General features: G+C 71.2%; 115 protein-coding genes (2 of these 115 running past the window's edge). 40 read left to right on the top strand and 75 right to left on the bottom strand.

Annotation, left to right across the window (positions count from 1 at the left end; translation table 11 throughout):
- Window positions 1-195, top strand: the 3' end of a protein-coding gene (locus RQG84_RS08060; RefSeq protein WP_311209607.1) for a sigma factor-like helix-turn-helix DNA-binding protein. 198 nt of this gene lie to the left of the window's left edge; the window shows 195 of its 393 coding nt (coding positions 199-393); its start codon lies beyond the left edge, outside the window; it ends in the stop codon at window positions 193-195.
- On the top strand, window positions 192-1,019 hold the full coding sequence (locus RQG84_RS08055) for a hypothetical protein (protein ID WP_311209606.1): 828 nt from the start codon (window positions 192-194) through the stop codon (window positions 1,017-1,019). The genes RQG84_RS08060 and RQG84_RS08055 overlap by 4 nt, the downstream gene beginning before the upstream one ends.
- 104 nt (window positions 1,020-1,123) lie before the next feature.
- Here the strand turns inward: RQG84_RS08055 and RQG84_RS08050 are convergent, their stop codons facing one another.
- From RQG84_RS08050 to RQG84_RS08030, 5 genes are read right to left on the bottom strand one after another with little or no spacing between them, the layout of a single operon-like run.
- Window positions 1,124-1,486, bottom strand: coding sequence for a MaoC/PaaZ C-terminal domain-containing protein (locus RQG84_RS08050; RefSeq protein WP_311209605.1), 363 nt, complete (start codon window positions 1,484-1,486; stop codon window positions 1,124-1,126).
- The gene (locus RQG84_RS08045) at window positions 1,479-1,898 is read right to left on the bottom strand and encodes a hypothetical protein (protein ID WP_311209604.1); all 420 of its coding nucleotides are present in this window, start codon (window positions 1,896-1,898) and stop codon (window positions 1,479-1,481) included. The genes RQG84_RS08050 and RQG84_RS08045 overlap by 8 nt, the downstream gene beginning before the upstream one ends.
- A 1-nt stretch (window position 1,899) precedes the next feature.
- The gene (locus RQG84_RS08040; RefSeq protein WP_311209603.1) at window positions 1,900-3,561 is read right to left on the bottom strand and encodes an AMP-binding protein; all 1,662 of its coding nucleotides are present in this window, start codon (window positions 3,559-3,561) and stop codon (window positions 1,900-1,902) included.
- Window positions 3,562-3,583: 22 nt separating this feature from the next.
- On the bottom strand, window positions 3,584-4,354 hold the full coding sequence (locus RQG84_RS08035) for an SDR family oxidoreductase (protein WP_311209602.1): 771 nt from the start codon (window positions 4,352-4,354) through the stop codon (window positions 3,584-3,586).
- Window positions 4,347-5,339 carry an NADPH:quinone oxidoreductase family protein gene (locus RQG84_RS08030; RefSeq protein ID WP_311209601.1) on the bottom strand — a complete coding sequence of 331 codons (993 nt, stop codon included), beginning with the start codon at window positions 5,337-5,339 and terminating at the stop codon, window positions 4,347-4,349. The genes RQG84_RS08035 and RQG84_RS08030 overlap by 8 nt, the downstream gene beginning before the upstream one ends.
- A gap of 214 nt (window positions 5,340-5,553) precedes the next feature.
- Here RQG84_RS08030 and RQG84_RS08025 point away from each other — a divergent pair, with 214 nt between their 5' ends.
- Window positions 5,554-6,303 carry a FadR/GntR family transcriptional regulator gene (locus RQG84_RS08025; RefSeq protein ID WP_311209600.1) on the top strand — a complete coding sequence of 250 codons (750 nt, stop codon included), beginning with the start codon at window positions 5,554-5,556 and terminating at the stop codon, window positions 6,301-6,303.
- Between the two features lie 63 nt (window positions 6,304-6,366).
- On the opposite strand, the gene RQG84_RS08020 is transcribed toward RQG84_RS08025, so the two are convergent.
- The 24 genes from RQG84_RS08020 to ssd all read right to left on the bottom strand — a co-directional run bounded on the left by RQG84_RS08020 (window position 6,367) and on the right by ssd (window position 28,563).
- Window positions 6,367-6,672, bottom strand: coding sequence for a hypothetical protein (locus RQG84_RS08020; protein ID WP_311209599.1), 306 nt, complete (start codon window positions 6,670-6,672; stop codon window positions 6,367-6,369).
- Window positions 6,673-6,685: 13 nt separating this feature from the next.
- Window positions 6,686-8,047: an MFS transporter gene (locus tag RQG84_RS08015; RefSeq protein ID WP_311209598.1), complete on the bottom strand. Its 1,362-nt coding sequence runs from the start codon at window positions 8,045-8,047 to the stop codon at window positions 6,686-6,688.
- 102 nt (window positions 8,048-8,149) lie between these two features.
- Window positions 8,150-9,019: a 3-hydroxyacyl-CoA dehydrogenase family protein gene (locus tag RQG84_RS08010; protein ID WP_311209597.1), complete on the bottom strand. Its 870-nt coding sequence runs from the start codon at window positions 9,017-9,019 to the stop codon at window positions 8,150-8,152.
- A 9-nt stretch (window positions 9,020-9,028) separates the two neighbouring features.
- Window positions 9,029-10,213, bottom strand: a complete 1,185-nt coding sequence (locus tag RQG84_RS08005) for a thiolase family protein (RefSeq protein ID WP_311209596.1) — start codon at window positions 10,211-10,213, stop codon at window positions 9,029-9,031.
- 32 nt (window positions 10,214-10,245) lie between these two features.
- Complete coding sequence (locus tag RQG84_RS08000; RefSeq protein WP_311209595.1) at window positions 10,246-11,364, bottom strand: CaiB/BaiF CoA-transferase family protein; 1,119 nt, start codon at window positions 11,362-11,364, stop codon at window positions 10,246-10,248.
- The gene (locus RQG84_RS07995) at window positions 11,361-13,031 is read right to left on the bottom strand and encodes an AMP-binding protein (protein WP_311209594.1); all 1,671 of its coding nucleotides are present in this window, start codon (window positions 13,029-13,031) and stop codon (window positions 11,361-11,363) included. Before RQG84_RS07995 ends, RQG84_RS08000 begins: the two co-directional genes overlap by 4 nt.
- Window positions 13,028-14,083: an acyl-CoA dehydrogenase family protein gene (locus RQG84_RS07990; RefSeq protein WP_311209593.1), complete on the bottom strand. Its 1,056-nt coding sequence runs from the start codon at window positions 14,081-14,083 to the stop codon at window positions 13,028-13,030. The genes RQG84_RS07995 and RQG84_RS07990 overlap by 4 nt, the downstream gene beginning before the upstream one ends.
- On the bottom strand, window positions 14,080-14,856 hold the full coding sequence (locus tag RQG84_RS07985) for an enoyl-CoA hydratase-related protein (RefSeq protein ID WP_311209592.1): 777 nt from the start codon (window positions 14,854-14,856) through the stop codon (window positions 14,080-14,082). The genes RQG84_RS07990 and RQG84_RS07985 overlap by 4 nt, the downstream gene beginning before the upstream one ends.
- Before the next feature lies 1 nt (window position 14,857).
- Window positions 14,858-15,736, bottom strand: a complete 879-nt coding sequence (locus RQG84_RS07980; protein WP_311209591.1) for a 3-hydroxyacyl-CoA dehydrogenase family protein — start codon at window positions 15,734-15,736, stop codon at window positions 14,858-14,860.
- A 9-nt stretch (window positions 15,737-15,745) separates the two neighbouring features.
- Complete coding sequence (locus RQG84_RS07975) at window positions 15,746-16,621, bottom strand: 3-hydroxyacyl-CoA dehydrogenase family protein (protein WP_311209590.1); 876 nt, start codon at window positions 16,619-16,621, stop codon at window positions 15,746-15,748.
- A gap of 16 nt (window positions 16,622-16,637) precedes the next feature.
- Window positions 16,638-17,402, bottom strand: coding sequence for a glucose 1-dehydrogenase (locus RQG84_RS07970; RefSeq protein WP_311209589.1), 765 nt, complete (start codon window positions 17,400-17,402; stop codon window positions 16,638-16,640).
- On the bottom strand, window positions 17,399-18,616 hold the full coding sequence (locus tag RQG84_RS07965; RefSeq protein ID WP_311209588.1) for an acyl-CoA dehydrogenase family protein: 1,218 nt from the start codon (window positions 18,614-18,616) through the stop codon (window positions 17,399-17,401). The genes RQG84_RS07970 and RQG84_RS07965 overlap by 4 nt, the downstream gene beginning before the upstream one ends.
- Window positions 18,613-19,416 (bottom strand): enoyl-CoA hydratase-related protein, encoded by an 804-nt coding sequence (locus RQG84_RS07960; protein ID WP_311209587.1) that lies wholly within the window; start codon window positions 19,414-19,416, stop codon window positions 18,613-18,615. Before RQG84_RS07960 ends, RQG84_RS07965 begins: the two co-directional genes overlap by 4 nt.
- Window positions 19,413-20,597, bottom strand: coding sequence for a CoA transferase (locus RQG84_RS07955; protein ID WP_311209718.1), 1,185 nt, complete (start codon window positions 20,595-20,597; stop codon window positions 19,413-19,415). The genes RQG84_RS07960 and RQG84_RS07955 overlap by 4 nt, the downstream gene beginning before the upstream one ends.
- A gap of 96 nt (window positions 20,598-20,693) precedes the next feature.
- Window positions 20,694-21,407: an SDR family oxidoreductase gene (locus tag RQG84_RS07950; RefSeq protein ID WP_311209586.1), complete on the bottom strand. Its 714-nt coding sequence runs from the start codon at window positions 21,405-21,407 to the stop codon at window positions 20,694-20,696.
- Complete coding sequence (locus RQG84_RS07945) at window positions 21,407-22,600, bottom strand: MFS transporter (RefSeq protein WP_311209585.1); 1,194 nt, start codon at window positions 22,598-22,600, stop codon at window positions 21,407-21,409. The genes RQG84_RS07950 and RQG84_RS07945 overlap by 1 nt, the downstream gene beginning before the upstream one ends.
- Before the next feature lie 662 nt (window positions 22,601-23,262).
- Window positions 23,263-23,634, bottom strand: a complete 372-nt coding sequence (locus RQG84_RS07940; protein ID WP_311209584.1) for an Rv3654c family TadE-like protein — start codon at window positions 23,632-23,634, stop codon at window positions 23,263-23,265.
- Window positions 23,631-23,987, bottom strand: a complete 357-nt coding sequence (locus tag RQG84_RS07935; RefSeq protein WP_056552775.1) for a TadE family type IV pilus minor pilin — start codon at window positions 23,985-23,987, stop codon at window positions 23,631-23,633. Before RQG84_RS07935 ends, RQG84_RS07940 begins: the two co-directional genes overlap by 4 nt.
- Complete coding sequence (locus tag RQG84_RS07930) at window positions 23,984-24,259, bottom strand: DUF4244 domain-containing protein (RefSeq protein ID WP_311209583.1); 276 nt, start codon at window positions 24,257-24,259, stop codon at window positions 23,984-23,986. The genes RQG84_RS07935 and RQG84_RS07930 overlap by 4 nt, the downstream gene beginning before the upstream one ends.
- A 108-nt stretch (window positions 24,260-24,367) precedes the next feature.
- Window positions 24,368-24,619, bottom strand: a complete 252-nt coding sequence (locus RQG84_RS07925; RefSeq protein WP_055969628.1) for a DUF4244 domain-containing protein — start codon at window positions 24,617-24,619, stop codon at window positions 24,368-24,370.
- A 134-nt stretch (window positions 24,620-24,753) separates the two neighbouring features.
- Complete coding sequence (locus RQG84_RS07920; protein WP_311209582.1) at window positions 24,754-25,467, bottom strand: type II secretion system F family protein; 714 nt, start codon at window positions 25,465-25,467, stop codon at window positions 24,754-24,756.
- On the bottom strand, window positions 25,464-26,342 hold the full coding sequence (locus tag RQG84_RS07915) for a type II secretion system protein (protein WP_311209581.1): 879 nt from the start codon (window positions 26,340-26,342) through the stop codon (window positions 25,464-25,466). Before RQG84_RS07915 ends, RQG84_RS07920 begins: the two co-directional genes overlap by 4 nt.
- On the bottom strand, window positions 26,339-27,505 hold the full coding sequence (locus RQG84_RS07910) for a TadA family conjugal transfer-associated ATPase (protein WP_311209580.1): 1,167 nt from the start codon (window positions 27,503-27,505) through the stop codon (window positions 26,339-26,341). Before RQG84_RS07910 ends, RQG84_RS07915 begins: the two co-directional genes overlap by 4 nt.
- The gene (gene ssd, locus RQG84_RS07905) at window positions 27,502-28,563 is read right to left on the bottom strand and encodes a septum site-determining protein Ssd (protein ID WP_311209579.1); all 1,062 of its coding nucleotides are present in this window, start codon (window positions 28,561-28,563) and stop codon (window positions 27,502-27,504) included. Before ssd ends, RQG84_RS07910 begins: the two co-directional genes overlap by 4 nt.
- Window positions 28,564-28,722: 159 nt before the next feature.
- Here ssd and RQG84_RS07900 point away from each other — a divergent pair, with 159 nt between their 5' ends.
- Complete coding sequence (locus RQG84_RS07900) at window positions 28,723-29,550, top strand: HAD family hydrolase (RefSeq protein ID WP_311209578.1); 828 nt, start codon at window positions 28,723-28,725, stop codon at window positions 29,548-29,550.
- 299 nt (window positions 29,551-29,849) lie between these two features.
- Here RQG84_RS07900 and RQG84_RS07895 read toward each other — a convergent pair whose 3' ends face one another.
- Both RQG84_RS07895 and RQG84_RS07890 read right to left on the bottom strand, forming a co-directional pair.
- Entirely contained in the window at window positions 29,850-31,271 is a 1,422-nt protein-coding gene (locus RQG84_RS07895; RefSeq protein WP_311209577.1) for an O-antigen ligase family protein, read from the bottom strand.
- 11 nt (window positions 31,272-31,282) lie between these two features.
- Entirely contained in the window at window positions 31,283-32,737 is a 1,455-nt protein-coding gene (locus RQG84_RS07890; protein WP_311209576.1) for a polysaccharide biosynthesis tyrosine autokinase, read from the bottom strand.
- Between the two features lie 237 nt (window positions 32,738-32,974).
- Between RQG84_RS07890 and RQG84_RS07885 the strand changes: the two genes are divergently transcribed.
- Window positions 32,975-33,940: an NAD-dependent epimerase/dehydratase family protein gene (locus RQG84_RS07885; RefSeq protein WP_056552797.1), complete on the top strand. Its 966-nt coding sequence runs from the start codon at window positions 32,975-32,977 to the stop codon at window positions 33,938-33,940.
- A gap of 82 nt (window positions 33,941-34,022) precedes the next feature.
- Here RQG84_RS07885 and RQG84_RS07880 read toward each other — a convergent pair whose 3' ends face one another.
- On the bottom strand, window positions 34,023-34,784 hold the full coding sequence (locus RQG84_RS07880; RefSeq protein WP_311209575.1) for an oxidoreductase: 762 nt from the start codon (window positions 34,782-34,784) through the stop codon (window positions 34,023-34,025).
- A gap of 47 nt (window positions 34,785-34,831) precedes the next feature.
- Here RQG84_RS07880 and RQG84_RS07875 point away from each other — a divergent pair, with 47 nt between their 5' ends.
- Window positions 34,832-35,557, top strand: a complete 726-nt coding sequence (locus RQG84_RS07875) for a methyltransferase domain-containing protein (RefSeq protein WP_311209574.1) — start codon at window positions 34,832-34,834, stop codon at window positions 35,555-35,557.
- Window positions 35,558-35,589: 32 nt separating this feature from the next.
- Here the strand turns inward: RQG84_RS07875 and RQG84_RS07870 are convergent, their stop codons facing one another.
- From RQG84_RS07870 to RQG84_RS07855, 4 genes are all read right to left on the bottom strand, one after another.
- Window positions 35,590-36,831, bottom strand: coding sequence for a glycosyltransferase 61 family protein (locus RQG84_RS07870; RefSeq protein WP_311209573.1), 1,242 nt, complete (start codon window positions 36,829-36,831; stop codon window positions 35,590-35,592).
- A 7-nt stretch (window positions 36,832-36,838) separates the two neighbouring features.
- Window positions 36,839-37,663 carry an FkbM family methyltransferase gene (locus RQG84_RS07865; RefSeq protein WP_311209572.1) on the bottom strand — a complete coding sequence of 275 codons (825 nt, stop codon included), beginning with the start codon at window positions 37,661-37,663 and terminating at the stop codon, window positions 36,839-36,841.
- A 127-nt stretch (window positions 37,664-37,790) separates the two neighbouring features.
- On the bottom strand, window positions 37,791-38,879 hold the full coding sequence (locus RQG84_RS07860; protein ID WP_311209571.1) for a GDP-mannose 4,6-dehydratase: 1,089 nt from the start codon (window positions 38,877-38,879) through the stop codon (window positions 37,791-37,793).
- The gene (locus tag RQG84_RS07855; protein WP_056572949.1) at window positions 38,872-39,876 is read right to left on the bottom strand and encodes a class I SAM-dependent methyltransferase; all 1,005 of its coding nucleotides are present in this window, start codon (window positions 39,874-39,876) and stop codon (window positions 38,872-38,874) included. The genes RQG84_RS07860 and RQG84_RS07855 overlap by 8 nt, the downstream gene beginning before the upstream one ends.
- Before the next feature lie 295 nt (window positions 39,877-40,171).
- Between RQG84_RS07855 and RQG84_RS07850 the strand changes: the two genes are divergently transcribed.
- Entirely contained in the window at window positions 40,172-41,248 is a 1,077-nt protein-coding gene (locus tag RQG84_RS07850; RefSeq protein ID WP_311209570.1) for a glycosyltransferase family 4 protein, read from the top strand.
- Here RQG84_RS07850 and RQG84_RS07845 read toward each other — a convergent pair.
- Complete coding sequence (locus RQG84_RS07845) at window positions 41,208-42,293, bottom strand: glycosyltransferase family 4 protein (RefSeq protein ID WP_311209569.1); 1,086 nt, start codon at window positions 42,291-42,293, stop codon at window positions 41,208-41,210. The two genes, RQG84_RS07850 and RQG84_RS07845, sit on opposite strands and share 41 nt — an antisense overlap.
- Before the next feature lie 140 nt (window positions 42,294-42,433).
- Between RQG84_RS07845 and RQG84_RS07840 the strand changes: the two genes are divergently transcribed.
- Window positions 42,434-43,891, top strand: a complete 1,458-nt coding sequence (locus tag RQG84_RS07840) for a GuaB1 family IMP dehydrogenase-related protein (protein WP_311209568.1) — start codon at window positions 42,434-42,436, stop codon at window positions 43,889-43,891.
- Window positions 43,892-43,906: 15 nt separating this feature from the next.
- On the opposite strand, the gene RQG84_RS07835 is transcribed toward RQG84_RS07840, so the two are convergent.
- From RQG84_RS07835 to RQG84_RS07795, 9 genes are all read right to left on the bottom strand, one after another.
- Window positions 43,907-44,740, bottom strand: coding sequence for an SGNH/GDSL hydrolase family protein (locus RQG84_RS07835; RefSeq protein WP_311209567.1), 834 nt, complete (start codon window positions 44,738-44,740; stop codon window positions 43,907-43,909).
- Entirely contained in the window at window positions 44,737-45,525 is a 789-nt protein-coding gene (locus RQG84_RS07830) for an SDR family oxidoreductase (RefSeq protein ID WP_311209566.1), read from the bottom strand. Before RQG84_RS07830 ends, RQG84_RS07835 begins: the two co-directional genes overlap by 4 nt.
- Window positions 45,522-46,904 carry a class I adenylate-forming enzyme family protein gene (locus tag RQG84_RS07825; protein WP_311209565.1) on the bottom strand — a complete coding sequence of 461 codons (1,383 nt, stop codon included), beginning with the start codon at window positions 46,902-46,904 and terminating at the stop codon, window positions 45,522-45,524. Before RQG84_RS07825 ends, RQG84_RS07830 begins: the two co-directional genes overlap by 4 nt.
- 3 nt (window positions 46,905-46,907) lie before the next feature.
- Window positions 46,908-47,159 (bottom strand): hypothetical protein, encoded by a 252-nt coding sequence (locus tag RQG84_RS07820; protein WP_055969676.1) that lies wholly within the window; start codon window positions 47,157-47,159, stop codon window positions 46,908-46,910.
- A gap of 82 nt (window positions 47,160-47,241) precedes the next feature.
- Window positions 47,242-48,096 (bottom strand): methyltransferase domain-containing protein, encoded by an 855-nt coding sequence (locus RQG84_RS07815; RefSeq protein ID WP_311209564.1) that lies wholly within the window; start codon window positions 48,094-48,096, stop codon window positions 47,242-47,244.
- Complete coding sequence (locus tag RQG84_RS07810; protein WP_311209563.1) at window positions 48,093-48,689, bottom strand: serine O-acetyltransferase; 597 nt, start codon at window positions 48,687-48,689, stop codon at window positions 48,093-48,095. Before RQG84_RS07810 ends, RQG84_RS07815 begins: the two co-directional genes overlap by 4 nt.
- An 11-nt stretch (window positions 48,690-48,700) precedes the next feature.
- Complete coding sequence (locus RQG84_RS07805) at window positions 48,701-49,969, bottom strand: oligosaccharide flippase family protein (protein ID WP_311209562.1); 1,269 nt, start codon at window positions 49,967-49,969, stop codon at window positions 48,701-48,703.
- 30 nt (window positions 49,970-49,999) lie between these two features.
- Window positions 50,000-51,133, bottom strand: coding sequence for a hypothetical protein (locus tag RQG84_RS07800; RefSeq protein ID WP_311209561.1), 1,134 nt, complete (start codon window positions 51,131-51,133; stop codon window positions 50,000-50,002).
- A gap of 92 nt (window positions 51,134-51,225) precedes the next feature.
- Window positions 51,226-51,897, bottom strand: a complete 672-nt coding sequence (locus tag RQG84_RS07795) for an FkbM family methyltransferase (RefSeq protein WP_311209560.1) — start codon at window positions 51,895-51,897, stop codon at window positions 51,226-51,228.
- 190 nt (window positions 51,898-52,087) lie between these two features.
- On the opposite strand from RQG84_RS07795, the gene RQG84_RS07790 reads away from it, so the two are divergent.
- From RQG84_RS07790 to RQG84_RS07780, 3 genes are all read left to right on the top strand, one after another.
- Window positions 52,088-52,786, top strand: coding sequence for an FkbM family methyltransferase (locus RQG84_RS07790; RefSeq protein WP_311209559.1), 699 nt, complete (start codon window positions 52,088-52,090; stop codon window positions 52,784-52,786).
- 89 nt (window positions 52,787-52,875) lie between these two features.
- The gene (locus tag RQG84_RS07785) at window positions 52,876-53,625 is read left to right on the top strand and encodes an FkbM family methyltransferase (RefSeq protein ID WP_311209558.1); all 750 of its coding nucleotides are present in this window, start codon (window positions 52,876-52,878) and stop codon (window positions 53,623-53,625) included.
- Window positions 53,626-53,635: 10 nt separating this feature from the next.
- Window positions 53,636-54,289: a methyltransferase domain-containing protein gene (locus RQG84_RS07780; RefSeq protein WP_156366727.1), complete on the top strand. Its 654-nt coding sequence runs from the start codon at window positions 53,636-53,638 to the stop codon at window positions 54,287-54,289.
- 21 nt (window positions 54,290-54,310) lie between these two features.
- On the opposite strand, the gene RQG84_RS07775 is transcribed toward RQG84_RS07780, so the two are convergent.
- On the bottom strand, window positions 54,311-54,793 hold the full coding sequence (locus tag RQG84_RS07775) for a TetR family transcriptional regulator (protein WP_311209557.1): 483 nt from the start codon (window positions 54,791-54,793) through the stop codon (window positions 54,311-54,313).
- Window positions 54,794-54,906: 113 nt separating this feature from the next.
- Here RQG84_RS07775 and RQG84_RS07770 point away from each other — a divergent pair, with 113 nt between their 5' ends.
- The 11 genes from RQG84_RS07770 to RQG84_RS07720 all read left to right on the top strand — a co-directional run bounded on the left by RQG84_RS07770 (window position 54,907) and on the right by RQG84_RS07720 (window position 66,276).
- Window positions 54,907-55,515, top strand: a complete 609-nt coding sequence (locus RQG84_RS07770; RefSeq protein WP_311209556.1) for a biotin transporter BioY — start codon at window positions 54,907-54,909, stop codon at window positions 55,513-55,515.
- Window positions 55,516-55,556: 41 nt separating this feature from the next.
- Complete coding sequence (locus RQG84_RS07765) at window positions 55,557-56,252, top strand: energy-coupling factor ABC transporter ATP-binding protein (RefSeq protein WP_055969713.1); 696 nt, start codon at window positions 55,557-55,559, stop codon at window positions 56,250-56,252.
- A gap of 24 nt (window positions 56,253-56,276) precedes the next feature.
- Window positions 56,277-56,888 (top strand): energy-coupling factor transporter transmembrane protein EcfT, encoded by a 612-nt coding sequence (locus tag RQG84_RS07760; RefSeq protein ID WP_311209555.1) that lies wholly within the window; start codon window positions 56,277-56,279, stop codon window positions 56,886-56,888.
- A gap of 336 nt (window positions 56,889-57,224) precedes the next feature.
- Window positions 57,225-58,355, top strand: coding sequence for a sensor histidine kinase (locus RQG84_RS07755; RefSeq protein WP_311209554.1), 1,131 nt, complete (start codon window positions 57,225-57,227; stop codon window positions 58,353-58,355).
- Between the two features lie 20 nt (window positions 58,356-58,375).
- The gene (locus tag RQG84_RS07750; protein ID WP_311209553.1) at window positions 58,376-59,140 is read left to right on the top strand and encodes a LytTR family DNA-binding domain-containing protein; all 765 of its coding nucleotides are present in this window, start codon (window positions 58,376-58,378) and stop codon (window positions 59,138-59,140) included.
- Window position 59,141: 1 nt separating this feature from the next.
- Window positions 59,142-59,540 (top strand): hypothetical protein, encoded by a 399-nt coding sequence (locus tag RQG84_RS07745; RefSeq protein WP_055969724.1) that lies wholly within the window; start codon window positions 59,142-59,144, stop codon window positions 59,538-59,540.
- Window positions 59,537-61,036 (top strand): cation acetate symporter, encoded by a 1,500-nt coding sequence (locus RQG84_RS07740; RefSeq protein WP_311209552.1) that lies wholly within the window; start codon window positions 59,537-59,539, stop codon window positions 61,034-61,036. Before RQG84_RS07745 ends, RQG84_RS07740 begins: the two co-directional genes overlap by 4 nt.
- Before the next feature lie 319 nt (window positions 61,037-61,355).
- Window positions 61,356-61,694, top strand: a complete 339-nt coding sequence (locus tag RQG84_RS07735) for a DUF485 domain-containing protein (protein ID WP_311209551.1) — start codon at window positions 61,356-61,358, stop codon at window positions 61,692-61,694.
- Window positions 61,691-63,325 (top strand): cation acetate symporter, encoded by a 1,635-nt coding sequence (locus RQG84_RS07730; protein ID WP_396135260.1) that lies wholly within the window; start codon window positions 61,691-61,693, stop codon window positions 63,323-63,325. The genes RQG84_RS07735 and RQG84_RS07730 overlap by 4 nt, the downstream gene beginning before the upstream one ends.
- A 185-nt stretch (window positions 63,326-63,510) precedes the next feature.
- Window positions 63,511-65,517 carry an acetate--CoA ligase gene (gene acs / locus RQG84_RS07725; protein ID WP_311209550.1) on the top strand — a complete coding sequence of 669 codons (2,007 nt, stop codon included), beginning with the start codon at window positions 63,511-63,513 and terminating at the stop codon, window positions 65,515-65,517.
- Between the two features lie 315 nt (window positions 65,518-65,832).
- Complete coding sequence (locus tag RQG84_RS07720; protein ID WP_055969992.1) at window positions 65,833-66,276, top strand: phage holin family protein; 444 nt, start codon at window positions 65,833-65,835, stop codon at window positions 66,274-66,276.
- 9 nt (window positions 66,277-66,285) lie between these two features.
- Here RQG84_RS07720 and RQG84_RS07715 read toward each other — a convergent pair whose 3' ends face one another.
- The 5 genes from RQG84_RS07715 to nth are packed head-to-tail and all read right to left on the bottom strand — an operon-like array spanning window position 66,286 to window position 70,334.
- Window positions 66,286-67,101, bottom strand: coding sequence for a hypothetical protein (locus RQG84_RS07715; RefSeq protein WP_311209549.1), 816 nt, complete (start codon window positions 67,099-67,101; stop codon window positions 66,286-66,288).
- Window positions 67,101-68,276: a MarP family serine protease gene (locus RQG84_RS07710; protein ID WP_311209548.1), complete on the bottom strand. Its 1,176-nt coding sequence runs from the start codon at window positions 68,274-68,276 to the stop codon at window positions 67,101-67,103. The genes RQG84_RS07715 and RQG84_RS07710 overlap by 1 nt, the downstream gene beginning before the upstream one ends.
- Window positions 68,273-68,971: a CoA pyrophosphatase gene (locus RQG84_RS07705; protein WP_311209547.1), complete on the bottom strand. Its 699-nt coding sequence runs from the start codon at window positions 68,969-68,971 to the stop codon at window positions 68,273-68,275. The genes RQG84_RS07710 and RQG84_RS07705 overlap by 4 nt, the downstream gene beginning before the upstream one ends.
- Complete coding sequence (locus RQG84_RS07700; protein ID WP_311209546.1) at window positions 68,968-69,606, bottom strand: TlpA disulfide reductase family protein; 639 nt, start codon at window positions 69,604-69,606, stop codon at window positions 68,968-68,970. The genes RQG84_RS07705 and RQG84_RS07700 overlap by 4 nt, the downstream gene beginning before the upstream one ends.
- Window positions 69,603-70,334 (bottom strand): endonuclease III, encoded by a 732-nt coding sequence (gene nth, locus RQG84_RS07695; protein WP_311209545.1) that lies wholly within the window; start codon window positions 70,332-70,334, stop codon window positions 69,603-69,605. Before nth ends, RQG84_RS07700 begins: the two co-directional genes overlap by 4 nt.
- 101 nt (window positions 70,335-70,435) lie before the next feature.
- On the opposite strand from nth, the gene RQG84_RS07690 reads away from it, so the two are divergent.
- A complete protein-coding gene (locus tag RQG84_RS07690) occupies window positions 70,436-71,113 on the top strand; it encodes a Crp/Fnr family transcriptional regulator (protein ID WP_055970009.1) in 678 nt (225 codons plus the stop codon).
- A 501-nt stretch (window positions 71,114-71,614) separates the two neighbouring features.
- Here the strand turns inward: RQG84_RS07690 and RQG84_RS07685 are convergent.
- Window positions 71,615-72,244: an alpha-ketoglutarate-dependent dioxygenase AlkB gene (locus RQG84_RS07685; protein ID WP_311209544.1), complete on the bottom strand. Its 630-nt coding sequence runs from the start codon at window positions 72,242-72,244 to the stop codon at window positions 71,615-71,617.
- 83 nt (window positions 72,245-72,327) lie between these two features.
- Here RQG84_RS07685 and RQG84_RS07680 point away from each other — a divergent pair, with 83 nt between their 5' ends.
- Window positions 72,328-72,636, top strand: a complete 309-nt coding sequence (locus tag RQG84_RS07680; protein ID WP_311209543.1) for a hypothetical protein — start codon at window positions 72,328-72,330, stop codon at window positions 72,634-72,636.
- 60 nt (window positions 72,637-72,696) lie between these two features.
- Here the strand turns inward: RQG84_RS07680 and RQG84_RS07675 are convergent, their stop codons facing one another.
- From RQG84_RS07675 to RQG84_RS07655, 5 genes are all read right to left on the bottom strand, one after another.
- The gene (locus RQG84_RS07675; protein WP_311209542.1) at window positions 72,697-74,400 is read right to left on the bottom strand and encodes a BCCT family transporter; all 1,704 of its coding nucleotides are present in this window, start codon (window positions 74,398-74,400) and stop codon (window positions 72,697-72,699) included.
- Window positions 74,401-74,540: 140 nt separating this feature from the next.
- On the bottom strand, window positions 74,541-74,804 hold the full coding sequence (locus RQG84_RS07670) for a DUF2516 family protein (RefSeq protein WP_311209541.1): 264 nt from the start codon (window positions 74,802-74,804) through the stop codon (window positions 74,541-74,543).
- 73 nt (window positions 74,805-74,877) lie between these two features.
- Complete coding sequence (locus RQG84_RS07665; RefSeq protein WP_311209540.1) at window positions 74,878-75,651, bottom strand: hypothetical protein; 774 nt, start codon at window positions 75,649-75,651, stop codon at window positions 74,878-74,880.
- Window positions 75,648-76,076 (bottom strand): helix-turn-helix domain-containing protein, encoded by a 429-nt coding sequence (locus RQG84_RS07660; protein ID WP_055970030.1) that lies wholly within the window; start codon window positions 76,074-76,076, stop codon window positions 75,648-75,650. The genes RQG84_RS07665 and RQG84_RS07660 overlap by 4 nt, the downstream gene beginning before the upstream one ends.
- 67 nt (window positions 76,077-76,143) lie before the next feature.
- Window positions 76,144-77,070 carry an asparaginase gene (locus RQG84_RS07655; protein WP_311209539.1) on the bottom strand — a complete coding sequence of 309 codons (927 nt, stop codon included), beginning with the start codon at window positions 77,068-77,070 and terminating at the stop codon, window positions 76,144-76,146.
- A 176-nt stretch (window positions 77,071-77,246) separates the two neighbouring features.
- Between RQG84_RS07655 and RQG84_RS07650 the strand changes: the two genes are divergently transcribed.
- The 3 genes from RQG84_RS07650 (at window position 77,247) to RQG84_RS07640 (ending at window position 82,122) form a co-directional block, all read left to right on the top strand.
- Complete coding sequence (locus RQG84_RS07650) at window positions 77,247-79,259, top strand: fibronectin type III domain-containing protein (RefSeq protein WP_311209538.1); 2,013 nt, start codon at window positions 77,247-77,249, stop codon at window positions 79,257-79,259.
- 257 nt (window positions 79,260-79,516) lie between these two features.
- A complete protein-coding gene (locus tag RQG84_RS07645; protein WP_311209537.1) occupies window positions 79,517-80,968 on the top strand; it encodes an endonuclease/exonuclease/phosphatase family protein in 1,452 nt (483 codons plus the stop codon).
- Between the two features lie 32 nt (window positions 80,969-81,000).
- Window positions 81,001-82,122, top strand: a complete 1,122-nt coding sequence (locus RQG84_RS07640; RefSeq protein WP_311209536.1) for a mannose-1-phosphate guanylyltransferase — start codon at window positions 81,001-81,003, stop codon at window positions 82,120-82,122.
- A 747-nt stretch (window positions 82,123-82,869) separates the two neighbouring features.
- On the opposite strand, the gene manA is transcribed toward RQG84_RS07640, so the two are convergent.
- Window positions 82,870-84,054: a mannose-6-phosphate isomerase, class I gene (gene manA, locus RQG84_RS07635; RefSeq protein WP_056572883.1), complete on the bottom strand. Its 1,185-nt coding sequence runs from the start codon at window positions 84,052-84,054 to the stop codon at window positions 82,870-82,872.
- A 29-nt stretch (window positions 84,055-84,083) separates the two neighbouring features.
- The gene (locus tag RQG84_RS07630) at window positions 84,084-85,988 is read right to left on the bottom strand and encodes a DEAD/DEAH box helicase (protein ID WP_311209535.1); all 1,905 of its coding nucleotides are present in this window, start codon (window positions 85,986-85,988) and stop codon (window positions 84,084-84,086) included.
- 159 nt (window positions 85,989-86,147) lie between these two features.
- Here RQG84_RS07630 and RQG84_RS07625 point away from each other — a divergent pair, with 159 nt between their 5' ends.
- Window positions 86,148-87,503 carry a CpsD/CapB family tyrosine-protein kinase gene (locus tag RQG84_RS07625; RefSeq protein ID WP_311209534.1) on the top strand — a complete coding sequence of 452 codons (1,356 nt, stop codon included), beginning with the start codon at window positions 86,148-86,150 and terminating at the stop codon, window positions 87,501-87,503.
- Between the two features lie 14 nt (window positions 87,504-87,517).
- On the opposite strand, the gene RQG84_RS07620 is transcribed toward RQG84_RS07625, so the two are convergent.
- From RQG84_RS07620 to RQG84_RS07610, 3 genes are read right to left on the bottom strand one after another with little or no spacing between them, the layout of a single operon-like run.
- Window positions 87,518-88,027, bottom strand: a complete 510-nt coding sequence (locus RQG84_RS07620) for a hypothetical protein (protein ID WP_311209533.1) — start codon at window positions 88,025-88,027, stop codon at window positions 87,518-87,520.
- A 43-nt stretch (window positions 88,028-88,070) separates the two neighbouring features.
- Entirely contained in the window at window positions 88,071-89,090 is a 1,020-nt protein-coding gene (locus RQG84_RS07615; RefSeq protein ID WP_311209532.1) for a folate-binding protein, read from the bottom strand.
- Window positions 89,083-89,595, bottom strand: coding sequence for an FABP family protein (locus RQG84_RS07610; RefSeq protein WP_056553017.1), 513 nt, complete (start codon window positions 89,593-89,595; stop codon window positions 89,083-89,085). Before RQG84_RS07610 ends, RQG84_RS07615 begins: the two co-directional genes overlap by 8 nt.
- A 36-nt stretch (window positions 89,596-89,631) precedes the next feature.
- Between RQG84_RS07610 and dtd the strand changes: the two genes are divergently transcribed.
- Both dtd and RQG84_RS07600 read left to right on the top strand, forming a co-directional pair.
- Window positions 89,632-90,072, top strand: a complete 441-nt coding sequence (dtd, locus tag RQG84_RS07605) for a D-aminoacyl-tRNA deacylase (protein WP_311209531.1) — start codon at window positions 89,632-89,634, stop codon at window positions 90,070-90,072.
- Between the two features lie 117 nt (window positions 90,073-90,189).
- The gene (locus tag RQG84_RS07600; RefSeq protein ID WP_311209530.1) at window positions 90,190-91,305 is read left to right on the top strand and encodes an LCP family protein; all 1,116 of its coding nucleotides are present in this window, start codon (window positions 90,190-90,192) and stop codon (window positions 91,303-91,305) included.
- 9 nt (window positions 91,306-91,314) lie between these two features.
- Here RQG84_RS07600 and RQG84_RS07595 read toward each other — a convergent pair whose 3' ends face one another.
- From RQG84_RS07595 to RQG84_RS07560, 8 genes are all read right to left on the bottom strand, one after another.
- Complete coding sequence (locus tag RQG84_RS07595) at window positions 91,315-93,096, bottom strand: DUF4012 domain-containing protein (protein WP_311209529.1); 1,782 nt, start codon at window positions 93,094-93,096, stop codon at window positions 91,315-91,317.
- 6 nt (window positions 93,097-93,102) lie between these two features.
- On the bottom strand, window positions 93,103-93,633 hold the full coding sequence (locus RQG84_RS07590; RefSeq protein WP_311209528.1) for an LPXTG cell wall anchor domain-containing protein: 531 nt from the start codon (window positions 93,631-93,633) through the stop codon (window positions 93,103-93,105).
- Between the two features lie 159 nt (window positions 93,634-93,792).
- On the bottom strand, window positions 93,793-94,110 hold the full coding sequence (locus RQG84_RS07585) for a DUF1416 domain-containing protein (RefSeq protein WP_311209527.1): 318 nt from the start codon (window positions 94,108-94,110) through the stop codon (window positions 93,793-93,795).
- Between the two features lies 1 nt (window position 94,111).
- A complete protein-coding gene (locus RQG84_RS07580; RefSeq protein WP_311209526.1) occupies window positions 94,112-94,960 on the bottom strand; it encodes a sulfurtransferase in 849 nt (282 codons plus the stop codon).
- A gap of 80 nt (window positions 94,961-95,040) precedes the next feature.
- Entirely contained in the window at window positions 95,041-95,484 is a 444-nt protein-coding gene (locus RQG84_RS07575; protein WP_056581439.1) for a DUF4395 domain-containing protein, read from the bottom strand.
- A gap of 296 nt (window positions 95,485-95,780) precedes the next feature.
- Window positions 95,781-96,242, bottom strand: coding sequence for a thioredoxin family protein (locus RQG84_RS07570; protein ID WP_311209525.1), 462 nt, complete (start codon window positions 96,240-96,242; stop codon window positions 95,781-95,783).
- 33 nt (window positions 96,243-96,275) lie between these two features.
- Window positions 96,276-97,079, bottom strand: a complete 804-nt coding sequence (locus RQG84_RS07565; protein ID WP_311209524.1) for a hypothetical protein — start codon at window positions 97,077-97,079, stop codon at window positions 96,276-96,278.
- A 40-nt stretch (window positions 97,080-97,119) separates the two neighbouring features.
- The gene (locus RQG84_RS07560) at window positions 97,120-97,446 is read right to left on the bottom strand and encodes a MoaD/ThiS family protein (RefSeq protein ID WP_311209523.1); all 327 of its coding nucleotides are present in this window, start codon (window positions 97,444-97,446) and stop codon (window positions 97,120-97,122) included.
- Between the two features lie 212 nt (window positions 97,447-97,658).
- On the opposite strand from RQG84_RS07560, the gene RQG84_RS07555 reads away from it, so the two are divergent.
- The gene (locus tag RQG84_RS07555; RefSeq protein ID WP_056572857.1) at window positions 97,659-98,399 is read left to right on the top strand and encodes a response regulator transcription factor; all 741 of its coding nucleotides are present in this window, start codon (window positions 97,659-97,661) and stop codon (window positions 98,397-98,399) included.
- A gap of 21 nt (window positions 98,400-98,420) precedes the next feature.
- On the opposite strand, the gene RQG84_RS07550 is transcribed toward RQG84_RS07555, so the two are convergent.
- Together RQG84_RS07550 and RQG84_RS07545 are read right to left on the bottom strand one after the other, a co-directional pair.
- Window positions 98,421-99,188 (bottom strand): sulfite exporter TauE/SafE family protein, encoded by a 768-nt coding sequence (locus RQG84_RS07550; protein WP_056572853.1) that lies wholly within the window; start codon window positions 99,186-99,188, stop codon window positions 98,421-98,423.
- Window positions 99,185-99,892: an FCD domain-containing protein gene (locus RQG84_RS07545; protein WP_311209522.1), complete on the bottom strand. Its 708-nt coding sequence runs from the start codon at window positions 99,890-99,892 to the stop codon at window positions 99,185-99,187. Before RQG84_RS07545 ends, RQG84_RS07550 begins: the two co-directional genes overlap by 4 nt.
- Before the next feature lie 111 nt (window positions 99,893-100,003).
- On the opposite strand from RQG84_RS07545, the gene RQG84_RS07540 reads away from it, so the two are divergent.
- From RQG84_RS07540 to mshD, 4 genes are all read left to right on the top strand, one after another.
- Window positions 100,004-101,329: an SLC13 family permease gene (locus RQG84_RS07540; protein ID WP_311209521.1), complete on the top strand. Its 1,326-nt coding sequence runs from the start codon at window positions 100,004-100,006 to the stop codon at window positions 101,327-101,329.
- A 1-nt stretch (window position 101,330) separates the two neighbouring features.
- Window positions 101,331-102,554, top strand: a complete 1,224-nt coding sequence (locus RQG84_RS07535) for a CoA transferase (RefSeq protein ID WP_311209520.1) — start codon at window positions 101,331-101,333, stop codon at window positions 102,552-102,554.
- Between the two features lie 31 nt (window positions 102,555-102,585).
- Window positions 102,586-104,031: a carboxyl transferase domain-containing protein gene (locus RQG84_RS07530; protein WP_311209519.1), complete on the top strand. Its 1,446-nt coding sequence runs from the start codon at window positions 102,586-102,588 to the stop codon at window positions 104,029-104,031.
- A gap of 68 nt (window positions 104,032-104,099) precedes the next feature.
- The gene (gene mshD / locus RQG84_RS07525; RefSeq protein WP_311209518.1) at window positions 104,100-104,900 is read left to right on the top strand and encodes a mycothiol synthase; all 801 of its coding nucleotides are present in this window, start codon (window positions 104,100-104,102) and stop codon (window positions 104,898-104,900) included.
- Between the two features lie 12 nt (window positions 104,901-104,912).
- Here mshD and RQG84_RS07520 read toward each other — a convergent pair whose 3' ends face one another.
- A complete protein-coding gene (locus tag RQG84_RS07520) occupies window positions 104,913-105,959 on the bottom strand; it encodes an alpha/beta hydrolase (protein ID WP_311209517.1) in 1,047 nt (348 codons plus the stop codon).
- Between the two features lie 124 nt (window positions 105,960-106,083).
- Between RQG84_RS07520 and RQG84_RS07515 the strand changes: the two genes are divergently transcribed.
- Window positions 106,084-108,228, top strand: a complete 2,145-nt coding sequence (locus RQG84_RS07515) for an RNA degradosome polyphosphate kinase (RefSeq protein WP_311209516.1) — start codon at window positions 106,084-106,086, stop codon at window positions 108,226-108,228.
- A gap of 6 nt (window positions 108,229-108,234) precedes the next feature.
- Here RQG84_RS07515 and RQG84_RS07510 read toward each other — a convergent pair whose 3' ends face one another.
- A complete protein-coding gene (locus RQG84_RS07510; RefSeq protein WP_311209515.1) occupies window positions 108,235-109,281 on the bottom strand; it encodes a hypothetical protein in 1,047 nt (348 codons plus the stop codon).
- A 74-nt stretch (window positions 109,282-109,355) separates the two neighbouring features.
- Between RQG84_RS07510 and RQG84_RS07505 the strand changes: the two genes are divergently transcribed.
- From RQG84_RS07505 to pstA, 4 genes are all read left to right on the top strand, one after another.
- Entirely contained in the window at window positions 109,356-110,267 is a 912-nt protein-coding gene (locus RQG84_RS07505; protein ID WP_311209514.1) for an NUDIX hydrolase, read from the top strand.
- Between the two features lie 127 nt (window positions 110,268-110,394).
- Window positions 110,395-111,495 (top strand): phosphate ABC transporter substrate-binding protein PstS, encoded by a 1,101-nt coding sequence (gene pstS, locus RQG84_RS07500; RefSeq protein ID WP_311209513.1) that lies wholly within the window; start codon window positions 110,395-110,397, stop codon window positions 111,493-111,495.
- An 85-nt stretch (window positions 111,496-111,580) separates the two neighbouring features.
- A complete protein-coding gene (pstC, locus tag RQG84_RS07495) occupies window positions 111,581-112,531 on the top strand; it encodes a phosphate ABC transporter permease subunit PstC (RefSeq protein ID WP_311209512.1) in 951 nt (316 codons plus the stop codon).
- A protein-coding gene (gene pstA / locus RQG84_RS07490) for a phosphate ABC transporter permease PstA (protein WP_056552907.1) crosses the window boundary here: on the top strand, window positions 112,531-112,611 show its start. Its footprint extends 999 nt past the window's final position; only the first 81 of its 1,080 coding nucleotides appear in the window; the start codon lies at window positions 112,531-112,533; its stop codon lies off the right edge, out of view. Before pstC ends, pstA begins: the two co-directional genes overlap by 1 nt.

Raw genomic sequence — 112,611 nt, 5'->3', positions numbered from 1 at the left:
CACCAGGAGGCGCTGACCCTCGCCGTACTCGATGGGTTGAACGCACCTGAGGCGGCCGCGGTCCTCGGGATCTCGTCCACTGCGTTCAGGCTGCGGTTGTCTCGCGCCCGACGATCGCTGCATCGACTCATCGATCCTTCGACGAGCGCACGCTCACGGCTCGAAAGCCGTCCTCACGTCAGGAGCTCACGATGACGAAGCGGACCCTGAAGGATTTCGACGACATCCTTCGCGACCTGGACCCAGCCACGGCGGCCTTGACCGAGGAAGAGACGCGGCGCGGTTCGGCCGCCAGGGAGCGGATCATGACAGCGCCCGTCTCAGATGCGGCAGGCATCGAGGTTCCGCGCCGTCGCCGGCAAGGCGGACGGGCGTTGGTGGCCGCAGCAGCCGCCGCTGCCGCGGCCGTCGCCGTCCCGATGGTTCTGGGGGGCGGTTCGGCGTTCGCTTCGTGGTCCGCGGTTCCCGAGCCTCTGACACCCTCGGCCTCGGCCATCGCGTCGGATGCATGCAGGTCCGCGATGGGGGTGAACAGCGACGGCTTGCAGACAGTCATGGGCGAGCGCCGCGGTGGATGGACGTTCGTTCTTCTCCAGGGCGCTGGCGGCGAGGCCGCCTGCCTGATGCCGCAGAAGCTGATCGACTCGGACTCAGGTGCATCTCGCGCCGATGGATTCTTCGGTTCCTACGATCCCGACCCCCCTGCGGCCCCCACACCGGCGAGCGATGCCATCGTCGAGAGCGAAAGCATGGCGGGCTCCGTCTCCCTCCCCGGACGGCTGTCGCTCGGAACCGTCGACGGGTGGTTCGTCTGGGTTCGCGGGTACGTCGGACGTGATGTCGTTGCTGTCACCGTGGACCCGCCCGTCGGTCCCGACGTGGAGGCAAGCGTGAAGGACGGACGCTTCAGCGCCTGGTGGCCAGCCGGCAATGCTGAAGGCAAGGACGCAGCTTCTGGTGACGCCTGGTCCTACACCGTGACCCTTGCTGACGGGACAATCCAGCAGAACAGTCCCTAGGCATCGAGCACAGGGACGCGCACGGCCCTGCGGGGAGGTGCGAATGTCCGTGTCTTTCGGACATGCTGCGGCCCACCTCCCAGTCTCGTCTGCGAGAACCCGTTCTAGTCCTTGGAGAAGGACGCTAAACCCTCGCCCAGTACTTGGCGGTCTCCCTGCATCGCATCGAAGATGACGTTGTGTTCGTCGGTCGGTTTCATGCGAACTGAGACGCCCTCTTCCGGCAACGTGACATCGAGGAAGCGGACGGTGACGGACGTCAGCCTTCCCGGTTGTGCATACCGGTCGAGATGACTCACGACGTGGCCAAGCACGTGCATGCCGTGAAGGATGACTCCGGGGAGTCCCTCGGCACGAGCCAGGCTGTCATCCAGGTGCACGCCGCTGAAGTCGTGTGAGACTTTCGCGTACTCTTCCGGGTCGGCCGCGGAGGGCCGCCAGTGGAGGTCCGGGATCGAGTCAGACATGTCGCACCGCCTGCGTCGCCGTGCCTCTCAAGCAGGTGCGATTCCGCTCGTCGATGCTTTCAGTGAGCACGTCGAAGAACACGGCTCGCGCTCGAAGTTTGACGTTTCCAATCCGTGCCGTGGTCGTGATTCGAGATAGAGCGCGCAGCGGTTCATCCCATTCCAGCGTTTGCGCGGCATGCACGTTGCGGTCGAAAGGCAAGGCGATGGTTTCGTCGTGAAGAACCACGAGAACGGTCCGCATGGTCAGCGCGGCTCCATAGCCCGGTGGAATCCCAGGAGCATCGCCGACATACCCGTGGAGGTCCGCGTACCGCGCGGCTTCCTCGGGGTCGACGACCTGCAGATCGGACCAGGTCGCCGAGTGGGCGTTCTCCAGGCGCTTTGCCAGGGCTACCGCTTCTGGGTCCACGTCAGTGGGCCCGAGTCGCTGCGAGCTCGCGCAGCTCGACCTTGCGGATCTTTCCGCTGGGTGTCTTGGGAAAGGAGTCGACGACCAGCATCCGTTCGGGCAGGAAGTGCTTGGAGACTCCGTTGTCCAGCAGATACTTGTTGAGAGAGTCGAGGTCTTCGCTGCTTCCCTGTCGCAGAACGACAACCGCGCAGGCGCGTTCCCCGAGCCGATCATCGGGGATGCCGACGACCGCGACATCTAGCACGTCGGCATGGGTGTACAAGACGCTCTCAACAGCGACAACGGGGATGTTCTCTCCGCCTCGAATGATGATGTCCTTGCTCCGTCCATCGAGATGGACGAGGCCTTCGTCGTCGATGCGAGCGTTGTCACCGGTGTCGAACCATCCGTCGGGATCGATCTCTTCGGCGGTCTTTTCCGGCAGACCGAGGTAGCCCAGGAACAGGCCGGCGGTGCGAACTTGCATGCGGCCGGTGACTCCCGCAAGAGCGGGACTGCCGTCGTCTCCGATGACTCGTACCTCGACGCCGTCGACGGGTCGACCGTCCGAGAGCATTTCGTTTCCTGCCATCCCGGGACGGCATGAGATGCCAATTCCGATCTCCGTCATGCCCCACGCTGAACCCACCCAGGAGCCGAAGGCTTCGAAGGCGCGGGCCGGCAACGACCTCGGGACAGGCGAACCGGTGACGATCACGGCCTTGAGCCGGCATGCGGAGTCCCCGACGAGGTCGGTTGTCAGGAGGTCCTGCAGGAAGGTGGGTGCGCCGTAGAACACGGTCGCACCTTCGCGTCGGATCACGTCTGCGCCGCGGGTAGGGCTCCACTTGTCCAAGTAGACCGCGGTCGCGCCGAGCCGGGCACTCAGCACCACGCCCCAGAGGAAACCGCTGTGGTGCCCTACGGGCGAGAGCACGGCGTTGACGACATGGTCGCCAAGATTGTGGCGCCCGAAGTATCCAACCCAGTTGGAAAGGACCGCGATGAGCGTCTGGTTGGTGTTCATGACGCCCTTGGGGGCTCCGGTCGTTCCGGAGGTGAAACCGACGTGGCAGATAGCTCGCGGGTCGACCTCGGGGAAAGCACCGACCGGGTCGGTGGGGAGCTGACGGAGAGGACGTTCACCGTCCTTCAGGGTTGCGCCTTCTCCTCGTACGAAGACCTGGGCGTCGACTCCAGCACCGAGGGCAGAGCGCACCACCTCGATCGGTTTGGACCTGGCGTAGGCCTCTTCACACACGACGACCTTGGCGGACATCGTCTTCAGGATGTGGCCAACCTCGTACGCGCCATAGGCCACGGGGATGCCGGTGTAGACGGCGCCGATCCGGTTGATGGCGAAGATCAGTGCAGCAAAGTCGATGCAGTTCGGGAGCATCACGACAACTGAGTCGCCGACTTCAACACCTTGGGCCATCAAACCTGCCGCGTACCGGTCGGTGAGCGCGTCCAGTTGCAGGTACGTCAGCTCTCGGCGCTCCATCGGGTCCCCGCCGTACTCGACGGCCGCCACATGCTCGGGGGTAGCTTCCGCGGAGCGTCTCAGCTGATCGCTAAGGGTCTCGGGTGCCCACTGCCCGCTGTCTTCATAGAGACGGATGATCTCCTCAGTCAGGCGGCTGTCGTCCCTCAGACCGGGGTGCTGCGTCATCGCATTCATGCGGAACCTTCCGTAGTTAAGGTCAACGTGCTGTCTCGCCGCCATCGACCGTGAAGACCGATCCGGTGATGAAGGTCGAGCGTGGGTCGCATAGCGGCACCAAGAGACGAGCGACGTCGTCCACTTCGCCGAACCGTCGCGCTGGGACGGCCTTGAGCACTTTCGCTGCACGCTGTTCGTTCTCGCGGACATCGGCATTCAGGTCGGTGGCGATGAAGCCAGGCGCGATGGCGTTGACTTGTACCCCGTGGCTGGCCCATTCCACTGCCATCGACCGGGTGAAGGAGACGATCGCGGCCTTGGAGGCGCAGTAGGCGGCGTGCTGCGCGACGCCTTTGAAGGCGAAGTTGGACGCGACGTTGATGACCTTGCCGTGCCTCTGCTCAACAAGTAGGGCACCAGCGGCGCGGGTCATACGCACGGTTCCCATGATGTTGGTCTCCAGGGCCGCAGTCCACGGTTCGTCGCCAGCGTCGAGGAGGGCCCCTGGGGTCAACACTCCGGCGTTGTTGATGACGATGTCGAGGCCGCCGAGTCGTTCGGTTGCCTCTGCGACAAAGTTGCGAATTGAATCGCCCGAGGCCACATCGAGTGAGACAGCAACGGCCTGGACGCCTAGCGACTCAATCTGCTTTCGCGCGTCTTCGAGCGTCGTTGAATCGCGAGCTCCGAGTGCGACGGAGGCACCCTCACGAGCTAACTCGAGAGCGAGGGCCTTCCCGATTCCCCTACTTGCGCCGGTGACGATCGCTCGCTGCCCGGACAAGGAGTGGTAGGCGCTCTGTTCAACCATCAACAGGCTCCCCCATGTGAAGCACGATGCGGCCTCGAAGCTCTCTTGATTCCAACTTTCCGAGTGCTGTCGCCGCTTCTTCGAGGGAAAAACGTCCGGCCACTGGAACGTCGATCTTGCCGGCGGAAACCATGTCGAGAACTTCTGTGATGACCTCGGAGAAGCCTTGCGGGTCGCGGTCGCGGTAATCGCTGACCTGTAGACCGGTCACGGCGATGTTCTTGACCAGGACGTGCCCGGCTTTCAGTTGCGGCACGTCGCCTGTCGCAAAACCGACGACGACCAGTCGGCCTTCCCAGGCCATCGATCGAATGGCTTCGGTAAAGACGCTCCCGCCGAGCGTCTCGATGACGACGTCCGCACCTCGTCCGCCTGTCAGGGTCTTCACCTTGTCGCGGATCGTTGCCTCGTCGGGCGCGACGATGTGGTCGGCTCCCTGCGCTTGGAGGATCGCGCCGCGTCTCTCGTCGCTGGCGGTTGCGATGACCGTCGCGCCCCAGACTTTCGCGAGCTGCACCGCCGCGGTACCAACTGCTCCCGTCGCCCCGGTGACCAGGACGACCTCCCCCTCGGCGAGCGCCGCTCGTCTGCGCAAGGCGTAATGAGCCGTCGCGTAGGGCAGACCGACTGTGGCTGCGACGTCGAGGGCGACATCTTCAGGGACGGCCACGACGAGGTCTTGGGAGACCGATACCTGCTCGGCGTATCCGCCGAACTCCAACTGTGCCGCCACCCGATCCCCGACCGAGAACCTCGTGACGTCCGAACCCACAGCGGCGACGACGCCGGCGACCTCCTTACCCGGGCTGAATGGCCTGTCCGGGAGGATCTGATAGGAGCCAGCCACCACGAGGATGTCGGGATAGTTGAGTGACGCGCTACGGACGTCGATGAGTACGTCGTTCGGGCCGGGCGTGGGATTGACCAACTCCCGTACGACCAAGGATTGTGGTTTCCCGAACTCCTCTACTACGACCGCACGCATGGGATGACTCCTCAGGTTGGCGCGGGCATGTCGCCCGCCACATCGAACATAATGTCCAACAGTTGCGTACCTGTCAATTGGGAGGCATTGGGATACTTCGGGTCGGAGCGCTGTGCCTTAGTCACAAAAGTGCGGCCTGCACCGATACAGTGGAGCGTCGCGCATCAGCGGGCCGTCGACTGTAAGACAGTTGCCAATATCGGAGGACGATGACATGAGTTCATCAAGTGAGCTGGGCAACGCCGGGACGCGGTCGATCGGTGTCGAGGTCGTCCGTCCGCGTCAGCAGGTCGAGAAGCGCATCAAGCAGGCGATTCTTGACGGCGAACTGAAAACTGGGGAGCGGCTTCCTCCGGAGTCTGAACTTGCCAGGCAGTTCGGGGTGAGTCGGACAACCGTCCGCGAAGCGCTGCGCTCGCTTTCGACTCAGAGTCTGATCGACAAGGTTCCTGGCGCAGGCGGCGGAAGCTTCGTTCGCGCCGTAGACCACCAATCCCTGGGGGACATGCTTTCGGAGTCGGTGGGCAATCTGTTGAGCCTCGGCAGTATCGAGCCAGCCGAGGTCAGCGATGTCCGTTGGTACTTGGAGTTGCCTGCCGTCCGCTTGGCGGCACAGCATCGCACCGACGAAGATCTCGAGGAACTGCGTCAGATCGTCGAGCGCCAGAAGGCCATCTCGGTCAATGACCCCGATGTGCCGCGCCTCGACGTCGACTTTCATTCGGCCGTTGCGAAGGCTTCACGCAACCGCGTTCTCTCGTCCTTCGTCCTCGCGCTTCACGAGCAAGTGATGCCGGTGCGGTTCCTCGATCTGTCCGAGGAGGTGGGGTCTCGATCGGTCCAACAGCACTTGCGCATCATCCGCGCCGTCGAGATGCAGGACCAGGCAGAGGCCGAACTTGCCATGTCGGACCACCTGGCCTACCTGCGGGACCACATGGCGGGCGACTGCCCTACGCATTGACCCTGATTTCCGCAGAAAGGGGGCGGCCGCCAACTGGCGGTCGCCCCCTTTCGTCTGCAGGAGCTACAGGCGCTGGACCGTTCCAAGCACTTCCCGAGTTCGGGTGACCCCTTCTGGCCAAGCCTCGTCGAAAGCGTCGAGCAGAACCTGCAGGTCCGCTGAGGGAACCTTCGCAGCGAGCTGTTCGAGCGTCTCGAACTCATAAAGCGCTACGTGCACTCCTGGGTCCGTCGCGCTCCAGCAGCGACGCGCCGCCCGGGCGCCGAGCACCTCCCTGGCCTGCGGGAGATGCTCGGCGTCGTACCAGCGGTCGAACTCCTCGCAAAGGTCACGACGAACCTCAGCTCTCACGAGGAACAGCGCCGGCACACCTGGCCCAGGATCAACCGGCACTGGACATGTCCGCATCCTTGTGATGGACGGCGAGCTTGGTGACTGCGAGCGTCACGAAAGCGATCACCGAGATTGCCGCGACCACAATCGAGATCGGCACCGTGCTGCCGTACTCATCCAGGAGCCACACGGCTGCAGAGGGGATGATGCCGCCCCCGATGACCGCGGCAAGGGTGAAGCCGAAGGAGACCCCGGTGTAGCGGACGGCTGTACCGAAGAGCTCCGAAAGCCAGGCGCTGATCGGTCCGTAGAGGCAGCCGAGGAAGATCAGTCCAACACTGAAGCCAATACCAGCGGGAATGGCTCGGCCGGTATCGAGCAAGGGGAAGAGGACGAATCCCCAGACGCCGAACCCAGCGACGCCGAACATCATGGGCGCGCGGCGGCCGATCTTGTCCGAGACGTGCCCGGAGATCAGGATGGCAGCGAAGTAGCAGACCGAGGCGATGAGGACGAGCACCAGGCTGCCGGTTGTGGAAAACCCGACTTCGGTCCGAGCGTATGAAAGGCCGAAGATGATCGACAGGTAGTAGCCGCCGTGGATGCCGAGGCCCGCGCCGATGGAGGCGAGGATCTGCTTGGGATAGCGGCGCAGAAGCTCCACGATGGGAAGCTTGACGGGCTTCTCGTCGGTCTCTTCCTTCGTGAGCTCCTTGAATGCGCTGGACTCCTCCAGCTGCAACCTGATGTACAGGCCGACACCGACCATGATCGCACTCAGCAGGAACGGGACGCGCCAGCCCCAGGAGTTGAAGGCGTCCTCGGTCATGAACGCCGACACGATGGCGATGAGGCCAGCGGCGAGGATGTAGCCGATGGGCGATGCGCTTCCGACCCAAGATCCGAAGAAGCCTCGGCGTGCGGCCGCGTCCTTGTGCTCGACCACCATCAGAGCGGCGCCGGCGTACTCGCCACCCAGCGCCACGCCCTGCATGATGCGAAGCACGACGAGCAGGATGGGTGCGGCGATCCCGATGGACGCGTAGGTGGGCAGCAGGCCGATGGCGAAGGTGCCGATGCCCATCATCAGCAGTGCGGTCACCAGCGTCTTCTTGCGACCGTACCGGTCACCGAAGTGCCCGAACACGACTCCGCCGATGGGACGTGCGACGAACGCGACGCCGAACGTCGCGAGCGACAGAAGCGTGCTGGTCACGGGATTGTCCGAGGGGAAGAAGAGCGGTCCGAGGACGAGCGCCGCCATGGCGCCGAAGAGGTTGAAGTCGAACCATTCGATGACGGTTCCCACCATGGAGGCCGTCGTGACCTTCTTGATGGAGTCGCCCGAGTCGTCAGCGTCGTGCGTGGCGCTTCGACGATCTTGTTCGGGCCGAGCGTTGAGTGAAGACATGCGGGGGGTCCTATCTAAATGTTCGACAGTTGCTCAGCGGTTGAAACGTACATCGCTCGGTGTGACATGCGCAATAGTCAATGTCGGACAGATGATTGCCAGTTAGTTCGACCAGTCGTAAAAGCCGCGACCTGTCTTGCGTCCGAGCTCTCCACGAGCGACCATCTCGCGCAGTAGCGCAGGAGGTTCGAAGCGGGAGCCCAGCTCTGAGGCGAGGTGCTCGGCGATTGCCAGTCGTACGTCGAGGCCCACGACGTCGGTGGTGCGCAGGGGGCCCATCGGGTGCTTGTAGCCGAGAGTCATCGCTGTATCGATGTCGTCTGCGGTGGCGACTCCCGCCTCGAGCATGCGCATGGCTTCCAGTGCGATGGCCACGCCGAGGCGGCTGCTGGCGAAGCCCGGGGCGTCGGTGACGGTGATGGCTGTCTTTTGCAGCTGTACGACCCAGGCGCGAGCCGCTTGGACGAGTTCGGGTGCTGTCTTGGCGCCGACGACAATCTCGACGAGAGCGCTGGCTGGGACGGGGTTGAAGAAGTGAAGTCCGACGAACCGTTCGGGTCGTTGGAGGAGTTGGGCGAGTCCGTCGATGGAGAGGCTGGAGGTGTTGGTGCCGATCCATGTGTGATCGGTTGTGACGTTCTCGATGGTGGTGAGGACTTTGGTCTTGAGTTCGGTGTCTTCGGGGACGGCTTCGATGACCAGTCCTGCGTTCGCTAGGACGTCAGGTTGCGTGTCGACTTCGAGTCGAGCAAGAAGTTTCTCGGGACTTTGCGGAAGCGCTTGTCTCTGGGCTGCCTTGGTGAGGGTCCCGGAGATGCGATCGCGTGCGGCACGTGCCGCGTCTTGCGTTGATTCGATGACGTAGACGAAGGCGCCGGCGGCCAAGAACGCGTGGGCGATGCCGGCTCCCATGCGTCCGCCTCCGTACACGCCAACGGTCCCTGGCAGTTGGTGGTTCGCGGTCTGTTCCATGTTTCTTCCTTAGGTGGTGACGTTTTCGAGGACGACGGCTAGTCCTTGGCCAACTCCGATGCAGATGGCGGCAACGCCCCACTGGTCGCCGTTCTCGCGCAAGCGATGCGCGAGCGTGCCGAGGATGCGTCCGCCGGAGGCGCCGAGGGGGTGCCCGATGGCGGTGGCGCCTCCCCACGCGTTGACGATCGCGGGGTCGATGTCCCACGCGTCGATGCACGCCAGTGACTGGACGGCAAAGGCTTCGTTCAGCTCAACGGCGGCCACGTCAGCCCAACTGATGCCCGCTCGGCGCAACGCCTTGTGCGCGGCCTCGACTGGCGCGATGCCGAACTCTTGGGGAGCGAGAGCGTGAGCGCCTCGTCCCGCGATGCGTGCGAGCGGAGCGCAGCCGATCCGGGACGAAGCATCCCCGGAGCCGATGAGAACCGCCGAGGCTCCATCACTGAGTGGAGATGCGTTGCCTGCCGTGATGGTGCCGTCAGGTCTGAACGAGGGACGCAGTTTCGCGAGACCGGCGGCTGTCGATCCTGGCCGGATGCCTTCATCGCGTTCCAGATCGGTGCCGGGAACTGGTGCGACCAAGTCGTCATAGTGGCCGGCGGTCCAAGCGTCCTGTGCGCGCTGATGGGACCCGGCGGCGAACTCGTCTTGGCGACTGCGGCTGATGCCCAGTCGATCGGCAAGCTGTTCGTTGCATTCGCCGAGCGAGACGGTCCACTCCGGAGGCATGTTCTCGTTGATCAGGCGCCATCCCAGCGTGGTGGAGACGGCTGTCGTGTCCTGGGCGGGGAAGGAACGGTCGGGTTTGGGCATGACCCACGGGGCGCGGGTCATGGACTCGACGCCGCCCACGAGGACGATCTGCGCATCTGCTGTCTCGACCTGGCGGGAGGCGATCATGGCAGCGTCCAGGGAGGACCCGCAAAGTCTGTTGACCGTGGTGCCGGGGATGCTCACTGGCAGTCCGGCTAGCAAGGTCGCCATCCTGGCTACATTGCGGTTGTCCTCCCCCGCCCCGTTGGCGTTGCCCAGGACGGCTTCGTCGATGTCGCGTGGGTCGAGATTGGGAACTTTCTTGAGCACGGCGACGAGAGTTTCGGCTGCGAGGTCATCCGGGCGGGTCTTGGCGAGCGCGCCACCGAACCTGCCGAAGGGAGTCCGTGTCGCTGCGTAGAGGTAGGAGTCCGACATCCGGGCTTCTTTCGGTTGAGGGTGGCGGCGGGTCAGTTCCAGGGATCGTTCGGGAGCGGTTGGAGTGAGGGGTATGGCTTCACACCTGGCTCTTCGCGCAGGTGCGAGTCGATAGGGCTCCACAGTGTGGTGAAGCTTTCGGATCCGTCGGGTGTGGAGACCTTGTCCGGTCCGCTTGTGCGAACGAGTCCTGCTTGGACGGCTTCCTCCCATGTGGCGACGACGGTGGTACACACGTCTTCGTTCTGGAGAACCGCTCGCCAATGGTCGGCGTCGTGCCGCGCGAAGCGGGCGGCCAGCGCCGCTGCGGCTTCGTCTTCGCGTCCAGCGTCGGAACGGAGTTCCGGTTCCAAGTCGACGAGTTCGGTCAGTCGATCCCAGAATTTCTGCTCGAGCGCGGCACAGGCTATGTGGCGTCCGTCGGAGGTGCGGTAGATGCGGTAGCGCGGGCTTCCGCCAGTGAGGAGTTCACGGCTGGGAGTCGGCCATCCGTTGCCACCTTGGTGAGTTGCCACGTATCCGTAGGCGAGCACTTGGAGGTTGTGTGCCATCGAGACCTGCACATGGGCGCCCCGCCCTGTCTGATCTCTGTGCCGCAGTGCGAGAAGGATGTTCACGACCGCGGGGTAGGTGCCGCCGGCGATATCTGCCATCACGGTGACCGGCAGGTTGGGTGAGCCGGTTTCGTCGTGGACCACGTTCAACAGTCCTGCTTCGGCCAGGTAGTTCAGGTCGTGTCCGGCGCGTGTTGCGTGAGGGCCGTTGGGGCCGTACCCGGTGATGGAGCAGTAGATGACGTCGTCGTTGACGGCTTTGATGTCGTCGAATCCAAGACCCAGCCGATCGGCGACTCCGGGTCGGAATTGCTCGACCACGATGTCGGCTTCCTTCGCGAGGTCGAGAACGTGGCGTCGCTGCTCGTGGTCCTTGAAATCGACCGCGTAGGCCTTCTTGCCTCTGTTGAGGATGGCGTAGTTGGCACTGGCCTCACCGTGACGAGGCGAGTAGGTTCGCATCTCATCGCCGACGTCAGGGCGTTCCAGTTTGACGACGGTGGCGCCCGCATCGGCCAGCATGAGTGTGGCCATCGGTCCCGGAAGTAGGGTCGACAGGTCGAGGACCTTGACGCCGGTGAGCGGCAGGGGGTTCATGTGAGGACCTCGCGCAGCTTGAACTTTTGGATCTTTCCGCTCGGCGTCATCGGCAGTTCGTCGAGGTTCACGACGCGTTCGGGCAGGAAGTGCTTGGACAGGCCGCGAGCTGTGAGGTGCTCACTTAGAGCCCGGAGGTTCAAGGGCGGGCGGCCGTCGTGGACGACCACCACCGCACAGACGCGTTCGCCCAGTCGTGCGTCGTTGACCCCGATGACCGCGGCGGCGGCTACGTCGGGGTGCTCGAAGATTGCTGACTCGATGTCGGTGACGGGGATGTTCTCTCCGCCGCGGATGATGATGTCTTTGGTTCGGCCGTTGAGCGATAGGCGCCCGAGTTCGTCGACGTTTGCTCTGTCCCCGGTGTCGAACCACAGGTCCTCATCGAAGGCTTCTGCGGTCGCGTCGGGCCGGTCGTAGTAGCCGAGGGCGAGCGCTGGTCCTCTGATGAGGAGGCGGCCGACCTGGCCCGGGGGTTGTTCGTTGCCGTCCTCGTCGACGACCTTGAGTTCGGATCCTGGGAAAACGGACCCGTCGGTGCGCAGCACGGTTTGGTCTGCGTCGGGCGGGCACGCTGTGATGATGCTGCACTCGGTCATTCCCCAGGCGGGACTGATGAACGCTCCCAGTTGCAGCGCGGCTTCGGTGGGCAGGCTGCGTGGAATGGGTGCGCCGGCGATGACGACACAGGAGAGGGTGTCGGTGGCCCTCAGATCGGTTCGTTGCAGGTCCTGCAAGAAGGTCGGTGCACCGAAGAACGTGGTGATGCCTTCGTCGCGGATGATTTCGACACCCCATGTGGGGTCCCACCGATCGACGTGGACACCGGTCCCGGCGAGCAGCACCGTGAAGACCACACCCCAGACGAAGCCTGTGTGGTGTCCGACTGGTGAGGCGATGAGTTGCACCATTGGGTCGCCGTACGTTTGCGGACCGAGGTGTCGGGCTTGAAGTCTGGCTGAGTAGATCAGTGACTCGTGCGTGTGCATCGCGCCCTTGGGCTCGCCGGTGGTGCCGGAGGTGAACCCGAGGTAGCAGAGCTGGTCCGGCTGCGGCTCTGGTAGCCCGTGTGGTGGCGCGTGGAGGAGGTCGGACCAGTGCGCTTCGCCATCGAGCAGGCGGGTCGAGGGAGCGTCGACGACGACGAGGTGCTCGAGGGTGTCGATGTGGGCGCGCAGTTCGCGGCCCAGGGAGAGATTCTCGTTGCTGCGCCATCGGTCCGGGATGATGAGCACCTTGGCTTTGCTCCGCCGCAGGACTGCTGCGGCCTGCATGGGGCCATAGGCGACCGGGATGCCGGTGTACATGGCGCCGAGTTCGTTGATGCCGAAGATGATGTCGGCGTACTCAATCCAGTTAGGGAGCATCACTGCGACTGCGTCGCCGGGGCCAACGCCGACCGAAGCGAGAGCGTTCGCGGCGCGGTGCGCGGCGGTGTCGAACTCGGCGTACGTTCGCGTCGGACGCTGCCCGTCGGTCCGGCGTCCGATCAGTGCGGTGCGGTGCGGATGCTTGCTCGCGGCCTCGGTCAGCAGCGACCGGATGGTTCGTCCCTCCCACCATCCCTCGTTCCGCCACTGCTGGACGACTGCGTCGCTGACTGGTGTCAGATGGCCGGCAGCGGAGGGGCTGGGGCGCAGGTGCGTGGTCGCGGTTGACGTGGTCATCGACCCTTCTTTCTTGTCGTGCGATGCGCGTCGCCCAAGTGGCGTGCGGAGGCGGTGCGCGCGAGCCCCGAGACGTCAACGGCCGCGCGCAGGGAGATCGCGTCACGCAGGTGCCGCTCGACCGGGTACTCAGTCAGGTAGCCGTATCCACCGTGTGACTGGACGGCAGCAGCACTGACGTCGATGGCCGCACCGCACGCGGTGGTCAGCGCGGCGAAGGCGCCAGTGATGTCCAACGGCGAGCTGATCGCAAGGCGAGCCGCGCTCGTCGCTAGTGCAAGCTGGGAGAGCAGCGATGCTCGCACGGTGGCGATGTTCGTCAGAGGTCCGCCGAATTGGTGCCGCCCAGATGCGTACGCGTGGGCTGCGTCTGCCGCACCGCCAGCGATGCCGGAGGCCACCGCGGCCGCTCGCGCTGCGAGCCGAGCGCGCACCGCGTCGATCTCAGCATCCTCCAGGACGAGGAGCTCGGTCTCGGCGGCGTCGACGTCGAGACGTTGGGTGAAACCGCCTGCGAGTCCAGTTCGCGCCAACTTGTGTCCCGACACGTGCCTGGAAGAGACAAGAACGGCCGAATCCGCACCGCGCAGGATCAGCAAGTGCGGGTCGTTTCCCGCCGGGTCGACCCGGTCGACCGTGCCAACGAGACGGCCGTCGGACCAGTCGAGATGGACACTGTGAGAGTCCGCATCGACGACTGCGACCCTGGTCTTGCCGGCGATGACGCCCGCGACGAGCCCTTCAGCATCCGTTTCCGACCGCAGGACTTCGACCGCGGCATGAGCCTGGCTCGAACTCCACCCCAGCGCGGGCCAGTGGCGACCGAGGCGCTCTAGCGCGACAGCCGTCGTTGCGCCATCGGCACCGCCGCCGCCAAGGTCTTCCGTCACACCCAGTGTCCAGACGCCCAGGCCAGCCAACTCGCCGATGAGTGGGCTCACGACATCGGAGTCGTCGGCCAATCGGACTTCACGTTTTGCCGCGAGGCTGTCGAGCATCGCGGCCAGGTCTTGCTGGTCGGGTGTAAGCGGCAGGCTGCTGGCCACGGTCACGACCAGAAGCTTTCGACGTCCGGCGCGCGACGCTCTCCGAAAGCAGCGCTGGCTTCGTGCGCTTCCTTGGTCTGCAGGTACAGCGACAGCTGCTGGTCGTGGGCCATACGCGCCTGGCCAGCCACACCGTGGTGGCGGGCAGAGAAGGCGCCCTTCATGCCGGCGATCGCCATTGGGGCGCGCGTTGCGATTTCGCGCGCAATCTCGGCTGCACGCTCGCGAAGCTCACCAGCAGGGACGACCTCGTTGACCAACCCCATGGAGAGGGCCTGGTCTGCGGTGTACTTGCGGTTCAGGTACCACATCTCCTTGGCGCGCTTGCGTCCGATCGTGTCTTCGAGGTACCAGGAGCCGTAGCCCGCATCGAAGCTTCCGACCATGGGTCCGACCTGGCGGAACACGGCATTATCGGCGGCGATGGTGAGGTCGCAGACGTTGTGCAGGACGTTGCCGCCTCCGACAGCGAATCCGTTGACCGCGGCGATGACGGGCTTGGCGATGGTGTCGATCGCCTGGTAGACGTCCACGATCGGCAGGACCTGCGACTGGTCGAGGGAAGTGACCGGGTCGTGCTCCCCGCCGATGCAGAAGAACTTCTCTCCGCTGCCGGTCAGGATTGCCGCACGCAGTGACGGGTCGAGCCGCAGCTTCTGGAGGGCGTCGAACAGTTCGAGGCAGGTTTGGTGTCGGAACTTGTTCCCTGCTTCTGGACGGTTGAGGGTGATGGTGAGGACTGCGTCGTCGACGGCGGTAGTGATGTCCTGGTAGCTCATGTCACTGTCCCTTCGGGGGTTCGGTACGGAAGCCGCGTCCGTTCTTCGTTCCGCGGTAGCCAGCGGCGACCATGGAACGCAACAGGGGTGGGGCGGCATAGCGGGGGTCTCGCGTTGCGGCGTATGCCGCTTCGGTGGCGTGAAGGTGCACGTCGAGTCCGACCATGTCGAGCATCTCTAGGGGTCCGGTCTTGTACCCGAGGCCGAGCTTGAGTGCGATGTCGATGTCTTCTGCCGTGGCGAGTTCGTCGTCGTACTCGTTGATGACGTCGTTGAGGTAGGGCATCAGCAGTGCGTTGATGAGGAAGCCGGGACGGTCGGCTACGACGATGGGCGTCTTGTCCTCCAAGGTCTCGACGAAAGCGATGAGCTTCTCGATGAGGTTGGAGTCGGTCTGCAGCGCGCGGACGATCTCGACGGTCCGCATGACGGGTGCGGGGTTGAAGAAGTGCAGTCCGGCGACGCGTCCGGGCACCGGTAGCGCCGCGGCCAAGTCGGTGACCGACAGTGCCGACGTGTTGGTCACGATGGGCGTGCGTTCGTCGATGATGTCGGCGACTTCGGTGAGGAGAGCCTGCTTGACCTCGGCGACCTCACTGACGGACTCGATTACCAGGTCCACCTGGCTGAGGTCGTTGACGGCGGTGGTGGTGGTGATTCGCTCCAAGATGGCGGAGCGTTGCTCGTTCGTGACCTTGCCGCGAGAGATGCCACCGTCGAGAAACGACGTGACGTGCTCCAGTCCGTCGCTGGCGCGTTCCGCGTCGGCCTCCAGGGCGATGACGTTGCGCCCGGAGGAAGCCAGTACCTGCGCAATCCCTGCACCCATCGTCCCTAGGCCAAGGAGGCCGATGGTGCTGAATGTCGTGGACTCATTCATGCCTGCTCCTCACGACCCGAACAGTCGGGTGTCGTCGTAGTCGTAGAATCCGCGGCCGGTCTTGCGGCCCAGGTCGCCGGCGGCGACCATCCGCTCGACCATCGGCGGAGGGAAGAACCGCGGGTCGCGCAACTGTTCGTACAGGCGGGTTGCGACCTGCTGGTGGATGTCCATACCGACGATGTCGAGCAGCCGGAAGGGGCCCATCGGATGTCCGATGGAACCGAGGACGGCAGCGTCGATCGCTTCTTTTGACGCCCATCCCGCTTCGAGGGCGCGGATGCAGGAGTTCTCCCATGGGATGAGGAAGCGGTTCACGATGAACCCCGGACGGTCCTTCGTCACGACGCTGGTCTTGCCGAGCGTTCCGAGGAACTCGACGGTCGCTTCGTGTGCCCAGGAGGCGGTGTGTCGCCCGTCTGCCACTTCAACGAGCTTCATCAGTGGAGCGGGGTTGCAGTAGTGGGTGCCAACCACACGTTCGGCGTGGCGGGAGCCCGAGGCGATGCCGGTGACCGAAAGCGTCGAGGTGTTGGTGTGGAAGAGCGTCGTGTCGGCGACGATGTCGTCCAACCGACCGAACAGGTCCTTCTTGAGCGCGAGGTCCTCGAAAACTGCTTCGACGACGACGTCACATCCGTTCAAGTCCGAAAGATCGACGGTGCCGCGCACAGCGCTCTTCGCGGCTTCGCCGGTCTCGAGGTTCAGCTTGCCAAGCGAGACGCTCTTGTCGAAAAAGCCGTGGACTGTCTCGATGCCGCGCTTGAGGTTGGACTCGGAAACGTCGAAGAGGATCGTGTGGTGGCCGGCTCGTGCCATCACGGTGGCGATGCCCGACCCCATCGTTCCGGCGCCGAGTACGGCAACCGTCTTGGGTGTACTCACAGTTCCTCCTGTGTTGTCAGCGGACACTTTGACCGCCGTCGATAACGATCACTTCGCCGGTCATGTAGTCGGATGCGGGGCCACAAAGCAGTAGCAGCCACGGCTGGAGCTCCTCCGCCGCTCCCATGCGTCGGATGGGGATGGAGCGCACCACTCGCGACAAGAGGTCAGGGTCAGCGCGAACGTCGGCGTTCATGGCGGTGGCGAAGTAGCCGGGAGCGATGGCGTTCACTTGGACGCCGTGCCGTGCCCATTCGACGGCCATCGATTTGGTGAAGGCGATCACCGCGGCCTTGGACGCTGAGTAAGCGGCGTGGTCCGCGACGCCCTGCAGAGCGAAATTCGAGGCGATGTTGACGACTTTGCCGGACCCTTGCGCGACGAAGTGTCGACCGACCGCTTTGGTCGCAAGGAAGGTGCCGCGCAGGTTCGTCGCGATGACGCTGTCCCATTCGGAAGCTGGCTGTTCCAGCAGCGGTGAGCTGGCGATGATGCCGGAGTTGTTGACGAGAACATCGACGCGCCCGAAGGTCTCGACGGTCGCTGCGACCATCGCGCTGACGGCGTCTTCATCGGTGATGTCGGTGGGGCAGGCCAGTGCCTGACCGCCTGCGGCTTCGACGTCGGAGACGAACGAGTCGAGCTCGTCCTTGGAGCGAGCCGCGACAGCGACTCGGGCGCCGGACGCGACGAGTGCTTCGGCCATTGCACGACCCAGTCCGCGTCCGGCGCCGGTGACGATGGCAACCTTTCCGTCGAGGTCCGGTGCTGCCTGGCTCATGGGGTCGTCTCCATTGCTCGGGAGATTTCGCGTCCGATGAGGAGTCGCTGGATCTCGTTGGTTCCGTCATAGATTTGAGTGACCTTGGCGTCGCGTAGGTAGCGTTCGACGCCTACTTCAGCGAGGTCGCCGTGTGGTCCGAGGATGCGAACTGCTTCTACCGCGGCGAGAAAGCCAAGGTCGGTGCAGGCCTGCTTCATCAACCCGATCTGGCCGGGTGTGACGCCGGAGTCGGTATCGACTTGGCGTGCGACGGCGTGCAGCAGCAGTCGTCCTTGCAGCAGTTTTCCGCGGAGGTCCGCGAGCGCGAAGGTGTGTTCATCGGGCAGTCGGCTGCCGTGCATGGCGGTCAGTGTTGCGAGGGTTCGTGCGTAGACCGCTCGTGCGATGCCGACTCCTTGGGCGGCGGCGCTGATGCGCGACTTCACGACCGAGTTCATGACGACGGCCCAACCTCGACCTTCCTCGCCGAGCAGGTGTGAGCGTGGGACGTCGACGTTGTCGAAGAAGACTTCAGAGGTCGACGAGCCGTGCATGCCCATCTTCTCGAAGGGGCGACCTCGGCTGACGCCATCCCAGTCGCCGTCTATGACGAACGCGGTGATGCCGTCGCGGCCGAGGCTGCGGTCGGTGGTCGCGAAGCAGATGAGGACGTTGGACCGGTCGCCGGTCGTGATGAATGTCTTCTGCCCGGACAAGCTCCATCCGGTCGGTGTGGCCGTGGCGGTCGTGGTGAGGCTTGCGACGTCCGAACCGGCGTCGGGTTCTGTGATGGCTAGTGACCCGTAAGCACTTCCGTCCAGAAGCGGGGGAATGTAGCGCGTCTGCAGGTCCGTGCTGCCGGCGAGAAGGATGGGGTAGGCGGCGTGCATCTGGGTCATGAAGATCAGGCTGGTTGAGGGGCACGCCGCCGTGATCTCTTCCATGGCCACCGCGTAGGCGACGTTGCTGTCTCCAGTTCCGCCGAGGTCGCGAGGGAAAAGAAGTCCGCAAAGTCCCTCCGCGGCGAGCGCTTGAACGCTCTCGTGAGCGAACTGGTGGTCGGCGTCGGTGGCCGCGGCTCGAGGGACAAGTTCCTTGGCGGCGACTCGACGCGTCAGCGTTCGAACATCGCGTTCGCGCTCGGTCAGGTGCGCCGTGGAGGCTGGCTCATCGAGCAGGTCGTGCAGTGCGATGTACGCCTGGGTGTCTGTGTCGATCGCGAGTGACTTCATGCGTCGTTCGTCTCCCCTGCCTCGAACTGGGCAGATCTCTTCTCAAGGAACGCGCTGATTCCCTCGGCTGACTCGTCGCTGGCAACAGCGAGCGCGGCGAGTCCGGTCTCGAGTGCCGCGCCGGCATCGAGCGTGGAGTCGGTACCTCGATCGACGGCATGGAGGATGGAACGGACCGCTTTGGGGCCTTGTCTTGAGATCTTCTCGGCGATGATCAGTGCGGTGGGAAGGAGTTCGTCTGCCTCGACCGGCTCGATGGGCGTCAATCCCAAGGTGTGGGCACGCGCCGCCGAGAGACGTTCTCCAGTGAGCATGACGTGCAGGGCTGCGCGGCTTCCGATGGCACGGGGCAGGCGTTGGGTGCCGCCGTATCCGGGAATGAGACCGAGGGAGGACTCGGGCAGCCCGAGTGAGGCGCGGGCCGACAGGACAGGGAACGTCGTCGCTAGGGCGAGCTCGAACCCGCCGCCTAGCGCAATACCGTTGACGGCGGCGATGACGGGAATCTCGGCCTGCTCGATCTGTCGGAACGCCTGCTGTCCGGTTCGCATCGTCTCGTGGGCTTCATCGGCGGTCATGGACGCCAGTTCGCGTAGGTCAGCGCCGGCGCTGAAGGCCTTCTCGCCAGCTCCGGTGACGACGACCGCGCGGGTATTCGTGTTCGCCGCAGCGGCGACTACTGCGTCGCGAAGCTCAGCGACGACGGCCGCATTCAGTGCGTTGTGGACGTCGGGTCGGTTGATGGTGGCGATGAGGATGTGGTTGCGCTCCTCCAGGAGCAGCGGTCCGTCGGTGCTCACGTTGTCTCCTGTGCTGTCACGATTGCTCCGGTCCGGTCGAGGTCGTCGATCTCCTCGGGCGAGAAGCCCATCTCCGTGAGCACACTGCGCGTGTGCTCCCCCAGCTCAGGGAATCGTTCGTTGCGCGGCTGGGGGATGGACCCGAGTCGGAATGGGCTGTGGACGCTGACCATGTCTCCGCGGGATCCGGGCACGGGCAGAAGCGCACGGCGGGCTTGGACCTGGGGGTCCTTGACGACCTCGGAGAGGGACTGCACGAGCGATACCGGGATGTCGGCTTCTCCGAGCACGCGCAGCCACTCCTCGGCCGGTCGGGTAAGGAGCCGTTCGGCCACCAGTTCGGTGATCTCACCTCGATGCTGACGTCGGGCGGCGTTGTCGCGAAGGTCTGACCGATTGAGGAACTCGGGCAAGTCAAGCGCGTCGCAAAGCCGCTGCCACATCAGGTCGTTGCCGATGGCGACGACGATGGTCCGGTCGGCCGCCTCGAACGGCTGATAGACGGCGAGAACTGAGTCGGTACCTCCGCTGGGCGCAGGTTCTGGCTCGCCGGCGACGTAGGCAGCGATGCGCGGCGCCATCAGCGCGAGGTCGGAGTCCAGCAAGGAGACGTCGATGACCTCTCCCTGCCCGTTCTGCTGCTGCCTGACGAGGGCGGCATTGACGGCGATTGCTGCGCACATTCCTGTGACGACGTCCGACAAGGCGGTGGAGACCCGTTGCGGGGAGCGTCCATTCTCACCAGTGACCGACATGAGTCCGGACTTGGCTTGAGCGACAAGGTCGTATCCTGGCAGGTCGCTATCGGGCCCATTGAGACCGAACCCCGACATGGCGCAGTAGACGAGGCGCGGGTTCCGTTCGCGCAGCGACTCATGGTCGATGCCCAGCCGCACGAGCTTGGAAGGGTTCATGTTCTGCAGAAAGACGTCGGCGTTCTCGAGGACGCGCAGCAACGTCTCACGTCCCGCGTCGGTTCTGAGGTTCAGCACCAGTGACTGCTTGTTGCGGTTTGCCGAAGCGAACCAGGCCGATGCTCCGTCGACGAATGGAGGTCCCCAGGCGCGTGCGTCGTCACCACGTCCAGGCCGCTCGACCTTGATGACCGTCGCGCCAAGATCGGAGAGGTACATGGCGGTCGTGGGACCGGCGTAGGAGGTGGTCATGTCTACGACGATCACGCCGGCGAGAGGGCCTTGCGGAGTACCCGAGGTGTCAGAAACGCTCACCCGGACATAATGTCGAACATTCACCACACGGTCAACTTTCTTCCTTGGCTATCGGATGGCGCGCCCTCCATCGACGCTCAAACAAACCCCGGTGACGAAGGAAGCCTGCGGCGAGCACAGGAAAGCAGCGGCCGCGGCCTGCTCAACGGGGGTGGAGATGCGCCCGAGCGGATGCTTGTCCTGACGAGGTTGTCCCGCTGCCGCATCGGCTTGCAGGAGGCCGTCGACCATGGGGGTGTCGACGGTGCCGGGACAGATGGCGTTGACGCGGATTCCGTCGGGGGCGAGTTCGAGCGCGAGCGCTCGAGTGAGTGAGGCGATGCCACCTTTGCTTGCTGCGTAGGCGGCGTGGTTGAGGCTGCCTCGGATGCCGTCGATGGAACTGACATTGCAGATGGCGGGTGCGGCGCTGGACCGCATGAGCGGGACGATGGCGCGGCAGCCGAGGAAGACTCCCGTCAAGTTGACGGTGAGTACCTCGTTCCACATGTCGAGCGATGTCTGCTCTAGGGGCGCTTCGCGAAGGATGCCGGCGTTGTTGATGAGGATGTCGATGGTGCCGACCTCGTCGCGAACTCGGTTGGCGAGGTCGTCCCAGCTGTTGGGGTCGCTGACGTCCAACGTGTGCGACCGGGTTCCTTGGACCTCGTGGCCGACGCGGTAGACGGTGTGGCCTGTGTCCTCGAGGAGGTCGCTGACGGCTTGGCCGATGCCCGTTCGTGCGCCGGTGACGATTGCTGTTCTAGCTTGGTCGTGGGTCATCAATGTCCTGCTTTCTTTGACGTGGTGCTTCGTCGGGGTTCGGGGAGGATGGCGCTGCCGACAACGAGCGTGGTCGCGAGCAGGCCAAGGGCGGCGTACATGGCGGCGATTTGCTTGAGGTCCACGAGGTTGGCACCGAGACCGGCAGCGAGTCCGGCGACGGCAACACTGAGGTAGGCGATGAAGTAGATCGTGGCCACGACGCCGGCGCGGTCTTGGGGGGCGGCGACGGGGATGAGCAGGCGCATCGCGCAGGTGGCCGCAATTCCTTGAGCGATACCGCACAGGAGACTGGCGAGGACGAACAGCGAGGCCTTCTCATTCCATAGTGCGAGAGTGGCGCCGACGAGACAGGCCCCGTATGCGCTCATTCCGATCGCGACGCCCCATCGCGCCGGGACCGCTGGGGCAATAGCCCCCCCTAGGGGGTTAAGAAGCATGATCGAGGCGAAGATCAAGCCCGCCGTCAGTACGTCGGTGGCCCCGAGGATGTCCTCGGCGACGATGGATCCGAATGCCTGGTAGAAGCCACCGAGGGGCCATGTGGCCACGAAGATCCCAGCGACGGTAAGCGCCTCCTTGCGCGCCGACAGCGGCAAGGCGAGTCGTGGCTTCACCGTCGCCCAGACGCCGCGGCGACGAGTCACCGGCTCGCGGCAGGTCAGCAGGGCCAAGGAGAGCACGCCCAGCGCGCCAGCGCCGGTGGCGAACATCGCGTTCTTGTCGATGCCGCCGAGCTCGACGAGTGCGCCGCCTGCCAGCGCTCCACCCGGCAGGCCAATCATCGGAGCGCTGCCGGTCACCAGCGCGGGCAGCCAGCGACGCTGACCAGCGGTGTCGACGATGTAGGCACCGAGGGCGCCGGGAGCGACCCCGCATGCCAGGCCCTGGAATCCCCTGGCCACGATGAGCCAACCGGCAGCGTCGACAGCAATCATGATGGCGCAGCCCACAGCGGCGATGACCAACGATGTGGCAGCCACGGGTTTGCGCCCGAGCAGGTCCGACAGCCGACCAAACAGCAACAACCCCACTGCAGCGGCGACGAAGTACGCGCAGGACGCGTATGCGAAGTCGGAGGTCCGCAGCCCCGCAGCGCGGTACGCGTCCAGCACTGGGATGGGCAAACCGGCTCCCGCGAAGACGGCGATGAGCGAGACGCACGCCAAGATGAAGGTGGCGTCCCAGCCCATCGGCCTCCGTGGGGGTCCGGCCTGCGCCCCATGAGACCGCGATGTCACCTGGCTATAATGTCCGACATCTATCAGTAGATCAACTACCCGACTTCAGGGTCCTGAGCTCAGGCATTCGGAAGCCATCGCCGCCGATGGATTCATCGCGGCAAGTACTCCATCATTGAAGACGAAGCCCGGCTCCGGGGCTGGCCGGTCGCGCCGTGGCGCTACGAGCAGATCGCGATCATTCTCCGGTCTCTTGGCGCGAAGCGTCACGCTGAGGGAATGCGGACCCGCGTGAAGGTCTGCTACCCAGATCAGGCCACCGCTCCCGCCGCGTCGGCGACGATTCTCAATAGGGTCGCAGCACGCTGCTCGCAGACCAAGCTTCCCGTCCCTGGGCACCCGTTGGCTGTCTGCGACGGCCGACACCTGACCGCACAGCGAGTCCGGCGAACCTCACCGGTCCCGAAGACGCGATCAAGGTGTTTCGCGCCTCCTTGCAGCCTCTGTCGTCGTCCCCATCTACTGACATCGCCTGATGGTCCAGACAACGCGACGAGAATGGTCACGCAAGCTCACTGGCCCGCTCGACAAGGCCGGTGCGGTTCGGCTGCTCGACGCCCTGCTGGACGGCACCCCCGACACCGGAGCCTGACGGGTCCACGGCTCGCACCGGATCAGCGCTCGTACCAGGAGGGGGCGGCGCGCGCCTCGATGCGCGCCGTCCACGTACCGCCCCACCACGGCCGGGTCGAGCCGACCGCGGTCACGGTGGCGACGTCGAGGTCCATGCGGCAACGTTCGAGCCGCACGTCGTTGCGGTGGGCCAGCCGGCGCGCCGCCCCGCAGCCGTCGGCGCCCTCGGTGCTGGCGCGGCTGCCCGCGAGTGCGGCCAGGTCGGCAGTTGACGCCACCTGGTGGCGCAGCGTGACGAGGGCCATGACCTGCAACCCCAGCGCCACCACGCCGACCAGGACGGCGACGACCCAGAGCGCGTGCACCGTGACCGCACCGTCCTCGGGGTGTCGGCCGAACGCGGTCGGGCTCACGGTGCCTCCGCGGCCGCCACGGCCGTCGCGCTGAGCTCGCGGGACCCGACGGTGGTGCCGAAGCCCAGCGGTGCGCGCGACCGGACCCGGACGGTGACCACGACCGTGCCGTCCTGCTCCTGCACCCGTACCCGGGCACCGGCCGGCGCGAGTCGGCGGACGAGCGCCGTGGCCCCACCGTCGTCCTCGCCCCGTGCGACGAGCCGGGCACCCTCGCGAGCGGCGTCGACGAGCCGGACCTGGGTCACCCCGAGCGACGCCACCCACACGAGCAGCAGCACGAGCACGAGCGCGAACGGGGCGAGGACGGCCAGCTCGGCGGTGGCCGTGCCCTTCTCGCCGCGCCCGGTCATCGGATCGGGGTCCACGGCCTGCCGCGACGCAGGTGCTCGACGAGCGTGGTCGGGTCGAGCGCGCGGGCGAAGATCTCGCGCAGCTGGTCGAAGAACCAGCCGTCGGCCCCGAGGTGGACCAGGACGGCGGCGCAGGTGGCGGCCCCGAGGGTGCCGAGGGCGTACTCGGCGGTGGTCATGCCGTGCTCGCCTCGAGCGCCACGGCGGGAGCGACGGGCGCCGATCCGGCGGAGGGACGAGACGTCGAAGGTGGAGGAGGTGCGCTGGTGCACGGTGGGCTCCTGGGGAGTCGGGTCGGTGCTGTGGTCGAGGTGCGGGTGCTCTATCCGGTGGGGCCGTCGGGGCCTGGTGGATGCCACGACGGCCCCACCGGAGATCGGTCAGAAGAGGTTGGGCAGGAGGCTCGGGATGTTGTCGATGACGTCGCGGACGAGCTCGCCGAACCACTCGGACTGGCCGACCTTCACGAGCACGCCACCGACGGTGCAGGCGCCGAGGGTGCCGACGGCGTACTCGGCGGTGGTCATGCCCTGCTCCCGACGCTGCTCGCGGCGCTGGGCGCCGCGGGCGACCAGACGCGAGAGGCCGAGGGTCGCCCGGTCCTGGAGGGTGGAGTGCTGGAGGTTCTTCATGGGGTGTCCTTTCGTGGAACGTGCTGACACCCAGGAGATGGGTCGCTCCCGAGCCCGGACGACCACCTCGTCGGCAACCTGTGGACGAGCGGGCCCGAGGGCGATCCGGCCTGTGGACGGCCGAGCGGGAACACTCATCCGCCCAGCAGGTCGAGCCCCGACGCGACGCCGATGAGGGTCGGGACGATCCCCACGAGGAAGAAGGCCGGGAGGAAGCAGAGCCCGAGCGGGGCGGCGGTGCGCACGCCGACCGCCCGCGCGCGTTCGCGCGCCTGGGACGCCCGGTCGCGGCGCAGGTCGGCTGCCGCGGCGGCCAGCACCGCGGCCACGGGCGAGCCGGACTGCTCGGCCCGCCGAAACGCGCGACCCACGGCGCCCAGCACCCGGTGCCGGGCGAGCACCTCCCACACCGCAGGCAGGTCCGTGCCGGAGCGCAGCCGTCGTCCGACCTGCTGCAGCTCGGTCGCGAGCGGCTCCGGGACCACCTCGCCGACCACCTCGAACGCGACGACGGCCGGTCGCCCGGACGCCAGCACGGCGACGACGAGGTCGAGCGCCACGGGCAGCTGGCGCTGCAGCTGCTCGTCACGCCGCCGCGAGGACGCCGTGGCCATGGTCGCGACCGCCGCCCGCGCCGCCGGGGTGGCGGCGAGGGCGACGAGGAGACCGATCACCGGTCCGAGCACCACGAGGCAGGCGATCGGGGTGAGGACGGTCGCCACGCTGATCGGCGACGGACGCCGACGCGAGGTCGGAACGGTGGTGAGCGCCCGGAGCCGGTCGGTGGCCGGGACGGGCACGGCCAGCCAGGCCGCGGCGGCCGCGACCAGCGCCGCCGCCAGGCTCATCGCGCGCCCACCTCGGCGCGGGTGGTGATGCGCTCGACCCAGGCCAGCCCCGTGGCCGCCAGCGCGCACCCGGCCGCGAGGCACACGACGCCCGGCAGGGTTCCGGTGAGCACGTGCACGGGGTCCCCGCCGAGACCGGAGCCGAGGCCGAGCCCGAGCAGCGGCAGGACCGCGAGCAGCCGGGCGGTGGCACGAGCCGAGGAGCACTCCGCCCGGACCTCTCGAGCGAGGTCGTGGTCGGCGCGCAACGCCTCGACCACGTGGTCGAGCACGTCGGCGACCGGCGCACCGGCACGCTCGGCCACACGCCAGGCGGCAGCGACGTCGGCGAGGTCGCCGGCGCCCGGGAGACGGGACACGCCGTCGAGCGCGGCCGGCACGTCGCCGCCGCGGGCCGCCACCTCGGCGACGGGCCGCAGGTCGGGCAGGTCGTCGCACGCTCCGCGCAGGGCCACGGGCGGGAGCACCCCGGTGCGCAGCTCGGCCGCGAGCAGCTCGACCGTGGCCGCGACCCGCACTGTCAGCTCGCTCGCGGCGCGCGCGGCGCGGTGCCGCTCGACGAACGACGACGCCACCACGGCGACGGCCGCCACCGTGGCCAGGAGCAGGGCGGACACCGGCGACGTGACGAACCACGGGGCCGCAGCGGCTGCGAGCGCGACGGGCACCCACGACCGCCAGCGGCGCCACGCCACCACCCGCAGCAGGAGCGGGCGTGCCGCTGCGGACGGCGGCCCCTCGCCCTGGTGCGGCGGCGACGTCGCGGGCCCGAGGCGCAGGGCGACCAGCCACGTCGGCGGCGGGAGCCAGAGCAGGACCGCGAACCCGGACAGACCCGCCGCCACCACAGCGACCAAGACCGTGGACCCCGTCATGCGTGGCTGTCCAGCAGGTCCTCGAGCCGGTCACGACCAGGGCCGTCGGTCCAGCGACCGTCGACGAGCCCGGCCGCGCGCACGGAGCGGACCGTCCCGTGCCCGTCGGGCCCCGCCGCGTGCAGGACACCGACCTCCTCGACCCGACGCAGACCGTCGCGACCGCGACGCAGGTGCACCACGACGTCGACCCCGGCCGCCAGCTGGCTGTGCACGGCGTCGCGCGCCAGGCCTCCGGCCACCCCCAGTGCCTCGAACCGGGCCGGGACGTCGGCTGCGGAGTTGGCGTGGATGGTGCCGCAGCCACCCTCGTGCCCGGTGTTGAGCGCGGCGAGCAGGTCGACGACCTCTCCCCCGCGCACCTCGCCGACGACGAGCCGGTCCGGCCGCATGCGCAGCGCCTGCCGCACGAGGTCGCGCACGGTCACGAGGCCCGCGCCCTCCGCGTTGGCCGGTCGGGCCTCCAACGACACGACGTGGGAGTGGTCCGGGGCCAGCTCGGCCGCGTCCTCGACCACGACGAGGCGTTCGGCTGACGGCATCAGCCCCAGGAGCGTGCCGAGCAGCGTGGTCTTGCCGCTGCCGGTGCCGCCGCTCACGACGAAGGCGACCCGGGTCGCGACGACGCGCTGCAGCAGCCGGGCGGCCTCGACGTCGATCCCGCCCGCGGCCACCAGCTGCTCGAGCGTGAAGGAGCGCCGGGCCGGGACGCGCAGGCTGATGGCCGTGCCGGGGCGCACCAGCGGCGCCAGCACTGCGTGCAGACGGGTGCCGTCGGGCAGACGGGCGTCGACCCAGGGACTCGCGTCGTCGAGCCGTCGGCCGGCCTGGGCCGCCAGCCGCTGGGCCAGCCGTCGCACCGCCGCGTCGTCGGGGAACCGCAGGTCGGTCCGCTCGAGCCCGTGCCCGCGGTCCACGTGCACGGCGCCGGCGCCGTTGACCACCACGTCGGTGACGTCGGCGTCGTCGAGCAGCGGCTGCAGGACGCCCGCACCGCGCCGCTCCCGCTGCAGGGCGTCGACCACGGCGAGCACCGTGGCGCTGCCGTGCAGCCCGGCCTCGAGCCCCAGGGCCTCGGCCACGGCCTGCGCGCTGGGCTCGCGCACCTCGGCGGCGAGCCGCGAGCGCACCCTCCCGACGAGCGCGGCGTCGATGGTGGTCACGACGGACCTGCCGCCGCCAGGCCGAGGACGTCGAGCACCTGCCCCGACGCCCGCCGCAGGGTGCGCGACCGTCCGGGGCCGCGGCCGTGGTCGAGGTCGGCCCTCAGCCGACGGTCGTGGGCGACCCGCGCGACCACCGGGAGCCTCAGCGCCTCGGCGACCGGGCCCGAGCCGACGCCTCCGGCGCGCCGAGTCGTCACGAGCGCCACCCGTGGGACGTGCTCGCGCACCTGGGCCAGCACGATGCGCGCGGCCGCCACGCACCGCACGTCCTCGGGCACCAGCAGCACCGCCCCCTCGCACCGCGCGAGCACCGCCGACCCGAGCGGGTCGAGGTGCCGGGGCACGTCGGCGACGACCACGTCGAAGGCTCGCGAGGCGGCGGTCAACACGTCGGGGGCGACGTCGACCGGCACGGCGGAGCCGTCGCGGGGGCAGGCCAGCACGGCGACGCCGTGGTGCACGGGCAGCAGACGCGCGAGCCTGGTGGCGCCGACGTGCCCGCCGGCGCCACCGAGCTCGGGCCACCGCACCCCCTCGGCGCGCTCCGCGCCGAGGACGAGGTCGACGCCGGCCCCCCTGGTGTCGGCGTCGACGAGGACGGGGCGGTGGCCGCGCCGACCGGCGTGCAGGGCCACCGCGGTGGCGAAGGTGGAGGCGCCCGCCCCGCCGACGGCACCGATGACGGCGAGGAACGCCGCCTCGTCGCGTCCGTCGAGCAGCTCGCCGAGTCGCGCGAGCACGGCGGTCTCGTCGGTGGGGTCGAGCACGGCCGTGGCGCCCAGCAGCACCGCATCGCGCCAGAGCGTGTCGCCGGCGGTGCCGCCGGGCTCCCCACCCAGCACGAGCACGCCGTCACGACGTGGCGGAGCCGTGCGAGCGAGCGGTCCCGCCAGGTCGGCCGCCAGCAGCACGGCCGACGCAGCGGACCAGGCGCGCCGAGCGGCGACCGCGTCGGACGCGACCTCCGGCGTGACGCCCACCGCGGCGCACCACCGGAGGGCGTCGTCGAGCAGGTCGGCGTCGCCCGTGGCGACCAGCAGGTGTGCGGCGTCCATGGCTCCCACGCAACCAGGGACGGAAGCCGCGGACGAGACCTCGCGAGCGGCCTGTGGACGACGCCGCGCACGCCGCCGGACGGCCTGTGGACGACCCGTCGCCGACGCGGTGTCCACGCGGGGGACCACGCGACGGCCGGGTCGGCCTATCCTGGGCGGGTGAGCCCCCGTACGGCCGCGTTCTTCGACCTGGACAAGACGATCATCGCCCGGTCCAGCACCCTGGCCTTCAGCAAGCCCTTCTTCGAGGGCGGGCTGCTCACGCGCCGTGCGGTCCTGCGCAGCGCGTACGCGAACTTCCTGTTCGGGCTCAACGGCGCCGACCACGACCAGCTCGAGCGGATGCGCACCTACCTCACGGCCATGGTCGCCGGGTGGGACGTGGAGATCGTGCGCGAGTCCGTGCGCCGCACGCTGCGCGACGTCATCGACCCCATCGTCTACGCCGAGGCCGTCGACCTGATCGAGCACCACCGGCGTGCCGGTCGCGACGTCGTGATCGTCTCCGCGTCGGGGTCGGAGGTCGTGGAGCCCGTCGGCGAGCTGCTGGGCGTGTCCGACGTCATCGCCACGCGTCTCGTCGAGCACGCCGGCCGCTACACCGGCGAGGTCGAGTTCTACGCCTACGGACCGCACAAGGCCACCGCGATGAAGCGGCTGGCCGAGGAACGTGGGTACGACCTCGACGCGTGCTTCGCCTACTCCGACTCCGAGACCGACGTGCCCATGCTCGAGGCGGTGGGTCACCCGTTCTGCGTCAACCCCGACAAGACCCTGCGCAGGATCGCCTCCGAACGGGACTGGCCGGTGCTGGCCTTCGCCCGGCCGGTCGCGCTGCGCAGCAGGCTCGGCCTGCACAGCACCACGGGTCGCGCCGCCTGGACCCTCGGGGCCGTCGCAGCGGCGGGTGGCGTCGCCCTGCTCGCCCGTCGGCGGTCCCGGCGCGCGTCACCGTCGCTGCTGCAGCGGGTCCTCCTTCACACCTGAACCGATCCGCCCTGAGCCGACCAGACCTGAGCCGATCCGCCCTGGCCCCGTCCGCGCACGTGCGCTTGTGAACGGCGGCACGCAAGGTTACGGCCCCGTAGGGCTACCGCGCGTCCTGGCAGCGGCGTACAACTGAGGGCAGGACAACTCCACAGACGGCCCGGCACCTCAGTACCCACGCGGCGATCTCCCGTCCCACTGGGCAGTCGCTCCCGGGACATCCGCGATGAGCGGCCCCGAGGCGACGATGACGAAGTGCACGCCTGGTAGCTGCAGCGCGGCCGGACCCATGGACGGCGTCACCCGAGCGGTGGCGCCGTCCTTCTCCGTGGATCGGCGACCAGCGCGGCCGGTCCGGTGCCCTCCGGCACCGTGCTCTCGCTCCCGGGCTCGTCGGAGGATTCGCCGTCCTCGTCCCGGTCGCCCAGGCACAGGAGGAAGGGCAGCGCCAGGACGGCCCAGACGTAGCGATCCCACAGGATCGTCGTGAGGGACCCGATGAGCGCGTAGCCGAGCACCGGCAGCACGAGCAGGTTCCACGGGCGGGGCAGGGTGATCGCCCGCAGGGCCACCGACCCGAGCAGCACGAGGTAGACGGCCAGACCGATGATCCCGACCGCTGCCGCCACCTGAAGGTAGATGTTGTGCGCCGCCATGACGTCGCCCAGCCCCACGCCGAGCAGCGGGTGCGACGTGAAGGCGTCGAGCGCGATCCTGGCGAGGTTCTCTCGGTCGAGGTCGGACCCCGCTGCCGTGCCGCCGCCGAGCAGACGACCGAGCACGTTGTTCTGCGACGCCCCGTTGCCGGTCACCGCCTGGCCCACCACGTAGATCGCGGGGATCGCCAGCCCGAAGAGCACCAGGGCGATCTCGACGCGCCGCTCGATGACGACGAAGAGGACGGCGACGGCCACCGCGGCCATCAGTGCGGCGCGGCTGCCGCTGATCCAGACGCCCCACGCGCAGGCCCCGCCCATGAGGACGACGGCCCACGACCAGCGGCGCGGGAGGACCCGCAGCAGGAACGGGAGCAGCGCGAGGGCGAGCATCGCGCACAGCCCCATGATGTTCGGATGGGTCGAGTAGCCGATCCGGCGACCGTCCCAGGAGGCCCCGCCGACGGTGTAGGCGGCCACGAGGTTGCCGATGTTGCCGAGCACGTAGGCGAGCGCGAAGCCGACGACGACCCGCCTCGAGGGCCGCCAGACCATGAAGGCCAGCGGGAGCAGCAGCGCACCGACCACGAGTCGGAGCAGGCTGTTGAGGCTCGCGCCGGGGTCCTCGGCACCGGCCGAGGAGACGAGGCCGACGACCACCAGGGCGGCGGCCGCCCCGAGGAACAGCCACTCCCCCGGCAGCCGACGGCCCAGCAGCACGAGCACCAGGAGCAGGAGGCCGGCGAGCAGGACCAGGTCGGACAGCGCGGCGAACGCGATCGCGCCGACGGGCCGGAAGTTGTCGAGCGGGGACAGCGCGATGCCAACGGCCAGGACGACGATCGCCGTGCGCTCGAGCCCGACGACGGCAAGCATCAGCAGGGTGCCGGCGACCGCGAGGGCCAGCCCGGCGCCGACGGCGCCGTTCACCGAGATCGGGATGAGCACGGCCAGCAGGGCACCGACGGCACCGACCGGGAGGAGCCAGGCCGCGACGGCACGGCGTCGAGGCGTGGAGAGCCGATCGGTGTCCGGAGTGGGGAGGACCAGCCTCGAGACGGCCATGTCGACCCTGCTCAGCGCTTCACGCGGCGGCCGATGCGGCGGCCCCCGGGCTCCGGGTCCGGCGGGGCGGCGGGAGCAGCGGTCGGCGTGGAGTCGGTGTCGACGGTCGGGGCGTACCCGTAGCCGTAGCCGTGCCCGTAGCCGTACCCGTAGCCGTCGGCGTCACCGACCCGACGCGGGGTGCGGTTCAAGATGGTGCCGAAGAGGCGCCCGCCGACGGTCTCGATGCGGCTGACGGCGAGCCGCAGCTGCTCGCGGGTGGTGGAGCCGTGCCGCACCAGGAGGAGGGCGCCGTCGACCTCGGTGAGCAGGATCGAGGCGTCCGCGACGGGGAGCATCGGCGGGGCGTCGATGATGACCGCGTCGTAGTCCTTGCGCACCCGCGCGATGAGGTCGCGCATGGCCTGGGTGTCCAGCACCTCGGCCGGGTTGGGCGGGGTGGGACCGGTGCCCAGGAAGGAGATGCCGCTCGAGTGCGGCTGGGTCGCCTCGTCGATGCTCGTGCGTCCGACGAGGACCGTGACCACGCCCACGGAGTTCTCGAGACCGAGCAGCTCCGCGACGTTGGGGTTGCGCATGTCGGCGTCGATGAGCAGGACCGAACGACCCGACTGCGCCATCGTGAGCGCGAGGTTGGTCGCCACGAGGGTCTTGCCCTCGTCGGGCAGGGCGCTGGAGACGAGGATCGCCTGACGCTGGGAGTCCAGGTCGGCGAACTGCAGGTTGGTGCGCAGCACGCGGAACGCCTCGGCGAGGCTGCCGCCGGCCTCGGTCGCGAGCGGGGTCTTCTTGACCTGCGGGTCGTACGGCAGCGTGACGAGGACGGAGTGGCCGCTGATCTTCTCCGCGTCCTGGCGCGACTTCACCGTGCGGTCGAGCAGGTCGCGCAGGAGCGCACCGACGATCGCCACGAAGAGGCTCAGCAGCAGGCCGATGCCGATGTTCAGCGGGAGGTTGGGCGAGACGGGGGTGTCGCTGATGCTGGGCTCGGCGGCGATCCGGGCCGCGATGGCCGGCTCCTCGTCCTTCACGGCGGGCCGCTCGAGCTGCTCGACGAGCGCCACGACCTCCTCGGCCTCGGCCTTCGCGATCTGCTGGGCCAGCTCGGGGGTGTCGGCGGTGACGTCGAGCTCGATGGTCTGGGTGCCGGTGATGACCGAGGCCGAGACCTGGCCCTCGAGGTCCTCGTAGCTCGCGTCGAGGTCGAGCTTGTCGACCACGCGCTGGAGCACGGACGGGTCGGTGGCCAGCTCGGCGTAGGACGCGACGCGCTGCGTGACGATGAACGACGCGGCGTACTCGGCCGAGCCGCCGGAGGGGGTCGAGACGAACAGCTTGACGCTGGAGCCGTACTGCGGCGTCATCAGGAGGACCACCGCCGCGGTGAGCGCGGCGCCCACGAGGAAGGTGACGGTGCTGAACACCCATCGCATGCGCAGGGCGCCCAAGAACTGCCGTAGCTCCACGGCTTTCCCTCCTCCTCCCGCCGAGCCCGGCGGGTGTGCTGAGTGTAAGCGATCTGCCCCGGTCGGACGTCCCGCTCGCTCCACTTCGGTGAACGATCAGGAGCCCCACCTGTCACGCCCGGATCGGTCCGGAGATCGCGGCCGACGCGTAACGTCTCGGCGGTCGGTCGTTGTTACGGGTACGACGGCGAGGTCGCGGCGAGCAGCCCGACCCAGACTTCCCACGGAGGCAAGGCGATGACGGTACTGGTGACGGGAGCGGGCGGCTTCATCGGCGGCCACCTGGTGGCGGACCTGCTGGCGCAGGGACGCGAGGTGCGCGCGGTCGACAAGAAGCCGACGTCCGAGTGGTACCAGGTGCACGACGACGCCGAGAGCCTCGTGGCGGACTGCTCCGACATGGGCGACGCCCACAAGATGTCGGTCGGCACCCAGGCGATCTACAACCTGGCCGCCGACATGGGTGGCATGGGCTTCATCGAGAACAACAAGGCCGAGTGCATGCTCTCGGTGCTCACCAGCACGAACATGCTCGTCGCCGCGCGCGACGCCGGCACCGAGCAGTTCTTCTACAGCAGCTCGGCCTGCGTCTACAACGGGACGAAGCAGACCGACCCGAACGTGACCGCGCTCAAGGAGTCCGACGCGTACCCGGCCGAGCCCGAGGACGGCTACGGCTGGGAGAAGCTGTTCAGCGAGCGCATGGCCCGCCACTTCCGCGAGGACTACGGCCTGCAGACCCGGGTGGCCCGCTACCACAACGTCTACGGCCCCGACGGCACGTACGAGGGGGGCCGCGAGAAGGCGCCCGCCGCGCTCTCGCGCAAGATCGCCTGGGCCAAGCTGACCGGTGAGCACACCATCGACGTGTGGGGCGACGGCGAGCAGAGCCGCAGCTTCATGTACATCGACGACTGCGTGCGCGGCACCCAGGAGATCCTGGCCGGCGAGAACGTCGAGCCGGTCAACCTCGGCTCGTCCGAGCTCGTGACGATCAACCAGATGATCGGGATCCTCGAGGACATCGCCGGGATCACGGTCAGCAAGGAGCACGACCTCACCGCGCCGCAGGGCGTGCGCGGACGCAACAGCGACAACACGATGTTCCACGAGATCTACGGCTGGGAGCCCTCGATCTCGCTGCGCGACGGTCTGGAGAAGACCTACGCCTGGATCTACGACCAGCTCGCCCCGCGCGTCTGAGCCCTGCCGACGCCCGGTCGCCCGAGAGGTGACCGGGCGTCGTCGTGCGCCGGGCGCCCGCTCCGGTCAGAACTGGCCGGTGTCAGCGGCGCGCGACGGCCAACGGCGAGGCCTCGGCCGCCCGGGCCTGGGCCTGGGAGGCGTACTGGAGCCACTGCTGGATGCCGGTGGCGTCGCCCCGGGCGTAGGCCGTGAGGGCCGCCCCGTACCCGGCGGGCTCGGCGGCGTGGCCCGCCTCCGGGACCACGACCGAGGCCGGGTCGACGCCCTTGACGACGAGCACGAGCCGCTCGGCGGCACGGGCCACCATCCCGCCGTGCGCCGCGAAGGCGCCCGACGTCGCGACCTCGGCGTGGACGAGGGCCGCCACCACCAGACCGGGCGCCTCCGTGGGCAGGGCGACGACCCGGGCCAGCTCGCCGAGCCGGGCGGCGCCGGCGGCGTCCGCGGGCCGACCCAGCGCGTCGTCGGGCACGCTCCCGGCCGCGGCGAGGGCGTGCAGGCGCGCGAACGCCTGCAGCGGCGAGCGGCTCCACACCGGCACGAGCCCCAGCAGCTCCGTGCCGAGCCGGACCGCGGCACGCGCGACGGCGTCGCCACCGCCTGCCGCGAGCAGCTCGACCGCAGGGTCGTGGTCGTCGACGACGGCGGGGAGGTCGCTGCCCTCGAGCCGGGCGGTCGCCACCGCCCCCAGCAGGAGGGACCGGGCGGTGTCCTCCGGGGTGCTCCGGCGCAGGCCACGGTCGCGCAGGAGCGCGTCGATGCCGTCGCGCGTGGCCGCGAAGGCCGACGGCACGCCCTCCAGGCTGGCTGCGGGCAGGAACGGGTCGGAGGGAGCTGACACGCCCGAAGCGTACCGAGCGGGCACGGTGCGACCGGTAGCCTGCGGGGGTGAGCGAGCTGTTCGACCGTGCCGCCCGTCGGTCCGCGCCCGGGTCCGACGAGTCCGCCGCGCGCGTGACCAAGTGGCTCGTCGGCGACCGTCTGGCCTGCGTCCTGCTCGTCGGCGACTCGCCCCTGGCCTACCGGCTCAGCGCACAGGGCCACGAGGTGGTCGTCGTGGGACCCGACGTGCGCTCCGTCCGCTCCCCCGACGTCCTCTACGTCCGCTCCACGGTGGAGCACCTGCCCTTCCAGGCCGGCTCCTTCGACGCCGTCGTGGCCCCACGCCTGGCCACCGAGGCGACGCTCCTGGCCGAGCACGCCCGGGTGCTGCGCCCCGGCGGGGTGGTCTCGAGCCTCGCCCGGTCCCACGACGAGTCCATCCCGTGGGTGCGGCGGCTGCGCGACCTCGTCGGACGTCGCGAGGGCGCCGACACCCGGCACGACGTGGCCCTGGCCGACACCGGCCTCTTCGAGCCGGCCGAGACCCTCGACGTCGCCTCGTGGGAGGAGCTCGACCTCTCCGGACTGCTGCAGTACGCCCGGGAGACGGGCGCCCAGCCCGTCGACGACGCCGCCCTCGCGCGGGTGCGGGTCCTCTTCGAGGAGAACACCGCCCACACCGGCGGCCTGCGGCTGCGGCACCTCACGACCGCCTGGCGGGCCCGGGTGGACAAGGAGGCCGGGCCGGCACCCGAGGGTCCGCCCGACGTCTCGCTGATCGACCTCGCCTGAGGATCCCGCACCACCGCGTCGCGGGGTGACGGTCAGCCTCCGGGACGGACCCCGTGGCGCTCGGCCAGGAGCCGGTCGACGACCGCCAGCACCCGGGAGGGGTCGACGGCGATGTCGGCGAGGATCGCGTTCATGGCCGACCCGTCGCCGTGGCGCGTGACGTCTCCGTCGACGAGGTACTCGTAGTGCGCCTCGGGGATCCCGCACGAGATCGACCAGTAGCACTGGTTCACGTAGGCGGCGGTGAACAGCTCCAGCACGGTGACGCCGGCCGGCGCGAAGAGCAGGTTGGTGAGCGCGGCCCCGTGCGGACCCACCACCATCTCGGCTGCGGAGAAGGTGTCGATCTGCTCCTGGGGCGACAACGACCCCGGCTCCACGACCTCGAAGCCTCGGGCCAGCAGGCCCTCGCGGAGCTCGTCCTCGCGGACCACGCGGCGCGTGTTCGGCACGGCACCCCGGGTGACGTAGAGGCGTCGCGGTGTCGGGTCGGCGTCCACGGACGGCCTCAGGTGCTCGCGGACCCAGGAGACCACCGGTTCCGGGGCCACCTCGAGCACGTTCGGGACGGACGGCGCGAACACCCGCTCCGCCCGGACGGACACCGCCGGGTCGTCGGGCACCGTCGGCAGGTGGCCGTAGCCGGCGATCTCGAGCAGCGTGCGCTGCCAGGCACGTTCCTGGGGGACGAGCAGCGTGACCTCGGGGTCGGCCCCCGGCACGCGCTCGAGGTAGTCGCCGATGCGCGGCAGCACGTCGGTCAGGAAGTGGTAGTAGTTGGCGCTGCCCCGGGTCGCCAGGACGAGCACGTCACCCGGCACGCGGGTGACCGGCGGGAGCCGACCGCGCAGGAACAACGGGTGCTCGCGCCAGGTCGAGGTGCCGAAGTAGGGGCTGGTCTCGACGTCGAGCAGGCCGCTGCGGCTGACGACGGCGCCGGTGCCGCCCACCACGGTGCCGTCGGACACCTCCAGGCAGAACGTCGCCGGCGCGACGGTGCGGTCGGCGCGGGAGAAGACCCAGTGCGCCGACGGCTCGCCGGGGGGCGGGGTGCGACCGAGCGGGGTCGGCGGGCGCCAGCCGTGCACGAGCACACCGTCCTCGGGACGGGCTGCCCATTCGCCCACCGTCGCCACCGCCCCGCGCGGCACCGCGCGAGCACCGGCGAGCGGGCGCAGGGCGCGCCCGACCACCCCCACGAGGAGCGTGAGGAGCCGGTGGACGCGCTTCGCGACGGGCCAGAACGGCTGCAGGCGCGAGGGAAGCTTGCTCACCCGGAGGTCAGCGCGGCGCCGGGCCGGGCTCGCCGCTGCGGCTCAGCCAGGCCAGCCCCAGGCCGTCGGCGTAGGGCTTGCGCTCGGCGAGGGCGAGCCCTGCCGACGCGAAGAACGTCTCCAGCTCCTCCCACGAGTGACCGGGCAGGTCGTGGTACTCGAGCACGACGCGCTGGACGCCGCTCCAGTCGGCGGGGTCGGAGCCGAGGACCATGTCGTACTCGCCGCCCTCCGTGTCGATCTTGACGACGTCGGCCGAGCGTCCGCTCACGTGCAGGGCCTCGCGCATCGAGACCGCCGGGACGGTCACCCGCGCGACGTCGGCCTCGTCCAGGTGCAGCACGCCGTTGTGGCCGCTCGCGGCGCCGTAGTCGGCGATCTCGAGCTCACCGGCCTCGGCCCGCACGGCCAGGTTGTTGCCGTGGACGCGCGTGCCCATGTCGTTCAGCGCGATGTTGCGCGTGAGGAACCCGGAGGTCGTCGGCGACGCCTCGTACGCGTCGACCCGCGCCCCGGGCAGACGGTGGGCCGCCGCCACGGAGAAGCAGCCGACGTGGGCGCCGATGTCGAGGACGACCGCGTCGGCCCGCAGGCCGGCGGTGAGCCAGTCGAGCCGGTACTCGTCCTCGACGAGGATCTCGTAGACCGGCACGCGCGCGCCGCCCTCGTTCGGGATCACCAGCGCGGGGCCGTCCTTGGTGCGGTACTCGAGCTCCGCCGGGCCCCCGGTCACGGACCGGCGGGCGATCGCGCCCAGCACGCCGACACCGTTGGAGAAGCCCCCGACCGTCTGCCGGACTCGTCGGGCCACCAGACCTGCTGATCTCGCCATCGTCACACCTCGTGGGAAAGTTGCGGCTCGGGGCCGCGCGGCAGCGGCGACGCGACGTCCGCGCACCACTGAGCACTGTAGTGCGGCGAGACCGCTCCGGGGGCCGTCTCGCGCGGACTCGTCGGACTCATCGGCGTCCGTCCGGCCGGAGGTAGTGGGCCGACTCCTCGACCCCCGACGCGAGCCGCTCCAGCTCCACCTCGACCATGCCCGTGACGAGCTGCTCGAAGTCGACCGTCGGACGCCAGCCGAGTGTCTCGCGGGCGTGGGACGGGTCGCCGACCAGCCGGGCCGCCTGGATCGCGCTCCACAGGGTGGGCTCGAGGTCGACGTGGTCGAGCGCGTCGTCCCGCCCCACCGCCGCGAACGCGACCGTCAGCATGTCGCGCAGCGTGTGCCCGTGCCCCGTGGCGAGGATGTAGTCGCCCGGTGCGTCGTGGTCGAGCGCGGCCACCAGACCGGCGGCGACGTCGGCCGCGGAGAGCCAGTCGCGCTCGACGTCGAGCGCACCGAGGGTCATGCGCGACGGCAGACCGCGGGACACCTCGGCGGCGAGCCGCGCGACCTTGCCCGCGATGAACTGGCGGCCACGGAACGGGCTCTCGTGGTTGAACATGATCATCCCGCAGCCGAACACCTCGTGCCGGTCGCGATAGGCGTTGACGGCGTAGTGGGCGGCGCTCTTGGACACCGCGTACGGGGTCCGTGGGTCGTGCGCCACCGCCTCCGTCAGGGGGCCCGTGGTCGCCGGTCCGTACATCTCGGCGCTCGAGGCCTGCAGGAAGCGGGGCATGGAGCCGGTGCGCTCCCCGAGCCGCACGATCGCCTCGAGCATGTCGACGACCGCCACGCTGTTGGTGAGCATGACCTCCGTGGCCGCCTGCCAGCTCGCCTGGACGGCGCTGAAGCCCGCCAGGTTGTACACCGAGTCCGGGCGGTGGGCCTCGAGCAGCCGCTCGAAGCCCTCGACGTCGCGCTGGTCGTGCTCGACCAGGGTCACGCCGTCGAGGTACGGGCGCATGCGCTCGACGCTGCGGGTGCCCGGCCGGATCGTGCCGACGACCGTCCAGCCACGGCTGAGCAGAAGGCGGGAGACGTACATGCCGTCCTGGCCGGCCACGCCGGTCACCAGCGCGACGCGACCCTGCGGTCGGGATCCGGCGGTCGCGGACTCCGTCCCCGTCCCCGGAGGGGGGACGGGAGCAGTCTCAGGCACGGCGGATCCACAGCGACGACGGCGGGTTCGGGTCGTCGGCGAGCGGGACGTAGTCGTCGAGCAGCGAGGTCAGGACCGACTCGTCCGCGTGCCTGACCAGCGGGGTCGAGAGCGTGACCTCGAACGCCGAGTTGAAGGCGAGGAACGTCTGCACGACCATGGCCTCGTTCCAGTACACGGGCCAGCGCTCGCCGAACAACCAGGTGTCGGCCGGGAAGGGCGTGTTGTACGGGAAGTGCACGTCGTGGATGTGCACGTGCACGCCGGGAGCCAGGCGCGGGAGCACCTCGAGGAAGAGGTACGCCACGTCGCTGTCGATCTTGAGAGCGTGCGAGGAGTCGATGAACAGCACGTCGCCGTCGTCGAGGTTCTCGAAGGTCGTGAGCGGCACGTCCTGCACGAAGCCCTCGACCAGCTCGAAGTCGGGGAGGGTGCGCAGGGCGTCGAACGGGTACGGCTCGATGCAGGTGAGGCTGAGCGGCGAGCCCTCGGCGGCGTTCTGCGCCGCGGCGAGGGAGGCGTAGTAGGTCGACAGCCCCGACCCCACCTCGAGGTAGCGGCGCGGCTTGTGCTCGCGCAGCTGGTAGTAGAGCGTCCGCGCGTCGAGCTGCGGGTACCCGGGTCCGAACCCGCGCCGCGTGTTCTCGAGGTAGTCGCCGGTCACCGCGACGAACTCCTCCTCCCACCGCTCGGCCAGCGCGCGGAGCCGGTCGGTGAGCGCCGGCACGTCCAGGTCGAGCCCGGCCAGGGCGCTCGGCCGGTCCCAGCGCTCGCGGGTGCGCTCGATGTCCTCCAGCACGGGCAGGGTGGAGTAGTAGTCGGACCGCTTGACCACGTTGAGGCCCGCGGCGCCCATGGCCTTGCGCACCGTCCGGACACGACCCTTCCTGGCGTTGAAGACCAAGGTGTCGAGACGCTCGACGACGGTCGCGGGGAGGACGCGTGCCGCGCGCTCCTTGGGCGACCGGCGCACGGGCTCGGAGGGCGTGGAGGACATGTTCCGCCTTCTGGGTCCGCCCCTCCTGCTCGGCAGGGCGACGTCGGTGCCTCGGGCCGTGCCAGTCACGGCAGGACGAGATCGGGATCCCGTGCAACGTACCGAATCGGGAGCGCTCCGGGGCGCCGAAACGCGAAAACGCACGACGTCTGCGTCACGGGTGTCGCAGCGTCACGGCCTCGGTGCACGACCCGGGCCGAACCGGCGCCTCCGGCGAGCGTGTCAGGCTAGGGTTCCCCCGTGGATCCTCGCCCGTCGACCCCTGCCCGCACCGCGGCGCGCGCCCGCTGAGCCCGTGCGGGTCGCGATCCTCGCCACCGGCTGGGCCGGCTTCAACGACGCCGCCTGCCGCGAGCTCGCGGCGCGTGGCGTGGAGCTGCTGATCGCGACGGAGGAGCAGACCGCCAACACGGAGTACGCGTCGCACCGCCACGACGAGTACGCGACGCTCCACACCTGGCGCGACGACCCCGCGCCGGGTGAGGTCCGCGACGCCGTCCGCGCCTTCGCCCCGGACGCGGTGCTGATGCACTCGTGGCACTACGCACCCTTCCGGGAGGCCGTCAAGGCGCTGCCGCCCGGCACCCTGCGGGTGCTCTGGATGGACAACATCTGGCGCAACGTCCCGAAGCAGTGGCTCGGTCGCGCCGTCGCACCGTGGTGGGTGCGCTCGCTCTTCGACGCCGTGATGGTGCCGAGCGACCGCACCGAGTACTTCGCCCGCCGGCTCGGCTTCGGCGAGGCCGACGTCATCCGCGGCTCGCTGAGCGCCGACACCACGGTGTTCGGGTCGGGCCCGCGCGACGGAGCCGAGATCGCCGACCGACGACGCTTCCTCGCCGCGCTCCGGCTGGTCCACCACAAGGGTGCGGACGTCCTGGCCGAGGCGTACCGCGCCTACCGCTCGCGCGTCGACGAGCCGTGGGCCCTCGACGTCGCCGGCATCGGTCCGATGGCCGACTGCTTCGACGGGATCCCCGGCGTCGGGATGCTCGGCTTCCAGCAGCCGACCGACGTCGCCCGCCTCATGCAGGAGTCGTCCTGCCTGGTCGTCCCCTCCCGCGTGGAGCCGTACGGCGTCACCCTGCACGAGGGTGCGCTCAGCGGGCTGCCGATCGTGTCGACGTACTTCGTCGGTGCCGCGCCGTTCTTCGTCCAGGACGGCCTCAACGGGTGGACCGTCCCGGGCGACGACGCGGACGCGCTCGCCGAGGCGATGGCGCGGATCACGGCGGCCGGGCCCGACCGCCTGGCGGGCATGTCCGACGTGAGTCGGGCGCTCGGGGCCCGGACGAGCTCGGCGGGCTGGGCCCAGCACCTGCACGAGCAGCTCAGCTGGCGGACGGCCGCCCTGCGCTCGACGGACCGCTGAGCCGCGCGAGCAACGACGCCAGGGCGTCGCGGCCGGACGCCTGGCGTCGCTCGAAGCGCTCGACGACCTGCTCGGGGTCCTCGACGGCGGCATCGACGACGAGCGCGGTGGCACGGTCGGCGAAGTCGTCGTCCAGGCCGATCGCCTGGCCCGCACCGACCATGCCCCGCAGGCACCCGGTCGCGTGCACGATCGACGGCACGCCGTGGCGCGAGGCGTCCAGGACGACGAGCGGCTCGGCCTCGGTGGGGTACGTGCTCGGCAGCAGGAACAGGTCGATCCCGCGGTAGAACCCGTCGACCTCGGCGGGGTCGAGCGGCCCCAGCCACTCCAGGTGGCCTGCGAGGTCCTCGACCGCGTCGAGCACGAGCCGCTCGACCTCCTCGCCCACGCAGGGTCCGGCGAGGACGAGCCGCGCCGCCACCCCGGCGTCCAGCAGCCGGCGCAGGGTCTCGATCGACGTCGCCACCCCCTTCTCGAGGGTGAGGTTGCTGAGCATGCCGAGCACGAGCGTCTCCTCGGCACCCGAGGACGCGGGCCGAGGCTCCGACGGCCCGAGCAGGCCCGCGTTCGAGCAGACCGTGACCGTCCGGGCGGACGGGTAGAGCTCCTGCAGCCTCGCGCCCATCTCCGGGCACAGGACCACGTGCTCCAGGCGGGGACCTCCGACGCGGGTCAGCAGGGCCATCACGCGGGCCCGCTCGTGCAGGTAGCTGAACGTGTGGTGGTGGAAGACCGCGCGATGGCGAAGGAGCCGCGCGAGGCCCACCACCGCCAGCTGGAACCAGAGCAGCTCTCCGGCCGCCCCGGCGACGTAGACCCGCTGCCTCGCGCCGGTCGGGGCGAGCAGGCCGACCGCCCCCGTGAGCATCGCGCGCAGCCGCTGCGGCAGCGTGCGCGGCGCGGCCCCGGTGTCGTGCACGACGACGCGGGCGTCGTCGACCTCGCGCAGCCGCTCCAGCACGTGCCGCGTCACCATGGCGACCCCGTGCGGCGGCGGTGGGAGCGGCCCGAGGACGCGCACCACGACGGACGACCCCGTCACGCGTCGAGCCCTGCGTCGACGTCCGTCACCTGCGCCATCGTCGTCCCTTCGTCGGCCTCCGCAGGAGTCTAGGGACCGCGGCGCCCGGATGCGGCCGGATCGGGCCGGGCCGACCGGGGCGTCCCGCCTAGACTCCTCGGGTGGAGTTCCTCAACCGGCTGCAGCCCGCCCACGACCTGACCTACAGCGACGTGTTCATGGTCCCGCGACGCTCCGACGTCACCTCTCGGTTCGACGCGGACCTGTCGACCCAGGACGGCACGGGCACGACGATCCCGCTGGTCGTCGCGAACATGACGGCGATCTCGGGCCGACGCATGGCGGAGACGATCGCCCGTCGCGGCGGCATCGCGATCATCCCGCAGGACATCCCCCTCGACGTGGTCGCCGCGACCGTCCGCCAGGTCAAGGCCGCGCACACCCTGTACGACACCCCGGTCACCGTCCCGCCGAGCATGACGGTCGGCGAGGCGCTCAGCCTGCTGCCCAAGCGCGCGCACGGGGCCCTCCTCGTCGTCGAGGACGGCCGTCCGCTGGGCGTGGTCACCGAGCGCGACGGGCTCGAGGTGGACCGCTTCACCCAGGTCCACGAGGTCATGTCGACCGACGTGCGCACCGTCGCGGCCGGTCTGGACCCCCGGGACTACTTCGACGCCCTGGCGGGAAGCCACCTGGCGGTCGCGCCGGTCGTCGACGACGGTCGTCTCGTCGGCGTCGTCACCCGCACCGGCGCGCTGCGCTCCACCATCTACACCCCCGCCACCGACCCGGACGGTCGCCTCGTGGTCGGCGCCGCGGTCGGCATCAACGGCGACGTGCGGGCCAAGGCCCTGGCGCTGCTCGAGGCCGGTGTCGACGTGCTCGTCGTCGACACCGCGCACGGGCACCAGCACAAGATGCTCGACGCCCTGCCGCTCGTCCGCGACGCCCGCGACGAGGTCGCCGCGCGGACCGGCCGGCGCATCCCGGTGGCGGCCGGCAACGTGGTCTCGGCCGACGGCGTCCGCGACCTGGTCGCGGCCGGTGCCGACATCGTGAAGGTGGGCGTCGGGCCGGGCGCCATGTGCACCACGCGCATGATGACCGGTGTCGGGCGCCCCCAGTTCTCGGCAGTGCTCGAGTGCGCGGCCGCCGCGCGCGAGCTCGGCGCCCACGTGTGGGCCGACGGCGGGGTCCGCTACCCGCGTGACGTCGCGCTCGCGCTCGCCGCCGGTGCGGCCAACGTGATGATCGGGTCGTGGTTCGCCGGGACCCTCGAGAGCCCCGGCGACCTCAAGGTCGATGCCGACGGACGGGCCTACAAGGAGTCGTTCGGCATGGCCAGCTCGCGTGCGGTGGCCAACCGCACCCGCGACGCCGCCGGCTTCGAGCGCGCGCGGATGGCCCTCTTCGAGGAGGGCATCAGCTCCTCGCGCATGTACCTCGACCCGGAGCGGCCGGGCGTCGAGGACCTGGTGGACGCCATCACCGCAGGGGTCCGTTCGAGCTTCACCTACGCCGGCGCTCGCTCGCTGCCGGAGTTCGCGGAGCATGCCGTGGTCGGTCTCCAGAGTGCTGCGGGCTACGACGAGGGACGCCCGCTGCACCGGTCCTGGTGATCGGCCGGCGGCGATCTACGGAGCGAGGTGGGGCTGCCCCTCGGCCCACTGCGTGATGCTCGCCGCGATGCGCTCCCCCACGGCCCGGTGCATGGCCGGGGAGTAGTGGAAGCCGTCGGGGATCGCGGTGGCGAGGTCGCCGCCCGCGACGGAGTCGACGAGGTCGGCGACACGGACGAAGCGGACCTCGTCGTCGTCGATCCGGCGCACCAGCCCCTCCAGGGCGTCGTTCATCCGCGCGATGCGCGCAGGCATGCCGGGGAACCAGCCGGCCTTCTTCTCGTGCGGCGGCAGCAGCTCGACGAGGTGCACGAGCGGGTGGCCGACCGTGCGCACGTGCCGGATGTAGGTCTCGAGGTCGGCGACGACCTTCTCGTGGCGCCGGGTGCGCAGCCGGCTCCCCCACCGCGCGTCGACGGCGGCCTGTGCCCGCGCGAGCAGCATCCAGGCCGGTCGCACGAGCCGGTCGCGGTAGACGAGGCGCAGGCGGCGCGGCCGACCACGCAGGCTGTTGGCATGACGCTCGAGCCACCGGGGCAGCAGCAGGTGGATGGTCTCGTAGTGGCCGTAGACGAGCACGATGGCGTCGGGCGAGAAGCCCAGGACCTCGCGCTCCCACGTCTGCAGGACGCCGTGGGTGGGCTCCGACGCGACGCTGTAGGTGTGGACGGTGCACGGCCGGCCGCTCGCGAGCAGTCGCTCCTCGATGACCCGCGGCAGGATGAAGTCGGTCCGGGGGCCGCCCATCCACGAGATCCAGTTGACGGTCGACGCACCCTTGACGAGCACGCGGACCGGCAGCGGCAGCGCCGGCGCGCCGTCCGCCCCGGACGGGTCCGGGGTGGTCACGCCGTCAGACCACCGTCGACGACGAGGACCTGCCCGGTGAGGTAGGTGTTCGCGGGGTCGGTGAGGAACCGGCACACGCGGGCGATGTCCTCGGGGTCGCCGAGGCGACCGGCCGGGGTCCGCCGCTCGATCTGGACCAGCTGGCCCTCGTCGAGCCCGTGGCTCATCTCGGTGCGCAGGTAGCCGGGGGCGATGCCGTTGACCACGATCCCCCGCGAGCCGAGCTCACGGGCGAGGGCACGGGTCATGCCGTCGAGCGCGGCCTTCGACGCGCTGTACACGGCGAGTCCCCGGTAGCCCGACAGGCCGACGATGGACGAGATGTTGACGATGTGGCCGCTGCGCCGCGCGAGCATGCGGCGGCTGACCAGGCGGGTCATGTAGACGGTGCCCTTGATGTTGAGGTCGACGACCGTGTCGACGTCGTCGTCGGAGAACAGTGCCAGGATCCCGTCGCGCGCCACCCCGGCGTTGTTGATCAGGACGTCGACCCGTCCCCACCGATCGACGACGGCCTTCACGAACGCCTCGGCGTCCTCCACGCGCGACAGGTCGGCCGGCTGGAAGAGGAAGCGGTCGGCCGTGGCCGGGTCGGACTCCCACGCGTCGACCTCGTCGGTGCGGCTGCGCGAGCACGTGGCCACCAGGTCGCCCTCGGCGAGGTAGGAGCGGACGATGCCGGCACCCAGGCCACGACTGCCGCCGGTGACGATGACGACGCGGCCGCCAGGCTGCTCGGTCTGCCCGGTCTGCTCGGTCTGCCCGGTCTGCTCGGTACTGGTCACTGCTGTCTCCTGACGATCTTCCCGCCGGCGGTCGCGACGTCGTCGACGAAGCGGATGCTGCGGGGGCGGGCTGCGGGTGGGAGGTCGGCGCAGGCGGCCTTGAGGCTCGCCTTGAGGGCGTCGTGGTCGTGTCCGGGTGCGGCCACGACCTCGAGCGCCACGACCGACCCCGTCATGGGGTTGGGGCGGGCGAACACCCGGGCGACGTCGACGCCGGGCACGGCCCCGACGCGCTCCTCGATCGGCAGCGGGTGGACCTTGACCCCGCCGACGTTGATCACCTCCGAGGACCGGCCGCGGAAGAGGATGCGGTCGTCGACGACCTCGACGAGGTCCCCGGTGGGGCGCCACGCGTCGGGGTCGACCGGCTCGTCGCCGTGGTACCCGAGCATGCCGGTGCGCGACCGGATCCACAGCTCGCCGTCGACGATCCGCAGGTCGACGTCGGCGTCGTCGCCGCGGTCGAGGACGTCGGTCGAGAGGCCCGGGCGGTCATCGCGCTGCGACCCGGTGGAGCCGAACTCGGAGGCGGCGTAGACCTGCGACACCGAGGCGGAGGGGAACGCCGCGTGCACGTCGCCGAGCAGCGGACCGGGGATCGCCTCCCCACCCATCGTGACCTGCTCGAGCGGCGGGAGACCGAGACCGTCGCCGCGCGCCTCGGCCAGCAGGAAGCGCCAGTAGGTGGGGGTGGCGCTGGCGTGGGTGACGCCGAGCGCGCGCATGGCGGCCAGGCCCTCGCGGGGGCGGCGCGGTGCGGGAGCCACGAGCGTGGCGCCGGCGGCGAGCACGTGCAGCAGGACCTGCAGCCCGGCGAACTGGTGCAGGCCGTAGGCCAGCAGCCAGCGCTGCTCGGGAGCGGGGCCGACCCGGCGGACCCCGCGCAGCAGCCGCTCCCAGTCGTGCCGCACGCCCCGCGGTGCCCCGGTGGTGCCGGTGGTGAGGACGAGGTGGGGGCGGGCGTCACCCTCCGCGACTGCCGCGACGGAGGGCCCGCGGGGGCCGTCGTCGAGCAGGTCGCGGACGTCGAGCACGGTGGCGGCGGCCCCGTCGAGGTCGTCGCGGTCGGTCACGAGCGCGTCGTGGTCGAGCCGACGTGCCAGGTCGGCGACCTCGTCCGGCTCCACCGGCGGGTAGAGACAGACCTCCGCCCCCACCAGCGAGGCGGCTGCGAGCAGCGGCACGACGTCGGCCGCCTCGAAGTCGACGACGCCGAGCCGGCGGCCGCCCTGCGCGTCGCCGGCGAGGTCGGTCAGTGCCGATGCCGCACGCTCGGCGGCCTCGAGGAGCTGCGCGTACGTCCACGAGCCGTCGTGGGTCACGACGGCCACCCGGTCGGGGTCGACGACGGCGACCCGGCGCAGCAGCTCGTGCACCACGGTCTAGGAGGCGCCGGCGACCGAGGCGTAGAACGCCTGGATGTCCGCGAGCGTCTGCGGCATGTCACCCGCGGAGTAGGGGTCGCTGCCGTGCTCGTCCTCGAGCGTGGCCGACAGCTCGGCGGTCTCGAGCGAGTCCAGGTCGGCGCCCCCGACGTAGAGCGGCGTCGTGGCGTCGAAGCCCTCGGGCAGCTTGTCGAGGCTCGTGAGGAACGCGACGACCGTGCGTTCGACGTCGGCGGGCGCGGTGCTCATGCTGTCTCCTGCGTCTCGGGGAAGGTGGCTGGTCCGCCACGCCGTGCACAACGACGTGACCGGGCGGGCGTCACGTACGGACTCAGTCGGGTCGACGGGCGGCCACGAGGCCGTAGCCGAAGGTGCCGTCGCGCCAGAACGCCTCGAGCACGTCGCACGAGCGCACGAAGGCCTCGTGCCCCTCCTGCCCGATGAGCTCGACCACCTCGTCGCGGTGGGTGACGGCGTTGGCGCGCCAGCGGTCGAAGGTGGGAAGCGTCGACTGCGTGAGGTCGTCGGCCACCTCCACCTCGAGGCCGAGCGCAGCCAGTCCGTCGGCGTAGTAGGCGAGCGGCTCGAAGTGGGCGTCGCCGAAGGCCTCGCGCAGGGTCGCGAAGTCCTGGCGTCGTGCGCGCACCTCGGCGAAGGGGATCTCGCGGTGTCGCAGCAGGTCGCAGAGGACCACACGGCCGCCGGGACGGACCACCCGGGCGCACTCGGACAGCAGCGCAGGACGGTCACGCATCAGGTGCGCCGACTCCAGGGCCCACGCCACGTCGAACGACGCGTCGGGGAACTCGTTCGCGGTGCCGTCGCGCTGCTCGAAGCTCACCCCGTCGACGCCCAGGTCGGCGGCGCGCTGCCGCGCCGTCTCCACGCCGACGGCACTCGTGGTGATGCCCACGACCTCGACCCCGAAGCCGGTCGCGAGGGCGCGTGCCGGACCGCCCGAGCCGCAGCCGACGTCGAGCAGGCGCAGCGTCGTGCCGGAGGCCGCGGCCTCCGGGAGGCGCGCGGCCTCGACCATGCGGCGGGTGAGCGCCGCGGTGGCGACGTCGAGCGGCTCGTCGCCGTCGGCGAACACGCCGTAGTGCAGCTCGTCGCCCAGGAGGAGCTGCCACGCGGCCGTGACGTGGTCGTAGTGGGCGGCCGGCTCGTAGGTGGGTCCCTGGCTCATGAGGCTGCTTCCGTCACGTCGCGGGAGCCGACCCGACGGGCCGGCGAGCCCATGACGACGGCGCCGTCGGGCACGTCGGACAGGACCACGGAGTTGGCGCCGACCATGGCGCGACGCCCGATCGTGACGCCTCCGACGAGCACGGCGTTGGCGCCGATGACCGCCCCGTCGCCGATCGTGGCGAACTCCTGGCCCTCGGCACCGCGCTCGTCGTAGTAGCGCGCGGCGCAGGTGACCCCGCCGGCGAACGTGACGTCACGGCCGATGACCAGCCCGAAGCCGATGGTGGTGCCCACGGGGTGGGCCATCATGAAGCCGGGTCCGATCGTCATCCCGGCACCGAAGTCGGCGCCGATGAGCACGTTGGCGAGGGTGCGCAGCTGGTCGGCGAGCCGGCGACGGCCCGAGCGGTGCAGGCACTGCTGGGTGCGCAGGAGCAGGCTCGCCAGCAGCCCGGGCAACGAGGGCAGCCGCGCGACGACGGCGGGCCACGAGGCCCGCGCTCCCGGGCGGTAGCGCTCGTAGTCGGAGAAGACGAGCTGGGAGAAGCTGAGGTGGTCGGGCGACGAGGCGACCCCGGATTCGGTGACCATCGAGCGTCAGCCTAGGGCACCGGAGGGTGGGTTCGGGGCGTTGTGCGCCAAACCGCGATCGACAGCAGCGACACGCTCGCGATCGCCACGCCCAGCAGCACGATCGCCACCGCGGTCGCCGACTCCGACCCCGCCGCCAGCACCACGCCGACGACCATGACGGGGGTCAGCGCGAACTCGATCCGCGAGGCCGTGCCGCCGCGCTCCCGCCCCTGCAGGATGGCGATGAGCACGCGGCGCAGGCCCAGCAGCCCCATCGCGGGGACGAGCCAGTGGGCGATCGGCACGGCGTCGAGGAACGCAGGGCCGAAGGCGATCTCGATGACGGGCTCGGCGAGCACGGTCACCACGACGACGATGGGCACGAGCACACCCACGCAGAGGGCCAGGCTGCGGCGCACGAGCCGGCCGTCACCGTCGGCCGCGGCCTGGGCGGCGGAGAAGCGGGGCAGGAGCACCACGGCGATGCCGGAGCCCAGCATGGCCGCGAGCGAGGCGAGGGCCCCGGCGGTGGCGTAGAGGCCCAGCGAGACCGTGCCGGCGACCGCGCCCACGAGGATGCGGTCGAGGCCCAGGCCGTCGATCGGTCCCAACGTGCCCACGTAGGTGGACCGGGCCAGTCGCCACAGGTCGGACTCCTCGAGCGGGTCCCCTCCGCGTCGGGGCGCGAGCAGGCGCACCCCGACGACGAGACCGAGCGCGAACGAGCCCACCATCACCAGGCAGACCCCGAGGGCCGTGGCGCTGTCGGTGACGAGGAGGACGACCACCAGCGCGAGCGTGACGAAGGTCTGCGGGAGCAGGGTCGCGAGCGCGACCCGCGCCATCGGAGCGCCCTCGCCGAGCAGCGCCGACGTGACGATGCGGAACGCCATGTTCTCCAGGGCCAGCAGGACCACCGCGACGCCGAGCCACCAGGTGCTCGACGAGGAGAGCCCACCGTGGGCGAGGACGAAGACGATGCCGAACGGGACCGCGCAGAGCACCGCCAGCACCGACCACCGCGACGCGAGGTGGCCGATGCCGTCACGCGCCGTGACGCCGCGGTCGGCCAGTCGCTTGATGACGACGTTGGGCAGGCTGCCACCGAGGGTCAGGGCCGCGCCCGTGGCCGAGAGCGCCACCACGAGGGCCACCTCGCCGCGTCCCTCCACCCCGAGCAGCCGCGCGGAGATGATGCCGCTCACCGTCATGAGCAGCTGGACGACGAAGCCGCCGCTCACCACCGCCAGCCAGGCGATCCGCTCGCCCCACCGGCCGGGCTGTCGGGTGGTGCTCACTCGGTGCTCACTGGGGGGCTCACGCGGGGCTCACTGGGATCCGTCCGGCCCCGGGAGGCCCAGCATGGCGCGGGCGTACCGGGCCGGGCTGACGAGGTCGACGTCGCGCGTGGTGACCCGGTAGCCGGGGGCGAGCACGGTGCGCAGCGCCCGGCCGACGGACCGTACCTCCAGGTCGCACGCCTCTCCCGCACCCAGGGCGCGCGCCTCCCGGGCCCGCACGACGGAGCCTGCGGTGACGACCGGGACCCCCGCCGACTCGGCCTTGCCCATGATCCCGCTGGGCCCGTTGTTGGTGAGCAGCAGCGGGACGGCGTCCATCGCCGCGATGTAGCGGTCGAGCGTCGAGTTGTCGAGGTAGGCGTCGCGCACGAGCAGGCGGGACCGCGAGTCCTCGTCCAGCCCGTCGACCCAGGCGCGCACCTCCGGCGTCAGAGACCCGGCGATCACCAGGAGGACGTCCAGCCCCTCGACCAGGATCGCCTCGAGGATCATCGGGGCGTTGCGTCGCTCGCTCACGTGGCCGAACACCCCGACCAGGGTGGCGTCGGCGGGCAGGTCCAGCTCGCCTCGCCAGCGCGTCCGGTCGCGCGCGTGGGCCTCGCACACGTTCGGGTCACCGATGCGGCGAACCACGACGCCCGTGCCGAGGTCCTCCCGGCCGGAGAACCCCACCACGCGGTGCAGGCACCCCCGCAGCATCGCCAGGAGGGCGAGCGCGGCCTTGGGTGCTCGCAGCCGCCACCCCGTCAGGTCGGTCGGCGCCAGCCGCGCCGGGTAGCGCGTCAGCATGAAGGTGACCCGGGGGCGCAGCCACCTCAGGTGGCGGGGTGCGACCCACCACCACCGCTTCAGCGACTGGTCGCCGTCCATGACCAGGACGTGCACCGGTCCGGCGCAGCCCGCGCCGCAGGACGCCACGGCCCGCGCGACGTCGGCGGTGGGCGGCTGCGTGCCGACGAGGGCCTCGACCAGCACGAGGTCGCCGGCTCGGTGCTGCGCGCCGAGGTGCGCCTCGAACTCCTCGGTCGCCGCGGCACCCTGCGAGGTCAGGAGCACCACGGGGCCGACCGACCCCGCCTCGGCGACGACGAAGGAGACCGACTGGAAGTGGTGTCCGCCGTGGTCGGGCTCGACCACGAGGGTGGTCCCGCTCTGCGCCATGTGCACTCCTGTCGACTCCGGGGCCGCGCCCACAGTACAGATCGATCGCCGCGGGCGGAGCGCCTTCCGGGAGCGACCTCCGACGCGGTCGCTCAGTCCCGCACGAAGATGTAGTTCAGGCCCTCGATCTGCAGCAGGCGGTAGCCGTGCCGCCTCAGGAGCCGCGTCGAGGCGAGCACGTGCCGGACGCGGTGGTCGTCGAACTCCACGCACAGCACCCGCGGTCGGACGTCGTCCGCGAGCATCTGCCGCAGCACGGCGTGCTCGGCCCCCTCGATGTCGAGCTTCAGCAGGCCGGCCCTGGTCTCGCCGGCCGCCGCCACGAGCGACCGCACGGTCAGGACGGGCAGGGACCGCACCGGGGTCGTGCTGCCGGCGGCGTCGGCGTGCGGGTCGATCGCCCACGACTCGCTCCAGGTCTCGTCCTGGGCGAAGCTCAGCTCGCCGTCCTCGGTCCAGACCCCGACCGGCAGGAGGTGGAGCGACGGGTGCTCACGACGCACGTGCTCGACCGCGGCGGGGGTCGGGTCCGCGGTGTGCACCGTGTAGCCGAGCCGCTGCAGCTCGACGTCGAACGAGACGTCGGTGCCGGCCCCCACGCAGAAGGCGGGTCCGCCCGAGGGATCGACCTCGGGGATCCACCAGCCGCCGTAGTAGGTGCCGAACCTCAGCATCCCCGGCGGACGCTCCGGGCGCAGCAACCCCTCGAGCGCGAAGATCGTGAGCTTGGTCCGAGCCTTCGCGGCGACGATCCTCAGTGACACCGTGGTCCCCTTCGATCCGGCTTCCCGACTCGGCGACTCTAGCGTCGGGAACACTCCCCCGGGGCAGCGTTCCCGACGACGCGCCACTCCCGGCCCGGCGCGACTCGTCTCCTCGTTGGCACCCGGAGCCCGCCCCGGGACGGCTAGATTCGTGCCCGGGTCGGTCCCACGGCCCCGAGAGGAGACCTGCATGCCCTGGCTGAGGAACGCCGCCGTCCACGGACTCGCCCGTCGCGGCCTCGCGCTGCGTCGGCACCCGGCCTCCCGCCGCCAGAGCCTGCTCGCCGGGCTCGGCGTCGACCTGGTCGTCGACGTCGGTGCGGCGCGGGGCGGCTTCGCGCAGGAGGTGCGTGCCTTCGGGTACCGCGGGCGGATCCTCTCCTTCGAGCCACTGGCCGAGGCCTACGCCGACCTCACCGCCGCATGCGCCGACGACCCCGCGTGGGAGGCACGCCGCAGCGCGCTCGGGTCGGAGCCCGGCAGCGCCGAGATCAACGTCGCCTCCAACAGCGACAGCAGCTCCCTGCTGCCCATGGACGACCGCCACCGGGCAGCGGCGCCCCAGGTCGACTACGTCACGACCCAGACGGTGGCGGTCTCGACGCTCGACGCCGAGCTCGGGACGGACCCCACCCGTCGCCCCTTCCTCAAGCTGGACACCCAGGGCTTCGAGCGGCAGGTGCTGGCCGGCGGTCGCGCCTCGCTCGACCGGGCCGTGGGCCTGCAGCTGGAGCTCTCCTTCGTCCCGCTGTACGACGGCGGGATGCTCGTGGACGAGGCGATCTCGCTGGCGTACGAGCACGGTTTCGTGCTCGCGGCGATCGAGTCCGGCTTCGCCTCGCCGGACGGACCCGTCCTGCAGGCCGACGGCGTGTTCGTGCGGGGCTGAGCGACCGTGCCGCCGACTGCCCGCACCACCCGTAACCTCGCCGGTCCCGTGGGGTTGAAGGGGTGCCCGTCCAGGCCCGAGGGAGCCCCATGACCGACCAGACGTTCGCGAACCGCGCACGCGAGACCGCCAAGCTCGCCCTGCGCCGGACGCTGCAGCGCGCGGACCTGCAGATCGGGAGGGGCTCCTACGCGAGCCACCTCGCCCGGACGCTGCGCTCGCGCGACGTCGACACGGTGCTCGACGTGGGTGCGAACGTCGGCCAGTTCGCGACCCTGCTGCGCAGCGCCGGCTACCAGGGCCGGATCATCGGGTTCGAGCCGCTGTCCGGCGCGTTCGCCGTCCTGAGCGGGCGCGCGGCCAAGGACGAGCGCTGGACGGTGCACCACCAGGCGGTGGGGGCCGAGGCCGGGACGACGTCCATCAACGTCGCGGCGAACTCCTACTCCTCGTCCCTGCGGGCGATGACCGAGGCGCACCGCACGGCGGCGCCGGGCTCGGACTACGTCGCCACGGAGCCGGTCACGGTCACCACGCTCGCCGCCGTCGTCGAGGAGCACGGGCTCGACCCCGCTCGCACCATGGTCAAGATCGACACCCAGGGCTTCGAGGACGAGGTGCTGCGCGGCGCCGGCGACCTCGTGGGCCGCTTCGCCGCCCTGCAGCTGGAGCTGTCGTTCGTCGAGCTCTACGCGGGACAGCGGCTCCACGACGAGCTGGTGCGGGACCTGGGGTCCGCCGGCTACCGCATCCACCAGCTCGAACCCGGGTTCTCCGACCAGCAGGGACGTCTGCTGCAGGTCGACGGCCTCTTCGTCCTCACGTCCCACGATCTCTAGGTTGGTCCTCGTGCACCCTCGTGTCCGCTCCGTCGTCCGTCCCGTCGTCATGGCCGTCAACACACCCGTGGCCCGCACCCGCGCGACCCGGGCCATCGACGCCGCCGCGCGGCCGTTCAAGCTCGAGGTCGGTGGGCTGGCGCCCCGGCCCGGCTGGGTGGTCACGAACGTCAACGCCGTGACCCGCCACTACCTCGACGCCACGCAGACCTGGCCGATCGAGGACGGGGCCCTCTCCCACGTCTACTCCGACAACGTCGTCGAGCACCTGCCGCTCGAGGCGGGCCGCGTCATGTTCGCCGAGGCCTACCGCTGCCTGCGGCCCGGCGGCGTGATCCGCATGGTCACCCCCGACCTGGGCGCGCACGTCGAGCGCTACCTCGCGGGCAAGGCACCACGCGGCGACGCCGAGGCCGCCATCTACGAGGAGGTCGGGCTCACGGTGGAGCACCCGCTCGACTGGGTCCGCATCCCCATCGCCTCCTTCGGGCACCACGAGGGCTACGTGTACGACTTCGCCGCCCTCTCCGCCGAGCTCGAACGGGCCGGCTTCTCGTCCGTGGTGCGTGCCGAGCTGGGCAGCAGCGTCCACCCCGAGCTCGACGGTCTCGACAACCGGGTGATGGAGGGCGGCGCCCAGATGGCCGTCGAGGCGGTGCGCTGACCTCCTCGACGAGGTCCGGCGTCAGTCCAGGATGATCGCGAGCCCGCGCTCGAACGAGGCGTCGAGGTCGGGGTCGGCCTCGACGATGCCGACGGCGGCGGCCTGGCGGTGCAGCTGGGTGGCCTGGGTGTGCCCCACGACGTAGAGCAGCAGGGTGCGGGCGACGTCGCGGTCGCTGTGCGCGGCGAGCGCCTCCTCGAGCGCGAAGACCCCGAGCCGGAACGCGGCGGTCGTGGCCACCACCTCGGCACCGTCGCGCACCGCCAGCATCGCGGCGCGCAGCCGGCTCGACGTGGCGGCGAGGTCCGCGTCGACCTGGACGTCGGCCACGATCCGGTCGGCCATGAGGCCCAGGAGGGTCTGCTTGTCGGCCACGTGGTGGTAGAGCGCACCGGGCTGCACGCCGAGCTCGGCGGCCACCCGGCGCATGGTGCAGAACTCCAGGCCGTAGGAGTCGAGCACACGCAGGGAGCCCGCCACGACGTCGTCGAGGCTGTTCGCCACGGTGGTCTCCTCCCGGTCGGGTCGCGGATGTGCCACACTACCTGAACGGCGTTCACCTGAACGCTGTTCAGTCCCCTGGTCACCTCCGCTGACCACTGGCCGAAGGACGCACGATGCCCAGCACCAGCACACCCCAGTCCGGCACCACCTCGCCGCGCTCACGCCGCCTCACCACCACCGACCTCGCGCTCGTGGCGGTGTTCGCGGCCCTCACCGCGGTGTGCGCCGTGGTGGCCGCCCTGCCCTTCGGCGTCAACGGCGTGCCGGTCACCCTGCAGCTGTTCGCCGTCTTCCTGGCCGGCGGGGTGCTCGGCGCGCGGCGCGGGTTCTTGGCCATCGCGCTCTACCTGGCGCTGGGCGCGATCGGTCTGCCGGTGCTCGCCGGCGGCCAGGCCGGTCTCGCCCCGTTCGTCGGCGTCACCGCCGGGTACCTGTGGTCGTTCCCGTTCGTCGCCCTCGCGGTCGGCTTCGCGGTCGAGCGCGCCCGGGCCGCCGGCGTGGCCGTGACGGCCGCCGTCGTCGCCGTCGGGGGGCTGGTCGGCGAGGCGATCTGCTGGTTCGCCGGCGGCCTGGGCATCGCCCTCTACGCGGACACGCCGCTCTGGACGACGCTCAAGGGCGCCGCGGTCTACGTCCCGGCCGACCTCGTGAAGCTTGCCGTCGCCGCGGTCGTGGCCGCCGCCGTGCATCGCGCGTTCCCGCAGCTGCTCGCGCGACGATGACCCCGGCGAGGACCCCCTGAAGGCTGGGCGAGACTGACCCCATGGCGACGATCGAGCTGACCGACGTCACCGTCACGGCCCCCACCGCCGACGGTCACGTGACGCTGCTGCGCGACGTCAGCGCGCGCCTCACCGAGCAGCGGGTCGTCGTCGTGGGCGCCAACGGCTCGGGCAAGTCCACGCTCGCGCGGCTCGTGAACGGCCTGGTCACCGCGTCGACCGGCACCGTGCGGGTCGACGGGCTCGACGTGGCCACCGACGGTCCTGCGGTGCGTCGCCGCGTGGGCTTCGTGTTCACGCAGCCGTCCGCGCAGCTCGTGATGCCGACCGTGCTCGAGGACGTGGCGCTGTCGTTGCGCCGTCACGTCCCCGACAAGCGCGAGCGCGAGGCCCGCGCGCGTGCCGTGCTCGCCGACATCGGCCTGGGCGAGCACGCCGACACGTCGGTCCACGCGCTCTCGGGCGGTCAGCAGCAGATGCTGGCCCTCGCCGGCGTGCTCGCCTGCGAGCCGTCCGTCGTGGTCGCCGACGAGCCGACCACCCTGCTGGACCTGCGCAACGCCCGCGCGGTGGAGGAACGCCTGCTCTCCATGCCCCAGCAGCTCGTCCTCGTCACGCACGACCTCGCCCTCGCGCGCCGCTGCGACCGGGCGCTCGTGGTCGAGGACGGGCGCGTGAGCGTCGACGCCGACCCGGAGGCCGCCGTCGCGCACTACGTCGAGAGCGCCCGGCGATGAGGCGGCGTCGATGAGGCGGCGTCGATGAGGCGGGCCCTCCCCCTGGGGCTGCACGTGCCCGGCGACTCGATCTGGCACCGGATCCCGACCGGTCGCAAGCTGCTCGGGGTCGTGGTCGTCGGCGTGCTGGTCGTGGCCCTGCGCGGCCCCTGGCCGCCGGTCGTCGCGCTCGGCCTCGCGACCGGCGTGGCCGTGCACGCCGGGGTGCCGTGGCGCTCGCTGGCCCTGGGGATCCGCCCGCTCCTCGTCGTGCTCGCCGTCCTGGCGGCCTTCCAGACGTGGCAGCGGGGCTGGCCGGTGGCCGTGGAGATCGTGGCGACGACGCTGACCCTCGTCGTGCTCGCCACCACCTTCACCGCGACGACCGCCACCGACGACCTGCTCGACGCGATCGTGCGCATCGCGGGCGTGCTGCGCCCCCTCGGGGTCGATCCCGAACGCGTCGCACTCGCCTTCTCGCTGGCGATCTCCTCCATCCCCACCGTCATGACGCTCTTCGAGGAGACCCGCGAGGCCGCCAAGGCGCGGGGCCTCGAGCGCAGCCCCCGCGCCACCCTCGCGCCGTTCGCCGTGCGCACGGTCGCCCACGCCCACGACGTCGGCGACGCCCTCGCCGCGCGCGGCCTCGGCGACTGACGGGCCCCCGATTCGGACACTTCCGGGGCGGTCGGAGGGGGCTGGATGCCCCGGAACTGTCCGAAACCCGCGTTCTGACGCGTTGGAGTCGGTCTATCGCCGCGAGATCGACGCGAAGTCGTCACAACGCGGGGCGGGGCCGGGGAGCTCGGCCGAGCCCGACGCTCCCGATCCGTCGAGGCCTCTCGGGGGCCGCCACGAGACCCAGCCGCACCAGCGCACCCCGACGCCGAGACCAGCCGCAGCAACGCAGCCCCGCCTCGACGCCCAACCGCGGAAGCGCAGTCCCGACCGCGACCGACCGCCGCTGCGCGACCCAGGCGCTACGGTCCTGGGATGGATGCGCTGCTCGGTGCCGTGGTCGGCGTGATCGTGACGGCGCTCGTGGGGCTCGTCTGGGTCCGGTCACGCCGCCCCGACGCCGCCCTCGGCGGGCCCGACGACCTCGCCACCTACGCCACCCTGCACACCGCCTCGCTGGCCGCTCCGGCCCTGCGGGCCGGGCTGGACGCCGACGGCGCCGCCGGCGCCCTGCCCCACGTCCGGGCCCTGCTGGGCGGGGCTCCCGCCGCACTGACCGATGGCACCGGCGTGCTCGCCTCCTCGGGCGAGGGCGACCACGCCCTGGCCGCGCCCCTCGTGGAGGCCGTGCTGGCCGAGGGCCGCACCCAGGCCTCCGACCGCGCGGTGGTCGCCCCGCTCGTGGTCGACGAGCTGGTCGTCGGCACCCTCGTGGTGCTCACGAGCCACCCCGCCGCCGGCATCGTCCGAGCCACCACCGAGGTGGCCCGCTGGATGTCCAGCCAGCTCGAGCTGAGCGAGCTGGCCGCGTCGCGGACCGCGCTCATGGAGGCCGAGCTGCGCGCCCTGCGGGCCCAGATCTCGCCCCACTTCATCTACAACTCCCTCGGCGCGATCGCCTCCTTCGTGCGGACCGACCCCGAGCGGGCGCGCGGCCTGCTCCTGGAGTTCGCTGACTTCACGCGCTACTCCTTCCGCCGCCACGGCGACTTCACGACCCTCGCCGACGAGCTGCTGTCGATCGAGCGCTACCTGGCGCTGGAGAACGCCCGCTTCGGGGACCGCCTGCGCGTGACGTCGAGCGTGGCGCCCGAGGTGCTCAACGTCGCCCTGCCGTTCCTGGCGGTGCAGCCCCTCGTCGAGAACGCGGTGCGCCACGGCATCGAGCCGAAGGACGGCCCCGGACACATCACGGTCGTCGCGCGCGACGTCGGCACCGCCTGTCTCATCGAGATCGAGGACGACGGCGTGGGCAGCGACCCCGAGGTGGTGCGCGAGGCCCTCGCCGGTCGGGCGAGCGGCGGGTCGATCGGGCTGGCCAACGTCGACCAGCGCCTGCGCGCCGTCTACGGCAACGACCACGGGATCGTGGTCGAGACGGCCCCCGGCCTGGGCACGAAGGTCTCGCTGCGGATCCCGAAGTTCTCGCCCGACGCGCGGACGTGATGTCGCTCTACACTCCCCGGATGGACGACGTCGCCGGCACGCGCCACGCCGAGCCCGCTCCGGGCCTGCGCGCGCTCGTCGTCGACGACGAGCAGCCCGTGCTCGACGAGCTCGTCTACCTGCTCGGGCGCGACGACCGCGTCGGCGTCGTCGAGACGGCGAGCTCCGGAGCCGAGGCCCTGCGCAAGCTCGAGGCCGACCGGATCGACCTCGCGTTCCTCGACGTCGCGATGCCCGGCCTGTCCGGCATCGACGTGGCCCGCATCGTCGGGCAGTTCCGCACGCCGCCGCGGATCGTGTTCGTCACGGCGCACGACAACCACGCGGTCGACGCCTTCGAGCTGGGCGCCGTCGACTACCTCCTCAAGCCCATCCGCGAGGAGCGTCTGCGCGAGAGCATCCGGCGGGCCGTCGACGTCGGGGAGGCGACACCCGAGACCGACGAGACGATCCCCGTCGAGCTCGGTGGCGTGACCCGTTTCGTGCGGCGCTCCACCATCACGCACGTCGAGGCGCAGGGCGACTACGTGCGCCTGCACACCGCCGACGGCCACGGCCACCTGCTGCGCACCCCCCTGACCGGACTCGTCGACGCCTGGTCCGACGCCGGCTTCGTGCGCATCCACCGCAGCATCGCCGTGAACCTCGCGCACGTCCGCGAGGTCCGCATGCAGGCCGGCCGCTGCAGCGTGGTGGTGCCCCGCGGCGACGAGCTCACCGAGCTGCAGGTCTCCCGACGCCACACCCCGCTCCTGCGCGACCGGATCCACGACCGGAGCCGCTGACGTGGACGCGACGCCCGAGCAGCCTCCGTCGTCGGGGCGGGTGCGGATCACGAGCCCGCTCTCGACGGCCCCGGCGCACGTGCGCCGCAGCGCACGGGAGGAGATCGACGAGGAGACCGGCGTCGGCGAGGTGTACATCCGCTCGCTCGTGCGCACCCAGCTGCGCTCGGCGCTGGCCGTCGTCACGCTGCTGGCCGTGGGCATCGGGTCGCTGCCGCTCGCCTTCACGCTCCTGCCGGGCCTCGCCCGCACCCAGGTGGGACCGGTGCCGCTGCCGTGGATCGTCCTCGGCGTGCTCGTCTACCCCGCGCTGCTGCTCGTCGGCTGGGTGTACGTGCGGCGGGCGGAGCGCGCCGAGGCCGACTTCGCCGCCCTCGTCGAGGCGGCCGAGCACCGGTGAACACGTCCTACGCCGTGGCGGCCGTGGCGCTCGTGTCGATCGCGACGCTCGGCATCGGGGCCTTCGGCCTGCGGGTGAGCCGCACGACGAGCGACTTCTACGTGGCGTCGCGCTCGGTCTCGCCGGCGCTCAACAGCTCGGCGATCGGCGGCGAGTACCTGTCGGCCGCCTCGTTCCTCGGGGTCGCCGGGCTCGTGCTCGCCTCAGGGCCCGACGTGCTCTGGTACCCGATCGGCTGGACCGCGGGGTACCTGCTGCTGCTCGTGCTCGTCGCCGCACCGCTGCGCCGCTCCGGTGCGTACACGATCCCGGACTTCGCACAGGTCCGGCTGCAGTCGAAGGCGGTGCGTCGGGCGGCCACCCTCCTCGTGGTCGGCGTGGGCTGGCTGTACCTCATGCCGCAGTTCCAGGGCGCCGGGCTGACGCTGCGGACCGTCAGCGGCGCACCCGGCTGGCTGGGGATGGCCCTGGTCGCGACGATCGTCGTGGTCAACGTCGTGGCCGGCGGCATGCGGAGCATCACCTTCGTGCAGGCCTTCCAGTACTGGCTCAAGCTGACCGCCCTCCTCGTGCCCGCCGTCTTCCTGCTGCGCGCGTGGGCGCTCGACGGCGCCCCGTCCCCGGTCGCGCCCGAGGCCTGGTTCGAGCCGTGGGGCACCACGGACGCCCAGGGTCTCTACACGACGTACTCGGTGATGATCGCGACGTTCCTCGGCACGATGGGCCTGCCGCACGTGGTGGTGCGCTTCTACACGAACCCCGACGGCCATGCGGCGCGTCGCACCACGCTCATCGTGCTCGCGCTGATCGGTGGCTTCTACCTGCTGCCGACCGTCTACGGGGTCCTCGGCCGGGTCTACGCCTCGGACCTGGTGACCTCCGGGCGGGCGGACACCGTGGTGCTCGAGCTGCCCGGACGGGTGCTCGGCGGTGGTCTCGGCGAGGTCCTCTCGGCCCTCGTGACCGCGGGGGCGTTCGCGGCGTTCCTCTCCACGTCCTCCGGACTGACCATGGCGATCGCCGGCGTCGTCGGCCAGAGCCTCGCGGCCGCCGGCCCGCTGGCCGGGCGGGTCTCGCCCATCACGTCGCTGCGCCTCGCGGCGGCCGTCTGCGTGCTCGTGCCGCTGGGTCTCGCCCTCGTGGCCGAGCCGATCCCGGTCGCGAGCTCGGTGACGTTCGCCTTCGCCCTGGCCGCCTCCACGTTCTGCCCCCTGCTCGTGCTCGGGATCTGGTGGCGCGGGCTCACGGCGCCGGGTGCCCTGGCGGGCATGGCCGGGGGCGGCCTCAGCGCCCTGCTCGGCACCGTGGTGGCCATCTCCGCCCGTCCCGACGGCTGGGTGGGCACGCTCGCCGCACAGCCGGCCATGTGGAGCGTGCCCGTCGGCTTCGGCCTCATGATCGGCGTCTCGCTGCTCACGCGCGACCGCGTCCCGAGCACCGTCGCCCGCACCATGGTGCGCCTCCACACCCCCGAGCGCATCGACGTGCAGCGCTGACCCCACCCCCTCCCCCATCGGTGGATCCTCAACATCAGGGGCTGCATCGGTGGATCCTCAACCACAGACATCTCGCTGAGGTTGACGATCCACCGATGGGTGGGAGGGAGCGCCACCGCTCGTCGCGCGTGACCCGCCGCTCGTCGCGCCGTCCGCGCCGCGCACCGCAGCCCTCGTGGCACCGACCGCACAAGTGCCGTTGTGACCTGGCGCACAGGAGCGCGCCCTCCCTAGCGTCGCTCCGTGGGACCCACGTCACACCGGCGACGGTTCCCTCCGGTCAGACATCCACCCCACGCAGAAGACGAGGTGCCCACCCGTGGCTGAGAAGATCACGCCCGAGGTCCATGCGGCCTACGAGCGCATTCATTCCACGCCGGAGTTCGCAGAGCTCCGGCGCCGGTACCTGAAGTTCGTCGTCCCGATGACGGTGACGTTCATGCTCTGGTACCTGCTCTACGTCGTGTGCTCGAACTGGGCGCCCGGCTTCATGGGCACCAAGGTGTTCGGCAACATCAACATCGCCCTGCTGTTCGGCCTGCTGCAGTTCGCGACCACCTTCGGCATCGCCTGGTGGTACGCCCGCTACTCGGCCCGCGAGATGGACCCCATCGCGGGCGAGCTGCTCATCGGCTTCGACAAGGAGGTCGGCCAGTGAGCACGCAGACCTTGATCGCCGCCGCCTCCTCGGACTCCGGCAGCCACCAGGCCCTGACGGCGACGCTGTTCGTCCTCGTCGTCCTCCTGACCGTCGGCATCACCTTCTGGGCGAGCCGCAACACCAAGACGGCCGCCGACTACTACGCCGGCGGACGGTCCTTCAGCGGCGTCCAGAACGGCTTCGCCATCGGCGGCGACTACATGTCGGCCGCCTCGTTCCTCGGCATCTCCGGCGCCATCGCGCTCTCGGGCTACGACGGCTTCCTGTACTCCATCGGGTTCCTCGTCGCCTGGCTCGTGGCACTGCTGCTCATCGCCGAGCTGCTGCGCAACTCCGGCCGGTTCACCATGGCCGACCAGCTCGCCTACCGCATGCGCCAGCGGCCCGTCCGTACGGCAGCGGCCACGTCGACGATCGTGGTGTCGATCTTCTACCTCCTGGCCCAGATGGTCGGCGCGGGCGCCCTCGTGGCACTCCTGCTGGGCGTCGACTCCGCGGCGGCGAAGAACTTCACCATCGCCGGCGTCGGCGTGCTGATGATCGTGTACGTCGTGTTCGGTGGCATGAAGGGCACCACCTGGGTGCAGATCGTCAAGGCCGTGCTCCTGATGTTCGGCACGATCCTCATCTCCGCCCTCGTGCTCGCGAAGTTCAACTTCAACCTGTCCGACCTGCTCGGCCAGGCGGCCGACAACAGCGGCCAGGGCAGCGCCTTCCTCGAGCCCGGCCTCAAGTACGGCGTCAGCCTGACGAGCAAGATCGACTTCGTCTCGCTCGGCATCGCGCTGGTGCTCGGCACGGCCGGCCTGCCGCACATCCTGGTGCGCTTCTACACGGTGCCGACCTCCAAGCAGGCCCGCGTCTCGGTGCTCTGGGCGATCGGCATCATCGGCACCTTCTACCTGCTGACGCTCGTCCTCGGCTTCGGCGCCGCGGCGCTCGTCACGGGCGACGCGAAGGACCGCATCGTCGAGTCCGGCGGAAACCTGGCGTCCCCGCTGCTCGCGGAGGCCGTCGGTGGTGGCGCCGGCACGACAGGTGGCGCCATCCTGCTGGCCCTCATCTCGGCCGTCGCCTTCGCGACGATCCTCGCGGTGGTGGCCGGCCTGACGCTCACGTCGGCGTCGTCGGTCGCGCACGACCTGTACGCCAACGTGATCAAGAAGGGTGAGGTCACCGGTGCCCAGGAGGTGAAGGTGGCGCGGATCGCGGCCTTCTTCATCGGTGGCGTCGCGATCGCCCTGGCCATCCCCGGCCAGAAGCTCAACGTCGCCTTCCTGGTGGCGCTGGCCTTCGCGGTCGCGGCCTCGGCGAACCTGCCGGCCCTGCTCTACAACCTGTTCTGGAAGCGGTTCAACACCCGCGGGGCGACGTGGAGCATCTACGGCGGACTCGTGTCCGCCGTGGGGCTGGTCGTCTTCAGCCCCGTGGTGTCGGGCTCGGAGACGGCACTGTTCACGACGGTGGACTTCGCCTGGTTCCCGCTGCAGAACCCCGGCATCGTCTCGATCCCGTTCGGCTTCTTCATGGGCTGGCTGGGCACGGTCACCTCGAAGGAGACCGAGAGCGAGGCGCGGTTCGCCGAGCTCGAGGTCCGGTCCCTCACCGGAGCGGGCGCCGAGAAGTGACGTCGCGGGGGCCCGGTTCGCGCCGGGCCCCCGCACGCGCAAGGGTGGGGTCGGGACGTGTCCAGGGGCGTCCCGACCCTCCCACGACGACACCGCCACGACGGCACCGGCGCAGCGACCCCGGCACCGGCCGACGGGCAACCCCCGCGCAACCGCAGTTGAAGCACCCTGTCACCTGAGCCACCATGCAGACGTACCCCCTGATCGAGGAGAACCTTGTGAGCGAGCACGGCATCAGCAACCTGTCCCGTGAGGACCGCGTCTTCGAGCCCCCGGCCGACCTGGCCGCGCAGGCCAACGTGAAGGCCGACGTGTACGCGACCGCGGACGCCGACCGCCTCGGCTTCTGGGCCGACGCCGCGCACCGCCTCACGTGGGGCACCGACTTCGACGAGGTGCTCGACTGGAGCAACCCACCCTTCGCGAAGTGGTTCGTGGGCGGGAAGCTGAACGTGGCGTACAACTGCGTCGACCGCCACGTCGAGAACGGCGACGGCGAGAAGGTGGCCCTGCACTTCGTGGGCGAGCCCGGTGACACGCGCGACCTGACCTACGCCCAGCTCAAGGACGAGGTGTCCAAGGCCGCCAACGCGATCGAGGAGCTCGGCGTCGAGGCCGGCGACCGGATCGCCATCTACATGCCGATGATCCCCGAGGCCGTCATCGCGATGCTCGCCTCGGCACGCGTCGGCGCCGTCCACACCGTCGTCTTCGGTGGCTTCTCCTCCGACGCGCTCGCGAGCCGGGTCGAGGACTGCGAGGCCAAGCTGGTCATCACCGCCGACGGCGGCTACCGCCGCGGCAAGGCCTCCGCGCTCAAGCCTGCCGTCGACGACGCGCTGGCGAAGCTGGGCGACGCCTCGCCCGTCGAGAACGTGCTCATGGTCCGCCGGACCGGCGAGGACGTCCCGTGGAACGGTGACGTCGACGTGTGGTGGCACGAGGTCGTCGACGAGTCGTCCACCGACCACCGCTTCACCGAGTTCGACAGCGAGCACCCGCTCTTCGTCATGTACACGTCGGGCACCACGGGCAAGCCCAAGGGCATCCTGCACACGTCGGCCGGCTACCTGACCCAGGCGGCGTACACGTTCTGGGCGACGTTCGACCACAAGAGCGACGACGTGTACTGGTGCACCGCCGACGTCGGCTGGATCACCGGACACTCCTACATCACGTACGGACCGACGGCGAACGGCGCCACGCAGGTGCTCTACGAGGGCACCCCCGACACCCCGCACAAGGGCCGCTGGTGGGAGATCATCGCCGACAAGAAGGTCAGCCTCTTCTACACCGCGCCCACCGCGATCCGCACGTGCATGAAGTGGGGCGAGCAGATCCCCGCCGAGCACGACCTCTCGAGCCTGCGGATCCTCGGCACGGTCGGTGAGTCGATCAACCCCGAGGCCTACATCTGGTACCGCGACACCATCGGCGCCGGGGCGACCCCGATCGTCGACACGTGGTGGCAGACCGAGACCGGCGCCCACATGATCACCCCCCTGCCCGGCGTCACCGCCGCCAAGCCGGGATCGGCGATGACGGCGTTCCCCGGCATCACCGCCGAGGTCGTCGACGACGCCGGCAACCCCGTCGGCAACGGCGAGGGCGGCTACCTGGTGATCACCGAGCCGTGGCCGTCGATGCTCCGCACCATCTGGGGCGACGACGACCGCTACGAGGAGACCTACTGGTCGCGGTTCAAGGCCCAGGGCTACTACTTCGCCGGCGACGGCGCCAAGAAGGACGACGACGGCGCCATCTGGCTGCTCGGCCGGGTCGACGACGTCATGAACGTCTCGGGCCACCGGCTCTCGACCACCGAGATCGAGTCGGCGCTCGTCTCGCACCCGAAGGTCGCCGAGGCGGCCGTGGTCGGTGCCGCCGACGAGACCACCGGCCAGGCGGTCTGTGCGTTCGTCATCCTCCGCGAGTCCGCGGGGGACGGGGGCGAGGACGTGGTCGCCGAGCTGCGCAACCACGTGGCCAAGGAGATCGGCCCGATCGCCAAGCCGCGCCAGATCATGGTCGTGCCCGAGCTGCCCAAGACCCGGTCGGGCAAGATCATGCGCCGCCTGCTGCGCGACGTCGCCGAGAACCGCGAGGTCGGCGACGCCACCACCCTGGCCGACTCGTCGGTGATGGACCTCATCTCCGCCGGCATCGGCGACAGCAAGAACCAGGAGGACTGACCTCCCGGTCCACGCTCGCCACGACGCCCCCACGCCACCCGGCGCGGGGGCGTCGTGCTGGTGCGACGCGCAGGGGTCGGGGAATCGACAGCACGAGGTCAGGTTCCGTTCAGCCGTTCCTCATCCGGGCCGGGGAGGCTGGAGCCATGGACTCCTCATCCCGCATCGACATCGTGTTCGCTGCCTCGGTGGTCGCCGGGGCCTCCCTCACCGGTGTGCTCCTGCGCCTCCTCGGCGCCTGACCCGCCCCCTCCACCTCGACGGCGTGCACCGGTGGCCGCGCGCGACCCCGTTCGCCGCCGGTAGGCTCGCCACATGAGTCACCGCGAGCCCGTGCGACCGATCCAGCCGGAGCAGCAGGACGAGCCGACGATCGGTCGGCTCGTCGCCGACGCCAGTCGTGACATCTCCGCGCTCGTCCAGTCCGAGATCGCCCTGGCCAAGAGCGAGCTCGTGGTCAGCGCGAAGGCCGGCGGCGTGGGCGCGGCACTCTTCGCCGTCGCCGGGTTCATCGGGCTGCTGGTGATCATCCTGGTCTCGATCGCCTTCGCGTTCCTGCTGTCGATGACCGGCCTGCACCCCGCGTGGTGCTTCCTGATCGTGGCCGGCGCCTACGTGCTGCTCGCCGGCGTCCTGGTCCTCGTGGGCGTGCGGCTCATGAAGAAGATCCGCGCACCGCAGAAGACGATCGCCACCGCCAAGCAGATCCCGGCGGCGCTCAAGGGCCAGCACCAGGGAAGCGGCGCGGCCCGACGCTAGAGCGGGTCGCTACGCGCGTCGCCCCACGAGCGCGCCGACCACGCCGAGCACGACCGCCACGGCCCCGCCGAGGGCGGTCCAGACGAGCCACCCGTCGAACGACGTGACGCCGACGTCGGCCAGGGCGCGGAGCAGGTCGACCTGCAGGCTGCTCGCACCGGCGTCGGTGACCACTCGATCACGCACGAGCCGCGCGAGCGCGGCGTCGGCGCCCGCAGCCACGGCCGCACCGACGCCGAGCCAGACGAGGGCGACGGAACGACGCCGGGCCGCCAGCAGCGCCACCGCCGCGGCGACCGCCGCCACCGCCCCGGCACCCAGCGCCAGGCGCGGGCTCGCGTCGACGGCACGCAGCGAGGTGCCCGACGGACCGCCGGCCACCTCCACGACCAGCTGGTCGGGCGCCTGCACGAGGCCGTCGGACCGGTCGGCCACCAGGGCGGCGAGCGGGGCGAGGTCGAGCGGGACGGTCGAGGGGGCCGAGCCGGCGGCCGGGTCGTCGAGCAGCGCGGCGTGCGTGCGTCGCAGCGTCTCCTCCCACGCGGCGGCGACGCGGCGGTCGGCGAGGGCGCGGTCCGCGGCCTCCTCGAGCAGGCGACGCCCGGACTCGGCCACCTGCGAGGGCAGGCCGGCCTGCTCCACGAGCCGGTCGGCCACGAGAGCTGCGGCGCTGTCGCGCACCGCGGCCGTCCCGGTCACGTCGCGCGAGAGGGAGACGAACCCCTCCTCGTCCTCGACGTAGGTGCTCGTCCAGGCCGCCGGGAGGGCGACGGCGAGCGCCACCACGGCCACGAGCCCGGCCACCGTGGCCAGCAGGCCGCGCATCAGGCGCACCCCCCGGTGTCGACGGCCCGGTCGGCGGAGACGCCCTCGCGCGCGTCGTCCTGGGCCTGCTCGGCCGTGACGGCGTAGCCGGTGGAGCTGTCGGAGACCGAGGCCGCGAAGATGACGCCGAGCACCGTGCCGTCGGTGCTCACCAGCGGTCCGCCGGAGTTGCCGGAGCGGACCAGGCTGCGCACCGAAAACGCCTCGCGCAGCACCTGTCCGCGGTCGTAGATGTCGGGGCTGCGCAACGTGAGCTGCGAGCGGATCCGGGCCGCCCGCGCGTCGAACGGTCCGTTCTCGGGGTAGCCCAGCACGGCCGCCTCCTGACCGGCCACACCCGAGGTGTCGAGCTCGAGGGCCGGCACGCCGAGGTCGTCGGTGGCGATCACGGCGAGGTCGAGCTCGGGGTCGAAGACGACGACGCGCCCGTCGAGGCGTCGCTCGCCCTCGACCGTGACGGTCGGGTCGTCGACCCCGGCCACGACGTGGGCGTTGGTCATGACGCGACCCGGGGCGTACACGAAGCCCGACCCCTCGATGCCCCGCCCGCACTCGGCCGAGCCGAGGATCTTGACCACGCTGCGCGACGCCTCGCGCACCCCCGGCTGCGAGAGCGTGGCGTCGTCGGGCGGTCCGACGGCCGTGATGGTCTCGTCGGCGAACGGGTCGATGTACCGCGGGAAGAGGTTCGCGTCGAGGGTCCGGCTGAAGGCACGCAGCGTGTCGGTGGCGGCACCGGGCATGACGGAGTCGACCTTGGCCAGCACGGTGGAGTCGCGCGACGCCTTGGCCAGGTACGGGATGGAGGTGCCGCTGACCGCGTAGCCGAGCGCCCAGGACGCGACGAGGACCGCGACCATGCTCAGCGCGGCACCGCCGACCGCGTCGACCGCACGCAGGGGCGAGGCCCTGAGGCCGCCGCGCAGGTCGGTGCCGACGTACGTGCCGATGGCCTGCCCGACGGCGGCCGCGCCGATGACGATGCCGAGGCCCAGCAGCGAGGTGGTCAGGGAGGGGTCCTGCCGGTCGAGCAGGCGTGGGACGAGCCAGATGGCACCGACGCCCCCGACCACGAGGCCCGCGGTGGCCACCATGTTGACCACGAACCCCTGCACGTACCCCGAGACCGCGTAGGCCACGAGCAGGACGGCGATGATGACGTCGAGGGAGCTCATGACGACGCCTCCGGCGGCTCGGGCAGGGCGCGGGTCACGGTGTCGTCCCACGGCTCGGCCCAGCCGAGCCGCTCGAACAGCCTCGAGATGATGCCGGCGGTGAAGCCCCACAGCGGCATCTCGGTGCCGATCTCGAACGCCGGACCGCGCCAACCCGACGGGTGCTCGACGCTGAACCGGTTGTCGGGGTCGACGAGCAGCCGGAGGGGGTGGTGGATCACGTGCCCCACCTCGGCCGCCGAGACCGGCTCGAGCCGACGCGGCGCCGACCAATAGCCGAGCACCGGGGTCACGGCGAAGTTGCTGGGCGGCAGCCAGAGCGTGGGGAGCGTGCCGAAGACCGTGACCTGGGCGGGGTCGAGCCCGACCTCCTCCTGGGCCTCACGCAGGGCCGTGGCCGCCGCGTCGGCGTCGTCGGGGTCGCACGCCCCACCCGGGAAGGAGATCTGGCCGGCGTGGTTGCGCAACGTCGGCGCGCGCTCGGTGAGCAGCAGCTCGGGACCGTGCTCACCGTCGGCGAAGCAGATGAGGACGGCGGCCGGTCGGGCGTCGGCCGGAGGGTGCGGGAACCGCGGTGCCAGCTGCTCGGCCTGCACCGAGCCGGCCAGGTCGGCGAGCGGCACGAGCCAGTCGGGCAGCCCGGACGGCGTGGGGCCGTCGGCCGGCGCGCGCCCCGCGGAGGCCTCAGGGCTCACGGCTGGACCTCCAGGTGCTGACGGACGGCGGCGGTCAGGTCGTCGTACGAGGTGAACGGGACCCGCTCGGTGGCGACCATTCTTCCCTGCGCGTCCACGAAGATCGTCTGCGGCAGGCCGACGACGCGCAACGGACCGCGCGTGGTGGAGTCCGGGTCGACGAGCTGGGGATAGGTGACGCCGGCGTCGGACGCGAGCCGCACGGCCGCCTCGGGGTCGCTGTCCTGCACGTCGATCCCGACGACGGTGAGCCGGTCCCCGGTCCGCTCGTCGAGCCGGGCGAGCAGCGGCAGCTCCTCGCGGCAGGGCTTGCACCAGCTGGCCCACAGGTTCACGACCGCCGGTCCGCGCAGGCGGGAGAGGTCGACCGTGCCGTCGGCGCCGAGGCACGCCAGCTCGAGCTCGGGCAGGGCGGCGTCACCGGAGGCGGGGGCGTCGTCGAGGCGCAGGTCGGAGCACGGGCGGATGCCGGCATCCTGGGCCGCGGCGCGCGCCGCGGTGGTGTCGGGGTCTCCGGCGGGGGCGCCAGAACCGGCCGTGCCGCCGAAGGTCGGCTTGTCCGGTCCGGTGTCGACGTCGCTGCAGGCGGTGAGCAGCAGGGCCGTCGCGACGACGGCGATGGCGAGCCTCCTCACGCGCGGCCCTGCGTGGTGACCAGCTTCTCGGCCTCGACGGGATCGGTGGGTCCGGCGCCGAAGGCCGGGCACCAGTGGGCCACCGGGCAGGCGCCGCAGGCCGGCTTGCGGGCGTGGCAGCGGCGGCGTCCGTGCCAGATGAGGCGGTGGCTGAGCATCGTCCAGTCCTTGCGGGGGAACAGCGCGGCCACGGCGTGCTCGGTCTTGACCGGGTCCTTGGCCGTCACGGGGTCGACCCACTCGAAGCGCTGCACGAGCCGCGCGAAGTGCGTGTCGACGGTCAGGCCCGGCACGTCGAACGCGTTGCCCAGCACCACGTTGGCGGTCTTGCGTCCCACCCCGGGCAGCGTGACCAGGTCGCGCAGCCGGGGCGGCACCTCGGCGTCGAACCGCTCGACCAGGGCCGCGGCGAGCCGGACGATGCTGTCGGTCTTGGCCCGGTAGAAGCCCGTCGACCGGATGATCTCCTCGACGTGCTCGCGCGGGGCGGCCGCGAGCGCGGTGGCGTCGGGGTAGGCGGCGAAGAGGACCGGCGTGACCGCGTTGACCCGCCGATCGGTGGTCTGAGCCGACAGCACGGTCGCCACGAGGAGCTCGAAACCGGTGGCGAAGTCGAGCTCGCAGCCTGCCTCCGGATAGGTCTCGGCGAGCACCCGGTGGGTCTTGCGGGCCCGGCGCACGAGGCTCGTCGGGGGCTTGGGGGAACCCCCGAGGGCGACGTCCGGCACGATGCCAGAGTACGTGGCGACACCGACACCGGCCCGGCGTGTAGCAATCGGGCGCCTGGTAGGACAGACTGTGACCGACTCAACAGCCGATAAGGATGCCTGTGAACGACGACGTGCTGCGCCAAGCGCCGCTCTTCTCCGGTCTCGACGACGATGCCGCAGGAGCCCTCGAGGCCTCGATGACCCCGCTCAGCCTGAAGCGTGGCGAGGTCCTCTTCAACGAGGGTGACGACGGCAACCAGCTGTACGTCGTCACCGACGGCAAGATCAAGCTCGGGCGCACGTCGCCCGACGGACGGGAGAACCTGCTCGCGATCCTCGGGCCCGGACAGATGTTCGGCGAGCTGTCGTTCTTCGACCCCGGACCGCGTTCGGCCACGGCCACCTCGGTCACCGACGTGACGGTCCAGAGCCTCAGCCACGAGGCGCTCACCCCGGTCCTGTCGAGCCACGCCGAGGTCGCGATGGCGCTGCTCAACCAGCTCGCCGGGCGCCTGCGCCGCACCAACGAGGTCGTCGGCGACCTGGTGTTCTCCGACGTCCCGGGTCGTGTCGCCAAGGCCCTGCTCGACCTCGCGAGCCGCTTCGGTCGCAAGGCCGAGGACGGCGTGCACGTCAACCACGACCTCACGCAGGAGGAGCTGGCCCAGCTCGTCGGCGCCTCGCGCGAGACGGTCAACAAGGCCCTCGCCGACTTCGCCTCGCGCGGCTGGCTGCGCCTGGAGCCCCGCTCCGTGGTCATCCTCGACCTCGAGCGTCTGCAGCGCCGCGCGCGCTGACCCCGCTCGACCGCAAGCCCCGGGACCTGCTGGTCCCGGGGCTTCGTCGTGCGGGGCGCCTCTCGTCCTGCGGGTGCGTCGCTCCGGATGGGTCTCGTCCTGCGGGTGCGTCGCTCCGGCTGTGCCTGGTCCTGCGGCTGCGCTCCCTTCGGCTGGGTCTCGGCTCGGGCTCCGAAAGGGCGTCGACCGGCGGACGGGCTCCCGCTCGGCCGAGCTCCGGGGCTGCGGGCTGGTCCTGGGCCGTCGGAGGTAGGTAGCGCACCGAACCAGGCCGGCAGAGGTAGGTGACGCACCTCAAACGACTCGGATCGGTTGCGTCACCTACCTGCCACGGCCCCAGCGGGGTGAGAGGTAGGTGGCGCGCGGAATCGGAGCGTCAGAGGTAGGTGGCCCGCGGTATGGAGGTCGGTATCCGCGCGCCACCTACCTCCGAGGGGCGAATAACGCGCGCCACCTACCTTCGAGGGCAGCCCCATCCGAGGCACGCCGACGGCGGCCGCGTCAGAGCACGCCGCGGGGGCGGAACTGCACGCTGATCCGCGGGCCCACCGGCCTTGCGGTCTTGAGCACGGCGTGCTCCCAGGTGCGCTGGCAGGAGCCGCCCATGACGAGCAGGTCGCCGTGGCCCACGACGAAGCCGATGGTGTCGCCCGGGCCGTGGTCCGTCGGGCGCAGGCTGAGCCGACGCGGAGCGCCGAGCGACAGGATCGCCACCATCGTGTCCTCACTGCGGCCCCGGCCGATCCGGTCGCCGTGCCAGGCGACGCTGTCGCGACCGTCGCGGTAGTAGCAGAGCCCAGCCGTCACGAAGTCCTCGCCCAGCTCGGCACCGTAGTGCCGGTTCAGCGCGTCACGCGCGTCGTCGAGCGCCGGGTGCGGCAGCACGGCACCCGATCCGTAGTGCGCCAGCAGCCGCGGGACGTCGACCGTGTCGTCGTACATCTCCCGCTTCTCGGCACGCCACCGGACCTCGGTCTGCAGGCTCAGGAACAACGGGTCGGCGCCCTGCACCCAGCCCGGGCGGACGTCGACCCAGGCGCCGTGGGCGAGCTCCCTGCGCTGCACCGAGGCGCCCAGCGGACCGACGACGGCCTCGTCGCCGACGTCGAGCAGCGAACCCTGGAACCACACCCGAGCATCGTAGGCGAGTTCGAACAGATGTTCTAGACGCCACGCCTTCCGAGGCTCGCCGAGGCGCCGACTACGCTGCCCCCATGAGCGCTTGGGACGCCCTCCTCGACCGGGTCGACGTGATCGCCGACGCGCGCGCCGACGTCGACGACGCCGTGCAGGCCGAGCTGACCGAGCTGCTGGTGGGGGCCATGCGCGACGGGACCGCCGACCGCGAGCTGGACCCCGGCCAGGCGGGCCTGTGGCTCGCCGCACTCCTGCGCACCCACGCCGAGGTCCAGGACGAGGGCGAGGAGCGCTCCGACGACGCCCTCAGCATGCTCCGCGTCATCATCACGCGCTGGCTGCACCCCGGCCGGCTCGACCAGGCACCCCCGACGTTCGGCTCCTGACGCGGACGGCCCCGGACCTCTCGGTCCGGGGCCGTCCCACGAGCATGTCGCCGATGCGGCTCAGCTCGGGTCGCGCGGCTCGGTCGTCCTCGTGACCGTCACGCTGTCGCCACTCTCCGAGGGCTCCACGACGAGCGAGAAGTCGCCGTCGTGCTCCTCGACGCCCACGGCCACGGCCTCCTCGACGGCCTCGAGACCGAGTCGGTGGCGCACGATGACCGGGTCCGTCTGGAGGTCCTTGTACAGCGCGAGGCACAGGCCCACCATGACGAACACGAAGGGCACGGACGCGACGATCGTGATGTTCTGCAGCCCCGTCAGGGCGTCCGAGCCCCCGATCACGAGCATGATCGCCGCGACGGCGCCGGTGAGGGCGCCCCAGAAGATGACCGACGGCCTGCTCGGCTCGGTGGAGCCGCGCTCGCTCAGCGTCCCCATGACGATCGACGCCGCATCGGCGCCGGACACGAAGAAGATGCCGACGAGCACCATGACCAGCACCGAGGTGATGCTCGCCGCCGGGTACTGCTCCAGCAGCTGGAACAGGGCGAAGTCGGACTGGACGGCGCCGTCGGCACCGACGATGCCTGCGCCGGCCCGCTGCTCGAAGATCCCCGCGCCGCCGAAGATCGCGAACCAGACGAGGCTCACGAGGGTGGGGACGAGCAGGACTCCGGTGACGAACTCGCGGATCGTGCGGCCACGGCTGATGCGCGCGATGAACATGCCGACGAAGGGGGTCCACGAGACCCACCAGGCCCAGTAGAAGATCGTCCAGCCGGACAGCCACGTCTCCATGGCGTCGTCGCCGCTGGCCGCGGTGCGCGACGCCATCTCGGTCATCTGCGAGGCGTAGTCGCCGAGCGCGGTCGGCACGAGGTTCAGGATGAACAGCGTCGGCCCCGCCACGAACACGAACACGGCAAGCACGAGGGCCAGCACCATGTTGGTGTTGGAGAGCCACTGGATGCCGCGCTCGATGCCGGAGACGGCGGAGAGGATGAACAGGATCGTCAGCACCGTGATGACGGAGACGAGCACGATCTTGCTGGGCTCGTCGATCCAGCCGTTGAACTGCATCCCGGCGCCGATCTGCAGGGCACCGAGGCCCAGCGAGGCGGCGGAGCCGAAGAGGGTGGCGAAGATCGCCAGGATGTCGATCACCTTGCCGGCAGGGCCCTCGGCGCGGCGGCCGAACAGGGGCGTGAACGCCGAGGAGATGAGCTGCTTGCGGCCCTTGCGGAACGTGCCGTACGCGATGGCGATGCCGACGACGGCGTAGATGGCCCACGGGTGCAGGCCCCAGTGGAACATCGTGGAGGCCATGGCGCTCTGGACGGCCGCGTCGCTCTGCGCCTCGCCCGTGCCGGGCGGCGGGGAGGCGAAGTGCGAGAGCGGCTCGGCGACGCCCCAGAACATGAGACCGATGCCCATGCCGGCGCTGAACATCATCGCGATCCAGGAGACGGTCCGGAACTCCGGACCCTCGTCGTCGCGACCGAGCGGGATCCGGCCGTACTTGGAGGCAGCGAGCCACAGCACGTAGATCACGAAGAACGACGCGACGAGCACGAAGAACCAGCCGGTGTTCGTGATCACCCAGGAGCGCGACGAGTCCGAGGCGGCCTTGAGGCCGGTGGTGCTCACCAGGCCCCAGACCACGAACCCGATCGCCACCACGCCGGTGATCCCGAAGACCACCGGGTCGATCCGTCGCCTCCAGCGTCCTGCAGATGCATGTTCTCGGTCGGTGAGGGTACTCACGAGCACCACCTCTTCCTTCAGCTCAGTCGTCGTCGGTTCAGTCGTTCAACATCGTCGGTCAGGTCGCGCGCACACATCGGTGCACGGGACAACCTTCTGACCATACCGAGACGAACGCCCCGACGCGAACCAGCGAGCGGTCAGCCGCGACTGCCGCGCAGCTGCGCGAGGTAGACGAGAGCGGCCACGGTGCCGACGAGGTTGAGCAGCGACAGCGGGCTCCAGAGCACCAGGTGCGCCGCGAGCGTGAGGCCCAGGATCACGAGCCACGAGCTCTTGGGGAGCGTGTCGGCCACGGCGAACCGGGCGGGCGCACGGGTGAGGCAGTCCACGAGCGCGAACGCCTTGACCGCGAACAGGGCGAGCGACAGCACCAGCATCAGACCCGACTCGACCTCGAACACGCCTGGACCCTACCGGACGCACGAAGCGGCGGGCCCCTGTCGGGGACCCGCCGCTCGTGTGGTGAGCCGTGGCTCAGGACTGGCTGGTGGTGCTGCCCGTCGAGCTGCTGCTCGAGGAGGCCTTCTTCGCGGGCGACTTCTTGGCCGTCGTCTTCTTCGCGGTGCCGGTGGACGACGTCGACGTGGCCGGAGCCTTCTTGGCCGTCGTCTTCTTCGCGGTCCCGGTGGACGACGTCTTCTTGGCCGTCGCCTTCTTGGCGGTGCTCTTCTTGGCCGTCGTCTTCTTGGCAGCCGACGTGGTGGCCGGAGCCTTCTTCGCCGCGGTCTTCTTGGTGGTGCTCGCGGCGGAGGCGGTCTTGGCCGGGGCCTTCTTGGCGGCGGCGGTCGTCGAGGAGGCGGCCGAGCGGGCGGCGGCCGACGTCTTGGCCGGGGCCTTCTTCGCGGACGACTTCGAGGCGGGGGCCTTCTTCGTCACCTTCGACACGGTGGCCTGGGCCTCGGCGACGATGTCCTCGGCGCGCTTCTGCACGTCGTCGGCCACGTCCTCGGCAGCCTTGCGGGCCTCCTTGATGTTCTTCTTGGCGTCCTTGCGCAGGGCGTCGAGCAGCTTCTCGCCGCGCTTCTGCACGTCGTCGAGTTTGAGGGCGCGCGCCTGGGCGACGAACTCCTCACCCTTCTGGAGCAGCTCGGCGTAGCTGGACTGCGCCTGGGCCTGGGCCGAGCCGACGAGGCCGGTGGCCTGCGAGCGGAGGTCGTCGATCTCGACCTTCTTGAGGGTGTCGGTGAGGTTCTTGACCTCATCGACCAGGGTCTTGATCTGGGCGTTGATCTGATCGGTGATGCTCATGTGGGTGTCTCCTCGGGAGAGGTGTCGGGATTGGCCTGGGTGACCGTTTCGGCAAGTGCCTCGTCCGGTGCGACGTCGGTGCCGACGAACGAGCGGTAGATGTCCAGCAGTGCCGTCTTCTGCCGCTCGGTCAGTCGGGCGTCGAGGGCGATGGCGTCCTCGACCATCCGCGCGCCGGACTCGTCGATGTCGATGAGACCGGCACGGACGTAGAGCGACTCGGCCGAGATGCGCAGCGCCTTCGCGATCTGCTGCAGGACCTCTGCCGAGGGACGGCGCACGCCCCGCTCGATCTGGCTGAGGTACGGGTTGGAGACCTCGGACTTCTCAGCCAGCTGTCGCAGGGACATCTGCGCCTGGCGTCGCTGCTCGCGCAAGTAGTCGCCGAGGTTCTCGACGGCTCCTCCTACGTCCAGCTTGGCCATGTCCCCAGTGTGCTTGCATTTGCAAGCAAGCGCAAGCAGATCTGCATGCGACCCGTCTCACAACCGGTCAGAGGACGGGCCGCACCTCCCCGACGGGACGTCCGCCACCGAGCACCACCGGACGCTCGCGCAGCAGGTCGGCCTCGACGCCGGCCAGCTCGAGCGCGCGGTGCAGCACCACGAACAGGGGGCGCTCGCCACCGTCCTCGATCTTGACCGCGAGGGCGGAGCCGTCCGCCAGGCCGGCCACGACCACGCTCTCGGCACCCGACTTCACCAGCGATCCCGGCACGGCGCGGGCCAGCGCCAGATCGGGTCGGCGGGTGCCGCTGACCTGCTCGGGGTGGGCCACCATCGCGTCGGCCACCCGGCGCGCGGCGGTCCCCGACTCCGCCTGGACGAGCCGACCGATGCCGCGGGCGAGACGCTCGAGCGACGTCGCGAGCAGCGGGGCTCCGCACCCGTCGACCCCGACCGTGTCGGGCGGGCCCACCAGGGCGGTGAAGGTCTCCGTGACGGCGCGCTGGACCGGGTGGTCCGGATCCAGGTAGTCCTCGGTCGACCACCCCCGGACCACGCAGGTGAGCAGCATCGCGGCGTGCTTGCCCGAGCAGTCCATCCGGATCGGCAGACGTCCCTCGCCGGCACGCAGGACGGCTGCGTGCTCGTGCGGGTCCAGCGGGTAGGACGCCGGTGTCTGCAGGGCCGACTCGTCGAGGCCGCCCATCGCGAGGATCTCGCGCACCCCCTCGAGGTGGAACGGCTCCGCCGAGTGGCTCGCGGCCGCGAGCGCCAGCAGGCGGGGCTCGAGGTCCAGGCCCGCCTCGACGAGGCCGGTCGCCTGGAAGGGCTTGTTCGTCGACCGCGGGAACACCACGACGCCGGGATCACCCAGCGACCACACCGTCTCGCCGTCGGGACCGACCCGCACGGCTGCTCCGCGGTGGCGGCTCTCCACGAGCCCGGACCGGGTGACCTCGGCGACGACGTCCATCGCTCCAGCGTAGGGCTCCACCGGCGCGGTCGAGCCCGCCCGGCCCTCCTGACCATCGGCTCATCCCACCAGTCCCATTGGTCACTTTCTTCCCACCCGTGTCGTTCTTCCACTACAGTGCCCAGATCTGGTACGGCGCACTCGGGCGTCGGCTTCCCTCACCAGAAGAGGCCTGCATGTCAACCCTGCGTCACGTCGTCGGTGCGTCCGTCCTGACGGCCCTCACGGCCGTCACCCTCGTGGTCGCCACCCTGGCCGTCCCTGCCGGCGCCGCGGTGGCTGCGCCGAAGCCGACGGTCCGCACCACCCAGAGCACCGCATCGGTGTTCTGGCCGGCCGTCAAGGGAGCGCAGAGCTACGTCGTCTGCCTGAAGCGCACCACGACGCAGAAGACGTGCACGGCGAGCGGCACCACGACGCGCGTCTCGCACGTCTTCCGGAACCTCACCCCGACGCGCGGCACCGACTACCGCCTCACCGTCCGCGCGACCGCCGGATCGTCGTCGGCCACCAGCGCTTCCGTCTCGGTCGTGCTGCAGCCCCCGACGCCGAAGGTCAGCGTCCGCACCGCCCAGCAGTCCATCGCCGTCACCTGGGCGGCGATCCAGGACGTCGACCGCTACGAGGTCTGTCTCGTGCGGACCGTCGGGCAGACACCGTGCACCCGGCAGTCCACGACCACCGGCACGTCGGCGACCTTCGGTGGGCTGACCCCGGTCGAGGGCACCGACTACCACGTCGTCGTCCGGGCCTTCACCGGGACGCGGTCGAGCGTCTCCGCCCCCGCGCCCGCCGAGCTGAACGCGGTCCGTCCCGGTCAGCCGACCGCCGTGGCCCACCGGGTCGGCTTCAACTCGGCCGTCATCACCTGGAAGGCCGCCGCCAACGCCACGGCGTACGACGTCTGCCTCACGACCACGACGACCTCCACGGCGTGCGAGAAGACCACTCCACGCACCACCGGCACGGAGGCTCGCGTCTACTCGCTCGCGTCCACGCCGGGTACCGACTACACCTACGTCGTGCGTGCGCACCGCGGCACGCTGAGCACCGACAGCGCCCGCGGACGCTTCGATCTCCCGGTCCCGGCGGTCACGACGCTCGCGGTCGAGGGGACCACGCCCTCGTCCCTGGCGCTCGACTGGTCCGCGGTCGCCAACGCCGAGACCTACGTCGCCGAGATCTCCACGGCCAAGGACCTCGGGTCGGGCAAGCGAACCGTCACGACCACGAGTCCGCAGGCCACCTTCGAGGACCTCGCCCCCGGAGTGCGGTACTACGCCCGGGTCCGAGGCGTGAACAGTCCGCTCAAGGGCGCGGCGTCGGCGACGGTCACGAGGGTGCTCCCCACGAGCACCACGACGGTCCGCGTGGTCACCTACAACCTGTGCGGGCAGGACAAGTGCCGCGCGTCGACCGGCCTCGGTACCTGGAAGAGCCGCAAGACCCTGGCTGCCAAGGCAGCCCTCGGCACCAACGCGTCGATCATCTCCACCCAGGAGTCCGGCGACAAGGACACGAACTTCGGGTCGGTCCTGCCGGGCTTCCGCCGAGCGGCCTACCAGTCGGCCAAGTCGTTGTTCTACAAGAGCTCCGACTACACGCTGAACCGGTCCGGCTCACTCACGCTCGACTCCGCCCGCAAGCGGTACGCCGTCTGGGCGGAGCTGGTCGACAAGGCGTCCGGCACCCCGTTCATCGTGGTCGACCCCCACCTCGAGCCCTACAAGGGGAAGAGCAACGACGACCTGCGGTACGCGCAGACCAGGCGGATGCTGTCGCTCGTCGACACGCTCAACACGCGGAACCTCGACGTCGTCTACGCGGGCGACATGAACTCCAACAAGCACAACGCGACCTACCCCGGCGGCTACGACGCAGTGCGCAAGGCCTTCCTCGCTGCCAAGCACGCCGACACCCTCGACGTCGCACGGAGGGCCAAGACCGACGAGCAGCCCGACGGAAACGCCTACAACGTGGCCTTCAACTCCGCCAACCAGGGCCGGGTCACCCCGATCCGCAACGGCGACCACGTGGACGCTATCTACACCTCGCCGGGAGTAGGCACCCGCCACTGGAAGGTCGTGACCGACCTCGCCACCCCGACGCGCTACCGCACGCCGTTCGCGAGCGACCACAACCCGCTCACGGCCATGCTCACCATGCCGGGCCGTCCCGAGCTTCCCTGACGCTCCACCGCGTCGAAGATTCCGTCCGGCTCCCCGGACGGCACCGAGCCGGTTAGAATTCGCGCAGTCCGTCAGTCCGCCGCCGTCCTCGTGCTGGAGCCTCTCCGTTGGTCACCCGTCGCCGCATCCCTGCAGGCCGTCGCGTCGCGACGCGTCCTGCGGGCCCGCCCTCACGCGGCGGCGCCCGGCGACGTCCCGGTGCGCGCGGTGGACGCAACGGACGGCGTCGGCCCCGCCTCGGTCGCGTCGGGCTGCTCGTGGCCCTGGTCGCGGGCCTCGCGGTGCTGGCCGGCGGGTTGTGGTCGTCGCGCACGCTGCTCGAGGACACCGCACCGCCGACCCGCCTCGCGGCGGAGACGCTGTCGCCCACGAGCGTCGAGCTCACGTGGGCGTCCACCGACGAGGTCGACGAGTACGTCGTCCACGTCGGCAGCGACCGCGCCCTGACGAAGGACGCCCTCAAGGTCACCTCCACCAAGAAGCAGGTGCTGGTCGAGGACCTGCAGCCCACCACGCCCGGCGGAGACCGTTTCTTCCGCGTCGACGCGGTCAAGGACGGCGAGATCGTGCGGTCGCGCACCGGTCGCTTCGTGCTGCCCCCCGGCGAGATGACGAAGGTGGCGGTCGACAAGACCGGCACCACGGGCGCCCGGCTGGAGTGGAAGCCGGTCGTCAACGCCCGGCAGTACGACGTGCAGGTCGCCACCGACAAGGACTTCGGCGAGCTGGTCCAGTCCGTGCGCACCGTGGGCAGCGAGCCCGAGCTGGTCACGGACGCCCTCGAGCCGGGTCGCCCGTACTGGTTCCGCGCTCGGCCGGTCAACGGCGACGTGGTCGGCGAGTTCGGGGCTGCGGTCGCCACCGAGACGCTCCCCGAGGACGTGCGGTTCAACGTCGGCACCTGGAACGTGTGCTCGGAGAAGTGCAAGGGCTACGCCGGACGGGCCCGGCAGATGGCGGCCTTCCTCAACGCCGAGAAGCTCGACCTGTTCGTCCTGCAGGAAGCCGGCGGCAAGCGGGTCGGCGCCACCACCAACGCGATCTTCACCGGCGGCGAGCGCGGCTTCCAGCGTGCGACGGGCGGCGCCAAGGCGCGCTACATCTTCTACCGCCCGGCCCTGTTCACCCAGGAGAGCGGGGGCTTCTTCCCCGTCGGCCACGGCCGGCACGCCACGTGGGCCCGGTTCACGGTCAAGGAGACCGGCCGCCAGTTCTTCGTCGTCGACGTGCACCTGGAGAACGGTCACGGCAACGACGGCAAGCGGCGCAGCGAGATGAACACGCTGGTCTCGCGCATGCGGTCCATCAACGACGGCGGCCTGCCGATCGTCTACGCCGGAGACTTCAACTCCGGTCGCCACCGCGGCGCCGACTCCCCCGGCGCCATCATGCGAGGCATCGGACAGCGCGACACCGTCGACGTCGCGAAGAAGGTCGAGAACCGCGAGTTCAACACGGGCCACACGTTCTCCACGCGTCCCCTGCGCTCCGGCGCCCACGTCGACCACATCTTCGCCTCCGAGGAGTTCCAGGTGCTCGCCTGGAAGCAGCTCGTGCGCATGTCGGGCAGCAGCTATGCGTCACCGGTGCTGACGGACCACAACGCCCTGCGTGCCACGTTGTCGCTCGAGGGCAAGAAGGTCGACGTCGGCGAGCCGACACCGGTCGTCGACGTCCCACCGGTCGACGACGTCCCGTCGCCGGGCTGAGTCCACCGCCACGGCAGGAGACCCGAAACCGCATGAGCCCCGATCCTCTCGGACCGGCCGACCTGGCCGACCTGCACGTCATCATCCCCGCCGGGGGCGCCGGCACCCGGCTGTGGCCCCTCTCGCGCGCCGGCCGGCCCAAGTTCCTGCTCGACCTCACGGGCTCCGGCCGCACGCTGCTGCAGCAGACGTGGGACCGCGTGACGCAGCTCGTGCCGCCGGAGCGCGTGCACGTGGTCACCGGGCCCCGTCACGCCGACGCGGTGCGCGAGCAGCTGCCCGCGCTGACGAGCATCTTCGTGGAGCCGTCCCCGCGCGACTCGATGCCGGCCATCGGTCTGGCCACGGCCGTCGTCCACCAGGACCACCCCGACGCCGTGGTCGCGTCCTTCGCCGCCGACCACGTGGTCTCCGGGGCCGACCGCTTCGCCGACGCCGTCGTCCAGGCGGTGCGCACCGCTCGGGACGGTCACGTCACCACCATCGGCATCGCCCCGCGGTCACCGTCCACGGCGTTCGGCTACGTGGAGTCCGGAGCGCCCCTGAGCGTCGAGGGCGCCCCGACCGCACGGACCGTCGTGCGCTTCGTCGAGAAGCCGGACGAGGAGACGGCCAAGGCCTACCTGCGCGCCGGGACCTTCAGCTGGAACGCGGGCATGTTCGTCACCCGCGCCGACGTGCTCCTCGACCACCTGGCTCGCCTCCAGCCCACCCTGCACGACGGGCTGCGGCGCATCGCCACGGCGTGGTCCGGCCCCGACCGTCAGGCCGTGCTCGAACAGGTCTGGCCCACGCTCACCAAGATCGCGATCGACCACGCCGTCGCCGAGCCGGTCTCGCTCACCGGCGGCATCGCGACCGTCCCCGGACGGTTCGGCTGGGACGACATCGGTGACTTCGCCGCCCTCCACGACCTCGGGCACGACCAGGCGTCGTCGCCCGACGGCACCCCGCGCGACGACCACACCCTCTGGATCGACGCCGACGGACTGGTGCGCGCCTGGCCGGGCGTCACGGTCGCGGTCGTCGGCATCCCCGGTGCCGTGGTGGTGCAGACCGACGACGCACTCCTCGTGACCACGCTCGAGCACGCCCAGCGCGTCAAGGAGGTCCCGGCCGCGCTGTCGGCAGCCGGACGCGACGACCTGGTCTGACTCCCTCTACGTCCGTCTCGCGGCGGGTGAATGGTCGGCTGCTGCGGCGGCTGGGGGGTGGGGGTCGTCCTGCGGCTGCGTCGCTGTGGCTCCGAGGCGGGTCGGCCTCCGAAAGGGCCTCGACCGGAGCGGTGGGACTGGTCCTGGCTGGGTCTGCGGGGGCGGCTGGGTTCTTGCTCACTGCTGCGTCGCTGTGGCTCCACGTCCGGTCGGCCTCCGAAAGGGCCTCGACCGCAACAGGGGGTCTGGGCTCGGTTGGGTCTGCGGGGCGCGGCCATGATTCTCCCTCTGCGCGGGATACACGCACGATTCTTCCTTCTCGTGGACCGTGCCTCGCGAAGGAAGAATCGTGGCGACGACTTGGGCCCCGTGAGGGCAGAGATTCTCCCTTTCAGTGGAACGGTCCACGAGAAGGGAGGATCCCTGCCCGCCCGCCGCGCCGTCGCCCCCGCTGGACGCAGGATTCTGCCTTCGCGTGCTGAAGCCCGAACGATGCTGCGTTGGTGACGGGATCCCGTAGCGAACGCAGCATCCTTCGCCCCCTCCCGCACGAACGCAGAACCTTGCGTCCCCCCAAGCCACGCTCCGAGAGCCCACCCGACCCCGGACCCATCCGCCGGTCGAGGCCCTTTCGGAGAGCAGGTCCACTCGCAGCCACAGCGACGCAGCCGCAAGGCCCGCCCCAGCCACAGCAACGCAGCAGCAGGACGACGACCCACCCACAGCGACGCAGCAGCGAGCGAAGACTCAGACGAGGTCGGTCAGCTCGGCGGGCGGGAGGTCGGGCGCCGGCGTGTAGGCCTGCGCCACCTCGCCCGTGCCCACCGCGTGCAGCACGCCGTCGGACTCGTCGGCGAAGAGGGCCTCGCCGCGGGCGAGCTTCTCCCGCTCCCCGATCTCGTTGACGACCTCCACGTCGCCCCCGAGGCAGACCACGATCCGCCGACCGTCGTCGGGCAGGCGTGCACCGTCGGGCTCGGCCGACGAGCACTGCGTGATCGACAGCGCGAACTCACGCAGGCCAGGGCTGTAGACGTCGGTGGAGAAGCCGAACTGGTCGGCCTCGACGCGCGCCAGGCGCGACATGCCGCGGTCGAGGCACCGCACCAGGCCCTGTGGATCGAGGTGCTTGCCGGTGAGTCCGCCGCGCAGCACGTTGTCGGAGGAGACCATGACCTCCACGCACAGCCCGCTCAGGTGCGCGTGGATGATGCCCGCACCGAGGTAGGCCGCCTCGCCGGGCTGGAGGGTGAGCCGGTTGAGCAGCAGCGACATCACGACACCGACGTCGCCCGGGTGGTGCTCACCGACCAGGACCGCCGTGGCGTAGGCACGCTTGATGTCGATGCCGCGCTGCTCAGCGTCGCGGCACGCCGCCACGACCTCGGCGACCTCCTCGGGCGACGGCGGATCGGTCAGCAGGTCCTCCACGACGCGCACGATGCCGAGGAACCCGGGCTGACGACGCAGGCTCTCGACGAGGTCCTGGACCCGCGGGACGTCGATGGCAGCCAGCACGCGCAGGATCTCGGCCGTGGGCCGGAAGCCGACGAGCGTGTCGAACGCCGTCAGCGCGTAGACCATCTCCGGCTTGGGGTGGGGGTCCTTGTAGACGCGGTGGGGTGCGTCGAGCGGGACGCCTGCCGCCTCCTCGGCCCGGTAGCCCTCCTGGGCCATCACGGCGTTGGGGTGCACCTGGATGGAGAGCGGCCGGTCCGCGGCGAGGATCTTCAGCATGAAGGGCAGCTCGCCGGCGACCTCGCGCAACGAGACCGGACCCTTCGCGCCCTGCACGCGCGAGGGGTTGAGCGGGTGGGTGCCCATCCAGATCTCGGCCACCGGTCCCCCGGCCGGCGGCCGCCCGAGGAAACGAGGGATCGCCTCCGGCGAGCCCCAGTCGTAGTCGCGATCAGGGTTCTCGAGTCGTCGCATCTCGTCCTCTCGGAGGGCCGTGGCCGTCGTCAGCCCTTGGGGTGGCGAGGCTTGCGGTACTTGTCCTTGCCGGGCGGTCCGCCCTTCGAGCGGTAGCCGCCCGCACGGTCGTCGCGCCCGCCGCCGTGGCTGCGGCCCTGCGGGCCGCCGTCGCGCTTCAGGTCGATCCGCCGGCCGGAGATCCGGGTGTCCGAGAGCGCCTCGAAGACCGCGTCCGGCAGGTCCTGCGGGAGCTCGACGACGGCGTGGTCGACGCCGATCGTGATCTTCCCGAAGTCGGCGCGCCGCAGCCCTCCCTCGTTGGCCAGGGCGCCCACGATCATCGAGGGCGAGACCTTGTGGCGCTTGCCCACCGCGATCCGGTACGGCGTCCACCCGTCCTTCGACGGACGCGGTCCGCGGTCGCTCGTGTCGCGCGCCGGACGCTCGGGGCGCTCGCGCCGCGCCGCCTTGGGCGGGTCGGGGCGCAGGAAGAACTCCTTGTCGTCGGTGCTCATGACGGCCAGGGCGGCGGCGACGTCGAGCATCTCGACGTCGTGCTCGCGCACGTAGTCCTCGACCAGGCCGCGGAACGCGTGGAACTGGGGCGAGCCCATGCTGTCGGTGATCGCCTGGGCGAACTTGGCCGTCCGGCGGGCGTTCACCTCGTCGACGCTCGGCACGCCCGTCTCCTCGACGGCGCGACCCGAGACCTTCTCGATGGCCGACAGCAGACGGCGCTCGCGGGGGGTGACGAACAGGATCGCCTCGCCGCTGCGCCCGGCGCGCCCGGTGCGGCCGACCCGGTGCACGTAGGCCTCGGGGTCGTGCGGGATGTCGTAGTTGACCACGTGGGTGATGCGGTCGACGTCGAGTCCGCGGGCCGCGACGTCGGTGGCCACCAGGATGTCGAGCGCACCCGACTTGAGGGCGTTGACCGTGCGCTCGCGCTGGGCCTGGGCGAGGTCGCCGTTGATGGCGGCGGCCGAGAAGCCGCGCGTCCGCAGACGTTCGGCGAGCTCCTCGGTGGCCGACTTGGTGCGGACGAAGATGATCATCCCGTCGCCGCTCTCGACCTCCAGGAGGCGCGTGAGCGCGTCGAGCTTCGCGTGGTGGGAGACCGGGATCCAGCGCTGGCGCACGGTGCTCGTGGAGGAGCGCGCCTGCGGCGTCGCGATGTCGGCCGGGTCGTGGAGGTAGCGCTTGGCCAGACGACGGATCGCCGGCGGCATCGTGGCCGAGAACAGCGCCACCTGCTTGTACTCGGGGGTGTCGGCGAGGATCCGCTCCACGTCCTCGGCGAACCCCATCGCCAGCATCTCGTCGGCCTCGTCGAGGACGAGGTGGTCGAGACCGGTGAGGTCGAGGCTGCCGCGGTCGAGGTGGTCCATCACGCGGCCGGGCGTGCCGACGACGACGTGGGCGCCGCGCTCGAGGCCTGCCAGCTGGGCGCCGTAGCCCTGGCCGCCGTACACGGGCAGCACCCGGATCCGACGCCCCTTGGGCGTGTAGGACGTCATCGCCTCGCACACCTGGAGCGCGAGCTCACGGGTGGGGGCCAGCACCAGCGCCTGGGTGGAGGCGCGGTCGGGGTCGATCTTCTGCAGGATCGGCAGGGCGAACGCGGCCGTCTTGCCGGTACCGGTCTGGGCGAGACCGACGACGTCACGACCGGCCAGGAGGGCCGGCACGGCGGCCTCCTGGATCGGGGTGGGGGTCTCGTAGCCCAGGCGCTCGAGGACCTGCACGAGCTCGTCGTCGAGACCGAGGTCGGAGAACGGCCGAGCCGGCGCGACCGGCTGGTCGGGGGCCGGGCCGGCCACGGTGTCGTCGGGACCGGTCTCGACAGGGTTGGCCTCGTCGGGGCCGGTCTCGACGGGACCGGTGCCGCCGGGAGCAGGCTCGCCGGGGACGGTGTCGTCGGGGGTCGCGGGCGCGGGTACGTCGTCGTTCATGGGACTCCTGGTGCTGACTGCGAGACGGGGGAACCCCGTCGTGACGCAGGGTGCAAGCGATAGTGTTCCGTACCGGTGCCCCCGAGACCAATCCCGGCGACCCGAGAAGGACCCTCAGCAGGCCCGCCCATCCCCCAGCCAGCAAGGAGACGGTGCGCGATGCCGACGCCGACCACCCGCCGTTCCCTCGGCTCACGGTGGATCCTGGTCGTGGTCCTCGGCGTGCTGGGTGCCGTGGCGGGGCAGCTGCTCGTGTCCGGCATCACACCGCGCTACGAGGCCTCGGCCGAGGTCCTCGTCGAGCCGCCCGTCGGCACGGAGGAGGTGCCCGCCCGCACGCTCTCGGCCCGGACGCTCGAGTCGTACGGCCGGATCCTGGGCGGACCCGCGCTCGTGGGCCGCGCCGGCGAGGCGCTCGGCTCCACGCCGATCCCCCGCGACGACGTCACCTCCGGCGTGGTCGGCGACAGCACGATCCTGAAGGTCACCGTGCGCGACGACAGCCTGGCCGACGCGCGCGAGGCCGCCGGACAGGTCGCCGAGGAGTTCACCACCTGGCTCGCCACGAAGCAGGAGGACCTCGACGCCGCGCAGCGCGAGACCACGCTCGTGATCGACCCGGGCTCGGGCTCCGCCTCGCCCGTGGAGCCGACGCGGTGGCCCTACCTGCTCGGCGGGCTGCTCGCGGGCCTGCTGATCGGCCTGGCCGTGGCTCGGTGGCGCCAGTCGACCGACCGGGGGATCGCCACCACCGACGACCTCGAGGCGGCCACCGGCTCACCCGTGCTGGGCGCGATCGCGCACGACCGGGCCGCGCACGACTCCCCCCTGCTCACCTCGCTGTCCCCTCAGCACCCCCGCGCCGAGGCGGTGCGCATCCTGCGCACCAACCTGCAGTTCGTCGACGTCGACCACGACCGCACCGTCGTGGCCGTCACCAGTGCCGTCGAGGCCGAGGGCAAGACGACCACCGCCTGCAACCTCGCCATCGCCCTCGCGCAGTCCGGCCTGCGGGTCGCGCTGGTCGAGGGCGACCTGCGCCGGCCCCAGCTCGCGGAGTCGTTCGGCCTGGAGAGCACCGTCGGCCTGACGACGGTGCTGGTGGGTCGTGTCGACCTCGACGAGGCCATGCAGGAGACCGAGGTCCCCGGGCTCGACGTCCTCGCGAGCGGCGCCCGTCCTCCGAACCCCGCCGAGATCGTGCAGACCGGTGCCATGGAGCGCCTCGTCGCCGACCTGCGCCAGCGCTACGACGTCGTGCTGATCGACGCACCGCCCCTCCTGCCGGTCGCCGACGCCGCGATCCTGTCGCTGCTCGCCGACGGCGCGCTGCTCGTGGTGCGCCACGGACGCACCGGGCACGACCAGGTACGCGCCGCGGTCGACCGGCTCGACACGATCGGCGCGAAGCTGTTCGGCAGCGTGCTCTCCATGACGCCCCGCAGGGCCGCCGGCCGCTACGGCTACGGGTACGAGTACGACCAGGGGAAGTCCTCGCGCCGACGTCGGCGCTGACTACTCCGCCGGCGTCAGGCCGGCTGCAGCAGCGACAGCGTGCGCGCGATCGACGCCGTCGCGTCGTCGATCAGGTCGGCCGTGCCGCGGTGCACCGCCGGTGAGCGCCGGAAGGGGTCCGGCACGTCGGCGCGCGCCGGTCCCGTGCTGCGGCGGCGGGCCGCGTCGGCGACGAGCTCGGGCAGCTGCGTCGCCTCGTGCCCCTCGACGAGCGCCGCGAACTCGAGCAGCGTGAAGGTCTTGCGCAGGGCACCGGGGTCGAGCTCCAGCACGGCGGACCGGTGCTCCTTGGTGGCGGTCAGCACGAGGTCGGCGCCCCGGACGTGGTGCACCTCCAGCGGCTGCGAGCGGAAGTCGGAGCCGTCGATCTCGAGCCGGGCGAGCTCGAGGCGCACCATGCTGTCGACGGGCGCGTCGCGCCAGCCCATCACCCCGGCGCTGGCGACCTCGAAGGTGGACGGGTCGAGTCGTTCCTTCAGGAGCAGCTCCATGAGGGGCGAACGACACACGTTGGCCGTGCACACCGCGAGGATGCTCCACCGACTGCGCTCGGGACGGGCGCCCACCTCAGGGGCCCGACCGCGGTCGGACGTGCAGCCCCACCTCGGGGTCGACCACGGGCTCCTGCCCTGCGGCCACACCGTCGACGACCAGCGCGGCGTCGACCGGGACCGAGCGCTTGACGAGGGCCAGACCGATGGGACCGAGCTCGTGGTGCAGGGCGCGCGACCCGAGCACGCCGACCGCCTTGCCCGGCTCGTCGGAGCGCTCCACGGCACTGCCGGGTGCGGGCAGCCGGTCGGGCGAGCCGTCGAGGTGCAGCAGGACGAGCCGACGCGGCGGCCGGCCCAGGTTGTGCACGCGGGCGACGGTCTCCTGGCCCCGGTAGCAGCCCTTGTCGAGGTGGACGGCCCGCTCGAGCAGCCCGACCTCGTTGGGGATCGTGCGGTCGTCGGTGTCGACGCCGAAGCGTGGCGTGCCCGACGCGATGCGCAGGGCCTCCCAGGCCCACGTGCCTGCCGGGCGGCCGTACCGCTGGGGCCACGAGGCCACCGTGTCGCGCGGCTCGATGGCCCATCGCGCGCCACCGCCGTCCTGCTCGGCGGCGTGCAGCCCCACGACGGCGTGGGTGGCGGTGACGTCGGCGACCTCGACCCGCGTCATGAACCGCATGCGGTCCAGGAACGTGACGAGCGCCGCGCCGGCGCCGGGCTCGGTGTGCGCCCAGAAGGTGGTGCCGTCGTCGACACCCTCGAACGCGTGCTCGATGCGGCCCTGAGGAGTGAGCACGAGCCCCTCGGTGGCCAGCCCGGGCTCGAGCTGCTCGAGGTGCTGGGTCGTGAGCGAGTGCAGCCAGGTGAGCCGGTCGGGGCCGGTGACCGTCAGCACGTCCCGGTGCGAGAGGTCGACGAAGCCCTCACCCTTCTCGAGACGACGCTGCTCGACGGTGAGCTCGCCGTAGTGGGCCGCGACGCCGTGGTCGGGGCGGTCGGCCTCGACGGCACCCTCGAGGTCGAGCAGGGGGCTGCGGCGCCGCGCCGGGGCGAGGTCGTCCGCGGCGGCGGGGTCGGGCTGCGGCTCAGACACGGGCGAGCTTCCCCCACAGGTGCGACTGCATGGTCTGGCCCTCGGCGGCCTTGTCGATCGCGTACATCAGCGAGCCGTCGACCAGGCCGTACATGCGCTGGCCGGCGGTGTACTCCGCCGCCGACTGGGTGCGGGCGACGATGTCGGTCGCGAGCGTGATGCGGGGTCCCTCGGCGACGCCGTACCAGACCTCGGCGTACCCGGTGGGGTGCGCGAGGACCAGCTCGACGTTGATGCCCTTGCCTCCCTCCACGAGACCGGCAGGCCTCAGGAAGCCGGTCTCGAGGTCGCCGGGGCCGATCCGCTCGCCAGACTCGTCGGTGACCCACGACCGGCTGAAGTAGTGCAGGAAGGGCCGGGTGTCGTGGGCGAGCACGACGTCCTGCTCGAAGGAGTAGGGCTCGATCGTCGGGTAGTCGCCACGCCCGTTGCCGTGCCAGGTACCGAGCAGCCAGGCCAGGGGCGCGACGTCGGGATGGAGGTCGGCGGGGATCTCGAAGGCCATGGGGTCCATCGTATCGACGCGCGCTAACCTGCCGACGTGCGTGCCGTCGTCCAGCGGGTGAGCGAGGCCTCGGTCGTCGTCGACGGCGAGGTCGTCGGCTCCGTGGGCGGCACCGACGCGGACGCCGACCATCTCCTCGTGCTGCTCGGCATCACTCACGACGACACCGTGCAGAAGGCCGACGCGCTCGCGCGGAAGGTGCACGGCCTGCGCATCCTGCACGACGAGGTCTCGGTCGCCGACACCGGCGGCGCGGTCCTCGTCGTCAGCCAGTTCACGCTCTACGGCGACGCGCGCAAGGGGCGGCGTCCCACGTGGACGGCAGCCGCACCGGGCGCCGTGGCCGAGCCGCTGTACGACGAGTTCTGCGCCGCCCTGCGGGCCCTGGGCACGACGGTCCCCACCGGCCGCTTCGGTGCCGACATGCAGGTCCGCTCGGTCAACGACGGCCCGTTCACCGTCCTGCTCGAGCTGTAGCGGCATCGCATTCTGACCGTCCTTTCAGGTGAAGGACGTAGGATTCTCGAATCGGCGTCGGCGAACGTGCCCCGGCGCCGTCGTCCTGACCCCACCAGAACATCGAACGGGAGTGCCATGTCGCGTCGCGAGAAGCGAGCGCGCCGCGAAGTCAAGGGCAAGCGTCGCGCCGGCGGCGTCCCCTTCCACCGCCGGCACCGCAAGCTGGTCGTGGGTGTCGTCGGCGCCCTCGTCCTCGTCCTCGGCACGGGCACCGCGTACGCCTACTACCTCAACGCCCAGCTGGGCAACGTCGGGCGCGTCGAGAACAAGCTGAAGGAAGCCGACCGCCCCGATCCCGACAAGGGCAAGGCGCTCAACATCCTGCTGCTCGGTTCCGACAAGGGCAAGAAGGTCGAGGGCGCCGAGGACACGACGCTGGCCGAGGACGCCGCCTCCGGGTCGTGGCCGGCCGGCAAGTACCGCAGCGACACGTTGATGATCGCGCACATCACGTCGGACCGGAAGAAGGTCTACCTCGTCTCGATCCCGCGTGACACCTACACCGACATCTACGACGAGACCGGCGCCAAGCAGTCGACGCAGAAGATCAACGACGCCTTCGCGGAGTTCGGCCCGAACGGTGCGATCTCGACCGTCGAGAACCTCACCGACCTGCGCATGCGGCACCTCGCGATCATCGACTGGGACGGCTTCAAGAGCCTCTCCAAGGCCGTCGGCGGCGTGCCCGTCTACATCCCCCGGCCGTTCTACGACCCCAAGCAGAAGGTCCAGTGGGAGGCCGGCGAGCAGACCCTCGAGGGCAAGAAGGCCCTCGCCTACGTGCGCACGCGCTACGGCCTGCTCCGCGGCGACTTCGACCGCATCGCCCGCCAGCAGAACTTCCTGCGGTCGCTCATGAAGAAGATGCTCGCGCGCGACACCATGAGCAACCCCATCAAGCTGACCCGCACCCTCACCGCGGTCACCAAGAACCTCACCGTCGACGCCGGCTGGGACCCGGGCGACATGCGTGCGCTCGCGCTCTCGCTGCGCGGCACCGGGTCCGACGACGTCACGTTCCTCACGGCTCCGGTGGCCACCACCGAGACCATCCCGGTCGTCGGCAGCATCGTCAGGCTCGACGAGGCCAAGAACGCCGAGCTGTTCACCGCGCTGCGCGAGGACCGCATGGACGAGTACCTGGAGAAGTACCCCGACGACCAGCTCGCCGACGAGGACCAGATCGGCTGACGTGCCGGCTCAGCCGCAGGCCGAGCGGACCCGGACGTCGTTCGCGCCGGCCTCGATGCCGGGCGTGGTCGTGAGCACCGCGTCGCTCGTCTGCCCCTCGCCCGTGCGCACCTGGACCTCCAGGTCGACCGACTCTCCGGGTCGCAGGGTCACGGGGACGACCGTCACCCGACGGTCGCCGATCCGCCCGCCCGACGGTGTCCGCTCGACGTCGGCCAGCCGCACGCGCTCGAACACGCCGCCGGCCGGTGCCACGACCCGCACGGAGAGCCGCTGGTCCCCCGGACGCAGTCCCTGGAGCTCGAGCCCCGTGATGGAGATCGGGAGCGCGGTGTCGGGGACCGTGGAGGTGAGCGTCGTGCGCATCGTGAGCACCTGCGCCCGGTCGTCGACGCACCGCACGGAGCGCAGCGTGGACGACGCGTCGAGGTAGTACTGCAGCTTCGAGCCCTTGCTGTCGTCCACGTACACGCCCACGTGGGCCCGGTCCCTTGTCTGCGCGAGCGCACCGGCGACGCCCGTGGACCGGATGCGGCGCTGCTCGGACTCGTCGGCCGACCACACCAGGACCCGGTTGTCGACGCTGGCCTGCACGAGGGCCTCGAGCACGGGCTGCGTGGCGCCCTGCCCGTCCACGAACGCGTCGAAGATGCGGCGGGCGGCGTCCTCGAACACCGCGTCCTGCCCGAGCAGGTCGGTGGCGTAGCGGCGGTAGACGCCGTTGAGCAGCTCGTCGACGGCGTTCTCGGCCGTGAGCCGCGTCCCGTCCTCGAGCGTCACCGGCCCGAGCCCCTGCAGGAGGTAGCCCAGCGTCACCGGGTCGACGGACACGACGCCGTCGAAGCGCGTGTCGAGCTCCTCGCCCACGAGGGAGCTCGCGAAGGCCGCGGCCTCGGGGAAGTCGGGCACGGCGGTCGTGTTGCGCAGGTCCGTCGCGGCGGTCACCGGCACGGCACCGAGCTGGTCCTCCGGCACCGTCAGACGCGGCCTGCCGTTCGGTGGCACGTCGATGGCCGAGCCCTGCGTGCGCATGCGCACCGTGCCGCGATCGGCCTCGATGACGGCGAACGATCCCGGGATGCCGCCGAGCGAGCGGATCTCCGCGTTGTTCTGGATGAGCAGGAGGTAGCGGCGGCGCTCGCTCCCGCCCAGCATCTCCGGCAGCAGCGCGGCCGCGGTGTCCGCGACACGGACGGCCGACGCGGCGCTGGTCAGGGAGCCCTGCAGGCGGCGGACCGGCGCCTGGAGCCGGCCCGCGACCTTCTGCGGCTCGATCTCGCCGACGCCGCGGGCAGCGCGCTCGAGGGCCTCGCGCGGGCCGGCCAGGCGCGGTGCCACGGCCTCGAGGTTCGCGATGTCGACCCGTCCGTCGCGCGGAGAGAACGCGTCGAGCCCCACCTGGGCGGTGACGTCGACGATGGTGGGCACGGCCTGGGTGGCGACCCGGTCGACCTCGCGCGCGACCACGCGCACGGCGTCGACGTCGTCACCGACGATCGGGACGTGGGAGAACACCGTCCACAGCGGACCATCCGTCGAGGCGTGCGCCCGGCCTGCGGCGTCGGTCAGGACCGCCGACGTCTGCCGCGCACCGTCCGCGTCGCCCTGCGCCACCTGGGCCAGGAGCAGCTGGGACTGGTCGCTCGCCCGCGACAGCAGGATCGCTGCGCGCACCCCCTGCCAGGCCAGGACCACGACGCAGACCGTGAGCACCGCTCCCGTCACGGCCAGCCCCAGCCGGACCCACCCTGCTCGGTCGTGCCGCTCGGGCAGGAAGCGTGGCGACGCCACGACGGGTCAGCTGCTGCGGCGGCGTTGGACCACGGCGCCGATGCCGGCGAGCACGAGCAGTGCACCGAGCACCAGCAGCCAGAGGTCGGTGCCACCGGTGCCGGGCAGGATGCCGGCCGCGTCGCCGGCGTCGGCGTCGGCGTCGGCCGCGGCGTCGCCGTCGTCGCCACCACCGACCACGACGAGCACCTCTGCGCTCACGGCCCCGAGGTCGCCGCACGTCGCGACGACCTGGGTGCTCCGGGTGCTGGAGGCGGCCGGTGCCGTGAAGGTCGCGACGAGCTCCATCGTGTCGTCCTCGCTGAACGACTGGTCCTCGTAGCTGACCGTGATGATCGTGGGCTGGTCCGACGTGACCGTCGCCGTGAACGTCTCACCGGGGGCGACCCGCGTCTTCGACAGCTGCAGGTCGCAGACGGTGGGCGGGTAGGGCGCGTCGGCCGCGGCGAGGCCGGCCGCCGAAGCGGGAGGGACCGCTGCCACGAGGGCGAACGCGGCCAGCGCGGAGGCGACCAGAGCCGCAGCAATCTTCTTCATGACACTCCCAGGCGGTGACGGATCCCACGCGCACGCGACCCCGTGGAGGAGCGTGCTCGACGGTAGAACGACGCTCGGTGCCGGAAGGTCACGCCCGAGGACGCGAAAAACCCCGGACCGACGGGTCCGGGGTCTCTCGGGTCGAGCCTGATGCGTGACTCAGACGTGCACGGGCACCCGGTCGATGTCGACGACCACGTCGGCGACCACGCCGACCGCGGCCGCGACCGCGAGATCGACGGCCTCCGAGCGAGGCGCGAGCGTGCGCAGCGTCCACTCGCCCGGGCCGGCGAAGAACCGGAACTGGCCGGTCGCCGAGGTCGGGACCTCGGCGGTGAACTCGCCGGTGCGGTCGAGCAGACGCACGTAGGCGTTGCCGACCGGCTCGTCACCGCGGACGACGACGCCCTGGATGACGGCCTGGTTCGCGACGTCGACACCCTCGAGGCGGGGTCCGCCCTTGATCGCTCCGCACATGTCAGGCCTCCCCGCGCTCGTCGCCGATCGCCACGGGAACGCCCCGCAGCGAGCCGTACTCGCTCCACGAGCCGTCGTAGTTCTTGACGTTCGGGTAGCCGAGGATCTCGTTGAGCACGAACCACGTGTGCGAGCTGCGCTCACCGATGCGGCAGTACGCGATGGTGTCCTTGCCCTCGTCGAGGCCGGCCTGGGCGTAGAGCTCCTTGAGCTCCTCGTCCTTCTTGAAGGTGCCGTCGTCGTTGGCGGCCTTGCTCCACGGGACGTTGCCCGCCGTGGGGATGTGACCGGCGATCTGCGCGGCCTCCTGCGGCAGGTGCGCCGGGGCGAGCAGGCGTCCGGCGAACTCGTCGGGGCTGCGGACGTCGATGAGGTTCTTCGTGCCGATCGCCTCGATGACCTCGTCGCGGTAGGCGCGCACGGACTCGTCCGGCTCCCGTGCGGTGTACGTGGTGGCCGGGCGGTCCGGGACGTCGGCGCTCAGCTCGCGGCTGTCGAGCTCCCACTTCTTGCGGCCACCGTCGAGCAGACGGAGGTTCTCGTGGCCGTAGTAGGTCAGGTACCAGTAGGCGTACGCGGCGAACCAGTTGTTGTTGCCGCCGTAGAAGACGACGGTGTCGTCGTTGGCGACACCCTTCCTCGAGAGCAGCTCCTCGAGCTTCTCCTTGGAGATGAAGTCGTGGCGCACGCCGTCCTGGAGGTCCTTCTTCCAGTCCAGCTTGATGGCGCCGGGGATGTGGCCCTTGTCGTAGGCCTCGGCGTCCTCGTCGACCTCGATGAGGACGACCTTGGGGTCGTCGAGGTGCTCCTCGACCCAGTCTGCGGTGACGAGCGCGGTGTCGCGGCTCATGGTGATACCTCCGTGTGTTGACCCACTGGGCGTGGGGATGGGGCTGTGTGGTCGGGGTGGGTGGTCGGGGTGGGTGGTGGTCAGGCGGGCTGGCGCGACGCGGTGGCGCGACGCGCGAGCAGGTAGAGCTCGCAGCCGAGGCAGAAGCCGACGGCGGCGTTGAGGAGCGCGGCCACGAGGGCGAGAGCCGTGGCCGCGTAGCCCACGGCGTCCGCTCCGGAGACGAAGCCCACGAGGGCGACGGCCACGAACGCGAGGCCGACCGTCTGCGCGAACCGCGGGGGACGGGCGTCCTCGGGCTCGGCCGGCGGGCCGATGCGCGGTCGGACGAGTCGCGCGAAGGCGACCGCGTACGGCGAACGGTGCAGGTGACCGCTCGCGCCGATCGCGAACACGATGCCCTGCGCGGCGAGCAGGACGACGGCGGCCGAGGTCGGCAGGACCAGGGCCAGCGCCAGCACGACCGACGTGATCGCCGCGGCGAAGCGTTGGCCGCGCGGGTCCACGTGCGTGGGACGTGACATGAGGAACTCCTGGAGGAGGGAGGCGCGCGCGACCGCAGGGGTCGACGTCGGCCGGGACAGGTCGGCTCGTGACCGCGGGTGCGTGCTCGCGCGGTCGATCAGCGAGGACGACAGAGCGCGGAGCGCGTGCGGCAGTGGTCCACCGCGAGGCGCCGCGTCAGGTTCGTCGAGCCGGTCATGGGACCAGCGTAGGCCGCGAGCGGCTGCGACCCTGCTTTCTGTCTCGCATGGCGGACAGTCGTCTCACAAAATGGACGGGACTGCCCACGGAGGCCATCCATCGACGGCGAGGCGCCTCAGGCGTCGAGGACCGCCACCACCTGGTCCCGACGCGGGAGACCGGACGCGCGGCTCAGCACCACGCCGTCGGCGTCGACGACGAGCACGGTGGGCGTGCGCAGGATGTTCAGCCTTCGGACCAGGTCGAGGTGGGACTCCGCGTCGACCTCCACGTGCGCGACGTCGGCCCGGGTCGAGACGACGTCGGTGAGCAGGGCCCGGGTGGCACGGCACGGGCTGCAGAAGGCGCTGGAGAACTGGACGAGCGTGAGCCGGTCGCCCAGCGCCGCACCGATCTCGTCGGCCGTGACGCGCGGGACGTCCGCGAGCTCGCCCGACCCACCGGGCCCGACCGGGTCGGCGGTGCCCTCCGTGGCGGCCGCGGGACGGCTCGTGAACCGGCCGTTGCGCCGCTGCATCACGAGGGCGAGCAGGGCCGTGGCCACGAGGGCGGCGACGAGGACGAGGGCACCGGTCACCCGCCCAGGCTACGTGGACGGACCACGTCCGGATCAGACCACGAGGACCGCGAGCTGGGCGCCCAGGTGCGCCACCGGAGCCGCCAGGGCCACCGAGAGCGCCGCCGGGAACACCCAGAGCTCCGGCCCCGACGTCGTCCCACCGGCGGTCCAGGCACGGCCGACCACCTGGCCCAGCAGGGCGCACAGCGCCGCACCCGCGCCGACGGCCGTGCCGAGGACCCACGTGCCGGACCCGTCGACGACGAGGGGGACGGCCGCTCCCGCACCTGCCCCGGCCAGGACGGCCACCGACGCGAGCACCACGCGGTCGCCCGGCGCGGCCCAGACGAGCACGGCGACCGACAGCCCGACGCCGGCCATGAGGACCACGTCGGTCGACAGGGACGCCCGCGCTGCGGCCACCCAGCCGGCGGCCAGCGTGGCCAGGACGCCGAGCGTCACCGTCGCGGCGGCGGAGCGGACGAGGTGCTCCCGGCCTTCGCGGCGCAGCATCTGGGTGAACCAGGCGAGGGCCACCACGACCGCCACCCCGGCGAGGACGCCCGCGAGAACGCCGGACGACAGGAGCGCGTCGCGGGCCGCCCGCGTGCCGGAGGTCCCGGCGAGCAGGCTCGGGTCGAGGGCCAGACCGGTGGCCACCAGGCTGCCGGCCGCGACCGGCACGAACGAGCCCGCACGGACCTGCTCCAGGCCGGCCGAGGGTGGGGCCGCGGCCACCAGGACCTGGACGAGCAGGACGCCGGCGGCGACCAGCCACAGCTCGCCCGTGGTCACGGCGAGAGCGAGCAACCCCGCGAGCGCGGTCGACAGCAGCGACGACACGAGGCGGGGCACCTGAGCATGATGCCAAACCGGCCGGTGCCCCGCGGCCGGTTCAGCCACCGGCGAAGGGGGGCAGGAACTCGACCAGCGACCCCGGCTCGAGCGCGACGTCGGCGTGGTCGCGACCCCCGACCGGCACCTCGCCGACGAGCACGGAGCAGATGCCCAGGACGTCGGCGAAGCGCCGGTCCCCCGGTCGTCGTCGCACCACGGCGGCCTCGACCTCGGCCAGCGTGGCGCCGACGACGGTCTCCGTCTCGACGCCCGCGGCGGCACGCGCGGCAGCCCAGTAGCGCACCGTGACGCCGTCACGACCGCTCGCAGCGGCGACTGTGACGTCGTTCTCTTCCGCGACACCTTCTGGTGATTCGTCCGACACATGCACTATTCTCGACCATGCGACGAGGCCACGGTGACATCACCTGGCCTCTTGTCATAACCAGCACCACCAGCACGCACCCAGCAACAGCAACAGCAACAGCAACAGCACAGAAGCACTGACGCAGGCGGTCCCCTCGGGGTGACGCTCCGGACCGGTACCACCTGCGAGCGGTGGGCACCGCGCCCGCGGCGGAACGACGGAGGGACCTCGTGTCGCACCTCTTGCTCCTGACCAAGAGCACCCAGTCCTCGGTGGAGGTGCTGCCCGCGCTCGCGCTGCTGCCCCACCACGTCAAGATCCTCCCCGCCGAGGCGAGCGCGCTGATCGACGCGCCACCGTCCGACGCGGTCCTCGTCGACGGTCGCCACGACCTCGCCCAGGTGCGCAGCCTCACCCGGGTCATCCGCACGACCGGCATCGAGTGCCCGCTCGTGCTGATCCTCACCGAGGGTGGCCTCGCGGTCGCCGCCTCGGACTGGGGCATGGACGACGTCATCCTCACCACGGCAGGACCTGCCGAGCTGGAGGCACGCCTCCGGCTCGCCATGGGACGCGTGGCCGCAGGCCAGGACGGCGACGACGACTCCCACCTCATCGCCTCCAGCGGCCTGGTCGTCGACGAGGCCACCTACACCGCCAAGCTCGAGAACCGCACGCTCGACCTCACCTTCAAGGAGTTCGAGCTGCTCAAGTTCCTCGCCCAGCACCCCGGGAGGGTGTTCACCCGCCAGCAGCTGCTGCAGGAGGTGTGGGGCTACGACTACTTCGGCGGCACGCGCACGGTCGACGTCCACGTGCGTCGACTCCGCGCCAAGCTGGGCACCGAGCACGAGACGCTCATCGGCACCGTGCGCAACGTCGGCTACCGCTTCGTCGCCACCACCCCCGACACCGAGGAGCGTCCCTCGCAGCCCGCCTCCAGGGTCCCGGGTCCGGGTGCCCGCGCCTGACGGACCACGACACGCGGCGGGTCAGCCCCGCAGCATCAGGGCGGCCACGGTGACGCCGGATGCCACGACGAGCGCGCGCAGGACCAGGTCGGGCAGGCGTCGACCGATGATCGACCCGACGTAGCCGCCGCCGACGGACCCGGCCCCCAGCAGGAGCACGACGGTCCAGTCCAGGGGTGCGACGAAGACGAAGATCGCGGTCGCCACGAGGTTGGACGCGAGGATCGCGGCGGTGCGCAGCGCACTGATCACGGCCATCGGCAGCTCCAGCCCGAAGGCGAGCACGGCGATCATCATGACGCCCTGCCCGGCGCCGAAGTAGCCGCCGTAGACCCCGCACGCCGCGGTGCCGAGCCCCACGCCGGCGCCCACCCGCGGCGGGCCGGTCACGTGGTCGGGGCCCCGCCGGGACCGGACCCGTCGTGAGATGAGCGGCTGCGTGGCCACCAGCGAGCAGGCGAAGAGGATGAGCCAGGGCACGGCCGACTCGAACACCGAGGAGGGGAGCCGCAGGAGCAGGAGCGCGCCGACCACGGCGAACAGGCCGCTGAGCCCGAGCACGGTCGCGGTCACGCGAGGGTGCAGGGAGAGCTCGCGGCGGTAGCCGAAGGACCCACTGAGCCCGGCCGGCACCAGTCCCACGGTGTTGGAGGCGTTGGCCGTGACGGGCGGGACGCCGAGCGCCACGAGGACCGGGAAGCTCACCAGGGACGCCACGCCGATCGACGCGGTGGCGATGCCCGCACCGAAGCCCGCCGCGACGATCGCGGCGACCTCCCCCGCGCTCACGCGGGTGGTTCGCGCAGGATCGCGACGTCGCTGACCTGCTCGACGTGGTCGTGCATGGCTCGCGCCGCCTCGTCGGCGTCGCCGGCGCGGATGGCGGCCGCGATCCGTCGGTGGGCGGCGAGCGAGTCGCGGGGCCGGCCGGGCTGGCCGAGGGACTCGATGCGGGTCTCGAGCACGAGCTCGCTGATCTCGGCCATCATGCGGGCCAGCAGCGTCGAGTGCGCCGCGGCGGTGACGGCGGCGTGGAACTGCTCGTCGCCGGCGACGCCGCCACCGCCGGCGTCGATGTCGGCCTCCATGCCGTCGAGCGCGGCGTCGATGGCGTCGGCGTCGGCGTCGCTGCGGCGCTGGGCGGCGAGCGCGGCGATCTTGGTCTCGAGCGCGTCGCGGGCGTCGATGACGTCGGGCAGCCGCTGGGCGTGCTCGCGGATCGCCTCGGTGATGCGCCGGACCCCGGAGCCCCCCGTGAGGATCGCGCCGTCGCCGTGGCGCACCGTGACGGCACCGACGACCTCGAGCGCGACGAGCGCCTGGCTGACCGTGGCGCGGCTGACGCCGAGGCGCGTGGCGAGGTCGCGCTCGGGCGGGAGGCGGTCGCCGGCACCGAGCCCGTTGTCGGCGACCCACGTGGCGATCTGCTCGGCCACCTGCTCGTAGAGGCGGGGGCGCGCGACCGGTCGGAGGCCGTCGTTCGGGGAAGCCATGGAGCCAGGGTATTGACAATCGGCTCAGATGACTATTGGCTAGGCCACTGATCCATCGGGGGTGACTCCCGTCACACGACCCTCGTCACGACTGCACAGGAGGCTCCCGCCATGGGACCGGAACTCATCGCGATCATCGCGCTCGTCGCGCTGTTCGTCATCGGCACGCTGCTGCCGATCAACATGGGAGCCCTGGCCTACGTGGCCGCGTGGCTCGTCGGCATGTACGCGCTCGACCTCGACGAGAAGGAGATCCTCGCCGGAGTGAGCGGCGACCTGATCCTCACCCTGATCGGCGTCACCTACCTCTTCGCGATCGCGAAGAACAACGGCACCGTCGACCTCATCGTCACCACCGCCGTGAAGGCGGTCGGCGGGCGCGTCGCGCTGATCCCGTGGGTCATGTTCGCGGTCACCGCGCTCCTGACGTCCATCGGCGCTGCGAGCCCCGCGGCCTGCGCCATCATCGGCCCCATCGCGCTCGGCTTCGCCGGCAAGTACAAGATCAGCCCGCTCATGATGGGCATGTTCGTCGTGCACGGCGCCCAGGGCGGCGGCTTCTCCCCCATCAGCATCTACGGCACCATCACCAACTCGGTCATGCGCGAGAACGGCCTGCCCGTCAGCGAGATGACGGTGTTCCTCGCCAGCCTCGTGGTCAACCTGGTCATGGCCGCCATCCTGTTCCTCGCCCTCGGTGGTCGCCGCCTCATGTCGCAGCGCATCGAGCCCGGCGACGACGACACCCTGACCGCCGACCTGCACACCGGTGGCGCGAAGGTGACCGCCCGCGGCTACGGCGTCGACGCCCCCACCGGCACCGCCGCGACGGGCGTCCGCACCGACCAGGTGCTCACGCTCGTCGCCTTCGTGGGCGTGGCCGTCGTGGCCCTCGCCTTCGACAAGAACATCGGCTTCGTGGCCATCACCGCCGCCGTCATCCTCGCCATGCTGTCGGCACAGGAGCACAAGGGCGCCGTCAGCCAGATCGCCTGGCCGACCGTCCTGCTCGTGGCCGGCGTCAGCACGTACGCCGCGATCCTCACGCAGGCCGGCTCGCCGGAGTACGTCGGCGGGTGGGCCGCGGGCCTCGGCGCCGTGGCCATCGGCGCCCTGATCCTCTGCTACGTCGGCGGCGTGGTCTCGGCGTTCGCGTCCTCCACCGCGCTGCTGCCCGTGATCGTGCCGATCGCCATCCCGCTCATCGTCGACGGCGGCATCCACCCGGCCATGTTCATCGCGGCCCTGGCCATCAGCTCGACCATCGTCGACGTGAGCCCGTTCTCCACGAACGGCGCGCTCATGCTCGCGAACCGGCCGGACACCGTGACCGAGCAGGTCTACTACAAGCAGATCCTGACCTACAGCGTGATCGTGGTGCTGGTCGGTCCGCTGCTCGTCTGGGCCGCGCTCGTGCTGCCGGGATGGGGGGCCTGACATGACGAGCTCCGGACCGCTCTCGGACCTGCTGGTCGTCGACCTCTCCCGCGCGCTCGCCGGGCCGCACGCCACGATGATGCTGGGCGACCTCGGCGCCCGCGTGGTCAAGGTCGAGGCCCCCGGCCACGGCGACGACACCCGCGGATGGGGTCCGCCCTTCCGCTGGCCCCACGCCGACGGGCACGTCGGCACGGCCGACGAGGCCGACCCCGACGTCCAGCGCGAGTCGACCTACTTCCTGTCGGCCAACCGCAACAAGGAGTCGGTGGCGCTCAACCTCAAGGACGAGGCCGACCGCGACGTCTTCCTCGCGCTGGTCGACCGCGCCGACGTGCTGGTCGAGAACTTCCGCACGGGCGTGCTCGAGCGTCTCGGGCTCGGCCTCGACGGCCTGTGCGAGCGCAACCCCCGCCTCGTGGTGCTCTCGATCACGGGCTTCGGGCACGACGGGCCCGAGGGGGGCCGCTCCGGCTACGACCAGATCGCCCAGGGCGAGGCCGGGCTGATGTCCATCACGGGCTCCTCGCCGGACGACCCCCAGAAGGTCGGCACCCCGATCTCGGACATCCTGGCCGGCATGTACGGCGCCTACGGCGTCATGACCGCGTTGCACGAGCGGGAGCGGACCGGTCGCGGCCAGGTGGTGCGCACGTCGCTGCTCGCCGCCACGGTCGGCGTCCACGGCTTCCAGGGGACCCGCTGGACCGTCGCCGGCACCGTCGGCCGGGCGCAGGGCAACCACCACGCGTCCATCTCGCCGTACGGCCTGTTCCGCTGCGCCGACGGAGCCGTGCAGATCGCCGTCGGGAGCGAGGGCCTCTGGCACGACTTCTGCGCCGGCTTCGACGTCGACCCCGACCTCGAGGGCTTCGCGACGAATCCCGAGCGGGTCGCCCGTCGCGAGGAGGTCGTCGAGCTGGTCGAGCAGGTCTTCGCCGACTGGAAGGCCGAGGACCTGCTCGCGCGGCTCGCCGAGGTCGGCATCCCCGCCGGCAAGGTGCGCACCCTCGACGAGGTCTACGCCTGGGACCAGACCCACAGCCAGGGGCTCCTCGTCGACGTCGAGCACTCGACCCTGGGTAGCGTGACGCTGCCGGGTCCGCCGTTGCGGTTCTTCGACGGCGGCGGGGTCGAGACGACCCGCACCGACCACCAGGCACCCCCCACGCTGGACCAGCACGGCGGCACCGTCCGTCGCTGGATCGAGGAAGGCGACCGATGACCGAGCGTCAGCGAGCGAACGAGCAGCACCGATGACCGCCCGCATCGGTGCCCACGACCTGGTCGAGCTGGTCCTCGACCCCGGGTCCCACGAGTCCTGGGACGAGCCGATCGACGTCTCGGGCTACTCCCCCGAGTACCGCGCCGCGGTCGAGAAGGCCGCGGCACGGGCCGGCACCGACGAGTCCGTGATCACCGGGCGCGGCCTGGTGAAGGGGCGGCCCGTGGCCTTCGTGCTCAACGAGTTCGGCTTCCTCGCCGGATCCATCGGTCGAGCCGCCGCCCAGCGCATCACGAGCGCCGTCCGCCGGGCCACGGCCGAGGGCCTGCCCCTGCTCGCCTCCACGGCCTCGGGCGGAACCCGCATGCAGGAGGGCACGCCGGCGTTCGTGCACATGGTCGACATCTCCCGCGCGATCATGGACCACCGCGCGGCCGGTCTGCCCTACCTCGTGCACCTGCGGCACCCCACCACCGGCGGCGTGTTCGCCTCGTGGGGCTCCCTCGGGCACGTCACGGTGGCCGAGCCCGGCGCTCTCGTCGGCTTCCTCGGGCCCAAGGTCTACGAGCTGCTGGAGGGTCGGCCGTTCCCGGCCGGCGTCCAGGTGAGCGAGAACCTGGCCGAGCGGGGCATCATCGACGAGGTCGTGCTGCACGACGAGCTGCCGATGGTCGTCGACCGCGCCCTCGGCATCCTGGTGGACGCCGCGACGGAGTCCACGCGGGACCGCCGCCCGGGTCGCGAGCCCGACGCCGAACGTCGCCTGAGCACGTGGGAGTCCATCGAGCTCACCCGCGGCGAGGGACGCGCCGGGGTGCGCCACCTGCTGCGGCACGGCAGCGACGCCACCGTGCGGCTGCAGGGAACGGACGAGGGCGAGCGTGACAGCGCGATGCTCGTGTCCCTGGCGCGCCTGGACGGCGTGCCGTGCGTCGTGGTCGGCCAGGACCGCACCACCCAGACGCCCGCCAACCCCATGGGGCCGGCGGCGCTGCGCGAGGCACGGCGCGGGATGCGTCTGGCCCAGGAGCTGGGCCTGCCGCTCGTCTCCGTCATCGACACGCCGGGCGCCGAGCTCTCCCCCGAGGCCGAGGAAGGATCGATCGCCGGCGAGATCGCCCGCTGCATCGCCTCGATGTCGACCCTCACCGTCCCGTCGGTGTCGGTGCTGCTGGGCCAGGGCTGCGGTGGCGGCGCGCTCGCGCTGCTGCCGGCCGACGTCGTGGTGGCCACCGAGAACGCGTGGCTGTCGCCCCTGCCGCCCGAGGGTGCGAGCGCGATCGTGCACGGCGACGTCGACCACGCGCCCGAGATGGCCGAGCAGCAGCGGGTCTCGGCGCTCGACCTGCACGAGCTCGGCACCGTGCACCACGTGGTGCCGGAGCCGGTCGACGACACCCCGGAGGCGCTCGCGAGCGCGGTGGCGGCCGAGGTCGGCCACCAGCTGCGCCGGCTCGCCGACCTGCACCGCGGCTGACCCCCGCGGCGCGCCGACCACGGACCCGGCGCGCCGCGGGGTCTCGCACCCCGCGTCATCATGGAGGCATGAGCCTGTCCGACCTCGCCCGTGCCGCCACCGACGTCGACGGCGTGGAGCCCCTCAACGAGGCGACCCGCATCGCGCTGCGCGAGGGCGACGAGCCCCGCGTGCTGCTGGAGCGCGACGAGGTGGCGGCCGCGGTCGCCTTCTCCGACGCCCCCGCCGAGCTGGTGGTGCATCCCGACCACCGCCGCCAGGGCATCGGCCGGGCGCTCCTCGACCAGCTGGTCGCCCGCGGGGAACGTCGGCTCTGGGCGCACGGCGACCTGCCCGCCGCGCAGGCGCTGGCCGCGTCGGCCGGGTTCACGCCCGAGCGCACCCTGCTGGTCCTGCGTCTCGCGCTCGGCGAGCAGGCCCCGCAGGAGCGGACGATCGAGGGCGTCACGCTGCGCGGCTTCCGTCCCGACGACACCGACGCGGTCGTCGCGGTGAACGGGCGCGCGTTCGCTCACCACCCTGAGCAGGGCGCCATGGACCGCGCCGACTTCGAGCGGCGTGCCGCCGAGCCGTGGTTCGACCCCGCAGGCCTGTTCGTCGCGGAGGATGAGCAGGGCGAGGTCGTCGGCTTCCACTGGACCAAGGTCGAGGGGGACACCGGCGAGGTCTACGTCGTGGGGGTCGACCCGGACGCGCACGGCCGCGGCCTCGGCACCGCCCTCACCGCACGCGGCCTGCGCCACCTGCACGAACGGGGCCTGCGGACCGTCGACCTCTACGTCGAGGGCGACAACGACGCCGCCCTCACCGTCTACCGTCGCCTCGGCTTCGCCGAGCACGCACGCGACACGCTCTACGCCCGCGCGTGAGCCGCGCCGACGTCAGCTGAGACCGCGCTGCAGCGCGGCGGCGGCCCGGCGCATGGCCCGCGGCGCGGAACGCCCGATGCCCACCATGTTCGCGAAGCCGTGGATGAGCCCGCGCTCCTCCACGTGCTCCACCGTGACGCCGGCGGCCCGCAGGTGCTCCACGTACGCGGTGCCCTCGTCGCGCAGCGGGTCGAAGCCCGCCGTCACGACGTAGGCGGGTGCCGCTCCGGTGGCGTCCTGGCGCAGCGGGGACAGCCGCGCGTCGGCCCGGTCCTCGTCACCGGCCAGGTAGCTGTCGGAGCACAGGTCCATGAAGGCCTTCGTGAGCAGGTACCCCTCACCGAGGAGCGTCCGGCTGGGGAGCTCCTCCACGAAGTCGGTGGCCGGGTAGATCAGCAGCTGGAAGGCCGGCGCGACCACGTCGTCGGCGTGGGCGGCGTGCTGCGCCACGAGGGCCGAGAGGTTGCCGCCGGCGCTGTCGCCGCCCACGGCGATGGCGGACGGCTCGATGCCGAGGCCGGTGGCGTGCTCGGTGACCCAGCGCCAGGCTGCCCACGCGTCCTCGAAGCCGGCCGGGAACTGCGCCTCCGGCGCCAGGCGGTAGTCGACGGAGACGACCCGCACCTGCGCCTCCTCGGCCAGGAACCGGCAGACGCCGTCGTAGGCGTCGAGGTCGCCGTAGACCCAGCCGCCTCCGTGCAGGTAGACGAGGGCCGGTGACCGACCGCTGAGCCCTCGGGGCGTGTAGAAGCGCAGGGCCAGCGGTCCACCGGGGCCGTCGATGGTGCGGTCGGTGACCGCCCCGATCGGCTGGGTGCCGCCGAGCATCTGGAAGGCCTCGGTGTACATGCGACGGCCGCGGGTGATCGACAGGGTCTCCACGGCGGGGCCCTGCAGGCCCATGACCCGCAGGAGGAGCTGCATCTCCGGATCGAGCGTGCGGCCGTCGACGGTGCGCGGCCGACCCGCGAGCCGCCTGATGACCGGCGTGGGGAGGGAGAAGAGGCCCTGGGCGCCCTTGGCCTGCACCAGCGCCAGCAGCTTCGTCGTCGACACCATGCGCGCACCATAGCGCCCCACGTCGGTCCATGACCCCCGTGTCCGCCCCGACGCCGGCGTCCGTCGAGCCCCGGCACACGTCGTCGTTCAAGCACTGTTCACCTGGGCTTGCGACACTCGACGTGTGGACACCACCGATCTGGACCTCCCCGCGGTCGAGACACCCGCATCACCCGACGAGTTCGACGTCGACCCGCCGTTCGACCCCGCCGACGGCGAGCTGCCCGCGGACCGCTTCCTCGACCGAGAGCTGTCGTGGATCGCGTTCAACGCCCGGGTGCTCGAGCTCGCCAACGACGCTTCGCTGCCCCTGCTCGAGCGCGTGCGCTTCCTGTCGATCTTCGCCAGCAACCTCGACGAGTTCTTCATGGTGCGCATCGCCGGCCTCAAGCGCCGCATCGCCGCCGGCGTGGCCGTGCCCTCGGCCAGCGGCTTCCACCCCAAGGACGTGCTCGCCAGCAGCCTCGAGGCCAGCCACGGCCTCATGATCGAGCAGGCCCGCGCCTTCGCGTCCGACGTCGTGCCGGCGCTCGCCGAGGCGGGCATCGCCCTCGTCCGCTGGGACGACCTGACGCCGAGCGAGCGCGCCGACGTCAGCGCCACCTACCGCGACCGGGTCTTCCCGGTGCTCACGCCGCTGGCGGTCGACCCGGCCCACCCCTTTCCCTACATCTCCGGCCTCTCGCTGAACCTCGCCCTGGTGCTGCGCAACCCCGAGACCGGCAAGCAGCACTTCGCGCGCGTCAAGGTCCCCCCGATCATCGACCGCTGGATGCCGACGAGCGACGGTCGCCACGTCCCCCTCGAGGACGTCATCGCCGCCCACCTGGACCTGCTGTTCCCCGGCATGGAGATCGTGGCCCACCACGCGTTCCGCGTGACCCGCAACGAGGACCTCGAGGTCGAGGAGGACGACGCCGAGAACCTGCTCAAGGCGCTCGAGAAGGAGCTGCTGCGGCGCCGCTTCGGCCCGCCCGTGCGACTCGAGGTCGAGGAGACGATCGACGCCGAGGTGCTCGACCTGCTCGTGTCCGAGCTGGGCATCAGGCAGGACGAGGTGTTCCGTCTCCAGGGTCCGCTCGACCTGCGCAGCCTGGGCGAGATCGCCGACCTCGACCGCCCCGAGCTGAAGTTCGACCCGTTCGTCCCGGGCACCCACGAGCACCTGGCGGAGGTCGAGACCGCGAGCCCCGCCGACCTCTTCGGCACGCTGCGTCGCCGCGACGTGCTCGTGCACCACCCGTACGACTCGTTCGCCACGAGCGTGCAGCGCTTCATCGAGCAGGCCGCGGCCGACCCGCACGTGCTCGCCATCAAGCAGACGCTGTACCGCACGTCGGGCGACTCCCCCATCATCGACTCCCTCGTCGACGCCGCACGTTCGGGCAAGCAGGTGCTCGTGCTCGTGGAGATCAAGGCCCGCTTCGACGAGCAGGCCAACATCCGCTGGGCCCGCAAGCTGGAGCGCGCCGGCTGCCACGTCGTCTACGGCCTGGTGGGGCTGAAGACGCACTGCAAGCTGGCGCTCGTGGTGCGCGACGAGCCCGACGGGCTGCGCCGGTACGCGCACCTCGGCACGGGCAACTACAACCCCAAGACGGCCCGCCTCTACGAGGACTTCGGGCTGCTGACGAGCGACCCCGACATCACCAACGACCTGCTCGAGCTGTTCAACGCCCTCTCGGGGTTCGCCCACCAGAGCGAGTACCGCAGCCTCATGGTGGCCCCGTCCGGCCTGCGGGAGGGCCTGCTGGAGCACATCGGTCGCGAGATCGAGCACCACCGGGCCGGACGGCCCGCCGGGATCTCGTTCAAGGTGAACTCCCTCGTCGACGAGGGCGTCATCGACGGTCTGTACCAGGCGTCGCGCGCCGGCGTCCCCGTGCGGCTCGTCGTGCGCGGCATCTGCACGCTCCGACCGGGCGTGCCGGGGCTGAGCGACAACATCGAGGTGCGCAGCGTGCTCGGGCGCTACCTGGAGCACAGCCGGGTCTACTGGTTCGCCGGTGGCGGGAGCCCCGAGGCCTGGATCGGGTCGGCCGACCTCATGCACCGCAACCTCGACCGCCGTGTCGAGGTGCTGGTGCGGGTGCCCAGTGCCGAGCACGTGCAGACACTCGGTGACCTGCTCGCCAGGATGGCCGACGACGCCACCAGCTCCTGGCACCTCGGCGCCGACGGCACGTGGACCCGCCACGCGACCGAGCGCGACGTGCAGACCGAGCTGATCGCCCGCGCCAAGCGCCGCCGCAGCCGCGCGACCTCCTGACGCGGTTCAGCAGGCGGCGAAGAGCAGGGCACCCGTGCCGAGCATGAGCACGGTGCCGTCGGCGGACCGGTCGAACGACAGCGTCACCGTGGCCTGGTCCACCGTGGCGGAGGGGTCGCGCAGCTCGTCCTCCACCTGACCGGTGCGCCCGATGAAGGGGCCGGTCGCGAGCCGCTCGCGGATCGGCGCCTGCTCCCGGGCGGTCGAGACGTCGTCGAACGTCATCGCGAAGGTCGCGGTCTGTGCACTGGCGCCGGAGCCGCCGCGGTCGGTGAGGGCCCGCCCCGCGAACGAGTAGGCCTGCAGACGGCCCTCACGCGCCTGCGCGGCGTCGGCGGCGGCGCGGTCGGTGTCGGGCACCGCGGCGGCGTCGCACCCCAGCGAGCCCGCCTGCAGCAGCACGGTGTCGGCGCCGGCCAGGGCCTGGGCGGTGTCGGCCGCCTGGCGCACCGTGGCGAGCGACGCGTCGCGGCCCGTGGCCGTCCGCACGACCTGGTCGGCGGCCTCGGGCGCGGTGGCAGCCACCAGCACGCCGGCCGAGCGCACGATCCGCACCGCGGTGAACTGGTCACCGAGACCGGTCTCGGTCAGGACCTGCGGCGTGGCGCTCCACCCGTCGCCGTCCTGGTCGAACCCGGCCTCGCGAAGACCGTCCTCGACCTCGCTCCAGGACAACGCGTCACCGGGTGCGACCACCAGGACCCCAGCACCGAGGTCCTGCACGAACGCCTCCCAGCGGACGTCGTCGATCGACCAGCCGAACGCCTGGGGCACGGCCTCGCCGATGTCGGAGAGCGCCGACCGCGTGGCCAGGTCGCGCGTGGCGGGATCGGTCACCCCGGAGTCGCGGATGCGGTCCCAGTCGGTGAAGCCCAGCACCGTCGTGTCGGCCGGGGCGACCGCCAGCGCCGACGCCAGCGGTCCGCGGACGTCGGCCCGCCCGAGGACCTGCTGCCCGGGTCCCGTGACGGCCCAGGCGACCCCGGCGGCGAGCGCGAGCACCACGAGCGGGACGACGACGAGCACCACGGCCGACGGGCTCCTGCGCACCACCGGACCACCTCCTCGTCGTCTCGCCAGGTCGGTTCGTCACCGTCTGGACACCTTGGACGTGAACAATACGAGGCATGTCACGTGAACGTCCGCTGACCGCCGCCGGCGCCGTCACCTGGCGGCGCGCCACCCCTCGTCCCGACGACACGAGTCGACGCCCCGTCGAGCTCCTCCTCGTGCACCGTCCGCGCTACGACGACTGGACGTTCCCGAAGGGCAAGCCCGACCCCGGGGAGGACCTGGTGACGACCGCGGTCCGCGAGGTCGCCGAGGAGACCGGGCAGCGGATCCGGCTCGGCCACCCGCTGCCCGACACGCAGTACCGCGTGGCCGGCGGCCCCAAGCGGGTCAGCTACTGGGCGGCCCGTGTGGTCGGCCGCACCGAGACGCCCTTCGTGCCGAACCGCGAGGTCGACGAGGTGCGGTGGGTGCGGCCGGGGCACGCCCGCAAGCTCCTCAGCTACGACCACGACCACGACCTGCTCGAGGCCTTCCTGGACCTGCGCGACGACAAGGCCCACCGCACCCGCACGCTCGTCGTGGTCCGCCACGGCAAGGCGAGGGCGCGCGAGAGCTGGTCCGGGGAGGACGCGCTCCGGTCGCTGACCCTCGTCGGCGAGCGCCGCGCCGAGGCCCTCGTGCCGATCCTGCAGGCGTACGGGGTGCGGCGCGTCGTCACCAGCCCGGCCGAGCGCTGCGCGGCCACCGTGGAGCCCTTCGCCCGGTCCATCGGCGCGTTCCTGAGGCTCGACGACCGGCTCACCGAGGACACGCGCCGCTCCGACGTGCGCCGCTGCGTCGACGCCGTCCTCGACGCCAAGCCCCCCGCCGTGATCTGTGGGCACCGCCCGACGCTGCCGTGGGTGTTCGAGGCGCTGGGGGTCGAGGCCCCTGACCTCGCCCCCGGCGAGGGGGTCGTGCTGCACCACCGCCGCGGGAAGGTGCTCGCCTCCGAGCCGCTGGGGAGACCTGCGTCACCCCGCTGACCAGCGACGGGTCCGCTTCCTTCGCCCATCGTTCACCGGCCGTTCACCGTCCTACGGGTCCCGATACACCTGGCTTCCCTAGCGTCCACGACGACAGAAGCATGTGATCATCGAAGGGACACCCCCCGTGAACCGCACCACGCTGCGTGCAGCCGCCCCCGCGGCACTCGCTCTCACCCTCGCTCTCGGACTCTCCGCCTGTGGCGCCTCCAACGAGGGCGACTCCGGCTCGGGCTCGGGCGACTCGTCGCTCTCCGGCACCCTCAACGGTGCCGGTGCCAGCTCGCAGGAGGCTGCCGTCGGCGCCTGGAAGGCCGGCTTCCAGTCCGCCAACAGCGACGTGACCGTGAACTACGACCCCGCCGGCTCGGGCGCCGGTCGCGAGCAGTTCATCGCCGGTGGCGTCGACTTCGCCGGCTCCGACGCCTACCTCGAGGACGACGAGCTCACCAAGGCCCAGGAGCGCTGCGGCGGTCCGGTCGTCGAGGTCCCCACCTACGTCAGCCCCATCGCGGTCATCTACAACCTCGAGGGCGTCGACGAGCTCAACCTCTCGGCCGAGACCATCGGTGCGATCTTCGAGGGCAAGATCACCAAGTGGAACGACTCGGCCATCGCGGCCGACAACCCCGACGCCGACCTCCCGGACACCACGATCACCCCCGTCCACCGCTCGGACGACTCGGGCACCACGAAGAACTTCACCGCCTACCTCGAGGCCGCCTCCGGCGGTTCGTGGAGCGGCGGCGAGGTCGAGACCTGGCCGATCAAGGGTGGCGAGGCTGCCCAGGGCACGTCCGGCGTCGTCCAGGCCGTCACCAACGGCAACGGCACGATCGGCTACGCCGACGAGTCGCAGGCCGGTGACCTCGGCCAGGCCAAGGTCAAGGTCGGCGACGAGTTCGTCGAGGTCAGCCCCGAGGCCGCGGCCAAGGTGCTCGACACCGCCACCGAGGTCGAGGGCCGCGACGCCACCGACATCGCGCTCGACATCGAGCGCGACACCACCGAGGCCGGCGTGTACCCGATCGTCCTGGTGTCGTACATGATCGGCTGCGAGTCCTACGACGAGGCGCCGAAGGCCGACCTCGTCAAGGGCTGGCTCGAGTACGTGACCAGCGACGAGGGTCAGAAGACGGCCGCCGAGCAGGCCGGCTCCGCACCGCTCACGGCGGACTTCGCCAGCAAGGTCGCCAAGGCCGTCGGCACCATCAAGGCCGCCAGCTGATCGGATCCGGTCCCCGGTCCGAGCCCACCACGGGCTCGGCCGGGGACCGGACCCGCTCGTCTCCCCCCAACCCGGAAGGACCGTCGTGACCTCGAAGCTCGCCCCCGAGCCTCCCCAGGCCCGCCGCGCCCCGACGCGCCCCGGCGACCGAGTGTTCTTCGGCCTCTCCTTCGGCGCAGCGCTCCTCATCCTGCTGACGCTGGCCGGCGTCGCGCTCTTCCTCACCGTCGAGGGCATCCCCGGCATCACGGCCTCGCCCGACGAGGTGAAGAGCGGCCAGAGCTTCGTGCCCTACGTGTGGCCCCTCGTCTACGGCACGCTGCTCGCCGCCGTGCTCGCCCTGCTGATCGCGGTCCCGGTCGCCATCGGTGTGGCGCTGTTCATCTCGCACTATTCGCCGAAGCGGCTCGGGTCGGTCTTCGGCTACGTGATCGACCTGCTGGCCGCGGTCCCGAGCGTCGTCTACGGCGCCTGGGGCATCATCTTCCTCGCCCCGGCGATCGTCCCCTTCTACCGGTGGCTGAACGAGAACCTGGGCTTCATCCCCCTGTTCGCCGGACCCCCGTCGCCGACCGGCAGCACGATCCTCACGGCCGGCATCGTGCTCTCGATCATGATCCTGCCCATCATGACCGCCATCTGCCGCGAGATCTTCCTGCAGACGCCGCGCCTGCACCAGGAGGCCGCGCTCGCGCTCGGCGCCACCCGCTGGGAGATGGTCCGCATGGCCGTCTTCCCCTACGCGCGCTCCGGCATCGTCTCCGGCGCCATGCTCGGCCTGGGCCGCGCGCTCGGCGAGACGATGGCGGTGGCCATGGTGCTCTCGCCCGCGTCGGTCGTCACGGCCAACCTGATCAGCTCGACCAACCCGAGCACGATCGCGGCCAACATCGCCCTCAGCTTCCCCGAGGCCAGCGGCCTGACCGTCAACGCGCTCATCGCCTCCGGCCTCGTCCTGTTCGTCATCACCTTCGCCGTCAACTTCGCCGCCCGCGCGATCGTGGACCGGCGCAAGGACTTCTCGGGAGCCAACTGATGACCACCACCGAACCCCGCCCCCAGCGCTCCCGCGAGACCGAGGAGCTCCTCGACTCCCTGCGCGGCGCGACGTTGCCG

Origin of the sequence: Aeromicrobium sp. WCS2018Hpa-31 (assembly GCF_031843905.1) — a bacterium.
GTDB lineage: Bacteria > Actinomycetota > Actinomycetes > Propionibacteriales > Nocardioidaceae > Aeromicrobium.
This window is presented reverse-complemented; position numbering and strand designations above follow the sequence as displayed.

Excerpts from the sequence above, each read along its gene's own strand:
- RQG84_RS08055 (WP_311209606.1), top strand. The coding sequence starts at position 192 with ATGACGAAGCGGACCCTGAAGGATTTCGACGACATCCTTCGCGACCTG.
- RQG84_RS08050 (WP_311209605.1), bottom strand. The coding sequence starts at position 1,486 with ATGTCTGACTCGATCCCGGACCTCCACTGGCGGCCCTCCGCGGCCGAC.
- RQG84_RS08040 (WP_311209603.1), bottom strand. The coding sequence starts at position 3,561 with ATGAATGCGATGACGCAGCACCCCGGTCTGAGGGACGACAGCCGCCTG.
- RQG84_RS08035 (WP_311209602.1), bottom strand. The coding sequence starts at position 4,354 with ATGGTTGAACAGAGCGCCTACCACTCCTTGTCCGGGCAGCGAGCGATC.
- RQG84_RS08030 (WP_311209601.1), bottom strand. The coding sequence starts at position 5,339 with ATGCGTGCGGTCGTAGTAGAGGAGTTCGGGAAACCACAATCCTTGGTC.
- RQG84_RS08025 (WP_311209600.1), top strand. The coding sequence starts at position 5,554 with ATGAGTTCATCAAGTGAGCTGGGCAACGCCGGGACGCGGTCGATCGGT.
- RQG84_RS08015 (WP_311209598.1), bottom strand. The coding sequence starts at position 8,047 with ATGTCTTCACTCAACGCTCGGCCCGAACAAGATCGTCGAAGCGCCACG.
- RQG84_RS08010 (WP_311209597.1), bottom strand. The coding sequence starts at position 9,019 with ATGGAACAGACCGCGAACCACCAACTGCCAGGGACCGTTGGCGTGTAC.
- RQG84_RS08005 (WP_311209596.1), bottom strand. The coding sequence starts at position 10,213 with ATGTCGGACTCCTACCTCTACGCAGCGACACGGACTCCCTTCGGCAGG.
- RQG84_RS08000 (WP_311209595.1), bottom strand. The coding sequence starts at position 11,364 with ATGAACCCCCTGCCGCTCACCGGCGTCAAGGTCCTCGACCTGTCGACC.
- RQG84_RS07995 (WP_311209594.1), bottom strand. The coding sequence starts at position 13,031 with ATGACCACGTCAACCGCGACCACGCACCTGCGCCCCAGCCCCTCCGCT.
- RQG84_RS07985 (WP_311209592.1), bottom strand. The coding sequence starts at position 14,856 with ATGAGCTACCAGGACATCACTACCGCCGTCGACGACGCAGTCCTCACC.
- RQG84_RS07980 (WP_311209591.1), bottom strand. The coding sequence starts at position 15,736 with ATGAATGAGTCCACGACATTCAGCACCATCGGCCTCCTTGGCCTAGGG.
- RQG84_RS07970 (WP_311209589.1), bottom strand. The coding sequence starts at position 17,402 with ATGAGCCAGGCAGCACCGGACCTCGACGGAAAGGTTGCCATCGTCACC.
- RQG84_RS07965 (WP_311209588.1), bottom strand. The coding sequence starts at position 18,616 with ATGAAGTCACTCGCGATCGACACAGACACCCAGGCGTACATCGCACTG.
- RQG84_RS07950 (WP_311209586.1), bottom strand. The coding sequence starts at position 21,407 with ATGACCCACGACCAAGCTAGAACAGCAATCGTCACCGGCGCACGAACG.
- RQG84_RS07945 (WP_311209585.1), bottom strand. The coding sequence starts at position 22,600 with ATGGGCTGGGACGCCACCTTCATCTTGGCGTGCGTCTCGCTCATCGCC.
- RQG84_RS07935 (WP_056552775.1), bottom strand. The coding sequence starts at position 23,987 with ATGACCGGGCGCGGCGAGAAGGGCACGGCCACCGCCGAGCTGGCCGTC.
- RQG84_RS07925 (WP_055969628.1), bottom strand. The coding sequence starts at position 24,619 with ATGAAGAACCTCCAGCACTCCACCCTCCAGGACCGGGCGACCCTCGGC.
- RQG84_RS07920 (WP_311209582.1), bottom strand. The coding sequence starts at position 25,467 with ATGAGCCTGGCGGCGGCGCTGGTCGCGGCCGCCGCGGCCTGGCTGGCC.
- RQG84_RS07915 (WP_311209581.1), bottom strand. The coding sequence starts at position 26,342 with ATGACGGGGTCCACGGTCTTGGTCGCTGTGGTGGCGGCGGGTCTGTCC.
- ssd (WP_311209579.1), bottom strand. The coding sequence starts at position 28,563 with ATGGACGCCGCACACCTGCTGGTCGCCACGGGCGACGCCGACCTGCTC.
- RQG84_RS07895 (WP_311209577.1), bottom strand. The coding sequence starts at position 31,271 with ATGGCCGTCTCGAGGCTGGTCCTCCCCACTCCGGACACCGATCGGCTC.
- RQG84_RS07885 (WP_056552797.1), top strand. The coding sequence starts at position 32,975 with ATGACGGTACTGGTGACGGGAGCGGGCGGCTTCATCGGCGGCCACCTG.
- RQG84_RS07865 (WP_311209572.1), bottom strand. The coding sequence starts at position 37,663 with ATGGCGAGATCAGCAGGTCTGGTGGCCCGACGAGTCCGGCAGACGGTC.
- RQG84_RS07855 (WP_056572949.1), bottom strand. The coding sequence starts at position 39,876 with ATGTCCTCCACGCCCTCCGAGCCCGTGCGCCGGTCGCCCAAGGAGCGC.
- RQG84_RS07820 (WP_055969676.1), bottom strand. The coding sequence starts at position 47,159 with ATGAGCACCGCGCCCGCCGACGTCGAACGCACGGTCGTCGCGTTCCTC.
- RQG84_RS07815 (WP_311209564.1), bottom strand. The coding sequence starts at position 48,096 with ATGAGCCAGGGACCCACCTACGAGCCGGCCGCCCACTACGACCACGTC.
- RQG84_RS07810 (WP_311209563.1), bottom strand. The coding sequence starts at position 48,689 with ATGGTCACCGAATCCGGGGTCGCCTCGTCGCCCGACCACCTCAGCTTC.
- RQG84_RS07800 (WP_311209561.1), bottom strand. The coding sequence starts at position 51,133 with ATGGCGCAGAGCGGGACCACCCTCGTGGTCGAGCCCGACCACGGCGGA.
- RQG84_RS07790 (WP_311209559.1), top strand. The coding sequence starts at position 52,088 with ATGCCCTGGCTGAGGAACGCCGCCGTCCACGGACTCGCCCGTCGCGGC.
- RQG84_RS07785 (WP_311209558.1), top strand. The coding sequence starts at position 52,876 with ATGACCGACCAGACGTTCGCGAACCGCGCACGCGAGACCGCCAAGCTC.
- RQG84_RS07770 (WP_311209556.1), top strand. The coding sequence starts at position 54,907 with ATGCCCAGCACCAGCACACCCCAGTCCGGCACCACCTCGCCGCGCTCA.
- RQG84_RS07765 (WP_055969713.1), top strand. The coding sequence starts at position 55,557 with ATGGCGACGATCGAGCTGACCGACGTCACCGTCACGGCCCCCACCGCC.
- RQG84_RS07760 (WP_311209555.1), top strand. The coding sequence starts at position 56,277 with ATGAGGCGGGCCCTCCCCCTGGGGCTGCACGTGCCCGGCGACTCGATC.
- RQG84_RS07755 (WP_311209554.1), top strand. The coding sequence starts at position 57,225 with ATGGATGCGCTGCTCGGTGCCGTGGTCGGCGTGATCGTGACGGCGCTC.
- RQG84_RS07750 (WP_311209553.1), top strand. The coding sequence starts at position 58,376 with ATGGACGACGTCGCCGGCACGCGCCACGCCGAGCCCGCTCCGGGCCTG.
- acs (WP_311209550.1), top strand. The coding sequence starts at position 63,511 with ATGCAGACGTACCCCCTGATCGAGGAGAACCTTGTGAGCGAGCACGGC.
- RQG84_RS07720 (WP_055969992.1), top strand. The coding sequence starts at position 65,833 with ATGAGTCACCGCGAGCCCGTGCGACCGATCCAGCCGGAGCAGCAGGAC.
- RQG84_RS07715 (WP_311209549.1), bottom strand. The coding sequence starts at position 67,101 with ATGCGCGGCCTGCTGGCCACGGTGGCCGGGCTCGTGGCCGTGGTGGCG.
- RQG84_RS07710 (WP_311209548.1), bottom strand. The coding sequence starts at position 68,276 with ATGAGCTCCCTCGACGTCATCATCGCCGTCCTGCTCGTGGCCTACGCG.
- RQG84_RS07680 (WP_311209543.1), top strand. The coding sequence starts at position 72,328 with ATGAGCGCTTGGGACGCCCTCCTCGACCGGGTCGACGTGATCGCCGAC.
- RQG84_RS07665 (WP_311209540.1), bottom strand. The coding sequence starts at position 75,651 with ATGAGCATCACCGATCAGATCAACGCCCAGATCAAGACCCTGGTCGAT.
- RQG84_RS07660 (WP_055970030.1), bottom strand. The coding sequence starts at position 76,076 with ATGGCCAAGCTGGACGTAGGAGGAGCCGTCGAGAACCTCGGCGACTAC.
- RQG84_RS07655 (WP_311209539.1), bottom strand. The coding sequence starts at position 77,070 with ATGGACGTCGTCGCCGAGGTCACCCGGTCCGGGCTCGTGGAGAGCCGC.
- RQG84_RS07650 (WP_311209538.1), top strand. The coding sequence starts at position 77,247 with ATGTCAACCCTGCGTCACGTCGTCGGTGCGTCCGTCCTGACGGCCCTC.
- RQG84_RS07640 (WP_311209536.1), top strand. The coding sequence starts at position 81,001 with ATGAGCCCCGATCCTCTCGGACCGGCCGACCTGGCCGACCTGCACGTC.
- manA (WP_056572883.1), bottom strand. The coding sequence starts at position 84,054 with ATGCGACGACTCGAGAACCCTGATCGCGACTACGACTGGGGCTCGCCG.
- RQG84_RS07630 (WP_311209535.1), bottom strand. The coding sequence starts at position 85,988 with ATGAACGACGACGTACCCGCGCCCGCGACCCCCGACGACACCGTCCCC.
- RQG84_RS07625 (WP_311209534.1), top strand. The coding sequence starts at position 86,148 with ATGCCGACGCCGACCACCCGCCGTTCCCTCGGCTCACGGTGGATCCTG.
- RQG84_RS07610 (WP_056553017.1), bottom strand. The coding sequence starts at position 89,595 with ATGGCCTTCGAGATCCCCGCCGACCTCCATCCCGACGTCGCGCCCCTG.
- RQG84_RS07600 (WP_311209530.1), top strand. The coding sequence starts at position 90,190 with ATGTCGCGTCGCGAGAAGCGAGCGCGCCGCGAAGTCAAGGGCAAGCGT.
- RQG84_RS07590 (WP_311209528.1), bottom strand. The coding sequence starts at position 93,633 with ATGAAGAAGATTGCTGCGGCTCTGGTCGCCTCCGCGCTGGCCGCGTTC.
- RQG84_RS07585 (WP_311209527.1), bottom strand. The coding sequence starts at position 94,110 with ATGTGCGGAGCGATCAAGGGCGGACCCCGCCTCGAGGGTGTCGACGTC.
- RQG84_RS07580 (WP_311209526.1), bottom strand. The coding sequence starts at position 94,960 with ATGAGCCGCGACACCGCGCTCGTCACCGCAGACTGGGTCGAGGAGCAC.
- RQG84_RS07575 (WP_056581439.1), bottom strand. The coding sequence starts at position 95,484 with ATGTCACGTCCCACGCACGTGGACCCGCGCGGCCAACGCTTCGCCGCG.
- RQG84_RS07545 (WP_311209522.1), bottom strand. The coding sequence starts at position 99,892 with ATGGCTTCCCCGAACGACGGCCTCCGACCGGTCGCGCGCCCCCGCCTC.
- RQG84_RS07540 (WP_311209521.1), top strand. The coding sequence starts at position 100,004 with ATGGGACCGGAACTCATCGCGATCATCGCGCTCGTCGCGCTGTTCGTC.
- RQG84_RS07535 (WP_311209520.1), top strand. The coding sequence starts at position 101,331 with ATGACGAGCTCCGGACCGCTCTCGGACCTGCTGGTCGTCGACCTCTCC.
- RQG84_RS07530 (WP_311209519.1), top strand. The coding sequence starts at position 102,586 with ATGACCGCCCGCATCGGTGCCCACGACCTGGTCGAGCTGGTCCTCGAC.
- mshD (WP_311209518.1), top strand. The coding sequence starts at position 104,100 with ATGAGCCTGTCCGACCTCGCCCGTGCCGCCACCGACGTCGACGGCGTG.
- RQG84_RS07520 (WP_311209517.1), bottom strand. The coding sequence starts at position 105,959 with ATGGTGTCGACGACGAAGCTGCTGGCGCTGGTGCAGGCCAAGGGCGCC.
- RQG84_RS07505 (WP_311209514.1), top strand. The coding sequence starts at position 109,356 with ATGTCACGTGAACGTCCGCTGACCGCCGCCGGCGCCGTCACCTGGCGG.